The sequence below is a fragment of the Labrys methylaminiphilus subsp. lupini genome, assembly GCF_051161885.1.
GTDB lineage: Bacteria > Pseudomonadota > Alphaproteobacteria > Rhizobiales > Labraceae > Labrys.
Genome location: NZ_JBMDIH010000001.1, coordinates 2,139,235 through 2,254,577 on the forward strand (window position 1 = coordinate 2,139,235; position 115,343 = coordinate 2,254,577).

Below are 115,343 nucleotides of genomic sequence, written 5' to 3' on the forward strand. Positions count from 1 at the left end.
CGCCCCTTCCAGGCCAACGACCTGCCCGAATTTCAGGTCCATTGCACCGGCCGCCGCCAGGGCCCGCATCTTCTCCACCGAGTGGGGAGCGGCTCGGAAGGCGTCGCGGCGGTGCATCAGCGTCACGCGCTTGGCGATGGGCTGCAGGTTCAGCGTCCAGTCGAGGGCAGAATCGCCGCCGCCGACGATGAGCACGGAGCGGTCGCGCAAAGCCTCCATCTGCCGCACGGCATAGGAGACCGACTTGCCCTCATAGGCTTCGATGCCCTCGATCGGCGGCTTCTTGGGTTGGAAGGAGCCGCCACCGGCAGCGATCACCACGGTCTTGGTCTCGAAGACGTCGCCGGCATCGGTGGTGACGCGGAACAGCGGATCACCGATGCGCTCGATCGTCGAGATCATGCGCGACAGATGGAAGACGGGCGAGAAAGGCTCGATCTGCTTGAGCAGATTGTCGACCAGTTCCTGTCCTGTGACGATCGGGAAGCCAGGAATGTCGTAGATCGGCTTTTCCGGATAGAGCTCAGCGCACTGGCCGCCGATCTTGTCGAGAATGTCGACCACATGCACCCTGATATCGAGCAGACCGAGTTCGAATACGGAGAACAGGCCGACAGGCCCGGCGCCGACAATGAGCACGTCGGTCTTGATAATCTCAGTCATGATCTGTCCGATGGGTGGTTTAGCGCCTGCTATGGGGCAGCAAGGCTGACCAAAGTCAACGAAGCGCATCGCCTCGTCAACTCCGCAATTGCGATCAAATCAGCGCAGCTAGGGTGAGGCCACCGGAGACAGATCATGACCCGACACGAAACCAGCCTCGCTTATGCCGCTCGTATCGAGCGGGTGATGAGCCATATCGCCGAGCATCTCGACGATCGGCTCGAACTCGACGATTTGAGCGATATTGCCTGCTTCTCGCCCTATCACTTCCACCGCATCTTCGTCGCGGTCACGGGAGAGACGGTGGCGGAGGCTGTGCGGCGGTTGCGCCTACATCGTGCCGCCGTCGAGCTCAACCGCTCGCAGCACACGCTGGCGCGCATCGCCACGCGGGCCGGCTATGGCTCGGTGGCGGCGTTCACCCGCGCCTTCTCGACGGCCTATGGCTCGCCGCCAGCCGCCTATCGGCGTGCCGGCCAGGATCTGCGCCCGGTCCTCCAGCAATCAGGATCTCAAGCCATGCCCCGTGCCACCGCCTTGCGCGAAGCCCTGCATTACAACGTCACCATCGAGGATATTCCGAAACTCAGGCTGGTCACCCTGCCCCATCGCGGCGACTATCAGAAGATCGGCGCAAGCTTCGAGCGCTTGTTCGCCTGGGCCGGCGGCAACGGCCTGCTGCGATCGGGAGCGCGGATGATCGGCATCTATTATGACGATCCCGACAGCAAGCCTCTCGCCGAATTGCGCTCCGAGGCCGGCTTGGCCGTGCCGGAAGACAGCCCGCTCGGCCCCGACATGGCCTGGCGCGAGGTCGGCGGCGGCCCGGTGGCACGGCTGGTGCACAAGGGGCCCTATGCCGATCTCGATGTCGCCTATGCCTATCTTTATCACAGCTGGCTGCCGCATTCCGGACGTCAGCCGGGCGATGCGCCCTGCTTCGAGGAGTATCTCAACGATCCCCGCGGCGCACCGCCTTCCGAATGGCTGACGGCTGTGAACCTGCCCTTGAGATAGTGCCCTCCTGGTTCAGAGCAGCTCGAAAAGGCTGTAGACTGGTCCTCCCGGCCGCCGGTCGCCGACACCCACGGCAAGGATACGGTTGAGCCAATCGTAGTTCGGCGTAGCGGTTTCGAATGCCGCGCTGATGCGGAAATAGTAGTCGGCCGGGTCAACCCGGCCGCCCTTGGCCAGTTCAGCCATCAAGGCAGGAGGACCGTGCCGCAGCCCGCGATAGGACATGCCGATCAGGGCTCCATCGGTGGTCTTGAGGATCAATCGCACGTCCAGTGTCGTGCAGCCATCCTGCCGCATGATCTGCCAGTCGCTGCCGCCCTCGAGCACCTCACCGGACAATCGCTCGCCTTCGAAACGGCCGCCAGCGACGACACCGACACGCCGATCGCCGTTCGGCGTCGTCCCGAAACCGATCGGCTTTGCTACGTCGAGCTCGATCACGAAAAGGGGCTTGGTTCGGATGCCTTTCAGCGCATCGGGCAGTCCGACGAAGGATAGAAAGGACATTTCGAACCACTCCTTGCCAAAGCGTCTTGCCACTTGCCGGAAGCACTTCAAATCGCAAAGACGCGTGAAAATATTGAGTTAGAGAAAAAGTGGGGCTCGGAAAAACCGCACCTTGCTCGCGGGAAGCAACGGATCGCCCACTTTTGAGGCGTGGCCATTCTCAGGGGAGATGTCCGGCGGAAACAAGCCGTCGCCCGCTCACCCCTCGTAGATCACGACGATCTCGCCGATCCCCTCGCAGCTGCCGCGCAGAGTGTCGCCGGGTTTCACCGAGCTGACGCCGGCGGGCGTGCCCGTCATCAGGAGGTCGCCGGGCGCCAGCGCCACATAGCGCGACAGATAGGCGATGGCCTCCGGCACCGACCAGATCATCTGCGACAGGTCTCCCGATTGCTGCACCTTGCCATTGACCGCCACCTCGATCCTGCCCTTGCCGGGGTGGCCGATGCGCGCAGCTGGCACGATGGCGCTGATCGGGCACGACTGGTCGAAGCCCTTGGCAAGTTCCCAGGGCCTGGACAGTTTCTTCGCCTCGGCCTGAATGTCCCGGCGGGTCATATCGAGGCCGACGGCATAGCCATAGACATGGTCGAGCGCCCGTTCGACGGGAACGTCCCGTCCCGCCCGTCCGATGGCCACCACCAGTTCGATTTCGTGATGCAGGTCCGCGGTCTGGCTCGGAAACGGCAGCAGGCCGCCCGGATTGACGGTGTCGGCAGGCTTGGCGAAGAAGAAGGGCGGCTCGCGCGTGGGATCAGCGCCCATCTCGCGGGCGTGGTCGGCGTAGTTACGCCCCACGCACCAGATCCGGTGCACCGGAAAAACGGCGGCCTCACCGGAGACCGCAACGAAGGCCTGTGGTGGCGGTTCAATGACATAGTCCATCGCAAAATCTTCCTGGTTTAATGAGAAAGCTCCGGCTCATCGGGCGGACGAGCGAAAGTCAGTCGAACACTTCCCTCAACCGCTTGACGATATCGGCCACACCGAACCTGACGGGGTCCGTCGTGGGCAGCCCCTCGGCTTCGGCGATATCGGCCAGGCAGGACCTCGCAGCAGCCTCGTCCAGGGCCTGGGTGTTGACGGCGATGCCGATGCATTGAATGCCCGGATTGGTGAGGTGGCCATTGGCGATGGTAGCGTCGATGACGGCGCGAATGCTCGGCAAGGCGGCAGGCACGCCGCGCATGGTCCTGCGGGTCGGTTCATGGCAGACGACGAAGGCGTCGGGCTGGGCACCATGCAGCAGCCCAAGGGTCACACCGGCGAAGGAGGGGTGAAACAAGCTGCCCTGCCCTTCGATCACGTCCCAATGATGGGGATCGGCATCCGGACTGATCCATTCGGCGGCACCGGAGATGAAATCGGCCACCACCGCGTCCACGGCGACGCCGCGCCCCGAAATCAGGATACCGGTCTGGCCCGTAGCGCGGAAATCGGCGTCGAGCCCTTGGGCCCGCATCTCCCGCTCCAGCGCGAGGGCGGTGTACTTCTTACCCACCGAACAATCGGTACCGACGGTGAGCAGCCGCAGGCCGCTGCGCTTGGTGCCCTTGCCGGTGGCGAAACTCCGGCTCGGGATACGCACGTCGTGGAGCTGCCGGCCATGACGCCGGGCAGCTTCGGCAATCTGCGGAAACTCCTCCAGCCTGCGATGCAGGCCCGAGGCGACATCGAGCCCGGCCTCGAGCGCCTCGACGATCACGCTGATCCAGTGCTCCGGCAGGACGCCACCGGCATTGACCACGCCGATCACCAGGGTCTGGGCACCACGCCCGACGCCCTCGGCAATGCCGAGGTCCTCCAGTCCCAGATCCGCCCGGCACCCGGGCAGGCGCAACTGGCCGACACACCAATCCCGGCGCCAGTCGACGATACCCGCCGCAGTCTTGGCGGCAAGCTGATCGGCCACGTCGCCGACGAACATCAGATAGGGCTTTTCGATTTGCATGGGACGGCGACCTTCCTGAAGACCTGCGCGCAGTGGTTGCCGGGTCGCACTCTCACACGCTATCCTGTTGACTGCACAGAAATATTGGCAAAGCGACACGGGGCTTTTTGCGCATCATGCCTGAGAGATTAGTATGACCTGCAGTGATTCCCCCGCAAGAGCCCGTTTCCTAACTTGAAGCCCGAGTCGGACATAGACAACAGCGATCTGACCCAGGCGGGTCCTGCCAGGCTGGCCCCGACGGGCGCCTGGGTCGCGCGCAATTCGCGGCATCTGGAAAAGCTCTCCGCCATCATGATCAAGGCCGCGCCCGCCAATACGGTGGTGGAATTCGACCTGTCCGGCGTCTCCCAGCTCGACACGCTCGGCGGTGTCATCATCGAGAATATCCGGGCAGCCTTCGGTGCGCGCAACTCCACACTCGAGATCACCAACGCCACTAAAGAGCAGGCGATCCTGCTGGCGGAGATCGCGGCCCAGAACATCACAGCGCTCCCCCAGCCGCCGGAAGCGCATCATCTCATCGAGCTCCTGGCCGATCTCGGCCAATCCATGCGCCGGATCATGCATGACGCCGTGAACATGAACGCGTTCCTCGGCGAGACCATGCGCGCGATCGGGCGCCTGATCGCGGCGCGTACGCGCTTTCGCGGGGCCGCGGTGGTGAACCAGATCGAGCTGATCGGCCTGCGCGGCGTGCCGATCATCGCCCTGATCTCCTTTCTGGTCGGTGCCATCCTGTCCCAGCAGATGATCCTGCAGCTGAGCTATTATGGCGCACAGCTCTACGTGGTCCCCGCCCTGGCCGCGTTGATGTTCCGCGAGGTCGGCCTGTTGCTCGCAGCCATCATGGTGGCAGGGCGCTCGGGTTCGGCGATCACGGCCGAACTCGGCTCCATGAAGATGCGCGAGGAGATCGACGCCATGCACGTCATGGGCATCGATCCCATGGAGGTCCTGGTCATTCCGCGCATCCTCGCCTTGATCATAGCCCTGCCGATGCTGACGTTTCTGGCGGCAATGGCGGGTACATTCGGCGGCGCGTTGGTGGCCTGGGGGTATGGCGGCATCACGCCGACCACCTTTCTGCAGAATTTGCGAGATTCGATGACCATGCACACTTTCCTGGTCGGCCTGATCAAGGCGCCCGTCATGGCCCTGATGATCGGCATCACCGCCTGCATCGAAGGCTTCAAGGTGCAAGGATCGGCGGAATCGCTGGGACGTCAGACCACTGCCTCGGTGGTCAAGTCGATGTTCATCGTCATCGTGGTCGACGGCATCTTCGCCATGTTCTTCACTTCGATCAACTTCTGACCATGGCCCCCCCCGATCCCCCCGGCCAGACCATCATCTCCGCCCGCGACGTGCGGGTGACCTTTGGCACCCGCTTCATCCTCGACGGCCTCAGCCTCGACGTCTATCGCGGCGAGATCCTCGGCGTCGTCGGCGCCTCGGGTACCGGCAAATCCGTGCTGATGCGCACCATCATCGGCCTGGCGCCACTCTATTCGGGCGAGATCGAGGTGTTCGGCCAGGACTATCTCGGCTTGCGCCCACGCGACCAGCAACGTATTGCCCGGCGCTGGGGGGTGCTGTTCCAGCAAGGCGCCCTGTTCTCCTCCCTGACAGTGAAGCAGAACATCCAGGTGCCGATGCGCGAATATCTCAAGCTCTCGCCCAAGCTCCTGGACGAGCTTGCCATGCTGAAGATCGCGCTGGTCGGGTTGAAGCCGGATGCCGCGGACAAAAGACCATCCGAACTATCCGGCGGCATGATCAAGCGCGCGGCGCTGGCGCGCGCCCTCGCCCTCGATCCCGATCTGGTTTTTCTCGACGAACCGACCTCCGGCCTTGATCCCATCGGCGCCGGTGAATTCGACGAATTGATCGCCACGCTCAGGCAGACACTCGGCCTCACCGTCTATATGGTGACGCACGACCTCGACAGCCTCCACACCATCTGCGATCGCATCGTGGCGGTTGGCGAGGGCCGCGTGTTGGCTCAAGGCCCGATGGAGACCATGCTCGCTTCCGACCACCCCTGGCTGCGTGCCTATTTTCATGGCCCCCGATCCCGCGCAGCCCTGGCGACTGCCAGCAATGGCGCCAAGAATCCGAGCTGAACATGGAAACACGCGCTCACAATGCCCTGATCGGCCTGTTCACCCTGGCAGTCGTCGCCGCGGCACTCGGCTTCGTGATCTGGTTCGCCCGTATCAGCGAGAGCCAGACCGTCAGGCGTTTCCAGGTGGATTTCGCCGGCTCCGTCACCGGCCTCACCGTCGGGTCGAGCGTCACCTTCAATGGCATCCGGGTCGGACAAGTCGAAACGCTTGAGATCAACCCCAACAATCCCTCGGGTGTGATCGCCGTCATCAGCGTGCGTGACAAGACCCCGGTGAAAGTGGACACCTCGGCACGGCTGGAATTCACCGGCATCACTGGTGGCGCCAATATCCAGCTCTATGGTGGCAAGCCAGATACGGAGGATCTCAAGCCCAAGGAAGGTCAGCAATATGCCGTGATCCAGGCCCAGCGCTCGGAATTGCAGAATCTGGTGGACGGCGCGCGCGACACCATCACCCAGGCAGCTTCGACCATGAACCGGCTGGATGGCTGGATCAGCCAAAACGAGGCCAACGCCACGGCGACCATCCAGAACGTCCAGACCTTCACCAAGGCGCTTGCTGACAATTCGGCCAATGTTTCCGAATTCCTACACAGCACCGGTGAAGCCGCCAAGAGCATCAAGCGCGTAGCCGACAATCTCAACGGCATGTCATCCGACCTACAGGCCTTGATCAAGGCGGTCTCGCCCGAGAAGATCGATCATATCGTCACCAATATATCTCAGGCGTCCGACCAGCTGACCGCCTTCACGCGGGCCTTCGACGCCGCCAAGACGCAGGCTGCCGTCGACAATATTACCGCCTTCACCAAGACGCTGGCCGACAGCCGCGAGCCGCTGCAGGCCTTCGCCACCAACGCCTCCTCGTTGACGGCGCAGCTCAATGCGATGGCACCCAAGCTCGATGCAGGCCTCGAGAACATCAACCGCATCACCGCTGCGGTCGACAGCGCGAAGGTCAACCAGGTGGTCGACAATGTCGCCGCCTTCACCGGCGCGCTCGGCCAGAACGCCGACGAAATCACGGCCTTCGTCAAGGATGCCCGCAGGATTTCCGGTGACCTCGCGGCGATGACACCCAAGCTCGCAGCCGCCTTCGACAGCTTCAACAGGGTCGCGACCGCCGTCGATCCGGCCAAGATCGACGACGTCGTCACCAATGTGAACAAGTTTGCCGCCACTCTCGGCGATTCCAGCACCCAGGTCCGCCAGGTCGTCGCCGACGCCGGCGAGATCTCCAAGAAGCTCAACCGCGCGGCCGATCAACTCGACGGCATCATGAAGAACATCACCGCCATGACTTCGGGCCAGGGCGGCCAGGGCATGTTCGCCGAGATCACCGAAGCAGCCAAAGCCATTCGCCAATTTGCCACCAATCTCGACGCCCGTACCGCGGCATTGGCGAAGAATCTCGATCAGTTCACCGGCGCCGGCCTGCGGGATTATCGGCAATTGGCCGTTGACGGGCAGAAGACCCTGCAAAACCTGCAGCGGACCCTCAACGGCCTGCAGCGCAATCCACAACAGCTGATCTTCGGGCCGAAATCGAATATCCCTGATTACAAGGGTAAATGATATGCGTGGTGCCGGTATGCGTTCCCTCTTCGACTCACTGCCCGCTCATTCGGCGAAGGCCCTGGTCCTGTCAGCAGCCCTGCTCGCCGGAGGATGCTCCACGCTCGCTGGCTCGCCGCCGCCCGCAACCTATGACCTCAGTGCTCCCCGGGATGTCGAAGCGCGCGGCAACAGCCGTGCCCAGATCATGGTCGCCGAGCCCACCGCCCTTCAGGCCATCAACAGCGACCGGATCCTGGTGCATAGCGCCAACAGCCAGATCTCCTATCTGCCCGGGGCCCAGTGGGCCGATCGCCTGCCCCTTCTGGTTCAGGCCCGCCTGATCCAGACCTTCGAGAACGCCCACCGCATCGGCACGGTGGGACGGCCTGACGACAAGTTCACGCCGGATGCCCTGCTGGTGACGGAACTGCGTGATTTCCAGATCGATACCGGCGCTTCGCCTATTGCCGTGGTGACTGTTGCCGCTCGCGTGGTCAGCCAGAAATCGGGGCGCATCGTCGCCGCCAATCTGTTTTCCGCCCGCGTCCCCGCCGCCGGCCTGAGCGGTCAGCAGGCTTCCGGCACTCTCGATCAGGCGTTGCGCAAAGTGCTGGTCGAGATTGTGGCCTGGACGACGAGCAAGGCATCCTTGGCTTCATAATTTAAGTTAAACTTCAATCGCAACCGATTGAAATAAAAAACTTATCCAAAAATCACCCGATACTCTGCCCCCATCTCGCAACATGCGAGGGCAAGATTCAGCTGAACAGGGCCGCCTTCTTGATGAAAGGCATGGCCTCGATTTCGCCAAGGGTCACACGGGGCGCGAGTTCCCGTGGCTGCGCTGCGGCGGCGGGCTTGTGTGCGACGACCATGACTTCGTGGTCGATCGTCGCCTCCGGCTCGAGCCTGAGAGGAGCGGTGAAGATCGACTGTTCCTCCTCCACAGGTTCCTCATCGATGAAGGTCACCAGGCCAGAGGGAGGCGCCGGCTCGAGCGCTTCCTCCACTACGGCCACCATATCGAGTACCTTGTCCTGATCGCCTTCCCCTGTCGAGAAACCGGCTGCGATTTCGCTCTTGCCTGAGATCGCAGCCCATTTGTCGAGACGATGCCGGGCTGTCTCCTCCCCGGCCGCCAATTCCTTGTGCCAGCGCTGGGTGGCAAGGTGATTGGCCGGCAAGATCAGTTCCTGGCGCGGCACGTCCAGCGTCAGCAGCGCCTCGGTTGCCTCCTCGTCGAGCTCAAGGATCGGAAAGAGTTCGCCAGGCTCCGCCTCACCGACGCCGGACGCGAAAACAACCTCGCTTTGCATCGTGGCAGCGGTCGGGACCTCGGGCTCAACCTGCTCGTCGGTGACCTGCGCGAACGAGACATCGGTGCTGTCCTGGCTCGCCAGTTCCGGCGGCAGTCCCAACGCTGCGATCTCGGTCGCCGCGAGTTCGAGCCTTTCCCAACCCCGATCGATTCCGGCGACTTCAGGCTCGGCGGCATCAGACCCGACTTCGGAATCGGCTTCGATGCCGTCGTCTATTGTTGATGCATCATTCTTGCCGAAAATCGGCGTCGACGTTTCGGAATGATGCTCCAGCCTCTCATCCGCCTCAATCGAACCCGGTTCGGGAGATGAAAATGCCACCGCCGCGGGGGCTGTTTCCTCGACTGTCAAGACAGGCTTGGAAGCGCCAATCCCCGGCTCGCCTTGCACGGGCTCGGCAATCGTCCGGGGGGAAAGGTCGACCGCATCCGATCCGATTTGGGGCTCGGATACGTTGCCGTCGGTCATTATTGTCGCATCGTTTTTCCCGAAAATCGGCGCCCTCTTTTCGGCATGATGCTCCAGCGTTGTGGGCAAAGGTTGCGCTGACGCCGATGCCGCCTTGGAGCCGGCATCCACGGTCACCGGTGCCGATTGGGCGGCCGCGATTGCCTGCGCGATGTCGGCCATACCACGCGTAACCTCGTCGCGCGCATCCAGAGCTACGGCGCTCTGGACAAGGCGTTCGAGACGGCGGATTGCCGTCAGCACGGCTTCGGTGTCGGCGTTGCGGTTGCGGCGAGCATATTCGGCCAGGAACCAGCGCCCCCGCGCTGTCTCCATCACGGCCGCTTCGATGGCGCCGTAATCCTCTTCGCTGAGCAGCGGTTCGGGCGAAAGCGATTGCATCAAATGGCCCTCGTCAACTGGCACAGGCGGGCGTAAGAGAATCAACGAATCGTCGTTCTCTTGATTCTTCCCCCATATAAGCCAAAGCGCCCGCCGGGAGCCAATCCTGAGCGGTGTTTTCCCCCGATGTCGCTGATTTCCTTCAAGGATTGGAGCGCCTCACGCAAATCTGCGATTGCAGCCAGCGTGACCTACGCTCTCTTGCTCGCCGGACCTGGCGTCTACACGCCCTTCTTTCCGCTCTGGCTGGTCGAGCGCGGCTTCAATGCCAGCGATATGGGCCTGCTTCTGGCCATCCCCATGCTGATGCGGGTGAGTTCGGCTCCTTTCGCCTGGATCGGCGATGGCCCGCTTGGCCCGCGCCGCACCTTTCTGTTCATGGTCTGCTGCGCGGCCTTCGGCTATGCCGGCCTCACCTTCGCCGAAAGCTTCACCGCGGTTGCCATCAATCTGGCCATCGCCTTTGCCTTCGTCGCCGCCACCACGCCTTTGCTCGACACCATCGTTCTCGGCGGCGTCAGCCTGCATGGCCATAAATATGGCCAGATCCGGCAATGGGGCTCACTCGCCTGGCTCGTCTCCGGCCTCACCGCCGGCCTGGTGCTGAAACATCTGCCGATCACTACCGTGCCGCCGATCCTGGCGATCCTGGCGGCGCTCACGGTTTTCGCGGGCCTGTCGCTACCGGACGACCGTAGCCGCGGTCGGCGGCTGATCATGCGCCCTGCGTCCGATGGGACATCGCCGCCGCTCCAGTTGATGATCGTCTTCGTCGCCGGCATCGCCTGCCTGCAGGGCGCTCACGCTTTTCTCTATAGCTTCGGCACGCTGATCTGGCAGGACCAGGGCTTTTCCTCCTTGCAGATCGGCGTGCTCTGGGCCATCGGCGTAGTGCTGGAGACCAGCATCTTCCTATTCGGGAGCAATATTGCCGGGCGGCTCGGTTCCTACCGGCTGATCCTGTTCGGTGGCGTCATCGGCATCATGCGCTGGATACTGCTGGGCCTTGCCCCCGCCAACGGCTTCGCCGTGGCGGGACTTCAGGCCCTGCACGGCTTTTCCTTCGCCTGCGTACATCTGGCCACCATGGGCTGGGTCGCACGCTTTACGCGCAATCCCTCGGCGCGCCAGGGCGTGGTCGCCTCGGTCATCGGCATCGGCCTCACCCTCGGCACCGTGCTGTCGGGCGAGCTATACGGGCTGTTCTCGGCCCATGGCTATTTTGCCATGGCCCTGATCGCCATGATCGGCACCGGCCTGGTGGTCTTCGCCGGCGCGATCGAGCGCAAAGGAACTGATCGCCAAGGCGCTCAGCCCCAGAGCCCGGCCTCGGGCGGATAGACGGTGCTGCCGTCATAGCGCAGACCGGGCTCCCGGTCGCCGGCGAGCAATAGCGGTCCGTCGAGATCGACGACAACAGCCTGGCCGGCGAGCAGCAGTGCCGGCGCCATGGCCAGGGACGTACCGACCATGCAGCCGATCATCAGGTCGAGGTCCAGGGAACGGGCCTGCTCGGCCAGCGCGATGGCTTCGGTGAGGCCGCCCGCCTTGTCGAGCTTGATGTTGATGGCGTCATAACGCCCCTTGAGCCCCGGCAGCGATGCGCGATCATGCAAGGATTCATCGGCGCAAACGGGCACGATCCGCTCCACCTGCGCGAGGGCGCCGTCATCGCCGGCCGGCAAGGGTTGCTCGATCAGGGTGACGCCGGCTTGCGCACAGGCGCGCAGATTGGCAACCAGATTGTCGGCCCGCCAGCCTTCATTGGCATCGATGATCAATTGTGACCGCGGGGCATAGCGACGGACGGCGCCGATGCGCGCGGCGTCATCGGTGGTGCCGAGCTTGACCTTGAGCAAAGGCCGATGGGCTGCCTTGGCCGCGGCCTCCGCCATCGCCTCCGGCTCGCCCAGCGAAATCGTATAAGCCGTGGTCACCGGGCCGGGCTCGGTCAGGCCCGCCATGCGCCAGGCCGGCTTGCCGGCAAGCTTGGCCTCCAGATCCCACAAGGCGCAGTCAATGGCGTTGCGGGCGGCGCCGGCCGGAACGAGATCCTGGAGAGCGGCACGCGACAGTCCGGCCTCGATCGCCGGACGCTGTGCCTCGATGGCCTGAACCACGCCTTCCACCGTTTCGCCATAGCGTGCATAGGGCACGCATTCCCCGCGTCCTAACAGGCCATCACGGGCGATCTCCACGACGACCACAACGGCCTCGGTCTTGGATCCACGGGCGATGGTGAAGACATTGGCGAGCGGCCAGCGCTCGACGGCGAGGGAAAGACGCGTGGCCATGGTGAGCGTCAGGCCTGCTTCTCGGGGGTGTTCACGATCAAACCATCGAGATTGTCGCGAACGCGGATCTGGCAGGAAAGCCTGGAGGTCGGGCGCACGTCGAAGGCAAAGTCCAGCATGTCTTCCTCCATCGGCTCGGGTTCACCGACCAGAGGCATGAAGGCCTCGTCGACATAGACATGGCAGGTGGCACATGCGCAGGCTCCGCCGCATTCGGCCACGATGCCCGGAATGCCGTTGCGGATCGCCGCTTCCATCACCGTCGAGCCCGGCTCGGCCTCAACTTCCCGGCCTGCACCGGTGTGATCTCGGAATATGATTTTGACCATCGTCCATCTCAGCTTTCTGACAAGCGTTCTATATAGAGCGCATTGGCAAGGTTCCAGTCCGACACTGTCCGGATCGCTCCCGAACCGCGCTTTCCGGACGCGCCACTTTTGGCTCGCGCCATCTCAATCCAGGTAAAATCTCGAATTTGCCTCATTTTCGCGCGATTTCGACGTGGTAAAAAAGTCGTTAACGATGCTGCTGGAAAGCGTGCCGAAGCGGTTCCCATTCCCCTCCGTGCAGGATAGGATTTCAAGCTGGCAGCATTGTCCTTCGCATAGGCGGACCGATGCGAAACCCATTTCGCCTGAAATGGGGGGCTGAAACAGGTGCAGCGAATTCTGCCTGGGGTCGTCCGGATCCCAGGCGGGCGGCGTTGAATTGAGTAGCGTGAGGCGGATTATGGCGAACAAATCGAAGATGCAGGATCCGGCGGACGCCGCCCTGTCTGCAATCGAGGAAGCACTCAATCTGAGCACAGCTGCTTCACAAACGCCCGACAAGGAACCCGCGCAGCTTCCCAAGGCCGACGAGGGCTTCAACTTCGAGGTGGAGCCCGAGCCACAGGAGCCGCCTGCCGCTGCGCCTCGCACCGAAGACAAGCCTGCCGACCGCCCGCTCGCCCGCGAACCTCGCTCGCCCGCCAATGATGACCGCGCCAATGTCGGCCAATTGCTGCAGGCTCTCCAGCGCCGCCCTTCGCGCATGCCTTATTGGACCGCTCTCGCCCTCTCCGCTGCCTGGCTCGCCGGTGGCGCCCTGCTGCTTAGCCTCCTCGGCAACCTCACGGCGTCAAACCTGTTCCAGACCTCGACCTATCAGGCCAATCCCGGCCTGGCTCTCGGCATTCTGGCCGTGGTGTTGCCGCCCTTCTTCTTCTTTGCCGTGGCGGGCCTGGTCTGGCGCGCTCAGGAAATGCGTTTCGTCACCCGGTCGATGACGCAGGTCGCCCTGCGCCTGGCGGAGCCTGAAGGTGCCGCAGCAGAGGCCGTCACCTCCGTCGGCCAGGCCATTCGCCGCGAGGTCGCGGCCATGGGCGACGGCATCGATCGCGCTCTTGCCCGCGCCAGCGAACTCGAGATCATGGTGCACAACGAGGTCTCGATGCTCGAGCGCTCCTATACGGAGAGCGAGCAGCGCATTCGCTCGCTGGTGGAGGATCTCTCGACCCAGCGCGAAGCCATCGTCGGCAATGCCGACCGGGTGCGTTCGGCGATCGTCGTCGCGCATGACGACCTGACCCTGGCGCTCGGCTCGGTTGCCGGCCGCATCTCCTCAGAGGTCTCCGAGGCCGGCCTGCAGGTTATGCGCTCTTTCGGCGAGCGCGGCAGCCAGCTTACCTCGGAACTCGCCAAGGTTGGCGATCATATGGTCGGCGCCATGGCCGATCGCGGCAATTCGCTGATCGACCGCATGACGACGACCGCCCAGGACGTCAACAAGTCGCTGTCGAGCTCGTCCGAGCAGGTGACGGAACAGCTCAACCGCCGCGTCTCCGAGATCACCGAACACCTCACATCGACCTCCAACCAGGTCAACGAGAACTTCGCCACCCGCGCCAACGAGATCAGCAGCACGCTCTCCTCGCGCGCCCTGGAGCTCAACGAGACCCTGACCACCAGCAGCCAGCGCATCGTCGACGATATCGTCGAACGCGGCACCGCGGTGAACGACACGCTGGTGCGCACCGGGTCCGGCCTGACCAATGCCTTCGCCGAGGGCACCGACGTGGTGGTCAGTTCCATCCGTGACACCGGCGCCAAGATGGTCGAGCAGATCATCGGCTCCGTGGCCGACGTCAACAGCACGCTACGCTCGACGGGCGACGCTATTCTCGGCGACCTGCAGAGCCGCGGCATGGATGTCGCCGGCAAGCTCGAGAACACGGCCACCCAGATCGCCGAGATCATCACGACGCGTGGCGGCGACCTTGCCGACCGGCTCACCCAGACCGGCGAGCGCATCCACGAATCCATCGTGGTCGGCGGCGGCGACATCGATCGCCGGCTGGCGGCGACGGGCCAGGCCATCGTGGCCAATATCGAAAAACGCAGCACCGAAACCGAGGTCGCGGTCGCCGCGTCCGCACAGCGCCTGCAGGCCGTGCTGGAAGAGGAAGGCACGCAGCTTTCCACCCGCATCAGCACAGCTGCTCGCGACGCCTCCGGCATTCTCGCCATTGGCGGCGACACGCTGACCCGCGTCATCGGCGAGCGCAGCGCCGCCGCCGTCTCGCAGATCAATTTCGGCGTATCGCGGCTCGAGAACACCGTCGAAACCCAGACCAATGCCTTCGGCAAGGCTCTGGCCGAACGTCTCGACAACCATGAGAAGCGCAGCCAGGAGATCGCCGACGGCCTGCATTCGCGCCTCGACGAGCGCCTGTCGGGCCTGGAGACGCGCAGCCTCGACCATGCCCAGAAGGTGCATTCGGCCCTCGACGACACGCTCAAGGGCTTCGACGCCCGCTTCGCCGAAAGCGCCGGCACCATCCATACCGGGCTCGACACCCGCATGTCCGAGTTCGAGCATCGTTTCAAATCGCTCTCCACCCTCGCCCATGCCGATCTCGACCGGCGTCTGGGCGAGTTCGAGGTGCGCTTCGCCACCAATATCCAGAACAACCGTTCAGGCCTCGACGACACGCTCAAGGGCTTCGAGCAGCGCTTCAACGCCAATGCCGAGCAGGCGCATGGCGCCCTCAGCCAGCGCCTCGGCGATTTCGAGCAGCGCTTCGGCACCAATGCCGAAGATATCCACGCTTCGCTCAACCAGCGTCTCGGCGATTTCGAGAAGCGTTTCGGCTCGGGCGCCGACAGCATCCACGCCTCGCTCAGCCAGCGCCTCGGTGAGTTCGAGGAGCGTTTCAGCGCCGGTGCCGAGGATATCCACACCACGCTCAATCAGCGTCTGGGCGATTTCGAGAAGCGTTTCGGCTCGGGTGCCGACAGCATCCACGCTTCGCTCAGCCAACGCCTCGGCGAATTCGAGCAGCGCTTCAGCGCCGGTGCCGAGGATATCCACACCACGCTCAACCAGCGTCTGGGCGAGTTCGAGCAACGCTTCGGCGCCGGTGCTGACGACATCCATGCCGCCCTCAGCCAGCGCCTCGGCGATTTCGAGCAACGCTTCGTGTCGGGTGCGGGGGACATCCAGAGCACCCTTTCGCAGCGTCTGGGCGATTTCGAGCAGCGCTTCATGTCGGGAGCCGGCGATATCCAGACAGCCCTCGCCCAGCGCATGAGCGAGTTCGAGCTACGCTTCGGCTCTGGCGCCCAGGGGATCGAGACCACACTCAACCAGCATCTGGGCGAGTTCGAGAAGCGTTTCGGCTCCAGCGCACGCGACATCCAGGCAACGCTCAGCCGCGAACTGGGTGGCTTCGAACAGCGCTTCGGCGCCAGCACCGATCAGGCGCAGGCCGCGATCGAGCAGCGTATCGGCGAATTCGAGCAGCGTTTCGGCGCCAGCGCGGACCAGGTCCAGGCCTCGGTCGACAAGCGACTGGGCGAGTTCGAACTGCGTTTCGGCTCCAGTGCCAATGGTGCTCAGTCCGCTCTCGACAAGCGCCTCGGCGAATTCGAAGAACGCTTCGGCGCCAGCGCCGAGAATGCGCATGGCGTGATCGACAATCGCCTCAGCCAGTTCGAGCAGTATTTCGCCGGCAGCGCCAATGATGCCCATGCCTTGCTCGATACCCGCCTGAACGATTTCGAGCGTCGCTTCCAGTTGATGGCCTCGACGGCGGCCTCGAATTTCGAGAACCGGATCAGCGACTTCCAGGCCAGCTTCAGCGATACGCTACAAGCCAACCAGGCCGATCTCGCCGCCCGTCTCGGCGACTTCCAGAGCCGCTTCAACGGCGATGTGCAGAACACCCAGGCCGCGCTCGACGACAGTCTGGCCGCCTTCGAGATGCGCTTCGCCAGCAACACGGCCCTGGTGCGCTCCTCGCTCGACCAGCGTTTCGGCTCGTTCGAGACGCACTTCCTCAACAACTCCTCCGCCTTGCAGGATGCGCTCGACGAGCGCCTGGTTACGCTGCAGGCGCAGGTCGCGGCCAATACCGACGTTATCCATGGCGCGATTGCCGACAAGCTCAGCACCTTCGAGACCAAGTTCCAGTCGAACGCGACCACCATCCACGCCACGCTGGACAATCAGCTCAAGGTCTTCGAGCAAGGCATGAGCCAGCGCATCGGCGAGGTGAACCAGTCATTGGAACGCCAGATCGCCGAGCTCGACGATATCGTCAGCAACCGCGGCCATGCCCTCGCCGCCCGTATCGGCGACGATTCCCGGGCTCTCAGCGACGACCTCGCCCAGAAGCTGCTCGGCTTCGAGAGCTCTATCCGCCTGCACGGCACCCGCCTTACCGATCAGGTGCAGGGCCACACGGCCCATGCAGCCGAACTGCTCGGCGGCAAGCTCGAGGCTTTCGATGCGCGTTTCGGCACCCACACGGCCTCCGTCGCACATACGCTGGAAGAAAAGCTGGCGGCGCTCGATGGGCAACTGGCCGATTTGGATGACCGCCTGACCACCAAGGCGAGCGACGTCGCCCAGACTATCGAAGGCCGCCTCGCCCGGATCGATCAGGGCCTGGACAGCCGGGCCCGGTCGCTCAACGAGACCCTGGCGACCCGCACGCTCGAACTCGCCAAGCTGCTTGGCGAAGGCGGCAAGGAAGTCGGTGCCACGCTGGAAGCCAAGGCCCGCGAGGCCAGCGACCTGCTCGACGGCCGCGCCGCCGCTATCGGCAGCGTGCTCGACAACCGTGCTTCCCAGATCAGCGATCTCCTGGATGGCCGAAGCAGTGCCATCGACGAGTTGCTGGGGGGCCGCGCCACGCAGATCAGCACCCTCATCGACGAGCGGACCCAGGCGATCGGCATCCTGCTCGACGGGCGGGCCCGCGAGATCACCTCGCTCATCGACGGCCGCAGCGCCACGATCACCGACACCCTGTCACGCCGCGCTGACGACATCGTCGTGGCGCTCGGCAACAAGGGTACCGATCTGACCGAAACACTTAGCGCTCGCGCAGAGGACCTGACCTCGCATATCGACAGCCGCTCTTCGCTGATGAGCAATGACCTGACGGTCAAGGCCGCCGAGATCGCAGCTCAGTTCGACAGCAAGACCACCGCCATCGCGGACACGCTGTCCAGCAAGGTCAGCGAAATCGATCGCGCACTCAGCACGCGTGCCGACGACATCGCGCATGCCCTCGACTCGCGGATCACCCGCTTCGAGCAGGACGTTCTCGGCCGCCTCGCCGATCTCTCGGACGCCCTCGACTCGCGCGGACTGCATATCGCCGACACGCTCAGCGAGAGAGTACAGAACGTCTCGGTCGATCTCCTGCAGAATGTCGCCTCCGTCGACGCGACGCTCAGCCGCCTGTCCGGCGACGTCAGCGCCAAGCTGGGCGAGCGTGCGGACGAGATCAATGCCTTGCTCGATACCCGCACCAACGCCATGGCAGGCCTGCTCAGCGAGCGTGGTCAGCAGTTGATCGACACGCTGAACCAGATCTCGGGCGATGTCAGCACCCAATTGCGTGACAAGACCAGCGCCCTCGCCAGCCTGCTGGGCGCCCGCTCCGGCGAGATCGCCAGGATTCTCGACGAGCGCGGCCAGTTCCTGGTCGAGACGCTGTCCACGCGCAGCACCAGCATGTCCAGCGAACTCGGCGATATCGCCCAGACGGTGGCCAAGGCGCTCGACGAGCGGGCAGGAGAGCTTGCCGACCTGATCGGCAAGAAGGGCGGCGACCTGGTCGAGGCCCTCTCGACCAAGCGTTCCGAACTGAGCCAGGCGCTGGAGGCCTCTTCGCTGGCCCTCTCCTCCTCCATCGAAACCAAGGCCAGCCAGGCGATCGGTGACCTCGGCTCGTTGCAGGCACGACTGCGTGAGGAAATCAGCGGACTGCTGGATCGGGTCGCCGGCACCAACACCGCCCTGCACGAGTCACTCGACAGTTCCACCAAGGCACTTGATGCCATCGAGGGAGGCCTGGCCGATCGCATGCGCGATTTCCAGTCGACCATGCTGAGCCTGGCCGATCAGACCAGCGGCGCGACCGATCGTGTCGGCGATCAGGTCTCGACGCTGCGCGACCTTGCCTCTCACGTCATCAGCGATGTCGGCACCATGGCCGACCGCCTGGAGGAACAAAGCAATCACCTCACCAGCGCCGCTGCAGTCCTGACCGATACGCAGACGCGTGTCGACCAGGCTCTCGATGAACGTCGCGCCACCCTGGAGGCCCTGGTCACCACTGTGGGCGGCAAGGTCGAGGCAATGGAAGCGATGATGAAATCCTTCGCCGAGGTGATCGAGGAAAAGCTCGCCAATGCCGAAAGCAAGGCGCGCCAGACCAGTGGCCTGCTCGCCGATAACGCCAACACCACGGCGCAGGCCATTGCGGATCAGTTCGAACTCATCCGTGCCACTACCGGCAAGGAGCGCGATCGCACCTCCACCGCCCTCAAGTCGACCTATGAGCAGGCAGTGCAGGAAATCTCCGGCCTGTTCGGCAACGCCACCGAGCGTTTTGCCGAAGTGGCCCAGGAGATGCGTGGCATGACCCAGACCGTGAAGCAGGAGCTGGAAGCCACCCGCTCCGAGCTCAAGCGCGGCCTGCTGGAGATCCCGAAGGAGACGTCGGACTCCACCGCCACCATGCGCCGCGTCGTGGCCGAGCAGATCCAGGCCCTGAACGACCTCGCCGATATCGTCAGCCGCTCCAGCCGCTCGCTCGATATCGCCGAGCCGACGGACCGGCCGATCCCTGCCCCGCTCCGGTTGCGCGAGCGCGCCGAGGTGACACCCGAAACCTCTGCCCGCCGGACGGAAATGCCGCGCGCCGGCACGCTGCCCCCGGTGCCCGACCTGAAGCCGGCTGCTCCGGCTCGCGGAACCGCCGTGGCAGCACCTGCCTCGCGAGGCGAGCGGCGCGGCACTGGCTGGCTCTCGGAAGTGCTGGCGCGCGCCTCGCGTGACGAGCCCGAAGCGGCCCCCCAGGCCAACACGCCGGCGGTCATGGCATCCTCCCTCGACACGCTCTCGGTCGACATCGCCAAGATGGTCGAACATGACGCTGTCGCCGAGGTCTGGGATCGCTACCGTCGCGGCGAGCGCAACGCCTTCTCGCGCCGGCTCTACACACTGCAGGGCCAGCAGGCCTTCGAGGAAATTCGCCGGCGCTATCGCCGCGATGCGGAGTTCCAGGCGACGGTGGACCGCTATGTCCAGGAGTTCGAGCAGCTCATTGCCGAAGTGGACCGCGAGGACCGCAGCGGCAACATGGCAAGGACCTATCTCACCGCCGATTCCGGCAAGGTCTATACAATCCTGGCGCATGCGGCCGGCAAGCTCACCTGAGCACCGCCGGAAACAGGCAGTCCGCGACCGTTTGGTTGAGAATGAAAAAGGCCCCGAGTTTTCGGGGCCTTTTTCCTTGGGTCGACGACATTGCTGCCGCGCCGAACCCGCGCTTGCGCGGAAGCCTTGTACCGCTATTGTCAGTCAATTATTTGCCAACCCGCCAAAAGCCTGGCGTTTCAGTGAGACGTTCCCGATGGCTGACGCCCTGTTTCATCAATTCCATGCCTTGCTCGCCGTCTACATGGTCTACACCATCGCGGTAGCCAGCCCCGGTCCGAGCAACATGGCCATCATGGGCGTGGCCATGGGACGGGGGCGTCTGCCGGCGCTGGTGCTGGCGGCCGGCATCATGACGGGCTCGATGATCTGGGCCGTGCTGGCGGCCACCGGTGTTTCCACCCTTCTCGCCGCCTATGCCAATGCCCTCACCGCCATCAAGATCGGCGGCGGCCTCTATCTCCTCTATCTGGCGATCAAATCGGCTCGTTCCGCCCTCAAGGCCGGCCAGGACGAGGCAAGGCAAGAACGTGGCCCGATCGATTATCGCCAGCTCTATTGGCGTGGCCTGATGCTGCATCTGACCAATCCGAAGTCGATCCTTGCCTGGATCGCCATCATGTCGCTCGGCCTCAAGTCGGACGCCCCTGGGCATACAGCCTTGGCGATCATCGCCGGCTGTGCGGTGATTGGACTGACCACCTTCGGCGGTTATGCCCTGATCTTTTCCGCCCGGCCCATGGTTCGCCTCTATCAGAGGGCGCGGCGCTGGATCGAAGCCACGCTGGCGCTGTTCTTCGGCTTCGCCGGTATCCGCCTGCTGCTGTCGCGGGTATGAGCTGTTGCGATTCGGATGGGGTCGTGGCCGCGACCAATCTGCATTGAATTTGACTTGCTGGCCCATCATTGCGAGCTCAATGCTGGCCGTTATTACCGGCCTTGGGATCAGGCCGGCAGCCTGGTCTGCCCTTGCTTGACAGCTCCGGACGGCGCAGGCGTGGTCTTGGCCCGGCCGCAGGCCTCCACCACATTGGCGACGAATTGGCGGGCGCAAGCGTCCCAGGAATATTTCAGTGCCTCTGCACGCGCATCGGCGGGCTTGAGCTCGAGGCATGCCAGCGCCGCCCGAGCGAGGTCGTTGTCGAGGATACCCGTTTTGCTGGTGCTGATCACGTCGATCGGCCCCGTCACCGGAAAGGCTGCCACCGGCAGGCCGCTGGCCATCGCTTCGAGCAGGACGATGCCGAATGTGTCGGTCAGGCTCGGAAACACGAAGACATCCGCCGAAGCATAGGCCTTCGCCAGGTCCTCTCCCTCCAGCATGCCGGCGAAGTGCACGTCCGGATAGTGTGAGCGCAGCATCTCCAAGGCCGGGCCGCTCCCCACCACCACTTTCGAACCAGGCAGCTCGAGACCGAGAAAGGCCTCGATATTCTTCTCGACCGCAACCCGCCCGACATAGAGGAAGATGGGTCCGGGCAGGTCGAAAACGCGCACGGGCCTGGGCCTGTACAATCCCGCATCGACCCCTCGCGACCAGCGCATCAGCCGCTTGAAGCCGCGACCCGCCAGTTCACGCTCCAGGGCCGGGGTGGAAACCATGGTACCCGCTCCGGCATTGTGGAAACGCCGGATCCAACGATAGCTCCAGTCGAGCGGCACCGGGACACGTGCGGCGAGATATTCAGGAAAACGGGTGTGATAGCTGGTGGTGAAGGGGCGGCCCTTCTTCAGGCAGACCCGGCGGGTGAGCAGGCCGATCGGCCCCTCGGTGGCGATATGGACATAGTCCGGCTTCTCGGCCTCGATATGCCTTTCGATGGCGCCGAGCGGCGGCATGGCAAGCCGAATCTCCGGATAGGAGGGCATCGGCACCGACCAGAAGCGGTCCGGCGCCAGGAATTCTATCTCAACGCCCTGACGCGAGGCTGCCGCAGCCGTCTGTTCCAGGGACCGGACAACGCCGTTGACCTGCGGGCGCCAGGCGTCGGTGGCAATCAGGATCTTCACGGGACCGGCTCAGGCGGCACGCTGAGGGACCAGCGTCTCGCCTTGGAGTTCCGGCGGCTTGTTGGCCTGACGAACGAGTTCGCTCCAGCGCACCAGTTCGAAACGACCATCGAAATGCTCGACGATAGCCGTGCAGCTTTCGACCCAATCGCCGGAGTTGATGTAGGTGACGCCATCGAGATCGCGTAGCGTGGCGTGATGGATGTGGCCGCAGATGACCCCATCGCAGTTCAGCCGCTTGGCTTCCTTGGCCAGGGTCTCTTCGAAATGGCCGATGAAACTGACGGCGTTCTTCACCTTGAGCTTGGCCCAGGCGGACAGCGACCAATAGGACAGGCCGAGGCGCCGGCGAATGGCGTTCAGCCAGGTATTGACACCCAAGGCCGTGACATAGGCCCAGTCGCCGAGCAAGGCCAGCCACTTGGCGTGGCGCACCACCACGTCGAAGGCATCGCCATGCATCACCAGATAGCGCTTGCCGTCAGCAGCCACGTGCACCGTCTGCTCGATCACCTCGATGCCACCGAAATGATGCCCGGGGAAATCACGCAGGAACTCGTCGTGATTACCGGGAATATAGACCATGCGCGCGCCCTTGCGGGCCTTGCGCAGCAGCTTCTGCACCACATCGTTATGCGCCTGCGGCCAGTACCAACCACTTTTCAGCTGCCAGGCGTCGACAATGTCGCCGACCAGATAGATCGTCTCGGCGTCATAGGCGCGCAGGAAGTCGAGCAGCATATCGGCCTGACAACCACGCGTCCCAAGATGCACATCCGAGATAAAGAGCGCTCGATAGCGCGTGCCTTCGCTTTCGCTGTTCATGGCACCATCCTCAACCGGCCCAAAACGTATCGTCGAAACAAGCAAGAGAACATAGAGCGCTTGCTTTGATGCGCTTTGCTGCAGACATCAGCGAAATCGACGACGCATCCTGATTGTCACAAACACGATTCAGTTCATGGTTTTATGACAGGCGATATGTCCGATGGGACATCGATGCTCTTTCGTCCCCTTTTCTCTTACGGCGTCTTGCGCGGAGGCTGAATCACCTCAAATGGCATAGACGCTCCGAAACAAAGAACTAGAGCAAACAAGCGTTCACTCATGAACGCCCCCTACTCTAGTGATAGGCGACCCACAGCACGACGGCACCGAGCAAGATGCGGTAGATGGTGAAAGGCCAGGTCGAAAAGCGCTCGAGGATACGCATCAGCCCCCACAGGGCCGCGAAGGACGAAATCGTTCCGACCACCAGGCCGACCAGCAAGATTAGCCAGCCCTCCGTGGAGAGGTGAGCCCGCAAAAGCGTGGTGATTTCGTGCAGGCCGGCCAAGGCAATGGCGGGAATGCCGAGAAGGAAGGAAAAGCGCGCGGCCTCCTCCCGCGAGAAGCCGCGAAACAGCGAGGCGGTCAGGGTCGATCCGGACCGGGACACACCGGGGATCAGCGCGCCGACCTGCGCAAGCCCGACGATCAGGGCATCGCACAACCGCATGTCTTCGACCCTGCGCTCATGACGGGCCATGAGTTCCGCCGCGGCGAGCAGGCCGCCCATGACAAGGCAGGCAAAACCGATCACCGGCAGGGCGCGCAAGGGGCTGTCGCACCGGTTGAGAAGTGGCGCAAGCAGCAAGCCAGCCACCACGATCGGGATAGTGCCCAGCACCACGCCCACCGCCAGGCGAAATTTCGGGGACATCCAATCCCCTGTCCGCACGGCCGCCAGCGATCCGCTGGTGATCGATCCGATATCCCCCCAGAAATAACAGACCACGGCGCACAAGGCCGCAAGTTGCATGGCCGCGGAGAAGGCTGATCCCGGATCCTGCCAACCAAGAAGGGCCGGCACCAGTCTCATATGGGCCGTCGAGGAAATCGGCATCAGCTCGGTGATACCCTGGACGACGCCGAGGAAAGCGACCTTTGCCACCCCCAAAGTCATAAAGCCTGTGTCGACGCCTTCGGTGCAAGCGCCACTCATTCCACACCTCAAGGATTGCGCCCGGCCCAGCACGCACTCCCACAGAGCTTTCGATCGCGGCAACTTTGCGGCAGACCATCGCCGCCAAATGAATTTGCCAGGCAATAAATGGGACGGGGCCGTCGCGGCTGCGACGATCGCCAAGATTAAATCGGACACAACTTCGGCTTGTACCCTTGAAGCCGCCCCTCGCCACCCCCAATTGCTCGATTGCTGGGTTGCAACATGGGAGAGGATAATGACCTCTTGTTCTACACGTGGCCGCTGGCATCCGCTGCATGTCGTGGCGGTGATCGCCGGGTTTCTGATCTGGTGGCCGCTCGGCCTGGCGGCGCTGGCCTATTTCATCTGGGGCGACCGTTTCCCTAGGGAAAAGGTACGTGAGGGCTTCGAGCGGGCCAAGGCCGAATTCGCCGGTTTTGGCCGCGATCAGCGTAGCTATGCCGGCCATGGCTGGTCAGCCACGGGCAATGCCGCTTTCGACGACTATCGCCGCGAGACGCTGCGACGCCTGGAAGAGGAACGTCGACGCCTCGAGGAAGAAGGCCGCGCCTTCGGCGAATTCGTCACCAATCTGCGCCGCGCCCGCGACAAGGAAGAGTTCGATCGCTTCATGGCCGAGCGCAACACCGCTCGCAACGGCGGCGACAGCCATTCCGCCTGATAGGCCAGGCGTCCTTTCCACGAATAATGACGAGGCCCGCGCAGCTCGCTCTGCGCGGGCTTTCTTATTGCCGGGTGCGCAGGCATCTTGCCCATAGGCGCTAACTTTTGCGAATGGAGGCGCAGGTAGCGTGGAGGGTCGATCTCCACAGCTCCATCAATTGATGGAGCGAGATCGACCGCCTTTGTCCTCTATCTGGCTCGACATTTCCAAGATGGTCGATCTGGAGATCGACCCTCCAATCTGGTGCCACCACCCAAAGTTAGCGCTCATAGGCTGGAAGCCTGCTCTTGGAAGGGCACCATTGGAAGAAGGAAGAGTGGGCAAGACGCCAGCGCACCCGTGAAACAATCACGCGCATTTCTCAGACAATACTTGCGATAGGTCCCCTCGTTCGGGCATGATCCGCCCCGGCCGGTCGAGGGTGCACGCCCGATACAGACCGGCCTTCATGATCGATGATTTCAAGGACAGCCCGAAGGGCTGCAGCTCTCGACCAAAGGACTCCACTATGAAGCTGGTACGGTATGGCAAGCCGGGCTCGGAAAAGCCCGGCCTGATCGATGCGGATGGCAAGATCAGGGACTTGTCGGCGCATATCGCCGATTGGAAGGGCGATGCCCTGTCTCCACAGTCTTTGGCCCGGATCGCCCCTCTCTCGCCAGCCTCGCTGCCGGAAGTCACCGGCAATCCTCGCCTGGGCTCCTGCGTCGGCCAGCCCGGCAACTTCATCGCAGTCGGCCTGAACTATGCCGACCACGCCGCCGAGAGCAACATGCCGATCCCCCAGGAGCCGGTGCTGTTCAACAAGGCACCGTCCTGCGTGGTCGGCCCCAATGACGATGTCGTCATTCCGCGCGGCTCGGAGAAGACGGACTGGGAAGTGGAGCTTGCCATCATCATCGGCAGCCGTGCTTCCTATGTCGAGGAGAAGGATGCCCTCTCCTACGTCGCCGGCTATGCCGTCTGCAACGACGTCTCCGAGCGCGCCTATCAGATCGAGCGCTCCGGCCAATGGATGAAGGGCAAGGGCTGCCCGACCTTCGGTCCGCTCGGCCCCTGGCTGGTCACGCCCGACGAGGTCGGCGACGTGCAGAACCTTTCGATGTGGCTCGATGTCGACGGCCAGCGTGTGCAGACCGGCTCGACCAAGACGATGATCTTCGGTGTCGCCCACATCGTGCACTACATCTCGCAGTTCCTGATCCTGGAACCCGGCGACGTCATCACCACCGGCACGCCTCCGGGCGTCGGCATGGGCATGAAGCCGCCACGCTACCTCAAGCCCGGTAATGTCATGACGCTCGGCATCGAGAAGCTCGGCGATCAGCGCCAGACCACCGTGGCCTGGAGCGCCTGAGACTTTTCAACCGCTAGAAGAAATGCCCGGCGCCCTTCGCTGCCCGACAAGACGAAGGGTGCCGGGATGTCAAAGCCGTAAACTGCAGCACGATGCAAAAAAGCCTTCGCGCCGGTCGGACCCTGCGCGAAGGCTTTTTGTTGGCGTCCCCGTATCTTACTTGAAGATACCCGGCCGGTTGGGTTCGCTCGGATCATCCCAGCGATAGGTCAAGCCAGCCGAGACGATGTCAACCGAGGCATCAACTTTGCCGAAATAAGGCAATCCCGAATAATGGGGGTTGCGGGCATCGAGTTTGACATCGCCATTCAGCGCGAACAGATGCGAATAAGCGAGGTCGACCGAGAGCTTGTTGTTGATCTTGTAGCCCAGACCGATCGAGGCATGGATGCGGTCGCTGTCCGGCAGGCGCAGGTCGCGATTAGTGTCCGAAATCGGCGACCATTCGTAGCCGAGACCGGCGCGCAACGTCAGTTCAGGGCTCCAGGCATACTCACCACCGGCCGACACGTAGTAGCCATCGTCATATTTGAATGGCAGAGTCGTCACCGGGCGGCCAGCCGCGGGTCCCGACGTCGCGACGACGGGAATCACACCGAAACGGCTCCAATTCGTCCACTCGAAACCCGCAGAAAGCGTGAGTTCGGGTGTCACCCTCTGTGTAATGCCGACGGTAATCTGATCAGGCAAGGTTAGATCGGCCTTGACCCGCATCTGGCGCAAGATCGGCGCGGAGGCACCGGGATTTCTGAGGGTTCCCTCGAGATCCTGCTTGACCGCCGAACGATAGCCAATGCCGATCTGGGTGCCGTCGACCGGCGTGATGGTGAGACCCGCAGTCAAACCGTAGCCCCAGCTATCCCCCTCGATGGAGGCGGTTGGCGCGCCCGGAAGGGTCGCGCTGCCAGGTGGTTGCCCCGGAAACGGAGCAGCTTGTGTGAGGCGCGTCTTGAAATACATGGCCTGAAAGCCGAGGCCGACCGAGAGCCAGTCCGTCACCTTGTAGGCGATGGTCGGATTGACGTCGAAGGAGATCACCTTCGAGGTACGGGCATAGACCTGTCCCGGTGAATTGAAAGGGTTCTTGGTGACCAGGCCGAAGGGCGTGTTGGTGGCAAGGCCGATCCAGAGCCTGTCATTGACCTGGTAGGACGTATAACCCGCCGCCAAGATGCCGTCCTGTCCGATGTCGCCCGTGCTGGTACCCCGCCACAAAGGGGTGGGCAAACCGACAAAAGTCGGCGTGATTTCAGCCTGAGGGAAAATGCCGCTCACCGACCACTGGGACTGCCAGCCGGGGATGGCGGTCATCGTGGCGGGGTTCCAATACATGGAGCTGAGACCGCCAGATCCTGCCGCGACACCTGCAAAGCCCTGGCCAAGACCAATCGTGCTCTGCTCGCGTAGGGCGAAGGAACCGGCATAGGCCTGGCTCGCCGTAAGCGAAATGCCGGCCATGAGCAGGAATGCGAGTTGGGTCTTTCTTTGCATTCGTTCCCCCATATCATTACCCGCCGTTAGGGCAGGTCTGGCTGTGTAATCTCAGCCGTCTTTTGCTTTTGTCAGACCACAAGCAAGTAAGCACTGCTTGCGGACGGCTCATTAGAACTCATGATTCTTCGTACCAGAATATTGACCCCTTCGTAACGGCCAACGCCACCGTTTCATCGCGATTCTGTCACGCCGACGTCTCAATTCAGCAAGGTTGTTGCGTTCCTGTAACAGTGGGTTTTTACGTCAACTCAAGATCGAGACATGGTTTACCAGGTACAAAACCTTACCCATGCAAGATCCTCCCGACCGCCGCCTGGCGGCGGCCGCTCTATTTGCGGTCGCGGCGCTTTGAAGCCCGGTAAACAAGATTGCCGGATGACAATGCCTGCGAAAGCCTGAATACTTTCGGCGATCGTTCTCAGGGGGACCCATGAGCGTCATCCCTTTCCCACGCGCCGGCCTGCCGGAAAGCAAGCGGGCAACGCTTGCACCCATTCCGATTTTCGACGCGCGCGAGGGCGGTCCCGTCGCCCATGCCCGGGCTCGCCCGGAAGCGATGCGGGGCTTGCTTCGATCCTGTCTGGTCTCGATCCCGGCCGCCGCCCATGGCGAGGTGGATCTGCTCGACCATGCGGCACGCGCTTGGCTGCTCGCCAGCCCCTCGCCCTATGTCGGCGAGATCGAGACGATCGCCGCGCTCCTGCCGATGCCGGGCGCTTTCTTGATCAACGCAGCCTATGAATGGGGCTGCACCACGCTGGCAGCGGCGGCGCCGGACGGACGCAGCGCCCGGCTGCTACGGACGCTCGATTGGGATTTTGACGGCCTCGGCCGTTTTGTCGAAGTCGTGCGGCAGCGTGGTCCCGCTGGTGAGTTCCTCAATGTGACCTGGCCGGGCGCCGTGGGCGTGCTGACGGGCTTGGCGCCAGGCCGCTTTGCCGCCTCGATCAACAAGGGCCCAGCGCCGGCCGGCGCGGCAAGCGCCAGCGGCGCCACCGTGCCGGATCTGTCCGGTGTGCGGCGTGGCCTGATGCCCGCCATGCACCTGCTCCGACGCACCTTCGAGGAGGCTCCCGATTTCGCCACCGCGCGGGACCTGCTGGAACGCATACCGATCGCCGCCGAGACAATCTTCACGCTGACCGGCCTTTCGCCTGCCGAGACTTGCGTGATCGAACGCAGACCAGAGGCTTTCGTCACCCAGTCCGGCCCAGTGGCGGCCGCCAATGATTGGGCCAACGCGCCCAGCTGGAACAATGGTGCGCTGTCCGAAAGCGACAGTCCCAGCCGCCGCCTGGCGATCGCTGCACATGCCGGCCGGGCCATGGCGCCCTTTGCCTGGGTGGAGCCGCCCCTGCGCAACGCCATCACCCGCCTTGCCGTCGAAGCCGACGCTCGCCAGGGCAGCCTGCGTGTGCGCGGCTATGAAGCAACACTCGATCGCAGCGACGCCACCCCTGTCACGGCAGACCTGGAATTGCAGGTCTGAAGACCCATCCCGTGACGAACGAACGCGCAGCGTCTTCGTCATAAAAAAGGGCGGACCACAGGCCCGCCCCTTTCCTGTCTTGTCGATCGACCAATCTCAGGCCGCGGCGGCCACCGTTTGCGGTACGTCGTCGCCGCTCAGCGCAGCCGCGAGCTGGGCCTTGTCGAGTTCGCCCTCCCAGCGGGCCACCACGATGGTGGCGACGGCATTGCCGACCAGGTTGGTGAGCGCGCGGCATTCGGACATGAAGCGGTCGATGCCGAGGATGAGCGCCATGCCGGCAACCGGAACGGCGGGCACCACGGCCAGCGTCGCCGCCAGGGTAATGAAGCCGGCGCCGGTGATGCCGGCCGCGCCCTTCGAGCTCAGCATGGCAACGAGGAGCAGCAGGATCTGGTCGCCCCAGCTCAGCTGGATACCCGTGGCCTGCGCGATGAACAGCGCCGCCAGGGTCATGTAGATGTTAGTGCCGTCGAGGTTGAAGGAATAGCCGGTGGGAATGACGATGCCCACCACCGACTTGCGGCAGCCGGCCCGCTCCATCTTGTCCATCAAGCTGGGGAGAGCTGCTTCGGAAGAGGAAGTGCCGAGCACCAGCAGCAGTTCTTCCTTGATGTAGCGGATCAAGGCGAGGATCGAGAAGCCGTTATACCAGGCGACCGTACCCAACACGACCAGTACGAAAAGCAGCGAGGTCAGATAGAAGGTGCCGATCAGCATCAGGAGATTGGCGACCGAGCCGATGCCATAAGCGCCGATGGTGAAGGCCATGGCGCCGAAGGCACCGATGGGCGCGGCCTTCATCAGGATGGCGACCAGCCGGAACATGCCCCGCGAGACCGAGTTCAGCACGACCATCAGCGGTTCGGCTGCACTGCCGATCTGGGCCAGCGCAATACCGAACACCACCGAGAAGAACAGCACCTGCAACACGTCCCCACCCGCCAGCGCGCTGATCGGGTTGTTGGGGATGATGTTCATCAGGAAGCCGGTGATGGTCTGGTCATGCGCCTTGGCGGCATAATCCGCCACCGCCTTGGGATCCAGCGTGGCCGGATTGATGTTCAGACCCGCGCCCGGCTGCACGATATTGCCGACCAGCAGGCCGATGATCAGGGCCAGGGTGGAGAAGGTAAGAAAATAGATGAAGGCCTTGCCGACGACGCGGCCGAGCTTCTTGAGATCGCTCATGCCGGCAATGCCGGTGATCACGGTGAGAGCGATCACCGGGGTGATCACCATCTTCACCAGCTTGATGAAGGCGTCACCCAGCGGCTTCAGAGACTTGCCGAGATCGGGGTAGAAATGACCGAGCAGGATACCCAGCGCGATCGCGACAAGGACCTGGAAGTAGAGGTTTGCATAGAAAGGGCGCTTGCGCGGAGCTTCCGCCTTGGGCATCTCGCTGAGGGAGATCATCTGTTCCTCCGTGGGGCCTCGGCAAGCGGCCTGGCCCAAAGGTTTCCTCGACGCCGCATTCTGCTAGCGGCTGCTCAATAGACAGCAAGTCTCGTGCCAAGATCTTATGCTATTGATATTGCTTGATTTCATAGTTCGCGTCCAGTGGCATCGCCAGAGCACCCTGAGCGGAGGTCCGCACAGCGGCCTTGCCCATGTGCGGATTTCCGCACATGCTTGACTGTGAACGATGGCAGCAGGAGACCGATGAGCGGAGCAACACAAAGACGGCAGAGGCGACGGATCGAATGGCTGATTTTTGCCGGCCTGAGCCTGGTAAGCCTGGCGCTCGCCGTCTGGTTCGCCGGCAATTACGGCACGCGCCAGGCGGCCGAGGCACTCAGGGCCCAGGCCGTCGGCAACGCTACGCTGGATATCGCCGTGCTGCGCAGCGAACTGGAAAAGCAGCGCACGCTCTCCCTGGTGCTGTCGCGTGATCCTGATGTGCTCGCCACCCTGAGCGCGCCGGATGCGTCCCATATTGGCGCCATGAATGCCAAGCTCGAAAGCCTGAATGCCGGCGCGCGCTCGGCCGTGATCTATCTGATCGACCGCACGGGCCTGGCGATCGCCTCTTCCAACTGGAAAGAGGACATCAGTTTCGTCGGAACCAATTACGCTTTCCGCCCCTATTTCACCGAGGCAGTGGCCAAGGGAGACACCGAGCACTTCGCCCTCGGCACGGTCAGTCAGCGCCCCGGCCTCTACATCGCCCGCCGCATCGAAGGGCCGGGCGGCATGCAGGGCGTGATCGTGGTCAAGGTGGAGTTCTTCTCGGTGGAGGAGGACTGGCATCGCTCAGGCGCCATCGTCTACGTCACCGACCCTCGCGGCATCGTGCTGCTGACCAGCCAACCGGAATGGCGTTTCATGGCGCAGGCTTCAATCCCCGCCGAGGAAGCAGCGAACATTCGCACTTCGCTGCAATTCGGCGACTCGCCACTGGCCGTACTGCCGATCCGGCGCGGCCAGGCCACGCCGGGCGCGGACTTCGTCTCCCTGCGCGGCAGCGGGCTGCATCTTGCCAGCGTAAGCGAGGTTCCTTCAACGAATTGGCAGCTGCATCTGCTCCAGCCGGCCGCGCGCGCCCTCGCCGCGGGTGCCGCAACCTTGCGCTCCATCACCTTCGCCTTGGTCGGCGCCACGTTGGTTCTGCTCGGTATTCTCCTGCACCGGCGCCAGCGCGCGATCGCGCGCACTGCCGAACTCACTGAGGCCCAGATCGAACTGGAGCATCGCGTCGAGGCGCGCACGCTCGACCTCAGCCAGAGCAACGCTCTCCTCTCCGCTGAGATCGACGAACGCCGCAAGGTCGAGGCCAAGCTGCAAACCGCGCGAGACGAACTCACGCAGGCCAATCGCCTTGCCTTGCTCGGCCAGATCACGGCCGGCCTGGCCCATGAGGTGAACCAGCCGGTCGCCGCCATACGCAGTTTCGCCGACAACGCCGCCATCTTTCTTGATCGCAGCGAACCGGTGCCGGCGCGCCAGAACCTTGCGACCATTGCCGGGCTGACCGAGAAGATCGCCGACATCATCGCGCAATTGCGCCGCTTCGCCCGCAAGGCCAGCGGTGATATCGGTCCCGTCGCCCTGCGCGACGTGCTCGATGGTGCGCTTTTGCTGGTCGGCATCCGGGCTCGGCGCCAGGGCGCCGAGATCGAGGTCGATCCGGTTGTGGACGGTCTGCGGGTGGCAGCCAATCGCGTGCGGCTCGAGCAGGTACTGGTCAATCTCCTCCAGAACGCCCTGGAAGCAATGGAAGAGCAACCTGACCAGGCTATCCATATCGGCATAACCGGCGAAGGAGAGCTGGTCCGGCTTTCCGTCTCCGACAACGGCCCCGGACTCGCACCAGAGGTGACGGCCGCCCTATTCACGCCCTTCACCACCACCAAGCCTGGCGGTCTTGGCCTCGGCCTGGTGATTTCCAAAGATATCGTGGAGGAATTCGGCGGCCGCCTCGAGGTCGAAAGCCAGCCGGGCCAGGGCTGCCGCTTCCTGGTGACACTGAAGCGCGCGGAGAAAGAAGGATGAGTGATCGATTGACGCCACATATCGCGCTTGAGGCTAGGTGCGACCAGCCTTCTCCACGAAGTGGGGAGGGTGGCGGCGCGAAGCGCCGACGGATGAGGTGTGGCCCGCTATCGCGACCTAGCCGGATTCGTGGTGCTAGCGGCCCGCACCCCATCCGCCCAAACTTTGTTTGGGCACCGTCCCCACTTCGTGGAGAAGGCTGGTCGCGTTTCATTCCGCCAAGCCAACCCATTGCGGCCGCATCCGATACGCCGATCGGGGATACCTCCCTATGACCTCGCCTTCTCCCCCACCCGTTGCTTTCGTCGACGACGACGCCGTCCTGCGCGAAGCCAATGCGCAGACGCTGCGGCTTGCCGGTTTCGAGCCTTTCCTGTTCGAATCCGCCGTCGCAGCCCTCAAGGCCATCGACGAACGCTTTCCGGGTGTGGTGATCACCGATCTGCGCATGCCGCGTATTGACGGCATGGAGTTGTTCCGCACGCTGCGCGCCCGCGATCCCGACCTGCCGGTGATCATGATCACCGGCCATGGCGACATCGCCACCGCCGTCGAGGCAATGCGCGAGGGAGCCTATGATTTCCTGCCCAAGCCCTTCGCCTCCGACAGGTTGATCCAGAGCGTGAGGCGCGCCACCGAAAAGCGGGCGCTGGTGATGGAGAACCGGCGTCTGCGCCAAGCGGCGGAAGAGGCCCACGCCCCCTCGCCTCTGCTCGGCGATGCCCCCGCGATGGAGCGCCTGCGTGAAACGCTGAGAGCCGTGGCCGATGCCGATGTCGACGTGATGATCGTGGGCGAAACCGGCACCGGCAAGGAATTGGTGGCCGACCAGCTCCACCATCTCGGCCGCCGGCGCAGCGGGCGTCTGGTCGCCCTCAATTGCGGCGCCTTGCCCGAGACGGTGCTGGAAAGCGAGCTGTTCGGCCATGAGAGCGGCGCCTTCACCGGCGCGTTGAAGAAGCGCGTCGGCCTGATCGAGCATTCGAGCGGCGGCACCTTGTTCCTGGACGAGATCGAGAGCATGCCGCTCAGCGCCCAGGCCCGCCTGCTGCGCGTTTTGGAGCAGCGCGAGATCACCCCGCTCGGCTCCAACACGGCCCGGCAGGTCGACCTGCGCGTAGTCGCCGCCGCTAAGAGCGACCTCGGGTCCCCCGCGCACCGGGGAAGCTTCCGCGAGGACCTGTTCCATCGCCTCAATGTGGTGACCTTGCGCCTGCCGCCACTGCGCGAACGGCGCGAGGACGTCCCCCTGCTGTTCGCCGTCTATCTCGACCGGGCCTGCCGGCGCTTCCAGCGCGAGGCGCCGATGCTGACGCCGGCCATGCGCCAGCACCTCGCCAGCCATGACTGGCCGGGCAATGTGCGCGAGATCGTGCATTTCGCCGAAAGGGTGGCGCTGGGCCTGGCCGAGATCGATCTCGCGAGGACCGGAAGGGGCGCCCCGGCTTCGGCCGCGAGCGAAAGCGCCTCCCTGCCCGAACGGCTGGAGCGTTACGAGGCCGACCTCATTCGCGAGGCTCTCATCCAGCACAGGGGCGATGTCCGAGCCAGCCTCGAAACCCTCGGCATCCCGCGCAAGACCTTCTACGACAAGCTGACGAAATATGGCATCAACCGTGCGAGCTTCGAGGTGGGTGAACCGTAGTCTCCAGGTACATGGGCATCTTGCCCATAGGCGCTAACTTTGGGTGGTGGCACCAGATTGGAGGGTCGATCTCCAGATCGACCATCTTGGAAATGTCGAGCCAGATAGAGGACAAAGGTGGTCGATCTCGCTCCATCAATTGATGGAGCTGTGGAGATCGACCTCCACGCTACCTGCACCTCCACTCGCAAAAGTTAGCGCCTATGGGCAAGATGCCCACCCTTCGAAAAAACAACGGCCCTCCCCGCTGTCGCGGGAAGGGCCTTCATGACTTCAGGACGTGATTGTCGCCTTAGAACTGCGCCGTTTCGGTCGAATGCTCCATCGCGGTCGTCGAACTCTGGCCTTCGCCGAGGATGGTGGCGATGGCGTCGAAATAGGAGGTGCCGACTTCGCGCTGGTGGCGCGTCGCGGTGAAGCCTTGGGCCTCGGCGGCGAACTCGGCCTGCTGGAGCTGCGAATAGGCGGCCATGCCGTCCTGCTTGTAGCGGCGGGCGAGGTCGAAGGTGGTGAAGCTGGTGTTGTGGAAACCGGCCAGCGTGATGAATTGGTACTTGTAGCCCATCGCACCCAGTTCGCGCTGGAAGGCCTTCATCGCCGCCGGATCCATATGCTTGGCCCAGTTGAACGAGGGCGAGCAATTATAGGCCAGCATCTGGTCGGGATGCTCCTTGCGCACGGCTTCGGCGAAACGCTTGGCGTCGGGCAGGCTCGGCGTCGAGGTCTCGCACCAGATCAGGTCGGCATAGGGCGCATAGGCAATGCCGCGGGCGATCGCCGCCTCGAAGCCGCCCTTGAGCACATAGAAGCCTTCCGGCGTGCGCTCTCCGGTGATGAAGGGCCGGTCGGCCTCGTCGACATCGGAAGTGATCAGGCGGGCGGCCTCGGCGTCGGTGCGGGCCATGATCAGGGTGGGCACACCCATCACGTCAGCCGCAAGGCGCGCCGCGTTCAGCGTCTTGATGAAGGTGCGCGTCGGCACCAGCACCTTGCCGCCGAGATGGCCGCACTTCTTCTCCGAGGCGAGCTGGTCCTCGAAATGCACCGCGGCGGCGCCGGCCTCGATCATCGCCTTCATCAATTCATAGGCGTTGAGCTGGCCGCCAAAGCCGGCTTCGGCATCGGCGATGACAGGCACGAAATAATCGAGCTGCTCGCCGCCCTTGCCATCGACGCGCTCCATGGTCTGGATCTGGTCGGCGCGCTGCAGGGCCTTGTTGATACGGCGCACCACCGAGGGCACGCTGTCGACCGGATAGAGGCTCTGGTCGGGATACATGTTGCCCGAGGTGTTGGCGTCAGCCGCCACCTGCCAGCCCGACAGGTAGATCGCCTCGAGGCCGGCCTTGACCTGCTGCACGGCCTGGTTGCCGGTGAAGGTGCCCAGCGTCGGCACATAGTCACGCTTATGCAGGAGTTCCCACAGGCGCCTGGCGCCATTCTCGGCCAGCGTGTTGCGGATCGGCAGGGACCCGGCGAGCCGCTCAACGTCGCGCGGCGTGTAGTTGCGGCGGACGTTGCGCCAGCGATCCGGCGCCCATTCGGGGGCGGGGAAGGTCTCGGCGGGGCGGTTCTTCTGGGTATCGAGCATCACAAAATTCCTAACGTGTAGACGTGTAAAGACATTGACGGCGGCAGCATCCTTCATTGCTGTGGTGCTGCCTCACCTGTTGGCAAGGAAAGCCCGGCTGTCGCTACGACCATCCGCGGGCGTGACTGCGATGCCGGCGATCCCACGGCTCAATTGCGCCGGCTGCGGGTGAAGGTGGCGGCGATCATCGACTGGCCGTCGAACATGTGTTCGGAAGCGCCGCCACCCACGCGGGTGAAGCGATGCCGGCCAATCTTGTGCACGATCGAAAAGTCCCGGTCCGCCAGGCCCTGAGCGTGGTACTCGGCGTTGATCTCGGCCATGCTGGCGCCGATGATGGTGATGAATTCGTCGTGATCGTTGCTTTGGCGCATCTGGTCCATAACACGTTCCTCCGTGCCGCGTTTCGTGTTAAGTCAATGATTGACACCGCGGCGCAATAAAGCAAGGCGTATCGCATTTCCGGGGCGTCAACCGGAAAAGCGCTGTAAAGAAAATTTTGTAATGTTGTAAATCGTGTAAAGATTTACAAAGCGACGAGACCGGAAACGAACCATGACAGGCGCCATGCAAGAGGCCGACCCGCGTATCGGCGGCAAGATCCAGAGGCTGCGCCGGCAGAGCCGGATTTCACAGGCGCAACTCGCCAGCTCGCTCGGCATTTCGGCGAGCTATCTCAACCTGATCGAGCACAATCGCAGGCGCATGACAGTGCCCCTGCTGTTGAAGACGGCCAGCTATTTCGGCGTCGACGCCACCGAGCTCGCCGAGAACGACGATTCGCGCCTGGCTGGCGACCTGATGGAATTGTTCGGCGACGATCTCTTTGCCGACAGCGACGTCACCAATCAGGACGTGCGCGATCTCGCCAGCTCCAACCCGCAGATCGGGCGGGCCATCGTGCATCTGTTCGATCGCTTCCGTTCGCTGCGCAATGCCAACCAGGGCGCCACGTCCGCCCAGGAAGCGGGCTATCACGTCGCCACCGATGCGGTCTCCGATTTCCTGCAGGCCAACGCCAACTACTTCCCGGCACTGGAGGCCCAGGCCGAGCGCATTCGCGGCGAGATCGACAATCTCTCCGATTCCTTCGAGCCCGGCCTCAAGCTCTACCTCTCCAACGTGTTCGGCGTGCAATGGCGGCTGGCTCCCCTGCCCCAGGGCCTGGCCGGGCGCCTCGGCAGGGACGAGGAAACCTTCGAGACCGCGGACGTACTTTCGCCCGAAAGCGCCACCTTCACGGCGGCCCACCGCCTGGGCCTGCTCGCCGCCTCGCGCGAGATCGAGCATCTTATCACCGAAGGCGCCTTGCCGGCCGATGCCCCGGCCCTGGCCCGCCATGCCCTGGCCGCCTATTTCGCCGGCGCAGTAATCATGCCCTATCAGCCTTTCCTCGCCGCCTGCCGCGAGACGCGCTATGACATCGACAGGATCGCCCGGCGCTTCAAGACCAGCTTCGAGCAGGTGTGTCACCGCATGACCACGCTGCAGCGCCCCGGCGCCAGCGGCATCCCGCTGCACCTGATCCGTACCGACATCGCCGGCAACATCTCCAAGCGTTTCTCGCTCTCGGGCATTCACATTCCGCGCCATTCCGGCGCCTGCCCGCGCTGGAACGTTTACGCCGCCTTCCTGCTGCCGGGCCAGATCAACATCCAGATCAGCCAGATGCCGGAAGGCACACGCTATTTCTGCATTGCAAAGTCATTGACAAAGGGTGGCCATCGCCACAATGCCCCACGACGCCATCTGTCGATCGGCCTGGGTTGCCACATCTCCCACGCCGCCGAGATGGTCTATTCCGATGGCATGGACGTTTCCAATGCCGGCCAGGCCGTAGCAATCGGCGTAGGCTGCCGCATCTGCCCGCGCCTCGACTGCGGGCAGCGCGCCCACCCCCCGGCTGAGCACAAGCTGGTGCTGAATGAACACGAACACGCCGAGAGCCTCTATTCTCGGATCTGAGAATAACCGCCGCGACTATCCCAGGCATGCCACCCGCCGCCCATGCGGGCGGCCGGCGACAATGGGCTATCGTCACGCAAGGGGTTCACCGAACCATCGCGCCATGGCCCTGGCAGCTTCCTCATGGTCCGAGGCGGCCTCGGTGGCCCAAGCGACGACGCCGTCGGGGCGCACCAGCACGGCGCTCAACCCGAGCCGGTCATTGACGTCCCCAGCGACATAGGTGATCCGATCGCTCCAACGAGATGCAAGCGCTCGACGCTGCGGCTGGGAATCGAAGTCCAGGAATACGCCTTTGCCCATCCTGAGAAGCTCGGCGAGCTTTGTCGCGTCGGCCAATTCGAAGTCCGGAGCGCTAAGCCCCGCCAGCTGGTGGTTCTCGTCAAGATCGTAGCGCAGCGACACGCCCCACACCCGCTCGGCAAAATAGGTGGCACCGTCGCGGGTATCGATGAGATCACGGATGATGGCTTCGAGCGCGCGCGTACTGGCGGTCGGCCGCATGATCGCCACCTGGGCACGTGACCAGTCGAGGATCTGCACGCCCACAGGATGCCGCTCGCTGAAATAGCTGTCGATCAGACCGGCCGGCGCGCTGCCCCGGATCGTGGACGCCAGCTTCCAGCCAAGATTCATCGCATCCCCAAACCCGAGATTGAGCCCCTGGCCGCCCAGCGGAGAATGGATATGCGCAGCATCACCCGCAAGCAGCACCCGCCCCTTGCGGTACGCGGTCGCCTGATAGGCGCGATCCGTCCAGGTCGCAGCAAGTTTGAGAGTGGTCAGGGTAACGTCCGTGCCGGAGATATGACGCAATACTGCCTGCACATGTTCGAGCGTGATCGCCTGGGTCCGATGAAAAGCGCCTCCGTCGAAATTGACCATCGCGATCGTCCCGGGGGACGAATAGGTATACATGCCCGTCGGCGTGTAGTGACGGCCCGGGCGGAGCTTGTGCGTATCGGCCATACCCGCTTCAACGGAATAGCCTGTGAACTCGGGATGGGTTCCGGCGAACCCGAAACCACCGGCCTTGCGCACCGTGCTGCGGCCGCCATCGCAACCGACGAGCCAGCGCCCGCGAAAAGTCGAGGTGCCGGCACGAATCGTCACGTCTTCGTCCGATTGCTCGAAACCCTCGACGCCGAGGCCCCGCCTGATTTCCACACCCATGGCCTGAGCGCGGGCGGCCAGGACCGATTCCAGATGCTCCATCGTGACCGGAATGCCGGCGACGGCGGAGCTCGGCAAGCGATAGGGCCACTTCGAAGGATCAACATTGTCGTGGAAGAACTGGATGCCGGCGAAATGACCGCCGGGGCGACGCGACTGTTGCATCCAGTGCGCAGCACTCGAGACACCACCACCCGAATCGTCTTTCGCGCGTTGCGGCGCCGCGATGTCATCCAGCAAGCCGCGACGATGGAAAGCCTCGACAGTGGGCACCAATAGGCCGCGCAAGCCGAAGGGAAGCCGCTTCAGGGGGGAATGCGGATCTTCGTTCTGCTCCAGCACCAACACGGATAGATCCGCAAGGCGCAGTTCACAAGCCAGGAACAGGCCGACCGGCCCAGCGCCGGCAATCACGACATCATACAGCAAAGGACAAATCCTCCATCGTCCTCGTCAACATCGGTGTCGGCGGCATCGTCGCCTTGCCGAAAGGCTCGGTAACGGGCCCAATCATCGCTTGAGGCATATTGCCAATCTCGTTATAAAATCGCACTGAGTGCGATTTATTATTACACCCAGTGTAATTTTGCAAGAGACGCCTATGGAACCGTCGGTATGAAGGACGTCCTGGAAAGGCCGCAAGGGCTGCGAGAACGCAAACGGCGTGAGACGTCCGAGCGGATCATCGATGAGGGTTTGAAACTGTTCGTGAAGCACGGCTACGAAGGCACGACGCTCGACGCGATCGCGCAGGCAGCCGGCATTTCACGTCGGACCTTCTTCTATTATTTCAAGTCCAAGGAGGATGTTTTGCTGTCCGCGCGTGACGGTGGCTTCCGGGAGGCATTGAAGCCGGCAATGCTCGAAGAGTCGCCTGACCAAGCCCCTCTCGCAGCCGTTCAAAACTGCCTGATCAAGCTTGCCTCACGGCGAGAGACCAAGGAGTCCATCGTTTTCGATCGCCTGATGCAATCGACCGAAGCCCTGCGGGCGCGCAAGGAGGCCGGTTTCGTCGAGACCGAGCGGATCCTGCTGGAAGCGATGTGTGAGCTTTGGCCATCGCCGGAGCGGCGGGACGGGCTTCGGCTGGTCGCGATGGTGGCGATGGGTACGCTGCGCCTGGCCCTGGAGCGATGGAAACAAAACGAGGCGGCGCGTCCCCTCGCCTACTATGTCGATGAGAGTTTCACGCTCCTGGCGCAAGAGTTCTGAAGGTGTCCGCCTTTCCCTATTGTGCCGTCAGAGCCAGGCTTGCGCCTCAGCCAGCCTCCCCATAATCACCGCAGCTCTGCTAACCTAGATCCATGTCCGCCCCCATACGCAAGATCATCCATATCGACATGGATGCCTTCTACGCCTCCGTCGAGCAGCGCGACGATCCCGGGTTGCGGGGACGGCCGCTGGCCGTAGGTTATTCGGAAAAACGCGGCGTGGTCGCCGCGGCGAGCTATGAGGCGCGAGCCTTCGGCGTGCGTTCGGCCATGCCCTCCTCGACTGCGCTGCGCAATTGTCCCGACCTCATCTTCGTCAGGCCGCGTTTCGAGGTTTATCGCGCCGTCTCCCGCCAGATTCATGCCGTCTTCACCGAGTTCACGCCGCTGATCGAGCCCCTGTCGCTGGACGAGGCCTATCTCGACGTCACCGCAAATTTACAGGGCCTGCCCTCGGCGGCGGCCACGGCCGAGGCCATCCGTGCCCGTATCCTCGAGGAGACCGGCCTCACCGCCTCGGCCGGCATCTCCTACAACAAGTTCCTGGCCAAGCTCGCGTCCGACCATCGCAAGCCCAATGGCCAGTTCGTCATCACCCCAGCCATGGGATCGGCTTTTGTCGAGACGCTGGCGGTGGCCAAGTTCCACGGTGTCGGCCCGGTCACCGCGGAAAAGATGAATCGGCTCGGCATTTTCACGGGAGCCGACCTCAAGGCACGGCCGCTGGAGGATCTCATCCGCCATTTCGGCAAGGCCGGCGCCTGGTATCATGCGATCGCACGGGGCGAAGACGACCGGCCGGTGGAGCCGGACCGCCCGCGCAAATCCGCCGGCTCGGAGACGACGTTCTCCGACGACCTGACGAAGCCTGAGGATATCGAAACGGGTGTCCTCGCCATGGCGGACGAAGTCTGGGCCTGGTGCGAGAAAACCCAAGCCTTCGGCCGCACCGTGACGGTGAAGATCAAATATGCCGATTTCCAGCAGGCCACCCGCAGCCGTACCCTGACCGCGCCGGTCCATACCCAGGAAACCCTGCGGGCCGTCAGCCTGGAACTCATCCGCAGCGTGTTTCCGCCGGCAAAAGGCATCCGCCTGCTCGGTGTCACCATGTCCGGCTTCGCCTCGGAAGAGCCCTCGGACGGCGCGCAGCTCGAACTCGGCCTGGACGGTTGATTCCCCCGACAAATCTGCCTGATCGAACCGCCATGGCAGTCGGACCGAGGTCATAATGTCCTGGAATCGATCTATCCCTATCTCGACATATCGCTTGACTTAAAGTTAACTTGAACTTGTATCAAAACTCCCTGAGTGATTCAGGGAGCTTCGATCGATGACGGTTCATACCGATCTCAAAGGCCTGCGTGCGGCGGTTACCGGCGGCACCTCCGGGCTTGGGCTGGCCCTCGTGCGGACGCTGGCCAAGCGGGGCGCTCAGGTGGCCTTCGTCGCCCGCACCAGCGATGCCGTGTCGCGCGTGGCTGCCGAAACCGGTGCGCTCGGCATTGTCGGCGATGTCGGACGCAAGACCGACATCCATGCCATTGCCCTGCAGATTACCGGCAACCTTGGCGGTCTCGATCTCCTCGTCAACAATGCCTCCAGCCTTGGGCCTGTGCCTCTCGCCTTGCTGGCCGACACGCAATGCGAGGAGTTAGAGGCAGCCCTCGCCACCAACCTGGTCGGCCCCTTCCGCCTGACCAAGGCTCTGTACGGCGCCCTCGCTGCCTCGGCGCGGCAGGGACGTAAGGCCAGCGTGGTCAACATCAGCAGCGACGCAGCCGTCAACGCCTATGCCGGTTGGGGCGCCTATGGCGCCAGCAAGGCCGCGCTGCAGCATCTCACCGCTATCTGGGCCGAGGAAGCCCGCGAAGAAGGCATTCGCTTCCTCGCCGTCGATCCCGGCGACATGGACACCCCCCTGCATGCGCAAGCCATTCCGGAGGCCGACAGATCCTCGCTCAAGCGTCCCGAGGAAGCGGCATCCGAGATCATTCGCAGCCTGGGCCTGGATGAGCCGCGCCTCGCTCTGACCGTGGAGATCCGGCCATGATCGCCGCCGACAATCCGGAGCCTGGCGCCGCCCGGCTGCTCGCCGTCTCGGGCACGGGCAAGATCCGCCATCTGCCGCGCAGCGCTTTGTCTCTGCTATTCAGCCCCGGCGACCTCATCGTCGCCAACGACGCAGCTACCCTGCCCGCCAGCCTTGCCGGCATCCATGCCGAAAGCGGCAGGCCGATCGAAGTCAGACTGGCCGCCTGGGTCGCGGCCGGTGATCCCCGTCACTTCATCGCCATCGTCTTCGGGGCGGGCGATCACCGCATGCGCACGGAAGACCGCCCCGCGCCACCGCAGCTTCTCGCCGGCGACAAGCTCGAACTTGGCCCACTCACGGCCATGGTCGAGCGCTTGCATGGCTATCCTCGCCTGGTATCGCTGCGTTTCCCCGGCCCCCCGGAACAGATCTTCGCCGGGCTGGCGCAGCATGGGCGGCCGATCCAATACGCTCACGTGCCCGAGCCTCTCGCTCTTTGGGACATGTGGACAGCAATGGCGGCCGAGCCGCTCGCCTTCGAACCACCCTCGGCCGGTTTCGCGCTCGACTGGCGCACGATCGCCGCCTGGCGACGCCGCGGCGTGGGTTTTGCCAGCCTGACGCATGCCGCCGGAATTTCCTCGACGGGCGACGCGGTGATGGATCTGCGCCTTCCCTTCGACGAGCCCTACCGCCTCCCGGCGGCGACGGCAGCTGGGATCACCCGCACCAAGGCGGTCGGGGGACGCGTGATCGCCATCGGCACCAGCGTGGTGCGGGCTCTCGAACACGCCGCCTCGCTCCCCGGTGGCCTCAAAGCCGGTGATGGCTTGGCACAGGGGCGAATCGGGCCGAAATCAAAGCCTCGTCTCGTCGATGCCGTTCTGAGCGGCGTCCATCTGCCGGGCGAGAGCCATTTCGAATTGCTGCGCGCCTTTGCCGGCGATCGCATTCTCGACCGGATCTCGCTCATGCTGGAAGCGTGGAACTACCGAGCCCACGAGTTCGGTGATTCCGTGCTGATCGAGCGCCAGGCACCAGCGCAGGAGGATTACATCGAACCACCGCCAGGCATCACGGCAACCTCCATATGGGCAGGGGCGGCCCCTACTCCATGAGGGCCGCCTTCATGAAGCAAACCATGGTGGCGTGAACGGGCTCGTCGCCGACCACGCGGATGGCGTGCTGGCGGTCGCAGCGATAGCGCAGCGTCTCGCCAGGCTCAGCCCGCTCGAGCACGCCGGCCACGTCGACCTCGACCACGCCGGCCAGGATCGACAGGCACTCGACCGAGCCGCGCTGATGGGCGTCGCTTTCAAGCACGCCGCCCGGCTCGGCCCGAAAATCATACCATTGCAACCATTCCACCGTCTTCAGCCAGCCGACCACCGCCAGACGGCACTTGCCGTCGTCGGAAATGATCACGGGCGTATCGACACGGGTGGTCTTTTCGATGAAGGCCTCGTCCTCGCTCGAACCCAGTACCCTTTCGATCGAAACGTCGAGGGCTTGGGACAGGCGCCAGATCGTCGCCAAGGTGGGGTTGGTTTCGTTACGCTCGATCTGGCTGATGATCGACTTGGCAACCCCGGATTGCTCGGCCAACTCCGACAATGAAAGATTATAGGCCTTGCGCAGACGCTGGACCGTCTTGCCGAGTTGCCCCGATAGCGCGACCGCGCCCGCATCGAGTTCACCCCGCCTTTCCAATCCGCTCATTACCAGCCTTCCGTTTGTTATGACGAACGATCGTTTGTTCTGGCGGACAATACGGCCAAGCTGAGCGAGAGAAAAGCCTTTTGATGGAAGCAAAGGCAGGATCGAACACATGTCCATCGCGTGATGGCCTTACATGACACCAGTACCATCGAAACCCGATGGCAAGACCTGGCACAAGACTCCCTCTGCACGGCAGATCGTCCTATGATCGCAGCCTCGACCGTGCCGACCGAACGCGGGCGGGCTATGGGATTTGACCGGGATTCGCGATGGGGCATGGACAAAAGAGTTCGAGCGAGCCGGTTTTCTGGTACCGGAGCCCGGCGCCGCGCTTGAACATACTGGTCAGCGGGATCTACGGCTATCGGGAGAACGGCGCTGCCATGCAGGGCCTCACCGAGACCGCCTCTCTGACCGTGCCGCTGATCGTCAATTTCGGCAGCCCGTTCCGCATCGGCCTCGGCAGGACCCCAACCCTTGCAGACAGTTATGGCAGCTTTGCCGCTGGTCTGTTTGCCGGCCCGATCGTCATGGATTCGGATGGCGCGGCCGAGTGTATCCAGATCAATTTCACGCCGCTTGGCGGGCGGCTGTTCTTCGGGCTGCCGATGAGCGAGCTGGCCGACCGCATGGTCGCGCTGGATGACCTCGCCGACTGTGACATCGATCAATTCGCCCGGCGGCTCGCCGAACTGAACTCCTGGGAGTCCCGCCTCGATCTCGCCGAGCATTTCATCGCAATCCGCCTCGACCGCGCCCCGCAGGCCAATCCCTCGATCGGCTGGGCCTTCTCCCAGCTCATGCTCAAAGGCGGCGACGTGCGCATCGGCGCACTGGCGGAAAAACTCGACTGGAGCCGCAGGCGCCTGGTCGCAAGCTTCCGCGAAGAGATCGGCTTGCCTCCGAAATCCGTCTCCCGCATCATCCGCTTCAATGCCGCGCAGGCTCTCGCCGCCAAGGGCACGGCGGCAGGATGGGCCGATATCGCAGCGGCCTGCGGCTATGCCGATCAGGCGCATCTCACCCGCGAATTCACCTCGCTGGCAGGATGCGCACCGACCGCCTGGCGCCCAGCCAAGTAATCCCAGACCTCCTGGCGCATTTCAGGTTTGAGCACCCGGCAGTTTTCGACACCAAATCAAAGATTTGGCGAAAATCGCCAGAAGGAGCCGAGAGTCATGGAAAATGACTCTCGGTATAACATTTCTTCAAGACCACCCGCCGCCCTCGGGGGCACGGTCCACTCCGGTTCACAAACGGAGACATGTTCCATGGTACTATCGTCGACTGAAGCCCCCCGCCTCTACCCGGCCCTGCGCTATGCCAATGCGCGCGCCATGATCGACTGGCTGCAGGAAGCCTTCGGCTTCACCTTGCATGCCTGCTACGGCAATGGCGACGTCGTCGATCACGCCCAGCTCGCCCTCGGCTCTTCGATGATCATGCTCGGCTCGGCTCGCGACGACACTTTCTGCAAGATCGTCGGCTCGCCTGGATCAGGAGGTGGCAAGTCGATCTATATCGCCGTCGACGATGCCGATGCCGCCTATCAGCGCGCCAAGGCCGCCGGGGCGATAATCGAGCAAGAGCTCGTCGATCGCGACTATGGCAGCCGCGAATTCATCTGCCGTGATCCGGAAGGCAATATCTGGGCTTTCGGTACTTATTGGCCGAAGGCGGCCGAACCGTCGACGCCCTGAAAAGCTGTACGGCAAAGGTGGCTCAAGCAACCGGAGCGTCGCTGCAAAACCGATACCGATCTTCGGGAAGAACGATGCGAAAGGACCTGCAGCATCTTGTTCCCATCGACACACCGGCGCTGCGCCCTTGAGGCTACGGATACCCCCAGTAGAGACGGCGTGACGAGAATGAGCCCATGGTCAGCAGGTTCCTTGCAATCTTCACATGCATCGCCAAGAGCGAATGCTCCCGCAGGCATTCCGCCGGCACCTGGGAAAAGGAACTTGAGAGGCTCACGCCCGGCTGGCAGCTCGGCAAGCTCAGCCTCTCAGAATGCCGCTTCCTGTTCGAAGCCCTGTCCGCCGGCAAATAGACCGGTGGGCTGCCAGACCAGGAGCAGGGGAAACAAGGCCTGGCTGCCCTCCCCCGACTGGTGAAGGCAGCCAGGCACCGCACTCTTGCTATTCGGCCGCCAGCTTTCTCGCCTGCGCGTCCTGGATGGTGCGCCACACCACCTCGGGGGTCGCAGGCATATCGAGCTTGGTGACGCCGACGCCGCGCCTGAGAGCATCGATCACCGCGTTCATCACCGCCGGGGCGGCGCCGATGGTGCCGGCCTCGCCGGCGCCCTTGACGCCGAGCGGATTGTTCTTGCAGGGGATGTTGCGCGTCTCGAAATGGATGAAGGGCAGATCGTCTGCACGCGGCAGCGCATAATCGGTGAGAGATGCCGTCAGCAACTGGCCGTCTTCCGAATAGACCGTACGCTCAAGCAAGGCCTGGCCGATGCCCTGGACTACACCGCCATGCACCTGGCCTTCCAGCAGCATCGGGTTCACCACCATGCCGAAATCGTCGACGATGGTGTAACCGAGGATGCCGGTGACCCCGGTCTGAGGATCGATCTCCACCTCGCAGATATGCGTGCCGTTCGGATAAGTCGCCTCGCCCGGCTGATAGTCGGTCTCGGCGCTGAGCAGTTCAGGCGTCGCCTTGGGCAGGCGGGCGAGCGCGGCAAAATCGATCGCCTTGTCGGTGCCGACCACGCGCACTCGGCCGTCCACGATTTCGAGATCGGCGATGCCGGCCTCGAGTTCGTCGGAAGCGAGCGTCTTGAGCTTCTCGGCCAGAGTCTGGCTGGCCCGGGCCACTGAAGCCCCGCCCACCGGGATCGAGCGCGAGCCGCCGGTGCCGCCTCCCGTCTTGATGCGATCGGAATCGCCCTGGATGACGTTGATGCGCTCGAGCGGCAGGTCGAGATATTGCGAGACGAACTGCGCATAGGCCGTCAGATGCCCCTGCCCGTTGGTCTGCGTGCCGATCAGCACGGTCGCGGTGCCATCTTTTTCGAGCGTGACGCTGGCCACTTCCTTGGGCCCGTCGGCGCAGGCCTCGATATAGGTGGACATGCCGATGCCGCGGAACTTGCCGGCCTTCTTGGAGGCCTGCCAACGGCCCTTGAAATCACCCCAGCCGGCGACATCCATGGCCTTGCGCATATGACCCTCGAACTCGCCGGAATCATAAGTCCGGCCGGTCGGCGCCTTGAACGGCATCTGCTCGGGCCTGACGAAATTGCGCGTGCGTACCGTGTCGACGGAAAGCCCGGTCTCGAAGGCGATGGCATCCATCAGCCGCTCGATGAGATAGGCGGCCTCCGGCCGGCCGGCGCCCCGATAGGCATCGACGGGCAGCGTGTTGGTGAAGACGCCGCGCACCCTGACATCCATGGCACCGATCGCATAGGCGCCAGTCGCCATCAACGCGCCGAGCCAGGGGATGAAGGGACCGAACTGCGACAGATAGGCGCCGAGATCGCCGATGATGTCGATCTTGACCGCCAGGATGCGCGAACGGCGATCGAGCGCCGCCTCGATACGACTGATATTGTCGCGTCCCTGGGTATCGGCCAGGAAATGCTCGGCCCGGTCGGCAAACCACTTCACCGGCTTGCCCAGACGGCGCGCCGCCTCCAGCGAGAGCGGATATTCACGATACATGAAGGCCTTGGTGCCGAAGCCGCCGCCGACATCGCCAGTCTTCACATGCACCCTGTCGGGCTCCACCTTGAAGACATGGTTGGCGAGCGTGTCGCGGATGGAATGCACGCCCTGGCTGCCGACAGTCAGGGTGAAACGCTTGCCGTCCCATTCGGCAAGGCAGCCGCGGGTTTCCAAATAGTTGGCAACCAGACGGTTGTTGACGACGTCAAGGGACACCACGCGGGCGGCCTTGTCGAAGGCCTTGGCCACTTTCTTGGCATCGCCGATCTGGGCATCAAAGGCGAGGTTCGAGCCATGCTCGGGCCAGACCAGCGGCGCACCGGGTTCAAGGGCCGCCACGGAACCGACGATGGCGTCGAGCGATTCGTAGTCGACCGGGATCGCCTCGGCGGCGTCATGCGCCTCGATCAGCGAATCGGCGACCACGAAGGCGACCGCATCGCCGACATGGCGCACCACGTCGCGCGCCAGCAGCGGATAAGGCTGTGGGCGCTGCGGCGAGCCGTCGGCATTCTTCATCAAGGCGAGACAGGGAAGATCGCCGAGGTTATCGAGATCGGCAGCCGTCAGAATCAGCTTTACGCCCGGCATCGCCGCGGCATCGGTAAGATCGCCAATGCTGAAACGGGCATGGGCATAGGGAGAGCGCAGCACATAGGCCCGCAGCACGCCGGAACGCAATTCGTCATCGACGTAACGGCCCGTGCCGGTGATGAAGGACTGGTCCTCCTTGCGACGCACAGCTTGGCCAACGCCAAATTTGGTAGGCGGCATCAGGAACCTCCGGCAATTTAATGAATGGCGCTTCTGAATATAGCCTTCGAATAGCACGGAGGAAGCCGATTTCAAAAAACCTGAAGAATTTTTCCGTCACACGCTGGACACACACAAAGAGCTTTGCTACATCGCGGCCATCGAACGCGGCACCGCGTCGCGCTTCGGTGGTTTCGATGGGCGCATAGCTCAGTTGGTAGAGCAGCTGACTCTTAATCAGCGGGTCCTAGGTTCGAGCCCTAGTGCGCCCACCATCGAAATCCCTGATATCGCTGAAGAAAAGCAAGGCGCCCTTCGAGGCGCCTTCTTTTGTTTCAGGGCGAAGCGCCATCCTGTTGCCGGTTTGAACACCTCCCTGCCATGCGAGACCGGCAGAGACTTGAGCAATGATCGCAACCCCCATGTGACTCGAACGAGCATCTTGGATGTAGAAGAGCCTGTCGGCGAGCTCTGCCGTCTTGAGTTCATCCAGGTAGTGCCAGGCATCCCGCGCGAGACAGACGTCGTCACAGCCCTGGATATTTGCCTGAAAAGATCCCTCGCACATGGCGTGGCGCTTAGGGCACCCGCAGTTTTGGCTGAACCAATTCGCATCTAAATCTATGGGCGCCAGCAACGGCCATGCGGTGCCGTTTGGTTAGGTCTATCGATTGGGATTTGGGCAATGTCGATGCCTGAATTGTCGAAAACCTTTCATTCTTGAAATAACTTTCTCTCGAAAAAACAGTCATCAAACAATTCTCTTCAGATTTCGATATGAGTAGGACATACGCTCTCCTAAAGAGTTAGTATTTTCAACACTCCTACTCCTTATAAAAATGTCTCCCGGTGATATCATCAGCATTAATGGACTGTGGGGCATTCCAGAGAGAGCGAGTTATTCGTCATGAACATCGCCTTCGCAAACAAAATAGAAAGAGAGTCGAATTCAAGTTCCAGAAAAATTGAAAACATACTCGATACGAACAAGCAAATATTTAAAGAAAATTACAACATTAGACCCTTCAAGCTTCACCATACACTTTGTCGAAGTGGCTTATTCGAGGTGCCCGAGATCGTTAAAACTGCTCGCAGCATAATCGCGAGCGGCAATGCCGCCGACTTTCTCGCTCTTGATTTGAAAAAAGTATCGATCAGCAGTAAATTCACCGAGGCCACGCAGCATGACCGGCCGACCGAGTTGATCGAGCGGCTTGGCGAGGGCGGCTCCTGGATCAGGCTTTCACGTACACAGAATTACAATCCCGATTACGCCCGGGTTCTCGCGATGCTCATCGATGAAATCGGGACATATGCCGATCGCCCATTCCGCCAGGAGGTGACTTGGGCAACCCTGACCGTGATTCTGTCTTCGCCCGGGATCTCCACCCCCTTCCATATCGACCACGAATCCAACTTCCTGTTCCAGATTCAGGGCGAGAAGGATGTCTGCCTGTTCGATCCCAAGGATCGCGAAGTCCTGCCGGAAATCGAACTCGAACGCTTCTATGCCAGCAGCTACAATACACCGCGCTATAGGCCCGAATTACAGAGCCATGGCGAGATCTACAGACTGACACCCGGCGAAGCCGTGCACCATCCGCCCGTAGCGCCACACTGGGTCAAGAACGGCAGCGACATCTCGGTGAGCCTGAGCATTTCCTTCTGCATGCGCGCTCTGGAGCAACGGGCCAGGGTTTATCAGGCCAACTTCATGCTGCGCCAACTCAGGCTGAAACCGCGACCGCCCGGCTTTTCACCGGCGCGGGATGCTCTCAAGGCAAAACTGGTTTCCGCCCTCGAAATGCCCAATCCCAAGACCTTCCAGGATATCGTCTACTCGCCGATGATGCGGCTGAAATCACCAATGCAGTTCATCAGGAAGGTTTTCAGACATCGAGGCGTCACCTGAAAAGACGATATGCCTGCCGGTCGCGCGCGCGATGGGTGGGATGAGAGTGAGACAGGTCCCCGCTTGTCGTCGCTGCCAGATCGCGGTCGAGCGCCGTTCGACCGAACGATCGGGCTGCAAAAGAAAACCCGGCGCTGTCGGAACGCCGGGCCAAGGAGGTTGCTGTCCCGCTGAATCGCTGGACGCCGTGATAAATTCCATATCACGTGATACGATCGTGACGTGTGAGCCATCTGAATGCTCCAGCTCCGATCTTGCCCCCTCGCGGACAAGAAAAAGCCCGGCGTTACGCAACGTGCCGGGCCAAGATCGGATGCGACGTATCGGGCCGGTATTGGGAACGGCCGACAACGCACGATGATTAGACCAAATGGTGTGACGGGGGCGTGATAAAACCCAGCTCACCATCGCATCGATATTCGCCACGTCCGAATCTCGATGCAGAACGCGGGCCTACGCCATCTCCATAGCAGTGCCCCCAATGGCTGTCATGACTTCGACAGGCGTTTCACATTGGAACGAACCTTGCGTCGATAGTCTCGAACGACGGTGCCAGGCGCCGTGCCCGTCATGAGCTTGCCTGCGGCTTTCTGCGCGGCTGTGACTTTCTCGCTGATCATCAGCTTGGCCTCGCGCTCGGCGCGGCTTCCGCCCTGAGCTAGCCGAAGCGTACGCAGTAAAATGGCTTGCTGTGATTCAAAAGCGAGCATCGACATATCGTAAAATAATTTAAACATCCGGTCTCCTATACCGCAACGTAACATAGTCCGATGTTTGCGACATGGCTATGTCGTTCGAAAGAGCCCGGCCTCGTGCTCGCCGCTCAGCCTTAATCGCCCCCGCCCCCCCCCGTCAATCTCATCGACGAGGACCATCTTCACGCCTCCCCTGCAGCCACCGCACCGCAGGGGCATCGTGCGATCCCACTTTTCAGAACGCGCCGGTCGCGTCCTTGCGCATCTTCTTCACGACGGGGTTGGCTCCCATCCACAGGGACAGGCGGGTCAGCACGACGAAGAACAGGAACAACCCGCCGAGCACCAGCGGCACCAGCCATTGCTCCCCGCCGCGCAGGCGGAGAGATCCGAGACCACCCAACTCCTGCCACGAGTTGGTCAACGCGACGAAGCCAAAGATCACAGCCAGGTTAAAAATCAACGAGATGACGAAGCCGACGAGCGCTATCGACCATGCCTTGCCGCCTTTCGGCTTCATGCCGGTGCGGGAGGCATAGTATTTCCCGGTCCCCGTGCCTGCAGACAGCAAAGGCAGGACGCCCAGGAAGGAGTTCTTGCTCATGTCGATGTGTAAGAATGCCTCCAGCAGGAATGCAATGACCACGACGGCGATCGCGGTCAGAATATACAACCATGAAAAGCGGAAAATGGCCGCTCCGAATGAAACGGTGTTGGTCGTTGGAATGTAACTATCCACTTAGAAGCCCCCCAAAGGCTCAAACAAAATCGAGCAGGCCGCGCTCAACCAGCTTTCGATCGTCTCTCTAGCCAATTCCTTGCGCCATTATGAGTTGTACATCCGGACTATGCAGTTTCATGCGAGACTCATCATCATAGCGGCTGCTTCAAGAAGGAACGCTGCGCCGCGGCATTCCAGGAGCGTTTTGGAACCCCTGCAACTACGATCATGTATCCGGCAGCTTCGGGTACCTGCCATCTATGATCTGGTCGCGGATATATCGTCGCTGAAGAATTGAATCACGAATTGACGGTGGCTTGGCGGGAACACTCAGCCGGACTTTATCTGAATTCTGATGCTACCCAAAGTACACCGAGATCAAAGATACCAATTATACCAAAGTATGTATTGGTGACACCTATGTATAATCCTGTTACGCTGAGCTTCTAATCCTCATCTAAGTTTTAGCAGCCTAACTCATGGGCGTTCCCGTCTGGGAACCCGGAGGCCCGGATGACAACCTCAGCAAGGCGTCCTTCCCGGGCCTCCCCCCTTATCAGCCAGCCATGATCGGTATGCTCCGGCTGAGATTGATCCGCATTTCGTGCAAGAACTGAGACCGCCTGTCGCCATCGGACGACAAGAGGCTGAGCAGGACGTTGCGCGCTCTGTGCAAAAACGCACAACCGTGCAGCGTGTCAAAGGCTAAGCCGCGCATGGATCATTTCGATGGTCCATGCAGTGCATCCTGACACATCGCCATCAGCCCCGAGCCCGTCCCATGATTGCAAGAGCCACCATCCTGCTGCCAGCCACGTTGATATGCCTGGTGGCGCTTACGCCTGCCAGGCTTGCCGCCCAGGAGACCGCCGCAAGAGACGCGACCGTGGCGACTGCCCCCGAATGCGCTCCGGGCTTCCATTTCAATCAATGGCGAAAATGCGTGCCCAATCGCACCATCAATGACGCCAGCCGAGATGCGTTCGATCCCCGGCACATGGCGTCGAATGCCTCGGTCGGCCGGCTATCGGAGCGTCGGAAGAACATCGACGTGTGCCCGCCATCGCTTCGTCCCAATCACTCCGGCCAATGCGTTCCCCATAGCTGACGGACAAATACCAAAGCGGAAGCAATTCAAAGGGGTACCTCTCGGTGCCCCTTTTGCATGTCCCGAACCTGCATCTCAGGCCGCGTGCCGTCGCAGGCGCTTGATGCCCTGCCAGACCAGGAACAGCACCACCGGTGCCGCGCACAGCATGGCGATGGCCTTGTCGACATGCCAGATGTGGCTGACGCCCTCGATCATGTAGCCCAGGATGGCGAGAGCATAGTAGGAGATCGCGATGATGGAGAGCCCCTCCACCGTCTCCTGCAGGCGATACTGGCTTTCCGACGTGCGCGAGATGGTGTCCAGAATCGTCTGGTTCTGCGTTTCCAGGCTGAGGCTGATATGGGCGTTCAGGAGTTCCGCCGAACGTTCCAGCTTCATCGCCACCGCCTGCAGGCGCTTCTCCGTTGCCAGGCAGGTGGCAACGGCCGGGTTGGTCCGGTTGGTCAGATAGCGGTCGATGGTGGTGAACTCGCCGATCGGCCGCTCGACGAGTTGCCCCAAGCGGGTGCCGAGCACCGCCGCATAGGCCTGGCTCGCCGCGAAACGGAAGCTGGTTTCCTCGATGCTGCGGCCGACATCGGCCGACAACGCATGGATGGCCTCCAGCGCCTCCCGGTTCTCCCCGGTTGAATGGGCGTGGCCGACCCGGCCCATCACCTGGCTCACGGCCCCCTCGAACTGGCGGATCGTCGAAGCGAGGGCTCGGGCCACCGGCAGGCCGAGCAGAACGAAATTGCTGTAGGTCTCGATCTCGAGGAGGCGGCGCACCAGCACGCCGCGACGCACGACGTTGCACTGCCCGGCCGCAAGCTCGTAGCGGGTGAACCCGTCGCGATCGCGATTGAAATCCGTCGCGACCTGGGCCCTGCCGTCATAGAGTTCGGAATAGCACAGGCTGATCGGGTTGAAGCCGACCAGCGCCGCTTCCGAAATGGCGTGGGTCTCGGTCAGGTCGATGCGTGTGGCACTGACCCGCTGCAGCCCCGCGAAACAGTCCAGGCCGATACCCTCGGGCCAGGGCTCGCGGTCGGTGAGGACGGATTGCCAGGTCAGCGTGGCAAATTCGTTGTGGAGTTCGAAAGTGGCCTTGCGTCCGCCTCTTTCCACCGTGATGTGGCGTGTGCGGGCATCTTCGAAGGGCAGAACGGGCTGGCCGGCGAAAAGGGCGAAGCCTCGCGCCACTTCTTCCAGCGAAGGTCCCTCGTTTCCCGGCATGAAGGCAACCCTGCGGATGCGCGCCGCAATGGCGATCGGCTCGGTCGGCCTGGCATGCAATTCGGCATAGATGGCCGCCCGCCCCGGATGGTCGGCAAACGGGGGCTCGCTCGCTTCCGAGGTGCCGATCGCCGTCATCGTGACTTCTCCAATTCCATTGCGCCGAGCCTTTCGAAGCAACTTCCGAGCCAAGGCCCGCTGGTTCATCCGTCCGTGCTCGCAGGAAATACACGTCAGCGTTGCAGTCCGAAAGTCTGAACAGGCGCCCGTGCCCGCATCCATTTGACGCGGCAAGCTTATTCTTTGATTCTCTTCGGCGGCGGCAACGCTCAACACGGGGTCCGTCGCAATCGCCAGTCAGGGAGTACGAGAGCCATCATGAGTGTCGTCCTGGTCACCGGAGGGGCCGGCTATATCGGCAGCCATGTCTGCAAGGCATTGGCGTCATCCGGACACAGGCCCGTTGCCTGCGACGATCTTTCGAGCGGCCGAGGAGAACATGTCCGCTGGGGCCCCTTCGAACAGGGCGACATTGCCGATGCGGACTGGCTCGCCGGCGTATTTGCCCGGCACCGGCCTGGCGCGATCATGCATCTTGCCGCCTATGCCGATGTGGGTTCGTCGGTCACCGATCCCGCCCCCTGCTACGCCGCCAATGTCGCAGGCACTCTCGCGGTGATCGAGGCGGCGCGGCACAACGGTAATTGCCCGATCGTCTTCTCCTCGACCTGCGCCGTTTATGGCGACGCCCCGGTTCTTCCGGTTACCGAAGCAACCCTCCCGGCCCCCGTCAGCCCCTATGGCACCACCAAGCTCATCGACGAGCAGGCGCTCCGTCATTACGACGCGGCCTATGGCCTGCCCAGCGTTGTGCTGCGCTATTTCAATGCGGCCGGCGCCGACCCTGACGGCGAGATCGGCGAGCGGCACGCAACGACCAGCCTCGCCATACCCAAGGCGATCCGCGCCGCCCTGGGCCTCGGCCCCGTCTTCAAACTATTCGGCACCGACTATCCCACCGCCGATGGCACGGCCATGCGCGATTATGTCCATGTCGTCGATATCGCCGATGCGCATCTTCGCGCCCTGGACCATCTGTTGGCGGAAGGCGGCAGCCTGACGCTCAACCTCGGCAGTGGCCGCAGCACCACCGTAAGGGAATTGCTGAAAATGGTCGAAGCCGTCACCGAGCGACCTGTACCCGTCCAGCCTTATCCTCGCCGCAGCGGCGATCCGGCAGCCCTTTATGCGAATATCGACAAGGCGGCCGACACGCTGGGCTGGTCGCCAGGCAACAGCGACCTCCGCAGCATCGTCGCCAGCACCGCAGCCTGGATCGAAAAATCACCGGGTTAAGACAGGAGGAATCCTCAGGCCGTGGCCGCCCCTAGCAGGCGGGCATATTTGTCGGTGGCCTCGATCAGGCGATGCAGCGTACCCGGCTCGGAGAAGGAGTGGCCTGAGTCTTCCACCATCTGCAATTCGGCTTTCGGCCAGCGCTTGGCCAGTTCCCATGCCGTGACCGGCGGGCAGACCACGTCATAACGCCCCTGCACGATGGTGCCGGGGATGTCGGCGAGCTTGCCGGCATCGCGCAGCAATTGCCCCTCCTCCATCCAGCCGCCATGCACGAAATAATGGTTCTCGATGCGGGCGAAGGCCAGGGCGAATTGTTCCTGCGCGTGGCCCACGGCAGGCCCCTCCGGCATCAACGTCGAAGTCTCCCCCTCCCAAACGCTCCAGGCACGGGCCGCCGCGAGGCGGGTCGCCGCATCATCGCCTGTCAGGCGCCGATGATAGGTCAGGATCGGATCGGCCCAGGCATCCTGCGGCAGATCCTTGCGGAAGGCTTCCCATTTGTCCGGGAAGAAATAGGAGGCTCCTTCCCGATAGTACCAGTCGAGCTCCATGCGGCGCAGCGTGAAGATGCCGCGCAACATGAGCGCCTGCACCGCCTGTGGGTGGGTCTGCGCATAGGCAAGCGCCAAGGTCGAGCCCCAGGATCCGCCAAACAGGCTCCAGCGCTCGACTTTCAGCACTTCCTTGCGCAGCCGCTCCATGTCGGCCACCAGATGCCAGGTTGTGTTGGCCTCCAGATTGGCATGCGGGCGGGAGCGGCCGCAGCCGCGCTGGTCGAACAGCAGGATGTTCCAAGAGCGCGGATCGAACAGGCGCCGATGCTTGGCCGAACAGCCTGCCCCCGGGCCGCCATGCAGGAAGGCCACCGGCAGGCCCTCGGGATTGCCGGCGAGTTCCCAATAGATGGAATGACCGTCGCCGACATCGAGCATGCCGGAGCGATAAGCCTCGATTTCGGGATAGAGCCCGCGCCTCGGCGTGCCATCCGGCTCGCTCGAGCGATCAAACGCCATGATGAAATTCCTACGTACTGAACCGGTATCGGCAATGATGCGAGGCCACTCTCTAAGGCGGCATCTTCGCCGATTACCCAGGACAAGCCCGGGCATGAGAAATGGCGACTGCCCCTGAAAAGACAGCCAAAGCGGCCGGCGACCTGCGCCGGCCGCGCTGTCCTGCCTCAGTGCAGGATCTGACTGAGGAAGAGCTTGGTGCGCTCGTGCTGGGGATTGGAGAAGAAGGCGTTGGGCTCGTTGCTCTCGACGATCTGGCCGGCATCCATGAAGATCACCCGATCGGCGACCTGGCGGGCAAAGCCCATTTCATGGGTGACGCACAGCATGGTCATGCCATCATTGGCAAGGCCGACCATGGTATCGAGCACTTCCTTCACCATTTCCGGATCGAGAGCGGAGGTCGGCTCGTCGAACAGCATGATCTTCGGATTCATGCACAGGGCCCGGGCAATCGCCACGCGCTGCTGCTGGCCGCCCGAGAGCTGGCCCGGATATTTGTTGGCCTGCTCGGGGATCTTGACGCGCTTGAGGAAGTGCATCGCCTTCTCGGTGGCATCGGCCTTCGACATCTTGCGTACCCAGATCGGGGCGAGCGTGCAGTTCTCCAGCACGGTCAGATGCGGGAACAGGTTGAAGTGCTGGAACACCATGCCGACCTCACGTCGCACCTCGTCGATGCGCTTGAGATCATTGGTGAGCTCGATACCGTCAACCACGATCGTGCCCTTCTGGTGCTCCTCGAGGCGGTTGATGCAGCGGATCATCGTCGATTTGCCCGAGCCCGACGGCCCGCAGATCACGATGCGCTCGCCCCGCTTCACGGTGAGGTTGATGTTCTTGAGAACATTGAACTCGCCATACCACTTGTTCATCTCCGTGATCTGCACGGCGATCGGGCTCAGTTCTCCAGCAGTGTTTTGAACGGCGTTAGCCATTTTTCCCCTCAACGTTTGTAACCGGTATCGAGACGACGCTCCAAGGCCTGCGAGTAGCGCGACATCGAAAAACAGCAGATCCAGAAGAAGATAGCGGCGAATGCATAGCCCGTATAGTAGGTCACGGGCGTTGCCCAGTTCGGATCGGGAATGGACGCCTCGATCGTCTTCAGGAAGTCGAAGATACCCACGATGGCCACCAGAGTGGTGTCCTTGAACAGGGCGATGAAGGTGTTGACGATGCTCGGGATCACCAGCCGCAGCGCCTGCGGCAGGATGATGAAGATCAGCATCTTTGGAAAGCTGAGCCCCAGCGCCTGGGCGCCTTCATATTGGCCCTTGGGAATGGCCTGCAAGCCGCCGCGCACAACCTCGGCCATATAGGCCGACCAGAACAGCGCTACGCCGACGAGCACGCGCAGCAGCGAGTCGGGCCGCCAGCCTTCCGGCAGGAATAGCGGCAGCATGATATTGGCCATGAACAGCACGGTGATCAGCGGCACGCCGCGCCAGAACTCGATATACATGATCGAGATGGTCCGTGCGATCGGCATGCGCGAGCGACGTCCGAGCGCCAGGAACACGCCGAGCGGCAGGGAGGCCACGATGCCGACCACGGCGATCACCAGGGTTACGAGGATGCCGCCCCACAGATTGGTGGGGACATGTACCAGCCCGAAAAAGCCCCCGACCAGCAGCCAGAAGGCCAGCAGCGGGAAGACCACGAAGAAGTAGAGGACACCCCAGCCCTTGGCGCCGATCTTCGGCCAGAGCAACCAGAGGATGCCGATGGCCGCCAGGATGCCGGTGAGGTTGACGCGCCAGCGCTCATCCACCGGATATTGGCCGTAGATGAAATATTGCAGGCGCGTTTCGATGAAGGGCCAGCAGGCACCAACATGCCGCCCCACATTGGCCTCGAGGCAGGCATTACGATCGGTGCCCGTCCAGACGGCGTCGAAGATCATGAAGCGCAGGATGCCCGGAAGCACCCAGATCACCAGCAGGATCGCCAGAACGGTGAGGATGGAGTTGGAGATGGAGGAAAACAGGTTCTTTTTCAGCCAGCCGAGCACACCGGTGGTCGCAGCCGGGGGCGGTTGCGGCTCGAAGGTCGTGGTCGAGACGAAGGCCGGGCTGCCGGCGGCGGAAGTTGCGTCGCTCATGGCCTTACCTCTCCACAAGCGCGACGCGCTGGTTGAACCAGTTCATGAAACCGGCGATCGACAGGCTGATGATCAGATAGACAGCCATGGTGATGCCGATGCATTCGATCGCCTGATTGGTGTTGTTGAGTACGGTGCCCGAGAACACCTGCACCAGATCGGGATAGCCGATGGCCACCGCCAGCGAAGAGTTCTTGGTCAGGTTGAGATATTGGCTGGCCAGCGGCGGCACGATGATGCGCATTGCCTGCGGGATCACCACCAGGCGCAGATTGTGCCCCTGCCTCAGGCCGAGAGCGCCGGAAGCCTCGGTCTGGCCATGCGACACGCCGCGGATGCCCGAACGCACGGTCTCGGCGATGAAGGCTGCGGTATAGATGGTCAGGCCGAGCAGCAGGGCCACGAATTCGGGCTGCAGGCGGAAGCCACCGGTGACGTTGAAGCCGCCGACCTTGGGATAATCCATGGTGAAGGGCATGCCGGTGGCGAGGAAGGCCAGCAGCGGCAGGCCGACGATCAGCGCCAGGTTGATGAGCCCCACCGGCGGGCGTTTGCCGGTTTCCATTTGCTTGCGCTTGCCCCAGAGGGCAACGCCGATGGCGCCGAGAATGCCGACCAGCAAAGCCCCGCCGACCAGGCCTGCGCCAGCCTGAGGCATGGCAGCCGGAAAGAAGATGCCGCGATTGTTGAGAAAGATGCTCTCGCCGAAGGTGATCGACTGGCGCACGCCCGGGAGGGGCTTGAGCACGGCGCCGTACCAGAACAGCAACTGCAGCAACAGCGGGATGTTACGGACGACTTCGATATAAACCATCGCGAGCTTGGCGATGATCCAGTTGTTGGACAGCCGGGCCACGCCGATGATGAAACCCAGAATGGTCGCCAACACGATGCCAAGGGCGGCCACGATCAGCGTGTTTGCGATACCAACCAGCAAAGCGCGGCCATTGGTGGACAGCGAAGTATATTCGATCGGCGTCTGGCCGATATCGAAGCTCGCCGTTCGCCCCAGAAAATCAAGGCCGAGAGAGCGGCCCTGCCTGGCCAGGTTTTCGACGGCGTTCCAAGCGCCCGTCAAGATGATGAGCAAGACGATTGCCAACAGCACGACCTGGAAGACAACAGCCCGTAATTTCGGATTGTTGAACCAGTAGGTACGCCCGCCGCCGTCTCCCCGGTCGACTGCCAACGTCATTGTCTCATTCTCCCCAACACGCAGATAGCCCTCACCCTTTTTCTACGGAATCCGCTGTAGCAAGGCGCGCTCATGGCTGAACGCATTTTGCTCCAACTCCTTGTTTCCAAGCCAATCCGACGGAGTGGCCAGAGTGTCCTTGCGATTCCCGGCATCCCCGCCGAATCGCAAAACGCCTTGAAAAAACACCCAGCAAATCGCCGGGGCCGTTCATTCTCAACGTATCGGCGGCGCGTATTGCAGGCCCTTGTTCGTCCACAGGGCATTGAGCCCGCGCTCGATCTTGAGCGGGGACTTCGAGCCGAGATTGCGGTCGAAGATCTCGCCGTAATTGCCGACCTGCTTCACGATGCGATAGGCCCATTGATTGTCGAGGCCGAGCTGCTTGCCGAAATCGCCCTCGCCGCCGAGCAGGCGCTTGATATCCGGCTTGTCCGACTTGAGCATCTCATCGGCATTGGCCTGGGTCACACCGGATTCCTCGGCCTGAACCAAAGCGAAATAGGTCCATTTGACCACGTTGAACCATTGATCGTCGCCCTGGCGCACGGCGATCCCCAATGGCTCCTTGGAGATGATCTCAGGCAGCACGACATGCTCGTCGGGGTTTTTCAGGGCCAGACGCACACCATAGAGCCCGGAGGCATCGGTCGTGAAGGTGTCGCAACGGCCCGACTCATAGGCGTTCTGCGCCTCGCCGATCGTGGCCAGCGTCAGGATCTGATAAGGCTTGCCGATGCTGCGAAAATAATCGGAAAGATTGAGTTCGTGCGAGGTGCCCTGCTGGACGCAAACGGTCGCGCCATCGAGTTCCCTCGTCGATTTCACGCCCAGCGACTTCTTCACCATGAAGCCCTGGCCGTCGTAGTAATTGGTGGCGGCAAACAGGAAGCCACCGGTCTCGCGCGTCAAGGTCCAGGTGGTGTTGCGCGGCAGAACATCGATTTCGGAAGATTGCAGGGCGGTGAAGCGGTCCTTGGCGGACAAGGGCACAAACTTGGTCTTGTCGGCATCGCCCAGCACGGCCGCCGCAAGCGCACGGCAATAGTCGACATCGAAGCCGGCCCATTTGCCCTGTTCATTCGGGATGCTGAAACCTGCCAGGCCCTGATGGGCTCCACAGATCAGCTGACCGCGCTGCTTGACGGTGTCGAGCGTTCCAGCGCCCGCCATGGAAACACTCAAAGCGGCGAAGACACCAACGGCCATCGCGCAGAGTTGTTGCCTCATCAACTCCCCCTTCTCGATATCGGTTCGGCTCGATCGTCTTGGCTCTCTTGCGCCTCGCCAAAGAGCCGTGGTGCCAATCCTGCGTACCTGCCCCGGAAGTCGTCCTTCCAGGGCAGGCACTCGCCAGCCTCAGCGAATGGGAGGCGCGTATTGCAGGCCCTTGTTGGTCCACAGGGCGTTGAGCCCGCGCTCGATCTTGAGCGGCGACTTCGAGCCGAGATTGCGGTCGAAGATCTCGCCGTAATTGCCGACCTGCTTGATCGCGCGATAGGCCCACTGATTGTCGAGGCCAAGTTGCTTACCGAAATCACCCTCGCCGCCGAGCAGGCGCTTGATATCGGGCTTGTCCGACTTGAGCATCTCGTCGACATTGGCCTGGGTCACGCCGGATTCCTCGGCCTGGACGAGGGCATAATAGACCCATTTGGTGATGTTGAACCATTGGTCGTCGCCCTGGCGGACCGCGATCGCCAGCGGCTCCTTCGAAATGATTTCAGGCAGAACCACGTGTTCGTCGGGGTTCTTCAGCCCAAGGCGCACGCCGTACAGCTGAGAAGCGTCCGAGGTGAACGTATCGCAGCGGCCGCCATCATAGGCGTTCTTGGCTTCGTCGATCGTCGCCAGGGTCAGAATTTGATACTTCTTTCCAATGCCGCGGAAGAAGTCGGACAGGTTGAGTTCGTGAGACGTTCCCTGCTGCACGCAGACGGTGGCGCCATCGAGGTCCTTGGCCGAGTTCACGCCCAGAGACTTCTTCACCATGAAGGCCTGGCCGTCATAATAATTGGTGGCGGCAAACAGGAAACCACCGGTCTCGCGCGTCAGCGTCCAGGTGGTGTTGCGCGGCAGCACGTCGATTTCGGACGACTGCAGCGCGGTGAAGCGGTCCTTGGCCGACAACGGCACATATTTGGTCTTGTCGGCCTCGCCCAGCACCGCCGCTGCGAGGGCGCGGCAGTAGTCGACGTCGAAGCCGGACCACTTGCCCTGCTCGTTCGGGATGCCGAAACCGGCAAGGCCGGCATTCGAGCCACAGATCAACTGTCCGCGCTGCTTGATGGTGTCGAGCGTCCCAGCGCTCGCCACCGAAACACCCAGGGCGACAAAAGCCCCGGCAATCGCCATGGAAAGTTGCTTTTTCATGGATAAAACCTTTTCATAAATGGCCGGTTTGAGGCGGGACGAACAAAGCCGCGACAAGCACAGGCTCTATCGGGCCCCGCCCCGGAACAGTCCTTCCAGGACAGGTCTTGCGATCGTCAGCGGATCGGCGGGGCGTATTGCAGGCCGCCCTTGGTCCACAGATTGTTCAGGCCGCGATCGATCTTCAGCACGGTCTTGGGGCCGAGATTGCGGTCGAAGCTCTCGCCGTAGTTGCCCACCTGCTTGACGATACGATAGGCCCACTGATTGTCGAGACCGAGCTGCTTGCCGAAGTCACCCTCGGCGCCGAGCAGGCGCTTGATATCAGGCTTGTCCGACTTGACCATCTCGTCGACATTGGCCTGGGTCACGCCGGTCTCTTCTGCCGTCAGCATGGCATAGTGCACCCATTTGACCACGTTGAACCATTTGTCGTCGCCCTGGCGCACGCCTGCAGCCAACGGCTCCTTCGAGATGATCTCGGGGAGTACGACATGGTCGTCAGGATTGGCCATCTTGACGCGGATCGAATAGAGGCCGGAAGCATCGTCCGTATCGACGTCGCAACGCCCGCCTTCATAAGCCTTGGCGGCTTCATCCGCGGTATCGAAGCTGACGATGTTGTAGGGCAGATTGTGAGACCGCATGAAATCCGAGATGGTGAGCTGGCCGGTCGACCCCTGCTGGGCGCAGATCGAGGCCCCCGAGAGTTCGGTCGCCGATTTAACGCCGAGCGACTTCTTCACCAGGAAGCCCTGGCCGTCATAGTAGTTCACGCCAGCGAACAGCATGCCGGCGGTGTCGCGGCCGAGCGTCCAGGTCGAGTTGCGGTTGAGTACGTCGATTTCGCCGGATTGCAAGGCCGTGAAGCGATCTTTGGTGGAAACCGGCACGAATTTGGTCTTGGTGGCGTCGCCCAGCACCGCTGCGGCGATCGCGCGGCAATAATCGACATCGAGGCCGGCCCACTCACCCTTCTCATTGGGGGCGCTGAATCCCGGCAGGCCAGTATTGACGCCGCAGATCACCTGGCCGCGCTGCTTGATGGTGTCGAGCGTATCGGCATGCGCGCCGACCCCGCTCAACGCCAGCGCCGCGCCGGCTACAGCGGTAAGGAGTGTCTTTCTCATGGATGGAGGCCCCTGTTCACTTCATTGTCAGTGTAACGAGAATACCCTTTCACGGAGGGCCGCGGAGAGAACCGGGCCGCCCCGTCGGGCAGGTTCGACGTCCCCAGAGCAAAGTGCGTTCAAACGGGAGCGCTCTCTGGCTCTAGTTCTTGTTTCGACGCGCCAGTTCTTGTTTCGACGCATCTGGGCGATTTTTGGCGTATCCCGCCAATCCCTCAACGGTTTAGGGCAAAACACGTTTCTACGGAACGCATTTTGAACCAAATCTTTGTTATCGGCGCCAGTGCGAGGTCTGAAACCATCGCCAGACTGCTAAACGCCGTGTTTTTTATGAATTGCCGCCACCTCTTCCTACGTTCGCGAATGGATGTTTCGAGCGTCCCCGGTTCGATGGCCGGGAGGAACGGGCTGTTTTGTGGAGGAAGTATGATGACGAGCTCAACGATCCGGATAGGCCCCGCCGGAGATGAAGGGCGACCTGCCGGCCATGCGTGCTGAAGTGGTCATTGCAAGGTCCCCCGTATCGATCTGTCCCGCAGCAAAAGCGCCCAGCTTGTTTTCGCCAGTTGCGACCCGTGCCTTATCACCGATTGCAAGCGCTTTGGCCGCTCACGTCAAGCGGAATTCGTGAAATGCGGCGGAATATTCACAAAACCTGTCTGTGGAAGATGTCGCAGGGCCCGAGATTGACGCAGGGGCGCCCGCGGTCGAATGTAAGCGTTTCAGGACTCAATCGAATCTATCATGAAGAAGATCAGCAAAGACGAGATGGCCACCTTCGGCGAAAATACGCGCCTGGTCATCGGCGGCCGCGAGCCATCGGAATATCACGGCTTCGTCAATCCGCCCGTCTATCACGGCTCCACGGTCCTGGCACCGACGACCAAGGATCTCCTCAACCACACGCCGCGCTACAGTTATGGCCGTCGCGGCAACCCGACCAATGACGCTCTGGAGGAGGCGCTGAAGACGCTCGACGGCAGTGCCGGCGTGGTGCTCTGCCCTTCGGGTCTGGCTGCCGTCTCGACCGCCCTACTCTCCTGCGTTTCGGCCGGTGATCATCTCTTGATGGTCGACACCACCTATCAGCCCACCCGCCAGCTCTGCGACAAGGTCCTCAGCCGCTTCGGCATCGAGACGACCTATTACGATCCGCTGATCGGCGCCGGCATCGAAGCGCTCCTGCGCCCGAATACGAAAGCGGTCTATCTGGAAGCACCAGGCTCGCAGACCTTCGAGATGCAGGACGTGCCAGGGATCGCCGACATCGCACACCGGCACGGCGCCACCGTGCTGCTCGACAACACTTGGGCCACCCCGTTGTTCTTCGACGCCTTCGGGCACGGCGTCGACCTTTCGATCCAGGCCGGCACCAAATATATCGTCGGTCATTCCGATGCGATGTTCGGTGTGGTCTCGGCCTCGCGCAAGGCCTGGCCGGCCCTGAAGAGCTTCCATGGCGATGCCGGCCAATGCGTCGCACCAGACGACGTCTATCTGGCGATGCGCGGGCTCCGCACCATGGGCGTGCGCCTGCGCCAGCATCAGGAAAGCGCGCTGCGGGTGGCCAAATGGCTGGCCAAGCGGCCCGAGGTACAACGCGTCCTGCATCCCGCGCTGGAGGGCGATCCGGGACACACCATCTGGAAGCGCGATTTCAAGGGCTCTTCCGGCCTGTTCTCCATCGTGCTCCAGCCAGCGCCGATGGAAGCCGTCGCCGCTTTCCTGGACGATCTGAAATTCTTCGGGCTCGGCTATTCCTGGGGCGGCTATGAGAGCCTCGCCCTCCCCTTCGACTGCAAGACCTATCGCAGCGCCACGAGCTGGGACCCCGGCGGCCCCTGCGTGCGCATCCATGTCGGCCTGGAGGACGTCGCCGACCTGATCGGCGATCTCGACGCCGGCCTGGCACGGTTCAGGGCGGCGCGGGGGTGATGTTTCCTGGGATCGCAGGCATCCTTGCCTGCTCCTGGAATCGGCTCATTCCATGAATGGGAAAAGCAGGCAAGGATGCCTGCAATCCCAGAGCCTATTGTATTCCGCCTTCGGCCTTGGCCTTCTCCGCTCTTTTCTCCTTAAGCACGAAAGAGATATTACGGAAATAGATCAGCAAGCCCGCCCCCTGCCCCACAATGTAGACAGGGTCGGCCCGCACGATGGCGTAGATGAGCAGCATAAAGCCGGCGCCGATGGACAAAATCCAAAAACTAAAGGGTATGACGCTCTTGCCAGCACGCTCACTCGCGTACCACTGCACACCAAAACGCATGGTGAACAAGAACTGTCCTAGGAAGCCGAACGCAATCCACGGATCAAACTTCACATAGAAAATATTGAACAGATATCCGCCGACGGCATGTGACAGATCAGCCAGCATCCTGTCCCCCTCCGCTGACATCAGGCACGCGCTTGCGCCGCCGGATCAGCCACCACACGCCTACGAGATCGAGAATACCGACCCACAGCCTGTCGAAGAAACCATAATTGGAAACGCCCGTCAGTCGGGGCCGATCGACCACGTCGACATGGCCGACATCGAAACCCTCGCGCTTGACCAGGGCTGGCATGAAGCGATGCAGCGCATCGAAATAGGGCAAGGCGAGATAGATCTCCCGGCGGACGGCCTTGAGGCCGCAGCCGGTGTCGCGCGTGCCGTCCTTGAGGACATAGGCCCGCACCTTGTTGGCGGTGCGCGACTGCCAGCGCTTGAAGCCGGTATCCTTGCGGCCGAGCCGCTGCCCGGCAATCATGCCGGTGGCAGGACCCGCCGCAATCAGAGCGTCGACGAGCGCGGGAATATAGGCCGGGTCATTCTGGCCGTCGCCATCGATGGTGACCATCAGGCGGCCGCGGGCATGGCGTATGCCCGTACGCACGGCGCAGGACTGCCCGCAGGAGGCCTCATGGCGCAGGCTGCGCAGGAAAGGCAGTTCACCCTTGAGCCTGACAAGCTCGGCCGGTGTCGCATCGCTCGAGCCATCGTCGACATAGACGATCTCGAAGCTTCGGCCTGACAGGGCCGCCGCGATCTCCCGGATCAGCGGCTCGACATTGCCGGCCTCGTTGCGGACGGGAACGATGACGCTGATCTCGGGCGCATTGTCTTGTGATGGCATGTAAGCTCTGACCTCAGCGGCGCGCTCGCCACGCCTCGATCAGCGTCTTTGCCGCGTCTTGCCCCCGCAACGCAAGAGCACCGTCGTGGTTTTGCCGGAAAACAAGACCGCGGCGCCCCAGAAAGCCGGCGAACCAGAAGGTGGCGAACCAGCCGAACAGGGCACCGGCCACCACATCGGCGGGATAATGAGCGCCGAGGATCACGCGGCTGAGACAGACCAGCGCGCCCAAGGCGAACAGCCAGGGGCGCCAGCGCGGCCCGCACAGCAGGATGATCACCGCAACCACCGTCCAGGCCGTGGTGGCATGGCCGGAAGGGAAGCTGGCATTGGCGGCGCGCCAGGAAAACGGCTCGAAACTCCAGCTCGCACCCGCCTCGACATGAAGGGGCCTGACACGGCCGATGGCACGCTTGATGACGTTCACGGCAAGCCCGGTTCCAGCAATGGCGGCAAAGGCGAAGGCAAGCTGCAGCCAAAGCTGGCGCAAGGCGGCATCGAGCCGCGGCGGCAACTCCAGATCGACCACGGCGAGCAGGATGAGCGCCACGCCGAGCGGAATGAGATAAAGGCCGGAATCGCCAAGATAGGTGATGATACGGGCTACCCGAACCGCCAGATGCGGCCATTCAGGCAGGATGTGCAGGGACGCCGGGTCGGCAAGCACCATCAAGGCAATGATCAGCACCCCGCCGAAGGCGATCGCAGCCGGTGTCGCCACCTGCCCGAACAGCGGTCGTGCCGGCAGGCGCGCCGGCGCCCGCAGGCGCTGGCCAAGCGCACGCCAGTTCTGGGTATGGGACCACCGACGGATCGCATTCCTCATGACGTGGTACACCCGCCAGACGTAGCGGTCTTCTCAGCTCCATCAAGGAATGGAGCGAGATCGGCGTCCTTGGTATCATCCATGCCGATCCAGAGATCGGCATACTGAATCTTGCCGCTCACTTGCATTCGGTCTGGGGCAGGAAATCGAGCGAGACCATCGTTCCCTTCAGGCGGAAATCGCCATAGTCGAGGGTCAGATTGCCCGAAATGCCATCGGCATAGAGCTCGAAGGACATGGTGTAGACCGGGGTCTCCTCGCCGACGGCCTTCTTGCTCGGGTCGAAATAGGAGATCGTCACCGGCCAGCGGTCGACGCCGTCGAGCTGTTTGGCCTTGGCCTCGACGCCTTCGCGCGGCTTGTCGGGGCCGATCTTGGCGCCGATCACCGCGAGCGTATTGTAGATCTTCTGGCCGCCATCGGATCCATCGTAGACTTGGCTCTCGAACACGCGCTCACCGGCCCGGGCAGCCGTGACGATCGCTTTCATCTGCCCGGTGGGGAAGAGAACCCGATCGGACAGATCGAATTTTGTGGATTTGGGTTTCTTCAGTGCAACACCGACCGTTCCGCTGTCCGCCCGGTTGGCCTGACCATCGACGCTGCCGTCCAGCTTCTGATTGGTGAAGTTCTGCGAATTGAAGCGAAAATTGCGCCCCTTCTCGTCCTCGAACGTGGTCGAGCGCAGATCCGAGGTATTGACGCCGCCGCCGCTCAGGCCAATTTCTGTGACCTGCCGGAAATTGAGCGCATAGCCGCTGCAGGCATTGCCCGAAAAATCATACACGATACGGCCGCGCATGCTGTCGACGCTCGACTGGTCCTTGCGGCGGTCGAGATTGAGGTCGTAGATGGCCCGATGCGCAACGAAAGGGACGGGCGCCACCGCGGGAATCGCAGCCGTCGCCGCCGCCTTCTGGGGGGCAACGCTGTCCTGGGCCAGGGCCATGCCCGGCACCATCAGGAAGAACACGGCCGGAAGAAGCACGACCCTCGGACGGGCCGGAAGTGTCATCCGCATGAAGCAAAATTCCGTTTCAGAAATCGGCATTACCATAAATAGCGAGGCACGTGCCACAATGCTCAAAGAGCCTGTCAATCGTGACGGAATTAGGCCCGACGGCCGTGCCATTCCACATTCATCAACAAAGCCGTTTACGATCCGTTCGCGGCCGCGATACGAACATGCCATAATGATCCGAAACGCGAATCGCGCTGGCGAGACGCATTCTCGCGAGATACCGACTGCATGAATGATACCTCCGATCTGTTCGGGAGTGACAAGCCCGCCCTCTCCAAATCCCGCTCCGACAAGGCCGGCGATGCAAAGCGACCGTCGACCCAGTCGATCGCGGCAGCCTTGAAGGCAGGCCTGACCTCCAAGCCCGCCGCGGCGAAGAGCGGCGAAGATGCCTATGGCGCCTCCTCCATCCGCGTGCTGGAAGGCATCGAAGCCATTCGCATGCGCCCTGGCATGTATATCGGCTCGACCGGGCCGGAAGGCGACGGCCTGCACCACCTGTTCGCCGAGGTGATCGACAATTCCATGGACGAGGCGGTGGCTGGCCACGCCAGCTTCATCGATGTCGAGCTGAGCGCCGACGGCTTCGTTTCGATCACCGACAATGGGCGCGGCATCCCAGTCGAGCCGCATCCGCAATTTCCGGACGAGTCGACCCTGCAGGTCGTGATGACCAGGCCGCATTCGGGCGGCAAGTTCAACTCGGACGCCTATCAGACCTCCGGCGGTCTCCACGGTATCGGCGTCACCGCAGTCACCGCCCTGTCGGAACTCATGGAGGTGGAAGTGGCGCGTGGGCGCGAACTTCACCGCCAGCGTTTTGCCCGCGGCGTGCCGCTCGGCCCCGTCGAGCATATCGGTGCCGCCCCCAACCGCCGCGGCACCAAGGTGCGCTTCAAGCCTGATGCCGAGATCTTCAAGCACGGCATCGTCTTCGACCCCAAGCGCCTGTTCAAAATGGCGCGCTCGAAGGCCTATCTCTACCGTGGTGTCGAAATCCGCTGGAAATGCGCACCGGAACTACTGGTTGGCCACAGCGACGTGCCGGCGGAGGAGAACTTCAAATTCCCGCGCGGCCTGGAGGATTATCTGCGCTCGGCCAGCGAGGGCCTGGAACTCGTCACCGAGCAGATGTTCTCCGGTCGTGTGCCCAAGCCTGAGGGACATGGCTCGGTGGAATGGGCCATCGGCTGGTTCGCCGAGGACGAAGGCTATGTCTCCTCCTATTGCAACACGGTACCGACCCGCGAAGGTGGCGCCCATGAGGCGGGCCTGCGCATCGCCCTGCTGCGCGGCCTGAAGGATCACGCCGAGCGGATCGGCAACAAGCGCGCCAACCAACTCACCACCGAAGACGTGATGGCCTGCACGGCCGCCATGCTCTCGGTGTTCATCCGCGAGCCGGAGTTCTCGTCCCAGACCAAGGCCAAGCTGGTGACCACGGAGGCGAGCCGCATCGTCGAGCAGGCCCTGAAGGATGCCTTCGACCATTGGCTGGCCTCCATGCCCTCGCAGGCGGTCAAGCTGCTCGACTTCGTGGTTGAAAGGGCCGAGGAGCGCCTTCGCCGCCGCGCCGAGAAGGACGTGGCGCGCAAAACCGCCACGCGCAAGCTGCGCCTGCCCGGAAAGCTCGCAGATTGCTCGAACAATGCCGCGCAAGGCTCTGAATTGTTTATCGTCGAAGGCGATTCCGCCGGCGGCTCGGCCAAGCAGGCACGCAACCGCACCAACCAGGCGGTGCTGCCTTTGCGCGGCAAGATCCTCAATGTCGCGGCCGCGGCCAAGGAAAAGCTCGCCCAGAACCAGCAATTGCAGGATCTCGGCCAGGCGCTCGGCTGCGGCATGGGTTCGAACTATCGCGACGATGATCTGCGCTACGAGAAGGTCATCATCATGACGGACGCCGACGTCGACGGCGCCCATATCGCTTCGCTGCTGATCACCTTCTTCTGGCGCCAGATGCCGCGCCTGATCGAGCGCGGCCATCTCTATCTTGCCGCGCCGCCCCTCTACCGCCTGACCCAGGGTTCGAAATCGCTCTATGCCCGTGACGATGCCCATAAGGACGAGCTGGTAAAATCGGCCTTCAAAGCCAATCAGAAGATCGAGATCGGCCGCTTCAAGGGCCTGGGCGAGATGATGCCGGCGCAATTGAAGGAAACCACCATGGATCCCAAGAAGCGCACGCTTCTCAAGGTGATGGTGGTGGATGAGGAGCGCGCGGAAACTTCCAGCTCCGTGGAACGCCTGATGGGCAACAAGCCCGAAGCCCGTTTCGCCTTCATCCAGGAACAGGCCGCCTTCGCCAGCGAACTCGTCGATATCTGAAACCGAGCAACATTATCTGTGCTCTCGACAAGGGAGCACTTCTCCGGTGCGCGAACGTCTCGTCCGCTCTTGGAAACGCTTCGTTTGCAGAAAAAAGGCGGACGAGACGTCCGCGCACCCGGACATTCGCCCGTCAAGTTTCAGGTCTCGAAATCGCCAAAGATGTCCTGAAGCCGCGTCAGCTGTTCGACGCGCTCGCTGACCTCGTCGCCCAGCACGACGATGACATTGCTCAGCATCAGGTCGAGCACGGCCGTGATCGTCGCGGCTCCGTCCCAGAGCGGGCCGTGGGATCCCGGCACTACCAAACAGATATCCGAAACCTCGGCGCCCCAAGGGCAGAACTCGTCGGTGATCAGGACCACCTTTACGCCGGCACGGCGTGCCTCGATCGCCAAAGGCCGTGCCTTAGAGGCGAAGCGGCGGACATCATGCAGGAAGAGCAGCCTGCCGCTCACCGAGCCGTCGAGCAATTCGGCATAGGTTCCGTTCAGCCCGTCCACGAATTGCACGCGCGGCCGCGTATAGGAGAGCTGACTGGCGAAATATTGGGCGATGCCCCGTACATTCTGATAGGCGGCGACATAGACCTCGCTCGCGCCGACCAGGGCCTCGATGGTCTGCCGCCATTCAAGTGAGGTCGTCAGTCCGTAGATCTGGCCGAGATTGTCGATCTGCTGCTGGATCAGCCCCGCGAGAAGCTTGCCGCCACGAATGTCCTCGCGCAGGCGGTCGACCGGCCCCTTCACCTGCCAGGCCGGATTGGAGCTGCCGCGCCGCAATTCACGCTTGAGCTGGTCGAGACCGTCGAACCCCATGCGCCTGAGAAAGCGCCCCACCGTCATCGGCGAGAGCTCGAGCCGGGCGGCAATCGACTTGGCGGTCTCGAACGGAAGGTCGGCGATGTTCCGTTCGAGATAATTGGCGATCAGCTTGTCGGACTTCGACCGCCGCAATGCCTCGTCTTGCAGGAGCTTGAGGATACGCTGCGCCACATCACCTCCCCAGGGCGTGTCGTCGGCCTCACTGGGCCGTCTTGACCTTGGTCCAGACGCGGTCCAACTGGCGGATGCCCGGGCCGAGATCCTGGAAGATCTGCAGCCTCTGCATGGTTTCCTGCGGCGGATTGATCTCCTTGCTATTCTTGATGTTGTCGGGGGTCAATTGCCGGGCCGGCAGATTGGGCGTGCCGTTGGTCTGCTGCGAGACATTCAGCGCCGCGATCTCGGGCCGAGTGTAGAACTGCAGGAACTTGATGGCGTTCTGCTTGTTCGGGGCCGATTTGAGGACGCAGATATCCTCCTGATACATGGTGGCCCCCTCTTCCGGGATCACGAAGCCAAGATCCTTGGGGTTGCCGAAGACGTCGATCATGGCGCCGATGAAGAAATGCGCTGCCGCGACGTCGCCCGCCCCCACCATCGGGCGGGCGTCATAGGTGAAGGCGGCAACCTCAGGCTTCATGGCGATCACGGTCTCGGCCGCCTGCTGCAATTCGGCCGGATCGGTCGAATTGACCTTGTGACCGTTGAGGATCAATCCGACCGCGAGCACCTCGCGCATGTCGTCGAGCAAGGTGAATTTCAGCCCCTTCGCCTTCACCGTGGCGAGTAGATCCTTCCAGCCGGTGATATCCTTGCCCAGCACCTTGCGGTTATAGAGGATGCCGACCGAACCGAAGGCATAAGGCAGGCAATATTCGCCCTTCGGATCGCTCTTGGCCCTGAGGAAGCTGGGTTCGATGTTCTTGAAGCCCTCATAGGAACCGATATCGGTCTTCTCCAAAAGGCCCAGCTTGTCCATGATGTCCTGCATGTGCACCGACGGGAACACGATGTCGTAGCCGGTTGCGCCGCCCTGGATCTTGGCGAGCATTTCCTCATTGGAGGAATAGGTTGAGAGATTGACCTTGATCTTGGTCTCCTCCTCGAACTTCTTCAGAACTGCCGGATTGATATATTCGCCCCAATTATAGACGTTGAGTTCCTCCGCCCAAGCGCTGCCCGCTGCCAGCAGCGCCGCGAGTGACAAGGCCAGGCCCGCGCACCAGGCACGCCGCTTCGTCCGGCCTCGACCGGCCGTATCAATGGTCTTGGTCATCCAAATTCTCCTCTGATGGCAGCGCCAGGCACGGACCTCCCGGGCCCGGTTTCCCATCGCGCTTTGCTGGTCACGGCTTCTGCCGGCCGTTGACTTCACTCAATAAATGGTATCCAAATATCTTAACATAACAAGAGTTATTTTAATAACATTTCGAGGGAAGACAGATGCAGGATTCGATCGTCCGGCTAGAGGGAGCGGCCAAGGCCTTCCCCACGCCGGAGGGACGCAGCGTGACCGCATTGGACGCGATCGATCTCGATGTGCGCCGCAATGAGTTCCTTACGCTTCTCGGCCCCTCCGGCTGCGGCAAGACCACTTTGCTCCACGCCATCAGCGGTTTCGTCGAGCTCGACGCAGGGCGTATCCTCATCGACGGGGAGGACATCACCGATCGCCCACCCTATCGGCGCCCCGTCAACACAGTGTTCCAGAACTATGCTCTCTTCCCGCATATGACGGTGGGCGAGAACACCGGCTATGCCCTCGAAATCGCCGGCATCGGCAAGGCCGAGCGCCTGCAGCGCGTCACCGCCGCGCTGCGCATGGTCGGCCTGGAAGGCACCGAAAGCCGGCGGCCGCGCCAGCTATCCGGCGGGCAGCAGCAGCGGGTTGCCCTCGCCCGCGCCATCATCGCCCGGCCCAAGCTCGTCCTCCTGGACGAACCCTTGTCGGCGCTCGACAAGAACCTGCGCCAGGCCATGCAGATCGAGCTCAAGACGCTGCAGCACGAGCTCGGCATCTCCTTCATCTTCGTGACCCACGACCAGCAGGAAGCCCTGACCATGTCCGATCGCGTGGCCGTACTTTCGGGCGGCCGCATCCAGCAGCTCGACACGCCGCGCAACGTCTACGACCACCCCGCCAATATTTTCGTCGCCACCTTCGTGGGCGCCAGCAACCTGTTCGAGGGCAAGGTCCGAGGTGATGAACTGGTGACGGAGGACGGCACGACGATCCGCCATCGCACGGCACGGACGTCGGCATCCGGCAGCGCCACCGCCCTGATCCGGCCCGAGCAGTTCCTCCTGGCAGACAATGACGCCAACCTGCCCGGCCTCGATATCGAACTCAGGCAAATCGTCTTCGTGGGCTCGTCCTTCGAATTGTTCGGGCACACGGGCCAGGGCCGGCCGATCGTGGTCGAAGTGCCCGCCACGCGCCGCGAGGCCGTCGGCGCCATCGAGCAAAGCCGCCGGGCGCGGATCTCCTACGATCCTGGCGCCGTCCACCTCATCGAGCCGGGAGCGAGCATCTGACATGTCCATTGCCAGCCGCCGCCGTGTCGAACTTTCCCTGCTTCTCGGACCTGTCAGCGCCTTCCTCGCCCTCTTCTTCCTGGTGCCGCTTGCCATCATGATGGTCACCAGCTTCCTCACCCCGGGCCTCTATGGCGGGGTGGAATGGAGCTTCTATCCCGATAATTTCGGGCGCATCCTCGGCTTTGCCAACCCGGCCTTCGAGGAATTCGATCCGATCTACATCGCGATCTTCCTGCGTTCCCTGAAGATCGCTGCTTTCACAGTGCTGACCGCCTTGATCGTGTGCTATCCGGCCGCCTTCTGCATCGCCAGCCTGCCAGCACGCTGGAAGAATTTCTGTCTCTTCCTGATCACCCTGCCCTTCTTCACCAGCCTGATCGTGCGCCTGTTCGTCTGGGTGCTGATCCTGCGCCAGACGGGCCTGGTCAACGAGGCGCTGCTGTCGACCGGGCTGATCGCCCGTCCGCTCGATCTCATCTACACCGACGGCGCCATTATCCTGGGCATGGTCTATGTCTACATCCCCTTCATGTTCATGCCCGTCTATGCCAGCGTGGAGAAGCTCGACTGGACGCTGGTGCGCGCCTCGCTCGATCTCGGCGCCGGACCGATCCGCACCTTCCTGCGCATCATCCTGCCGCTGACCGCCCCCGGCATCGCCGGCGGCGCCATCATCGTCTTCATCCCAGCGCTCGGCAATTTCGTGGTGCCGGCCATTCTCGGCGGCGCCAAGGTGATGATGCTCGGCAATCTGATCGAGCAGCAATTCCTGTCCGCCCGCAACTGGCCCTTCGGCTCGGCGCTGGCCATGATGGTGATGAGCGTGATGCTCGTGCTGTTGATGGTCTATGTCTTCACCTCCAGCCGCCGCCCGGCGGCGGCAGGCCAGGGAGGCGGCGCATGAAAGCCGTTCGCTTCCTCGCCCGCGGTGGCCTCGTCGCCTATACGGCCCTGTTCTTCGCCTTCATCTATGTGCCGCTCGCGGTGATTGCGGTCTATTCGTTCAACGCCAATCCAGTGAACATGATGACCTGGAGCGGCTTCACCACCGAGTGGTACGCCCAGGTCCTCGGTTTCAAGACCGCGATCTCGGAGAGCGCCCTTTATATCGAATCGACCGACCAGCTCCTGCGCGCCGTCAGGAACAGCCTCGTCATCGCCGGGGCGACCACGGCGATCGCCACAATCTTCGGCACGGCGCTTGCCATCGCCCTGCACCGCTATGCCTTCTTCGGCGCCCGCTTCTATCGAGCCTCGCTCTTCATGCCCATGCTGATGCCGGACATCGTGCTCGGCATCGCGCTGCTGATCTTCTTCGTCAATGCCGGCATCGAGCTCGGGCTGAAGACGATCATCATCGGCCAGTGCACCTTCCTGATCTCCTACGTCTTCATCGTCGTCTCCGCCCGCCTTGCCGGCATGGACCGGACGCTGGAGCATGCTTCGGCCGATCTCGGCGCCAATGAATGGACGACATTCCGCAAGGTGGTGTTCCCGCAGCTTCTGCCCGGTATCGTCGGGGGTGCGCTGCTCGCCTTCATCATCTCGATGGACGATCTGGTGATCACCTATTTCATCGCCGGCGTCGACGTCACCACCCTGCCGATGTTCATCTTCTCCATGCTTCGCCGTGGCATCAAACCGGAGATCAACGCGATCGCCGTGATGATGCTTGCCTTCTCCTTCGTGGTCGCCTCGCTCGGCCTCTACCTCCGCTCTCGCCAGAATTGACCAGCATGACACAAGCCAATCCTCCCGGGCGCAAGCCCCGCGCCCGCGACCTCGGCCTGCCCTTTTCGGGCAAGACGGGTCTGCATAATGCCATTACCGATGTGGAAGGGGTCGGCGTCGGCTTCACCACCCTTCTCGAGAACGAACCTCGCCCCGGCCGCAAGAGGCCATTGCGCACCGGCGTCACCGCCATCCTGCCGCATTGGGCCTCGCCGACGCCGGTTCCTGTTTATGCCGGCGTCCACCGCTTCAACGGCAATGGCGAGATGACCGGCACCCATTGGATCGAGGATGGCGGCAGCTTCATCGGGCCGGTGGTGATCACCAACACCCACGCCATCGGCATGGCGCATCACGCCACGGTGAAATGGATGCTCGAGCGCTACGCCTCGACCTATGACAGCGACGATTTCCTCTGGATCATGCCCGTCATCGCCGAGACCTATGATGGGGTGCTGAACGACATCAACGCCCTTGCCGTGTCCGAGGCCGATGTTCGCGCCGCCCTCGACGCCGCCGCCCCCGGTCCCGTGCGCGAAGGCAACTGCGGTGGCGGCACCGGCATGATCACCTATGGCTTCAAGGGCGGTACCGGCACGGCGTCACGCATCGTCGAGCTCGACGGCATCTCCTACACCATCGGCACGCTGGTGCAGGCCAATCATGGCCAGCGCGACTGGCTGACCATCCGCGGCGTACCGGTCGGCGAGCACCTTCGCGACGGCACGCCGCAGAGCCAGTTGCAGGAGCGCGGCTCGATCATCGTCGTCATCGCCACCGACCTGCCGCTCGCCCCGCACCAGCTCCAGCGCCTGGCGCGCCGGGCCGCCATCGGCATCGGCCGCAACGGCACACCAGGCGGCAACAATTCCGGCGACATCTTCCTGGCCTTCTCCACCGCCAATGCAAGGCCGATGCTGCACCGTGCCCCGCCGCGTTTCGGCATCGAGATCCTCAACGACGAACGGCTCGATCCAGCCTATCTCGCCGTGGTCGACAGCGTCGAGGAGGCCGTGGTCAACGCCATGCTCGCCGCCGAGGATGCCGGCGGCACGCCGCATGATCGTTTCCTGATCAAGGCCCTGCCGCACGCGCCCTTGATGGAGCTGATGCGGCGCTATGGCCGGCTGGCCTGAGGGCTTGCGCTCTCAGCGCAAGGGCAATCTCTTGTAGCGGCCCGGCTCCTCCGGGTCATGATGCTGGCTGTAGGGGCCCTCCTCCAGGAACAGCTTGTGGCAGAAGGCGAGCTTGTCTTTCGACAGGGTGACGCCCAGTCCAGGCCCCTCCGGCACGGCGACGAGATTGTCGATCGGTGCGAAGACGCCCTCTTCCACCACGTCGTAGGGCTGCATGCGGAACAGCGACTGGCTGGGCTCGCGCAGATGGGAGAAGGCAGCGCTGAGATGCAGATAGACGGCGCTGCCGATGCCGGTATTGGCGCTGTAGCACCAGAAATCGATGCCCATTGCTTCGCAGGCACCGATGAAACGCACCGTGCGACCGATGCCGCCATGCACATTGACGTCGGTAACGATGGCATCCGGCACGCCGAGCGCCACCGCCTTCTGGATATCGACATTGTGTCCGGAGAACGGAATGGCGGTGTGCCGGCGCAAGCTCGCCATCTCCTCGAAGGTGGCGCAGGGCTCTTCCCAGTTGCGGATGTCGAGATCCTCGATACGGCTGGCAATGCGTTTGGCCTCGGTCACCGAATAGGCCATGTTGGAATCGATGCGGATGATCGCATCGGGTCCGAGCTGCCGGCGCATCAGCCGGAGCGCCTCGATGCTGGGCTCCGGATCGCGGGTGCAGAGCTTGCCCTCGAAGATGGTGGTGCCGAACCGCTCCTTCAGAGAAACGCAATATTCCGCCACGGCTTCCGGCGTGAGCTCGCCACCCCTGCCGTTCCTGGCCTGGCGGAAGCCGAAATAATCGGCGAAGGCGATCTTCTTGCGCACGGCTCCGCCGAGCAGGTCGTAGAGCGGGCGCCCAGCCGCCTTGCCCTTGATATCCCACAGCGCCGTCTCGATGGCGGCGAAAGCCCTGACCGAGGCGAAGTCGATAGTGGAGGTCACGCCGCGCCAGCTCGGCAGGCAGATGAGTTCGGCGCCGGCGATGTCGTGGGCGTCGCGCCCGATCAGGGCAGGCGCCATCCGCTCGACGATGGCGCAGGCGAGCCAGGAGGCCGCTTCGCCGAGCCCGGTGAGGCCCTCGTCCGTCTCCACCTCGACCACGCAGCGCGAGGACCCCGGCAGCCAGCCGAAAGACCACCAATAGGGTGCCTCGATCGGCAGGTTGATCGGCGTGGCACGGATGGCGGTGATCTTCATGGGATGGGGGCCCTGGCGGTGGCGGGGAAGAAGCTGTGGCTCGGATGGGAGTGATTGGCAAGGGCATTGGAGCGCGGACATCCTGTCCGCTCTTGATCCTGCCTGCGAAGTGTTTCCAAGAGTGGGCTGGAAGTCCGCGCTCCCAGGTCACTCCAATCGCCGGCGGAACAGCCAGCTGGCCGCCGCCAGCGAAACGGCCGCGATGACAGCCATCGGCCAGGTGTTGGCCACCACCGCCTCCAGAGGCAGGTCGCGCAGGAACACGCCCTTCACGATCACCAGGAAATAGCGCAGCGGGTTGATGACCGTGATCGGCTGCAGCCAGGCCGGCATGTTCTCGATCGGCGTGGCAAAGCCGGAGAGCAGCATGGCCGGCACCAGGAAGAGAAAGGCTCCGAGGATGGCTTGCTGCTGGGTGGTCGACAGGGCCGAGATGAACAGGCCGATGCCAGCCACGGCGAGGAGATAGAAGACCGCGCTGCCATAGAGCAGCAGCAAGGAGCCCCGCAGCGGCACCCCGAAGATCATGACGGCAGCCACGATATAGACGGTCAGATGGAAGGTCCCGATCAGCATGGGCGGCAGCACCTTGCCCAACAGGATTTCGTGCGCGCGCAACGGCGAGACCATGAGTTGGTCGAAGGTGCCGAGTTCCCGCTCGCGCGCGATCGACAAGGCCGTGACGATCAGCCCGATCAAGAGCGCGATGGCGGCTACCAGATTGGGCACCATGAACCATTGGAAGGTCAGGTTCGAATTGAACCAGTTGCGCACGACCACGTCGATGGCCCGACCGCCGGCAGCCTTGCCAAGGGCGGTGTCGGCGCCGAGGCCGGAGGCGATCTGGTTGAGATAACCTGCCACGATCTGGGAGGCATTGGACTTGCGGCCATCGAGGACGAGGCCGAGATCGGCCGGCCGACGCGCCTCGATATCGCGGGAAAAGGTTGGGCCGATCTCGATGGCAGCAATGACCTCCTGCCTGTCGATGGCGGTGCGCAGCTCTAAGGGATCCTGCGTGCGGCGGACGGAGCGGAAGGTGGGCGAGCCCTCGACGCGTCGGATCAGCTCCTGGCTCCAGGCGCCGTTGTCGCGGTTGAGCACGAGAAGGTCGACATTCTTCACCTCCAGCGTGGCGGCGAAGGAAAACACCAGGAGCTGGAGGATGGGTGGCACCACCAGGATGATGCGGCTCTTGGGATCCCGCAGGATCCCCAGCAACTCCTTGATGATCAGGGCCCTGAGGCGCACCAGTCCCATCTCAGCCGATCCTCTTGCGGGTGCTGCGGGCCGCAGCCAGGAAGAAGACGAAGCCGATAAAGAGCATCACCGCGATGGCCTTGAGGAACATCGGCCAGATGTCACCGGCCAGGAATACCGATTGCAGGCTGGGGATCAGATAGCGCACGGGCAGGATCAAGGTGATCCACTGGATCACCCGAGGCATCGAATTGATCTCGAACAGGAAGCCCGACAGCAGGAAAGCCGGAAGGAAGGCCGAGATCAGCGCGAGCTGCGAAGCCAGGAACTGGTTCTTGGTGGCGGCCGAGATCAGGAGCCCCTGCCCCAGTGCCGGGATGAGGAAACTGGCCGACAAGGCATAGAGCGCCAGCAGCGAGCCCCGGAAAGGCACGCCGAACAGGAGGACCGCCACCAGCACGCACAGGGTCATCGAAGCCAGGCCAAGCAGGAAATAGGGTATCAGCTTGCCGGCCAGCAACTCGGCGGCACTGACGGGCGTCGCCATCATCGCTTCCATGGTGCCGCGCTCCCATTCACGGGCCACCACCAGCGAGGTCAGCAGCGTGCCGATCAGCGCCATGACGATGGCGATGGAACCGGGAACCAGGAAGTTGCGGCTGGTCAGCTCCGGGTTGAACCAGAAACGCTGTTGCACCTCGATCGCCGGCTGGCCGACACCTCGCTCGCCCCCTCGAATCGCCGCCCAGGTGGCGATGACGCCGCGGGCATAGTTCTGCACGAAATTCGCGTTGTTCGGATCCGAACCATCGACGAGAATCTGGATCGCTGGCCCGGTGGCGGAGGCAAAATCGGCTGCGAAGGTCGAGGGAATGACGATGATACCCCTGATCCGGCCCACGATCAGGTCCTCCTCGAATTCGCGCCGGTCATGCCCCTGCCTGACTTCGAAATAGCCCGAGGCCTGGAAGCTTGCGGCGATGTCGCGGGTCAGCGGCGATGGATCCTCGAGGACCAGCCCCACACGGGTGCGGGTGGCGTCCAGGGAAACGCCGTAGCCGAAGAGGAAGAGCAGGATCAGGGGCAGCACGAAGGCGATCAGGATGGAGCTGGGATCGCGGACGATCTGATAGCTTTCCTTGCGCACCAGGGCGGCGAAGCGCGACAGCCGGGCGGAGCGGTCCGCCGCGACGGATGGCCGCGCGGTTTCCTGGGCAGCGATGGAGGATACAGGCTCAGGCTTGCTCATGCCGCCTTGGCCTCCGAACCCTGCACGAGCGCGACGAAGGCGTCCTCCATGGTCGGATCGGGATTGGCGGCATCGGCAACCCGTGCCTTGAGTTCGTCAGGCGAACCCAGCGCAATCGAGCGCCCGCGATAGATCAGCGAAATCCGGTCGCAATATTCGGCCTCGTCCATGAAATGGGTGGTGACCAGCACGGTCACGCCCTTCTCGACGAGCGCGTTGATATGGGTCCAGAATTCGCGCCGCGTGATCGGGTCGACCCCCGATGTCGGCTCGTCGAGAAAGAGCGCTTCCGGCTCGTGCATGACGGCGCATGCAAGCGCCAGGCGCTGCTTGAGGCCGAGCGGCAGATCCTTGGCGGACATGCCTCTTCGCGGGCCGAAATCGAAGATCTCGGTCATCAGTTCGATGCGTTCGCGCTTGCGAGCGCCGGTCAGGCCATAGACGCCGGCAAAAAAGGCGAGGTTCTGCGCCACGCTGAGATCGCCATAGAGCGAGAATTTCTGGGCCATGTAGCCCAGGCGATTACGGGCCTCGGCCGAGTCGCGCCTGAGGTCGAAGCCGGCGACGCGCCCCTCGCCGCCCGTGGGCTTGAGCAAGCCGCACAGCATCTTGAAGGTGGTGGACTTGCCGGCACCGTTCGGCCCCAGCAACCCGAAGATCTGGCCACGCGGGATCTCGAAGGAAATATCCTGCGCCGCAGCGAAATCGCCGAAATGCTTGGTCAACCCCCGCGCCTCGATCACGGGTTGCCCCTCCTCGACGGGCAGCGTCCGCGCCGCCTCGGCAAGCCGCGAGCGTCCGCCGGGGCCGCCCCCGAGCAGATCGACGAAGGCATCCTCGAAGCGCGGCTGTATCGGCTGCGGCTTTGCACGAGCACCCGCGGCGCGTGCAGCCTCCTCGGCAAAGCCCGCCCCGGCCGCCGTCACCAGCCGGATGGCCTGGCCCTGAATGACGCCATCGACGATCCCCGGCACCGCGAGCGCCCGCGACAGCGCCGGACGGCGTCGGCCCTCGATATCGCCGAGACGGAACACACGGCCCTCGACCTTGCTGGTGAGTTCGGAGGGAACTCCGGCAAACAGCAGCTTGCCCCGATTCAATAGCAGCACGCGGTCGCAGGCCTGGGCCTCGTCGAGATAGGCGGTGGACCAGACCACGCCGATGCCCTCATGAGTCAGATCCTCCACCATCTTCCACAGATCGCGCCGCGAAATCGGGTCGACGCCCACCCCCGGCTCGTCGAGCAGCAGCAGGCGCGGCTTCTTGAGCAGCGCGCAGGCCAGGCCCAGCTTCTGCTTCATGCCGCCAGAAAGCCGGCCGGCCAGGCGGCTGGTGAAGGGGCCGAGATCGGTGAAGGCCAGCAATTCCTCGAAGATGGCGGCCCGCTCGCTCTTGGGCAGCCCGCGCAGATCGGCATAGAGATCGAGATTCTCCTGCACCGACAGGTCCTCATAGAGACCGAAGCGCTGGGGCATGTAGCCGATCGCCGCCTGGATCGAAGCCGCATCGCGGGCGGTGTCGAAGCCGAGCACCTGCAGGCGGCCCTCGTCAGGCAGCATCAGGCCCGTCATCAGGCGGATCAGCGTGGTTTTTCCGGCGCCGTCGGGGCCGACCAGCCCGGTGATCTCGCCCGGCCGGATCGAAGCCTCGATGCCGTCGAGCGCCTGGATCGTTCCGCCGAAGCGTTTGCTGACGCCGCAAATCTGGACGACTGCGTCGGTCATATCGGTGCCTTTCAGGGCTTGCCGCCTTGCTCGGCAGCCATATCGGCGAGGCGCACCGTCACCGGCATGCCCTGCAGGAGCGCACTGCCCGGCTCGTCGACCACGATGCGCAGGCGATAGACCAGATCAGTGCGCAGTTCCGGTGTCTCCACCGTCTTCGGCGTGAATTCGGCGACCGGCGAGACGAAGCCCACGCGCCCCTTGTAGCGCTTGGCCGGATCGGTATCCGAACGCACCTCCACCATCGTGCCGGTATGGACGCGGCCGAGATGGGTTTCCGCAATGAAGGCCCGGATCCAGACAGGCTTGGTGAGCGACAGCACGAAAGCGATGTCGTTGGGGGCCAGGATCGCTCCCTTCTCGCGGACACGGGAAAGAATGACGCCATCGGCCGGCGCGACCAGGATGGTGTCGGCGGTGGTCGTCCGGGCCGAAGCAAGGTTGGCCTCGGCTGCCTGAAGACTGGCCCTGGCGGCGGCGATATCCTCGGCACGTGTGCCCAACTCCAGCAGGGTCAGGGCTTCCTTGGCCGCGTTCACCCGGGCCTGAGCCGCATCGCGGGCGGCGACCGCCTGGTCGAGCCCGCCCTGCGAGACGGTGCCGCTCGGCCGGAGCTGGAAGGAACGGGTGTAGCTCTGTTCGGCATTGATGAGATCGGCCTGGCGTTCGGCGAGGACGGCCCTTGCCTGCGCGATCTCGGAAACGCGTGGGCCTGCTTCCAGCTTGGCGAGCGTGGCGCGCTGGCCGGCCGCCTGCGCCTGCGCCACCTCGACCAGGTCCTGGTAAGGCCTGTTGTCCAGCCGGGCGAGCATATCGCCCGCCTTCACGCTATCGCCTTCGTCCACCAGGGTTTCGGCGAGCTTGCCGCTGACGCGAAAGCCGAGCTGCACCTGGCGGATATCGACATTGCCATAGAGGACCAGCTCTTTCTCCGCGCGTTCGACCCAGCCCATGCGCTGGGGCAGATCGAACCACCAGGCAGCGAGCGCACCACCGGCGAGTGCCAGCAGAACGATGGGAACGGCAGCCTTCTTCATGAACGGCCTCCTTCCGCAGCAAGGGCAGCGACGAGTTCACCGGCATGGCGCCGCACGGTTTCCACCTCGTCGGCACCGATGGTGTCCCAGGCGAGATGGCGCTTCACGGCCGCATGCGCGACCCGGAAAACCATCAGGCCGCCAAGCAGAGAAAGGGTGCGCAGCTTGACGTGACGAGTAAGCCCATTCTCGCCCAGCACGATGCCCACCAGCATGCTCGCCGCCTCGAGCATGGGCTTCATCACCTGCGCGAAGATACGTTCGAAAGCCTCGGTCGGCTCCATCTGCTCACGGATGAGGAAGCGCGCCAGCGGCTCGGAGATCGGCCCGATGAACAGGACTGCCATGGCCTGCGCCAGCTCGGTCAGAAAGGCCTGCGCCTCCTGCCGATCGATGGTCGTGCCCCCGCCCGTGGCTTCGGCGAGGCGCGCTCGGATGCGCCCTCCCAGGCCGCCAACATGGGATGAAATCAGGCTGGCGATATGATCGGCCGTGGCAACGTAGAGCCCTTCCTTGCTGCCGAAATAATAGGGAATCGCCTGCAGGTTGACGCTGGCGGCATCCGCCAGCATGCGCGTCGAAGCGCCGTCGAAGCCATAGCGACCGAACACGCCGATCGACGCATCGAGCAGCTTCTCGCGGGTTGCATCACCGCGGCCGCTCGGGGCCGGAGGAGCGGATTGTTTCTTGACCATGACGCAACTCATAGTCGAAATTCGATTTTCAGTCAATCGATTGAATTATACTATCCGACACAAATTGCGGCCTTCGAAAATGACACAATGAAGCCGCCGGATATCGATGCATCGATATCCGGCGGCGAACGTCTCAGAGATTGAAGCAGCCTGGTCTTGCCGATCAGAACCGGAGGCTGAACTTGCCCGATACGTTCTGGTCGAAACTGCCCCGGCGTGCGAACTGGCCGCCATAGGCCACGCTCAGCGTCGCCGACTGGCTGAGGGCAAGATCGAGCCCGGCCCTGGCCACGAGAGCGTTTTCGGCAATCGGCACGCCCTCCACACCGAACGGCGTGCCGCCGTCGAACGCGAACGTTCCGTGCGGCGTGGTATCGCCGAAGGCGTGGCGCCAGCCGAGCGTGGCACTGAGGCGCGCCGTCAGGCTGGCAAGTTCGAAGTCGGTGGAGGCCCGCAGCCCCAGCGTGCTGAAGGTGACGTCCGTATTGGAGGACGATGCCGCAAGCGCCGCATTGCCGCCGCGCTCATGGAAGCTATCTGCGCGCAGATCGAGGAAAGCGAGATTGGCGAAGGGTTCGAAACCAACGGCACCGAAGCGCAGATTATAGCCGGCCTCGCCAAAAACCTGTGCCGTGCCGGCCCGGTAGTCGGCATTGATGCCCTGCCCGGCCGCCACGCGGCTGGTGGAGATGTCGTGCCAGGTGTAGAAGGCGCCCGCACGCAGGGCGAGTTGACCCACCATCGTGCCGGCATAGAGGCCCAGGTGGTAGTTGTCGGCGTCGCCGCTGCCCAAGCCCCGGGTACTGAAGCTGGTACGGCTATAGCCTGCCAGTGCACCGAGCCGCACATCCGTCTCGCCGAGCGATATGGGCGCATCGGCGCCAAACAGGAAACCGCCGCTGTTGCGCGTCATGCCGGCAGCGTTGCCGGTGCTGCCGGTACGCCCCCAGGAGCCGAAACCCTGCCCCCAGACAGAAAGCCCGTCTGCCGCAGGAGGCGCTACCGGTGAAGGCGAACCCGCAGGCGCAGTCGAATTGCCGAGCGAGGCAAACTGCATGGGCATGGCCGAAGCCGCGCCGCTCCCCGTCGTCGGCAGGCCCGCTGCCGCCGTCGTCTCGAAAGCCGAACGCAAGCGATCGGTTGCCATGGCGCCCAACTGGCTGTCACCTTCGATCAGGGCAGTCTGCGCTGTTACATTGATCTCCCCCGACAGCGAGGCCAGGTGCCCGCCAAGATCGGCGCCGGCATTGGCCACCAGGAAGTCATCGAAGAGGGCATTCCCCCTTCCCAGTGATTCCAAGCCGGCCGCGGCAGCCCGCTGATTGGCCGTCTGGCCGACGCTCGAAAAGCTGCGGCCATTTCGGCCGATGGTCATTGTCACCTGGGTGGGGTCATAGCCGAAGCTGGCCCCGAGGAAGGCGTAGTCCGGCAGAGCGCCCTCGAAGCGTCCGCCGACACCACCTTCGGCGGTCAGGATGGTGTATTCCTTGCCATAAAGCGCGAGCAACTGCTCCTTGCTCAACAGGCCATTACCGCCCTGGGCACCGATCAGGACGGTGCCGCCGTCCAGCGTCGCCTTGCCGGTCACCGCGATCCGGTCCGCCCTGTCGCCGGCACCGACATCCACCTGGTAATAGCTGCCCTGCTCGAAGCGGGCATCGCCCTTCACCATCAGCACGCCGGCCCCGGTCGGGGTGACCAGGCCGCCCGACTTGGCGTCGAGGCCGCCGATGATGCCACCGCCGCCAAGCACCGCGCCCCGGTCGATGGTCACCGACGAGGTCAGCGAGCCATCGACCACCAGCGTTCCCTGCTTCACCTGGGTCGGCCCCGCATAGGTGCCCGTGCCGGTGAGGCGAAGCCCGCCCGCCCCGAGCTTGGTGAGGCCGCCCTCGCCCGTGATCGTCTGGCCCAAAGTTACGGCATTGCCCGCGCTGGCAATGTCGAGCGTCCCGCCGGCGCCCTCGAGCACCAGGGCCCGATCGAGACCGTGCATGTCGTTGCCGATGATGCGCAGCGTGCCATCGGCAAGCCGGAGCTTGGCCTGCGAAGTGCCGAGTGCCGCATCCTCCTCGACGATGAGAACGCCCTTGTCCTTGACCAGCGTCTCCCCGATAAAGGAATGGTCGTCGATGCAATACTCGCGGATCGCCTGCTGGAAGCGCGGATCCTTGCTTGCGCAATCCAGCAGGGTCTTCTTCTCCTCCAGTGTCAGCCCGGCGAGAATCGGATTGCCGTTCGCATCGGCGATCTGTCCGAGATAGACGTCCCTGCGCATATTGTTGCGGGTGAGGAAGAACGCCTTGCCGTCCTTGTCGAAGGTATTGGCCTCCTCGCCCCAAACCAGGCGTGTCTTGTCAGGCTGTGGGCCGCCAGCGGTCTCGGTGTAGGTCTGAAGGGCAGGACCGATCCATTTGATCTCATGGGCTACCGGCTCATGGTCGGATATCGGTGCTTTCGTGCCATCGGGCTTGGTTACATACACATCCTTGATGACCCCCAAATAGGGATCATTCGGGTCGTCAGCGAGAAAATACCATTTGCCAAAGGGACGTGAGGCCAGGAAGTGGTCGATCTTGGTGCGATCCCAGCTCTGCCAGGTGTTGGTATCGTCCTCCCCGGCAGAGGGCCAAGTCGAACTGCCGTCGTTGAAATCATGCGGCTTGTAGCGCTCACGCTCGGCTTCCGTTTGAAGAAGCATATATTGCTTCTTGAGGACGTTCATCGTCACCGGTTGATTGTCGGCGACCGGATGGGTCTCGTCCTTGAACGCGATGCCCTTGGTCTGGGCATCGAGTGCGATGATTTCCTCCCATTGCCGCCAGCTCATCTGGCTGATGCTGGTGATGCCCGGATATTTGCTCCTGTTGGCATCGAAATAGGCCTGGATGACGCTGCGATATTTCTCCTTGCCCTTGCCACCGGACCGCATGTCGTCGAAATATTCCTGGGCCTTGGCAAGCTGGTCCGAGCCCAGATATTCCTCCCTCAGCTTCTTGTAGAGCGCATTGTCTCCATAGGAGCCGACGACATATCCGGCAAACAGATAGGACTGTTGTGCCGCGCTGTGCAGCCCGCGCTCAGCGACGTCGCCCGCATTGAAATCACCCAGGAGGATGACAGGGCGCGAAGACGTCTTCGCCCAGTCATTGAGAGCCTGGGCTTCCTTGACGCGCCCCTGCGAGCCGTCGCTGTAGTCGAGATGGACGGTGCCGACCAACGTCTCCGGCCGCCCTCCCTGCTGACCGGTTACCGTGTAGCTGATGTTGCGGCCTTGCGTGGAAATGCCCGGCAGAACATAGGTGCCAAAGCTTCCCGGCAGCCGAGATATGACGCCGATATCCCCGATCTGGACCTTCCCATAGGTTCCCAGACCTGCCTCTTCGAGGAAGCCGGGAATATCGGAAACGTATCGGCTGCCGTTGACTTCCTGCATGCCAAGGATGTCGAAATTAGCCTTGGTCATGAAGTCGGCTACGACTTCTGGATTCTGCTTGAACTGATTCCAGATGTTCAGCGTCATGATCCGCAGCGTGCCGTCATCCTGGGCCAGGCTCGGCGTCGACGCCAAGGCGCACAGCGCAACCCCGCACAGCAAACGCGCACCAATGCCGAAAAACCTAAACCGACATGTGCGACCGCCATCCCCAATAGCCATTGAACTACCCCCATAAAATCAATCATGCGGGGCGGCCATGACCGGATCTGCTCAGAAGCATCCAGCTTGATCAAAGCAACATTTTGCCGCCCACATTGTCCGTGGTGGCACACGCAAATGTCATGTTTATTACAATTTATCGGACCTGCGCTGCTAAAGGCACGCTCGGAGCTGCTACCGCATTGGAAGAGCAATTCGAAAAATAGCCACAATCGGAAGAAAACAAATAAAAACCTCACGCTAGACTCGACTGGGACCCCTAGCTTCGCTCAAAGATGGGGTTAGGCAGGGAAGTAAAAATGTTGCTTTATTGACATTTTTGTCGCTCCCCTTCGTTGGCTGCAGAACGCAAAAGGCTCCACGACGTCGCATCGGGTAATGCCGGGGATCATCGACGTTTCCGGACGACATTTTCCTTGAAACATTTCCGCGGGGATGGACATTGGACCCAAGGCGAAACGAAGCAGGCCAGATGACGCAGCTCGACGAATATGCGCTTGGCGACGGCACCAAGAAATCGAACCGGCAAGCCGAACTGCTGCGGCTGCTCGAGCGCAGCCATTATCTTTCGATCGAGGAAATCGCCGAACGCTTTGCCGTGACAACCCAGACTGCCCGTCGGGATATCATCGCGCTGGAAGCCACCGGCCAGGTGCGTCGCCTGCATGGCGGGGCCACGATCGCCACACCGGTGGACGCCGTTACCCGCCGCCAGCGGCGTATCGAAAACGCCTCCCTGAAGGCCCGGGTGGCTGCTCTCGTCGCCCAGGTCGTCCCAGACGGGGCGGCGATCTTCATGGACACCGGAACAACCTGCGAAGCGATCGCCTACGCGCTGCTGCAGCGGCGAGACCTTAGGATCGTCACCTATAGCCTGCGTGTGGCCACCATTTTCAGCGAGAATTCCAATTTCGCCTTGGCGATTCCCGGCGGCTTCGTGCGGCCGGTGGATGGTGGCGTCTTCCGCGAGGATACGGCAGACTATATCCGCCGCTTCAAATTCGACTACGCCGTGATCTCGGTCAGCGGCATCGACCAGGCCGGCGACATCTGTGACGACGACTATGCCGAGGTCTCGGCCGTCACTGCCGCCTTGGCGCAAACCGAGCGCACCATCCTGGCCGTGGACAGCACGAAATTCGGCAAAAGGGCGCTGGTCAGGCTCGGCTCGCTCGAGGATGTCGACATCCTGGTCAGCGACGACATTCCCGCCGCTTTTCACGAGAGGGTGTACCGAAGCGGTGTCGAGACCCATGTCGCATCCGCTGCGGCACAGGATGCCGCCGTCGAGTCCTAGAGCATCGTAATGAGAAGATGGCGTCGGTCTTCGGCGTAACGATGCGAGAATGAAGACCTAGCTCACCGCATCACCAAGCAGACCAGCTCGCTGGATCTCGATCAGCTCGCCGAGGCGCTTGCTTTGGATTGGAGTGTCAATCTCCAGATTGACATCCTTCAACGAATAAGGGCGCGAAACGTTGCCCGCTTCGCGCCCAATCGATTTTCATCAGCCCCTTGCGGGAAAGAGCCTACTCCGCGCCAGCCGGTGCGTCGGGCTCGCGCTGCGGCGGTCCCTTCGGCTTGGCCTTCGGCTTCTTGGCCGAGGCCTGGCTGTTGTCCGCCACCACCGGTTCGGGCTTGGGCTTGGCCGGGCCTGCCGGATATTCGAAGCCCAGTTCCTGCTTGCCCTCTTCGTTGGTGACGACCGTCACGCGCACGGCACCGCCCGATTTCAGCCGGCCGAACAGCACCTCGTCGGCCAGCGGCGTCTTGATCGCCTGCTGGATCAGGCGAGCCATCGGCCGGGCGCCCATGAACTCGTCATAGCCATTGGCCACCAGCCAGGTGCGGGCATCGTTGGAGAGCTCCACCGCGACATGGCGATCGGCAAGCTGGACTTCGAGCTGCGCGATGAACTTGTCGACGACCTGGCTGACGATCTCCTGCGACAGATGGTCGAAGGCAATGGTCGCATCCAGGCGGTTGCGGAACTCCGGCGTGAACAGACGGTTGATCGCCTCGGTGTCGTCGCCCTCGCGCTTGTTCTTGGTGAAGCCGAAGGCCGCCCTGGCCAGATCGGACGCACCGGCATTGGTCGTCATGATCAGGATCACGTTGCGGAAATCGACGCTCTTGCCGTTGTGATCGGTAAGCTTGCCGTGATCCATCACCTGCAACAGGATGTTGAACAGGTCCGGATGGGCCTTCTCGATCTCGTCCAGCAGCAGCACGCAATGCGGGTTCTGGTCGATACCGTCGGTGAGCAGACCGCCCTGGTCGAAGCCGACATAGCCGGGAGGCGCACCGATCAGGCGCGACACCGTGTGGCGCTCCATATATTCGGACATGTCGAAGCGCAGCAGGTTGATGCCGAGCACCGAGGCGAGCTGGCGGGCGACTTCGGTCTTGCCGACGCCCGTCGGGCCCGAGAACAGGTAGTTGCCGATCGGCTTTTCCGGGTCGCGCAGGCCGGCACGGGCCAGCTTGATCGCCGCCGAAAGCTGCTTGATCGCCTTGTCCTGCCCGTAAACAACCCTTTTCAGGTTGGTCTCCAGGTTCCTCAGCGTCTCGGTATCGTCCTTCGACACGGTCTTGGGCGGGATGCGCGCCATGGTGGCGATGGTCGCCTCGATCTCCTTGACGCCGATCGTCTTCTTGCGCCGGCTTTCGGTCACCAGCATCTGCGAAGCACCGGTTTCATCGATGACGTCGATCGCCTTGTCCGGCAGCTTGCGGTCATTGATGTATTTGGCCGAGAGCTCCACCGCCGCCTTGATGGCGTCGTTGGTGTAGCGCAGCTTGTGATACTCCTCGTAATAGGGCTTGAGGCCCTTGAGGATCTCGATGGTGTCGGGGATGGAAGGCTCGGCCACGTCGATCTTCTGGAATCGGCGTACCAGGGCCCGGTCCTTTTCGAAATATTGGCGGTATTCCTTGTAGGTGGTCGAGCCGATGCAGCGCAGCAGGCCGGCGGCCAGGGCGGGCTTGAGCAGGTTGGAGGCATCCATGGCACCGCCCGAGGTGGCGCCGGCGCCGATCACCGTGTGGATCTCGTCGATGAACAGGATCGCGCCCGGATAGGCCTCGATCTCCTTCACCACCTGCTTGAGGCGTTCCTCGAAATCGCCGCGATAGCGCGTGCCGGCAAGCAGCGTGCCCATGTCGAGTGCGAACACGGTGGCGCCCAGCAGCACCTCCGGCACGTCGCCTTCGATGATGCGGCGCGCGAGGCCCTCGGCGATCGCCGTCTTGCCGACGCCGGGATCACCGACGAAGAGCGGATTGTTCTTCTGCCGCCGGCAGAGCACCTGGATGGTGCGCGTGATTTCGCTGTCGCGCCCGATCAGCGGGTCGATCTTGCCGTCCCGGGCCTTCTTGTTGAGGTTGACGCAATAGGCATCGATGGCGTCCTGCTTCTTCTTGGACGCCTCCTCGCCATTGGCCGTCGTCTTGGGGCTGTCGCCATCGGCCTCGTCGACGCCGCGCGGCGCCTTGGCTTCCGACAGGCCGGCGCGCTTGGCGATGCCGTGCGAGATGTAGTTCACGGCGTCATAGCGCGTCATGTCCTGCTCCTGCAGGAAATAGGCGGCATGGCTCTCGCGTTCGGCGAAGATCGCCACCAGCACGTTGGCGCCGGTGACTTCCTCGCGGCCCGAAGACTGCACGTGAATGACGGCGCGCTGGATGACGCGCTGGAAACCCGCGGTCGGCTTGGCGTCGTCCCGGCCGTCCGAAACCAGGTTCTCCAGTTCGGTATCGATATATTCGACCAGGTTGCGCCTGAGGATGTCGAGATCGACATTGCAGGCCCGCATCACAGCGGCCGCGTCCTGATCCTCGATCAGGGAGAGCAACAGATGTTCGAGAGTCGCATATTCGTGATGGCGCTGATTGGCGGCGGCCAGAGCGCGATGGAGGGACTGTTCGAGGTGTCTTGAAAAGGATGGCACGATCAGTTCCTCACTTTTCTTCCATGACGCATTGCAGCGGATGCTGATGCTTACGGGCAAAATCCATGACTTGAGTCACCTTGGTCTCCGCGACCTCATAGGTGTAGATGCCGCACTCTCCCACGCCATTGTGGTGAACATGCAGCATGATGTGGGTGGCACCGTCGCGATCCTTGTTGAAGAAGCGCTCCAGCACCTCAATGACGAACTCCATCGGAGTATAATCGTCATTCAGCAACAGGACCCGGTAGAGTTTCGGGCGTTTGGTCGCCGGCCGCGTCTTGGTGATCACGGCCGCATTAGTACCCTCACCGCCACCTGGAGCTCGGGGCTCGCGGGCCATGCCGATCAAGGGAGACGGCCTGTGCGCGGCGCTCACTGCAATATCCAGAATCGTTGAATCTTCCATTTCGACAACTGCAATCGCCTGCAGCCTAACATGATCTCGACGAGGAAAAAGGCTTCCACGAACTGAATTTATGATCGCACCCGACTTTCCGCTAGTGCAACAACGCGCAATAATAGGATCCATGCTCTCAACGGCCGGTGAAGTGCCTCTTTTTCATTCATTCTCAACCAATCGGACAATCATGCGACCAAAATGCCGCGCCGGCTGGGCACTTAACCGATCCGTAACCGCGTCCGCCTAGGTTCGTTGACTGTGTCGTCCCTGCAGCGGCACGGTGAGACGGCCTCCTCCCCGCAAGGGGATGGGGTGAGCCCCGGACGAAGGGCGAAAGAGACCACCGGTCTCGCAGGGACATGTAATGGACGGTGCTGTCGCGCCGGTGAGTATTGGGGACTTTGCATGCTATCGCGTTGGATCGGGGGCGGACTGGCCCGGACCACCACAATGGTTGCAGCCGGTTTGGTAGTATTTACGACAACCCTGGCCTTCCATCCGGATGAAGCGGATGCGCGCCGCCGCGGCCATCATGCCGCTCCGGCGCAGAAGACTGTTAAACATGTGCGCAGCAAGCGCGTACGCGCGGAATCGGCTGCTTCGGCCATCCCCGCCGACATGCGCAACAATCCGCGCTACGCCGCCATCGTGGTCGACGTGAAGACCGGCCGCACGCTCTATGAGGCCGCCCCCGAAGCACTGAGGCATCCGGCCTCCATCACCAAAGTGATGACGCTCTATCTCCTGTTCGAACAATTGCAGGCCGGCCGGCTTTCGATGGCAACCGAACTTCCGGTTTCCGCCCACGCCGCCTCCCAGTCCCCGACCAAGCTCGGCCTGCGCCCGGGCCAGACCATTCGCGTCGACGATGCCATCAAGGGCATGGTGACGCGCTCGGCCAACGACGCCGCCGTGGTGGTGGCAGAAGCCCTCGCCGGCTCGGAAAGCAATTTCGCCGCCTATATGACCCGCAAGGCTCGCGCTCTCGGCATGGCGCGCAGCACCTTCGTGAACGCTTCCGGCCTGCCCGACAACCGGCAGATCACCAGCGCCCACGACCTCGCCATCCTCGGCATGGCCATCCAGAAGCGCTTCCCGCAATATTACCGCCTGTTCTCGACCCGCAGCTTCGTCTATCGCGGGCGGCCGATCCCGGGCCATAATCGCCTGCTCGGTTCGGTGGAAGGCGTCGACGGCATTAAGACGGGCTACACCAATGCCAGCGGCTTCAACCTCCTGACTTCCGTCAAGCGTAATGACCGGCAATTGGTCGCCGTGGTGATGGGCGGCCGCAGCGCTGCTTCGCGCGATGTCGTGATGCGGCGCCTGATCGATGCCTATCTGCCGGTCGCCTATGCCGGCAACGCCGTCGACCGCTCCGCCACACAGGTCGCCAGGGCAGAGCTCCCAAACGATGCCATGCCCGTGGCCGCGCCTCCGCGTCCGCCGGTTGTCCGCCCGGCCGTGGTCGCTGAAGCTCCGAAGGCCCGCCAGGCTGCCCCCGTGGCAGCACCGATGCCGCCAGAAATCGTCGGGGAAGCCTCTACTCCTGCTCCCCAGGGCCGCCCTCAGCCGGCTCCCGCCAGGCCGGTGATGGCCTTTGCCGCACCCAGCACCCCAAGCATGCGCTGGGTGCAGGGCCTCCAGCCGGTCACGACCGCGCCGGCCACGCCTCCCGTGCGGGCTGGTCAGAGCAGCGAAGCCAGCCCTGATACCACCGCGACGGTGCAGAATGTGCGCACCGTCGCCATCACCCGCGATTCGGTCGCCCTGGCTGCACCGCAGCGTAGCGGCTGGATCATCCAGATCGGCGCGACCGACAACGAAGGAGCGGCCCGGCAATTGCTGTCCAGCGCCAAGCTGGCCGGGAGCAAGGCGCTCTCTTCCGCCCGTCCCTTCACCGAGACGGTCAACCGCAATGGCTCGACCTTGTACCGGGCTCGCTTCGCCGGCTTCAGCGATCAGAACCAGGCCCAGTCAGCCTGCAGCACCCTCAAGGCTGCCTCTTTCGCCTGTGTCGCCGTGAAGCTCTGATCCTTTCGGCAAAGACCAAGCTTTGACTCTTTCAGGCGCGGCCTTCCCTCGGTAGGCCGCGCCTTTGCTTTGCGGGAATTGCGCTTTCACACACACCACGTGAGGAATGCAACGCGGCGATAAACAAAGCGTGCTGCGATTTCATGGCGTCACAAGAAGGCGCAAAGACGCGTCAAAACACAGGATTGGAACAGACAGGCGTTCAGTCACGAACGCTTTGCTTTCAAACAAAAGGGTGTTTTCGCTGGAACGCGCTTTGCTCCTGGAAAACGCTATAGCCTTAATCGTTGCGTAACCATGTTCTGCGACGCTCAAGCATCGTCGGAACCGCCCAGTTCGGTGGAGTTAGCGTCCATGGCCTTCAAGAAGCATATCCCTGGCCCGGTTGGCACGAGCAGCCATCTGCGTCGTGCCCCCCTTGTCGGGATGGATTTTCTTCATGAGCACCCGGTGCGCTCGACGAATTTCCTGGGCGCTCGCCCCCGGCTGCACCCCAAGGATCTGGTAAGCTTCCTGCTGGGTCATCGCGTCGGACGCCGGCGCTCCGAAGCCCCTCGCGTACGCGTCATCCTTGAAGTGTTCACGCCATCCGGCAAGCCGGCGGTCCAGATAAGCTTCAAGGATTGAACGGCCGACGAAATCCGCGGCAATCTCCGCGCGCAGTTCCATCAGTTCCCCCGGCTGCATGACCGAAAGGCGCCGGCCTGAAAAGCGCCCGCGAATGACCTGCCCATCCACCGGCTGTCTATTGCCATCCAGCATGATCACCAGATCCGCAGTGCGTACCGAACTCGGCCTCGCCGTCGATCCGGGAATGACACCTTCCGGCAATTGCGGCAGCCAGCCGCGCATGCCCGCGGCCAACAGCAGCAAGGGCAGCCCCATGCCCCAAACGCCGCGCGTCAGCAGATAAAGGCCGAAGGCAAAGGCGAGGAAACTTCCGCCGCGCCGCAACAAGCTGTCCAGAACCGGGCTCTTCGACAACATGCCCGGCTTGAGGAACGGCCACAGGCAGAACAGCACCACGCATGCGAAAATAAGCTGGCCCACTTCTATCCGATCTGCGAAACAGCGATGAATCCGAATCTTGCCAGTTGAGCGTTCCGGGAGCAAAGCGCGTTTAAACGCAAACGTGGCTTTGCTCAAACTCTTTGGTTCCAGCCAATCCAACTGATTGGCTAAAAGCGTCTTTGCGATTCTCGGCGTAACCGCCAAATCGCAAGACGCTTTGGAGCCCTGGTCAAGCAAATGCGAAATGATGGATCTGCGGAGTAAGGGATGGCACGCCAAACTCTGGTCGTTCGAACCGTGGCGGAATTGCGCCTGGCCGTGAAGCGTTTTCGCGAAGCGGCTGAGACGGTCGCCCTGGTGCCGACCATGGGCGCCCTGCATGACGGCCATATCACCCTGGTGCGGCAGGCTCGCCAGCGGGCCAGCCGGGTGGTGACCACGATCTTCGTCAATCCCGCCCAGTTCGCACCGAGCGAGGATCTCGCCAAATATCCTCGCACGGAGGCGGCGGATCTCGCCCGGCTCAGGGATGTCGGCTGCGACCTCCTGTTCGCCCCCGATGTCAGCCAGGTCTATCCACAGGGCTTCGCCACCACTGTCTCGGTCGCCGGGCCGGCACAGGCCGGCCTGGAAGACCGCTTCCGCCCCGGCCATTTTGCCGGCGTGGCGACGGTCGTGGCCAAGCTGTTCTGTCAAAGCGGCGCCGACATCGCCATGTTCGGCGAAAAGGACTATCAACAGCTTTGCGTCGTCACCCAGATGGCTGCCGATCTCGATCTGCCGACCACGGTGGTCGGCGTGCCGACCGTGCGCGAAGCCGACGGATTGGCGATGTCGTCGCGCAACCGCTATCTCGCGCCGGAACAGCGCGCCAAGGCTCCCCTCCTGCATCGCACCCTCAGGCAGGTTGCCGACGCTCTCATCAAGGGCGCCGATCTCGAGACAGCCTTGGTATCCGGGCGCAGCGCCATCACGGCCGGCGGCTTCGAACTCGACTATCTGGAGGCGCGGCAGGCAGTGAGTCTTGCCCCGGTCACCGGACTCGCTCAGGGACCCGTGCGATTGCTGGTGGCAGCCCGGCTGGGAGCGACCCGCCTCATCGACAATATCGGCGTCGAAGCCACTCGACATTAACCAAATCTGCCCCGCCAAAGGTGACAAAACCGTGGCAATCGTGCCACGCATCCCCTCGTTGCCGACCGTCGGTGGAAAACGGGAAATCATGGTTAATCGAGCGTTAACATGAATATTTTCAATGGGTTATGACATCCCGTCCTTCGCGTTGATCTTGTTTTTTCTGCGGCAAGAGCGTTGTGCGGCCCCAGGCCTTGTGCGAAGTTGACGTCGGGAACGGGTAATTGGCCCTGCTCTCTGGGTAAACATCCGGTGGCGGGCAAAACAGGTCTGAAGATTGTGATGCGCTTCGGGATCAGGATCAGGTCGAATTTGAGCCGGATGGCGCCCAAAGCCGCCTTCGCAGCCATAGCGCTCGCAACGGCAGCGCTGCCGCAATCGCAGGCTGCCGCCGCCGGCCACAGTGCCATGCCGATCTATGCTCCCGTGGGCGATGTCACCACGCCGCCGTCTGGTTATCTGCAGTTCTGCAAGGACAATCCGGGCGATTGCAAGTCGGGCTCGCAGGAAGCACGCGACATCGTGCTCTCGCGCCAGGCCTGGAAGGATCTGATCGCCTTGAACGACCAGGTCAACAAGTCGGTAAAGCCGGTTACCGATCTCGACAACTACGGCAAGGTCGAATGGTGGGCCTACCCCACCAATGGCAAGGGCGACTGCGAGGACTACGTCCTGCTCAAGCGCAAATTGCTGATCGATGCCGGCTGGCCACGCTCGGCCCTGCTGATCACCGTGGTGCGTGACAAGAAGAACGAAGGCCATGCCGTGCTGATGGTGAAGACCGACCGCGGCGAATTCGTTCTCGACAACCAGGAAACCAAGATCCTGTCCTGGCGCGCCACTGGCTATCGCTACGTCAAGCGCCAATCGCAGTCCGACCAGAATGCCTGGGTCTCGCTCGGCGACACGCAGACCACGTCGATCGTGTCGGCGAAGGGCAATTGACGAATTCGGAGTGTCGATCTCCAGATCGACATAGTCTCAAAAAATGTCGATCTGGAGATCGACACTCCAGCTAGCATCCCAAAACCGCAATTGCTTTGACGCCTTAATCGACCCTCTTCAGTCCCTTGGCGAAGCGCTTGGCGTTGGCGACATAATGCGCCGATGACTGCTTGAGCCTGGCGACGGTTTCCTTGTCGAGGGGACGGAGCACCCGCGCCGGCGAGCCGACGATCAGCGAATGATCCGGAAACTCCTTGCCCTCGGTGATCAGCGCGTTGGCGCCCACCAGGCAGCCCTCTCCGATACGCGCACCGTTCAGGATGGTGGCCCCCATGCCGATCAGGCTGCCGGCCCCGATGGTACAGCCATGCAGGATGGCGGAATGGCCGACCGTGCAATCCTCGCCGATGGTGAGGGGAAAGCCGGGATCGGAATGCAGCACGGCACCGTCCTGGACATTGGAGCGTGCACCGATGGTCATCGGCTCATTGTCGCCGCGCAAGACTGCGCCGAACCAGATATTGGCATCCTCTCCCAAAATGACCCGGCCGACGACCTGCGCGTCGGGAGCGAGCCAATAGTGACCATCCGCTGGCACGGCTGGTGCAATATCGTCGAGCGCATAGAGGGGCATGGCAGGGCTCCAACTCAGATTTAGGAACGAGTGCACGCCTGTGGCCAAGCGAACGCCAAGGGATCGCGGGCACCCCCGCCTGCCCTTGGACACGCGGCCGCTGCGGCGTGGGAAGATGCAGGCGAGGACGCCTGCAATCCCCAAAATGCCAAATCCACCGGCCGATCAGTCCTCGAGATCGATATCGAGGATCGCCATGTGGAAATCGTAGGAAGTCTCGCCGTCTTCCTTGTCCTCGGAGACCAGGCCGACCGACTCCTCGCCGATATAGACTTCCGCGCTGTCGGTCTTGCGGGCACGAGGCACGACGCGAATGGTGGCATTGCCGAAGGTGCGTCGAAGATAGGCTTCGACACGCTGCATATCTTTCTTGTCCACTAGACTTCCTCGGTTGGATGCGCCAGGCGGCATTGCCGCCCGCCATCAGGGGGCTTTGCCATGCCAACACGCGCTTCGCAAGAGAATGCGGGCCGAGGGCCTGTGTATGCCGGGGAAAGCAGCGTTTCATCCATTACGGTAAAGGGTCGAATGCAGAGCCGTGAGTGCTCTGGCGGCCATTCCGGATGGTCGGGCCAATCAAGGGTTCCGTGGCTATCTTTGCAGCACTTCGATCAAGTGCGATAGTCGCCCTATGAATAGAAAGATCACCGCCTCATGCCTTTGTGGATCAGTCGGCATTTCATGTGGAATGCCGGCCGGCCCAGCCGCCTATTGTCATTGCGAGGATTGCAGGAAGTGCACGGGGAGCGCCTTCAACGTCAGCGTGCCCTTCCAGGCCGAAACGTTTCGGGTAACGTCAGGCGAGATCGGATCGTTCGCCAAAACTGCAGATAGTGGCAACGAACTGACGCGGCATTTCTGCCGGAACTGCGGCTCTCCACTCTACACGTCGTCCCTTAGGCATCCCGATGTGGTGTATGTGAAGGCTGGCATTCTGGATGATCCATCGAACGTTCAGCCTGCCTACCAAAGCTGGTGCCAGTCGAAGGTAGGCTGGGCAACCATACCGCCCGACCTTCGGAGCTATGAAAAGGATAGGCGATGAAAGCACGGCCGTCGTAGGTGCAACACCTTTTCCACATAACCCCTGGCAACCTCGCAATTGCACACTTCAGCCCCTGCGGGACATCGTGTCGCGCTCTGATTGTATCGACCTTCGTGGCGTCCAGAAGATGGCCATCGCTTGAGGGCATATAGCTCCAAGCCCAGCAGGAGGAGCCGGCGAGTTGAATGCGCGTCACTTAGCTGTTCATTGGCCGATGGATGTCATCGACTTCCTGTCGCGCAACATTCCCTTTTCCCTCGAAGGAACGCGGGGCTGGGAAGATATGTCCATGACGGCCTATCAGATCGGTTGCGAAGCGCTGGTGGCGCTTGGTCAGGCCGATGAAGCCGGTTATGGCGCTGTTCCGCGCAAAAATCCTCGGTTACCTGACATTTTGCCCCGTTGGGACGACGTATGTGTTGCAGTCCTCAAACTGGCTAAGCAGCAGAATTTGCTCATATATCGCCTTCCGGATGGAAGCATACCCGCTCCTCCAAATCGGGGCGGATTGATCGATTATAGCGTAGCTGACGCACCACCTCTTCCTGCGCCGAACATCCGCTCGGCCTGGGGGCTTGGTCCTGCTCATGCCGCGCCGGATGTGCAGTCGGTCCTGCAGTCATTGGGCTTGATCGCAGATGGCAGTTGGACCAAGGCAGCCGAAACCATTCTTTGGCGCCATCTGCCCCGGGAATGGGAGATCGATGTTCCGTCCGACGCTCGTTTTGCCGACGCCGTTGTCCGGGCCATCGATACGGTGCCGGAGGACATTCGCACTGAAATGGATCGGATCGTAACAATCACCGAGGCAGATGTAATAGCGTCAGTGGCCAGTAGTGTCGCATTCTACGAAGCACAGCGCGTCATTTTTGGGAAGAATGCCCAAAGAAGCTCTCCTGCCACGGCCGACCAGGAACGAAAAAGCTTAGAATTCGCACGTCGAGGCAATCTCGATTGGCTCTTTTTTTGCCGCTGGCGTCTCAGCGACGGCTGGCTCACGCACGCGGACGCAAGAAAGGCCCTAAAAATATTTCACGATCCGCTCGCGATTGCCATGAGAGGTGCTGTCATTGGGCGGCTTTATCCGGACCTACGTTTCTTGACGGCAATTCCGTAGCCCGCGGGAGAGCGCCAGCAACAGATTGTGAGTGGACTCCGTTCCTTACACAGTTCCTGAATTTTGCAGGCGAGTTTCGCTACCAAAACCTAGAGCGCGACGTCGTACCGGACGATGGCATCCGGTACAGGATGGCATGTTCGCTGCCCGAAGTCGCCGGAATAGCTGCCAAGCGGGGAAAAACGATGGATGAAATATCGACGACGGCCGAAGTGGACAGCCTGTGTGAACCTGGAATCTGGCTTCGCCGCACGCCGTCGGCGAATACTTCGAACCGACTCGGCGGGTTGCCTGACTTACCCTCCGATTTGGAATGGCCCAGAAATGGTGAAGGCTTGCCGCTTCATTTTCTGGCTCAACTAAACTTGTCGGAGCTCCCCTCGACCCCGTTGAAACCAGGAGGCCCGACGCTCCCCTCCACCGGCATGTTGTACTTCTTTGCCTTCTTGGATGAGGAACTGATCTGGTCGTCGGATACTCTCACTGCGTCCTGCAGAGGGCATATCATGCCCACCGGATCAATTCCGAACGCTGCCAGTTGCCAAATCTCGGCAGAGCCTCGAAATTCGACGTGCCACTCGAACTCATCGTCCTCTCAACAGTTTTTCACACGTTCTGCCGGACATTTGCGAAAAGAACTAGGAGGTCCAATGGCCAAAAAGACCTTCAAAACTAAAATCGTAAGAGACGGCTCCGCCTGTTTCATCCCTCTGGATTTCGACCCGAAGCCAGTTTTTGGCAAGGTCCGCGCACCGGTCAAAGTCACGCTGAACGGCTATACATATCGCAGTACCATCGCGTCTATGGGAGGGCAAATCTGTATTCCGCTGCGCAAGAGCAACCGGGAGGCGGCGGGCCTCGAAGGTGGTGAAACGTTGGACGTGGAGCTTGAACTCGACGTGGGTGAGCGGACCATCGAGATTCCACCTGATCTTGAAAAGGCGCTTAGACCTTCCGGCCGAAAGGCTTGGGCTGCGTTGAGCTACACACGCCGGAGAGAATATGCGGAAGCCGTGACCGGCGCAAAAAAAGCGGACACCCGAGCGCGGCGCGTCGAGCAGATCAGCCACGAGCTAAATTCGTCGCCGACCTCATGATTTTTCCGACAGCTTACGCACTCAATGAAATTACTGAGTTTTCATTGTCGCAAAAGACCATCGTAAAATTCGACTTTTGCATCCGTCTTTCGTAACGGAAACCTAGAGCCCGACGTCGTGCCAGAAGATGTCGTCCGGCAGCGGGCCGTGCAGGATCTGATCCATGCTGCGCGATGGCTCGGCGCAGCCCGCCTCCCCGACCACACGAGCGGGCACGCCAGCCACCGTGGTGTTGCGCGGCACCGCCTTGAGCACGACGGAGCCCGCCGCCACACGGGCGCATTGGCCGATCTCGATATTGCCGAGGATCTTGGCGCCGGCCCCGATCATCACGCCGCGGGCGATCTTGGGATGACGGTCGCCGGTTTCCTTGCCGGTGCCGCCCAGTGTCACGTCCTGCAGGATGGAGACGTCGTCGCCAATCACCGCCGTCTCGCCGACCACCAGGCCGGTGGCATGGTCGAGGAAGACGCCGCGCCCGATCGGCACGTTCGGGTTGATGTCGCACTGGAACACGGCCGAGGAACGGCTCTGCAGATAGAGCGCGAAATCCCTGCGCCCCGCCTTCCAGAGCCAATGCGCCAGGCGATGAGTCTGCAGGGCATGGAAGCCCTTGAAGTAGAGGATCGGTTCGATATAGCGATTGGCCGCCGGGTCGCGATCGATCACCGCCGCGATGTCGGCGCGGATAGCCGAGGCGATGCTCGGGTCGGCCTCGAGCGCCTTGCCGAAGGCCTGCGCGATCAGGGTCGCCGGCATGTCCGAATGATCCAGGCGCGAAGCGATGCGCTGCACCACGGCGCTTTCCAGCGAATTGAGCTGCAGGATATTGGCGAAGATGAAGCTGGAAAGCTGCGGCTCGGCATGGGTTACGGCTTCGGCTTCCGCCCTGATCCGGCTCCATACCGGGTCGACGACCTCAAGCCCATGGGAAACCAGGCGCTTCGACTGATTCATCTGCCTATCCGCTGAATGGAAGGTACCTCTTTCCTTTTTAGCGCAGCGATGCCGCCAGTGCCAATGTTCATTTAGACGCCCTGCTCTGCGAGGAATGCCAAAACGCCCTGCTTGTAGACCTTGTCGCCGACGGCCGGGTTGTGATCGCGATTGGGAATGTCGAGCACGGCTGCGTTCGGCATCATCGCCGCCAGTTCCTGTGCGGAGCCCGCAATCGGATCACGCGTGCCGACGGCGATCAGGGTCGGCTGCAGGATCCTCGCGACCTCGGCCGGATTGAGCTGGACCCGGGATCCGCGGATGCAGGCCGCCAGGGCCCGTCGGTCCGCGCCGCTCTTGTCGGCAAAGGCGCGGAACATCCGCCCGATCGGATCCGGCACGTCGTCGAGCGAGGGCGCTTCCATGGCCGCCGCTATGGTGGGTGGCAGGGCTTCGCCGTGCACCAGCCGCACGCCCAGGCCGCCGAATACAACCGCATCCACGCGCTGGGGTTGCTCGAGCGCCAGGAAGGCCGTGATGCGGGCGCCCATGGAATAGCCCATCACGGTCGCCGAACCGATACGCAGATGGTCGAGCAGCGCGACGGCATCCCCGGCCATCACGGCGGGGTGGTAGGCGGCGGGATCATAGAGCTTGGAGGACTCGCCGTGGCCGCGATTGTCGAAGGCGACGACTCGCCGGCCCTGCCCGGTGAGCAGGTCGACCCAGCCGGTGCCGACCCAGTTCACCTGATGATTCGAGCCGAAGCCGTGAATGAGGAGGATGGGCTCGCCCTCCCCCTCGTCGATATAGGCGATTTCGACGCCATCATGATCAAAACGCTGCATCGGCGCGGTTTTCCTTTGCTCTCGATCTCTTTAGCCCCTATCGCATCCCGTGCGGCGCCGCTATGGTCCGCGCGAGAGAAAATTACCGACCCCAAGTCCACATCCAGGTCGACATCGGGCACTCCAAATCGCGGACTGAAGATCAATGGCAGGCCATTCCATTCCCCATTTCCACAATGACCTCGGCTTGAAGGTCATTCGCGTCGGCTCGAAGGAATTCATGTGCCAGGGCGCGAGCGCTCCCTTCGATCACCCTCACATCTTCATCGACCTCGGGTCGGACGACGAGGCGGTGTGCTCCTACTGCTCCACGCTCTACAAATATGATCCCAAGCTGGCGGAAGGTACCTCGGACCCGGCATCCTGCACGGTAACCGCGAACGCCGCCTGAACCCGGCATGGATATCGCGATCGCCGGCGCCGGCATCGGCGGGCTGACGGCTGCCCTGGCCCTGACCCGGCGCGGCTTTGCGGTTGAAATCTATGAGCGCGCCGACAAGCTGGAGGCGGCGGGGGCCGGCATCCAGCTCACACCCAATGCACTCAACGTCCTGTTCGGCCTCGGTCTCGGCCCGGCGCTCGAGGCGCATATGGCGGTGATAGAGGCGGTGCGCATCCGCAAAGGCGCGACCGGCGGCCTGATCCAGCAAATTCCGCTCGACCAATGCCGCCAACGCTGGGGCGCCCCCTATGGCGTCATCCATCGCGCCGACCTGCAGGCCGTGCTGGTGGAGGCGGTGCGCCAGCACGCCATTCCGCTGAAGCTGGGACAAGAGATCCATGCGGCCCGACAGGACGGGCGGCGGGCGATCCTGTCCTTCGCCGGTGGCCACACCGATGTTTCCGCTCGTATACTGATTGGCGCCGACGGGCTGTGGTCGAAGCTGCGGCCCCTGCTCGGCCTCGAGCCGCCCCGTTTCGCTGGACGGCGAGCGTGGCGGGCGGTGATCCCGAGTGAGGACGCCCCCAGCTTGTTTCAAGGCCTGGTGACCGGGCTCTGGCTCGGCGACAACGCGCATTTCGTGCATTACCCCGTGCATTCGGGGCAGGCGCTCAATCTCGTGGCGGTGACGCACGACGAAGACGCCGGCCCCGGCTGGTCGACGCCGCAACCCGTGCAGGCACTGCTGCCCCATTATGCCGGCTGGGATGGGCGCTTGCGCGCCTTGCTCGCCATGGTGCCGCAATGGCGGACCTGGCCGCTGTTCGAAGGCCGCGCCGACAGCCGGATCGCCACTGGCAATATCGCCCTGATCGGTGATGCCGCCCACCCCATGCTGCCCTTCATCGCCCAGGGTGGCGCGGCGGCCATCGAGGATGCGGCCGAACTGGCCGCCCGGTTGGACGGCGCCGTCGACGGGGATGTTCCCGCCCGCCTGCAGGACTGGTCGAGACAGCGTCTGCCTCGTGTCACCCGGATCCAGACCGAGGCGCGCAGCAATGGCGAGCGCTACCACTGGCGCTGGCCCCTCGCCGCCGCGCGCGACCTCGGGCTGTCGGCCCTCGGCGGCCGGCGCCTGCTGGAGCGCTATGACTGGCTCTATGGCTGGAAGCCGACAGAATAGGCTTGAGCCGACATGATTCCGGCCCTAAGCAAGGCCGGCGCTGCGGACGTGGCGAAATGGTAGACGCAGCAGACTTAAAATCTGCTTCGGGAAACCGGGTGCGGGTTCGAGTCCCGCCGTCCGCACCAGCGCTGATCTTTTTGGCTTCAAGGTCAATAAGTTACGTGTTGTCAGACAGTTAGGATTGCGCCACTGTACAACAAAAGTGGCACACAATGCGTTATCGGATGGTCATGTCCATGCAGCGGAAAGGCACCCGCAGTCGCTACTTCGTTCAGCGAATTCCCAAGGGCGTGCAGCCGCAGGCGCTCGGCATGAAGCTCAGCGTTCCCATTGGGGGTGCCACGCAAGCGATCACCGTAACGCCTGCCATGGCCAAAGGGTCCCTCCGCATATCGCTTCGCACGGATGACCCCGTGACCGCCAAGATTCGACAGGCCGAAATTGTGGCGTATCTGGAAGCCATCTGGCGCAGCCTCCGAGAGGACGCCCCGGTCTCCCTCACAGCGAAGCAAGCCACCGCCCTTGCCGGGCTCCTCTACCTCGCATGGGCAAATGAAGAGGAGAACGACCGCACCGTCTCGGGCACCATCGGATTCGACGGGACGTGGACCCCTGAGCCTCCCCCGCTGCCTCACGAAATGGCTGCCGCCTGGGAGAACCTCAGGGAGAAACTGAGCGCTCTACCCGCTGATGACACAGAAGCCCTGGAAGCCGTCCTTGGTTCCATCGTGGATCGCCTGTTGCTTGCCCACGGCATCCGCAGGGTGGACAGCCATAGCCGGCTCATCCTCCTGGGGGCCTTCCGGGACGCGCTACGGGACGCCGCTGCGAGCCGTCAGAGGCAGGCGGAGGGCGACTATTCGCCGGACCCCAAGGCCCAAAGGTTCCCCGCGTGGCAACCGTCTGGGGAGCCCTCTAAGCCGGTCACTGTGGGGGACAACGGCAAGTTGACACTCGGAAACATCGTAGAGGGATGGTGGGCAGAGGCCAAGGCAGTGGGGGTCACGCAATCGACCTATGAGGCTTACAGCCGCAAGATGGAACGGCTGAAGGAGTTCCTTGGGCATGACGATGCGGCCCGCGTCACGGCTGACAATATCGTGGCCTTCAAGAACAAGCGGCTAGCGGACGGCATCAATGCGCGAACCGTGAAGGACAATGACCTCAGTGCCCTCCGCGCCCTATTCGGCTGGGCGGTCACCAATCGCAAACTTCAGGTCAATCCTGCGGTGGGCATCACGCTGCGTCCCGCCAAGACAGTCCGAACACGAGCCCGGGATTTCACGGAGGAGGAAGCCCGAGCGATCCTGAAGCACGCTGCCGACTACCGCAAAGGTCCCAGGGAAGACGCCAAGACCGCAGCGGCTAAACGCTGGGTTCCCTGGCTGTGTGCCTACACGGGGGCCCGGGTGGGTGAGATTGTGCAGCTCCGCAAGACGGACCTGAGGAAGGTGAGCCTAGCAGCAGGGCGAACGCCCGAGGACCGAGCTGGCAGCGGAGAGGTGTGGGTCCTCACCATCACGCCAGAGGCCTACACAGTGAAGGACAAGGAGTTCCGTGAGGTCGTGCTTCACAGCCACTTGGTGGACCTTGGGTTCCCTGACTTTGTGGCAAGCGCCAAGGCCGGGCATCTATTCATCACGCCGGACGCCAATGGGGAACTTCGTGGCTCATGGCGGACCATGAAGAACCGCGTTACGGAGTCGGTGCGGAAGGCCGTGACGGACCCCCGCGTTCGCCCCAACCATGCTTGGCGCCACACCTTCAAGACCATTGGGCGACAGGCCGGCATTGAGGATAGCGTGTTGGATGCCATCTGCGGTCACGCCCCGGGATCGATAGGCGCCGACTATGGCGAGGTGACCGTGGCGGCCAAGGCGAGGGCCTTTGAGCGGTTCCCTAGGTTCACAGTCTGAGGAGAGGATTTCCATCAATATGCTGGCCTGACTGGCAGGCGCGTGCCAGATTCCGGCTTACTGACTAGGAGTCACGCATCGTCATGCACGGAAAATACGACGACATTCTATCGCGCATCCCAACACCGCCACTCTGGTATGATGAATATGGGGTCCCGCGCTATGAGCCGTTCACCCCGCGCCGTACCGGGAACATATATTGCAATGAAGCGGTGCTTGTAGAGGTCGTGTGTCAGGCCTGCCTACGCACCTTTACCGTTTGCTGCTCTTTTAACAGGCCGATGTTCCCGAGCATGGAAGACCATTCACAGGCTGACCTTATTCGCCACAACTACGAGTTCCTCTATGGCGACCCACCGCGTCACAGCGAGGGGACCTATTTGCACGAGAGCGCCAAAATTACCTGTGTTGCCGGGGACAGCATGAACACAATGGCGGTTCGCGTTCTCGAATACTGGAAGCGAGACCGATGGGAATGGGTTCGGGACCCCTCGCTAGAGGTTACCATTGAGAGTGACGAGCGGGACCGGATCGAAAAGGGGCAATGGCAGGCTCCTCCCATTTCAGTGCCCAGCGATACCCCTGCGGCTCCTCATCGCAAATCCTTCCGGCCACATACTCTGGGACGCAATCTCCTTGGCACCCTGGCTCGGTGGATTTCGCGCTCCTAGGGTGCCACCTTTGGCCTGCTGCCGGTTTTTCGGACACGAGGTTAAGCTAGCATAGCTTGTTCCTCGAACTCTACGGGGCTCAGATAGCGGAGTGTCGAGTGCCTTCGCCGAGGGTTGTAAAAGCGCTCGATGTAATCGAACACATCCGCCCTGGCGTCGTCTCTCGTTCTATAAACCTTGCGGGCTGTCCGCTCGGTTTTGAGCGACGAGAAGAAGCTTTCCATCGCAGCATTGTCCCAGACGTTGCCCGACCGGCTCATCGAACATGTGATGGCGTGGTCGGACATCAGGCGCTGGAACTGCTCACTGGTGTATTGCGATCCCTGATCCGAATGATGCAGCAGGCTGTCGGGCTTGCCTCTCCTCAGATCGCCATGATCAGGGCGTCAGCGACGAGCTGCGCCGTCATCTGCGCCTTCATCGCCCAGCCGACGACACGCCGGGAGAACAGATCGATGACGGCGGCAACATAGAGCCATCCTTCGGCGGTCCAGATATAGGTGAAGTCGGCGATCCATTTCTGGTTCGGTGCCGATGCCTGGAAGGTGCGATCGAGGAGGTTGTCTGACACTGCGGCTCGCTGACCGGTGTCCTTCGGCAACCCACGTCGCCGAGGCCGGGCCCGCAGCCCGTTCTCCCGCATGAGCCTTTCTATGCGATGCAGGCCGCAGGAGAGGCCTTCCGCCAGAACATCGTGCCAGACGCGCCTGGCGCCATAGGTTCGGTCGCTGCTCTTGAAGCAGCGATCGATCCTGGATACGAGGATCTCGTCGTACCGGGAACGAGCGCTGGGACTGCGATTAAGCCAGGCATGGAAGCCTGAGCGGGACACATCCAGAGCGTCGCACAGCCATGCCACCGGCCAGATGTTCCGGTGCCTCGCGATGAAAGCGAACCTCACGTCACTTCTCTCGCGAAGTAGGCTGCGGCCTTTTTTAGGATGTCGCGCTCCGCCTTCAGCTTCGCGACTTCCTTGCGCAGTCGGTCAATCTCGAGCTGCTCCGGCTTCATCTGTCCGTGCCCGGGAAAGGCATGCTGCGGATCACCGCGCGCCTCTCGGACCCACTTGCGCAACACGTTCTCATGAAGGTCCAGATCGCGCGCGGCCTGCGCCACCGCAACGCCTCGATCCTTCACTAGCCTCACTGCCTCAAGCTTAAACTCGCGGCTGAACTTCCCTCTCTGCATTCCAACTCTCCACTTCCGCTAAACACCTTATCTCGGTGTCCACGAAACCGGCAGCAGGCCAATGGGCGTATCCTTGGTGAAAGGGAAACGCCTATTGTCTCTCGTCAAGGGCGCCCTGTGTCCAATTCGAAGAGCGAATCCATAGTAGCCCCCAAAGCGTCTATCGATTCTCGTTGTTCGTGGATGCCCCCCAGGTGTTCTTTTCCGTGAGCAGGGGCGCTCCCAGCGTTTACTTACCTAAGCCGTACGCACTGGCCCGCATTGGAAACATTGACGGAGCCACCTGAGTAAGCTGCGAGGCCCACGAGGTAGACGGTCGTGTTGGCCGTGGCGGTCGTAAAGTCGAACGTCCAGGCTGTGAGGGCCTTCGAGACACCTTCTCTCCATGTTCCCCCCTCGGAGATGCCTCCGAGAGCTGGCGTCAGGGGAACTTTGGCGGACGTGGTATTGAGACCGGCTTGAATGACCGAGATCGAAGCCCCGCCCGTCGGGCTGAGGAAGATATTCGATGAACACGCCCACATCCCCGGAGGCAGGGACACCGAGGCTACATTCGTTGCCGTGGTGCTCGCCATTCCGGTGACGGCCCCCGCCAGGCTATAGATCTCACCGGGAGCAGCCCGCACCAAGCTGTCAGTTCGAGTGGCGTTATCAACCCATTTGAAGGCGTTGGCTGGAGGTAGTGGCTGATAGCTCCAAGCCTTGACGAACTGGTTGTTCATCACGCGGATGCCGACAGCTTCGAATTCCTTCCATATTTGCGCATTGGTCGCTGTCAAATTGGCGTATTCGAATTTGTTGTTATCGATTGTCACATTGTGGGCTGAACCGCCGAAAGAGCCGGCATTAGCCAGACGTACATAAGAAGAAACCGTCATAGTCCGGGCATTGTTGGAAATGTGGGCGTCTCGTAGGACACCTGTCTCCACCCGGCCAAACAGGAACCAATCTTTACCGACACCAGACCACGAGCCTGCGGGATGGGCCAGAATCCACGAGCCGCCGATGATCCGGAGCGCCCCGGCCTGCTCAGCCTGCACGAAACCCTCATGGGCCTGGCAAGCCATGTTCTCGATATTCCAGTGCAACGGCGAATAATTGTGATCTGTGGACTTGATCCGCACGCAGGCACGGCCTTCCCCGGAACCTGAGTTCCTTAAGGCGATGTCCTCCATGCCTGCCCTTGCGGGATTTCCATAGTCAGCGGCATTCTCGAAGTGCCAGCCATCGGCAAACCCCTGCATCTGAGAGTTCTCGATGTGGACGACGAAAACCGAGTTGCCCATCAATCGGAAGCCATCGCCAACAACCCCGCCTGCGGGCAAACCCGAGGATGCAAACAAGTGGTCGATGTCCCAGCCACCCGCGCTCCACACTTCAACGGCCTGATTGAAGTTGTCGATGCGAACGTTGTCGATCTTCCCGCCGATAGAGCCGGGAACCCATTTGCCATAGAGGCCAATTGCGGTGTTGCCCGGCGTGGTCTGGCGGAGTTCCAAGTCATTCAAAAAAATGGGATTTTGCGTCCTGCCGGCATCGGGGGAGTTGATGCAGACCTCAATACCGTTAACGCCGCCGTCATACTGGAGAACCGTCTGCTTGTCGCCGGCACCGGCAATCGTCAGCGTTTGGGAGCAGACCTTGAGCGTCCTGTTGAAGCGAGCGGCTCCGGCCCCAAGGGTGAAGGTTACCTTGCCATTGGCGTTGGCATTGATAAGGGACTGAAAGATCGCCCAGTCCAGATAGTCGCCTAGCGAGGTCGCGGCGGGAAGGACGGCCTGCCACTGGCTGAGAGTCCAGCCCGAGGTTGGGCGCCCGTTCAAGGAAGTAACCGAACTCAACGTCCTAGCGATACCATCGCCCTTATAGCCGAATCCACGGAGGGTGGTTTCGTCAATCTCCGTAACGTTGCGAAGAGTGGTCGGGAGGTTCCATGCGCCCTTTTCGTCCAAACACCCAAAGGGTACCCCCTTGTCCGTAGCGTTGGGGCTATCGAGGTCCCACAAATAGAGACATCGGGAGGAGCCCGACTTGTCGATGGATAGTGTTGGCGTACCCTTGGCCTGGGCTTGGGCGAATGCAGGCCCTGCGCACACGAGAGCGAGCAGAGCCGCTATGAAACGGGTCATGATGATTAGTCCTGTATTTCAGCGATTGTATCGCGTGCGACGCCCAGGGACACCCCGTGGACGACCAGTTCCCACCAACGCTCCCCATCCCGAACTTTCTAGGGATGTCATTGAGTGCGTCACGCTGTGTGAGAGCACCGTTAGGGCCCTTCTGCCGAGCACCATACCGGTATCAATCCCGCTCCAGCGGTCGATCCACAGGGATCGCTACCCAAACGAGGAAGCGCATCCCGCCACGAGCCAGTCCATCAGTTGCTGGGCCTTCGCATTCGGTTCGCGTTCGCCCGGCCAGACCAGCCCGTAATGCGTGCCGTCGGCCCAGAAGCCAGCGGGCGCTCGGAGGCGGCTTCGCTTGATGTCATCGGTAGCCAGCACCAGCGGGCTGAGGGCGACGCCCAGCCCCGCCGAAGCCGCTTCCATCATCAGGAAATGGTGATCGTAGAAGCGGATTTCCCTCGGTTGCGGCCGGTGGGCGTGGCGCGCCAGCCATGTCGACCAGGCGTCGGGGCGCGTCCTCGAGCCAAGGCCGATATAGGCGCCCTCCTCGAAATCGGCGAGGAGATCAGGCACCATCACCGGTCCGACCTTTTCGGCGAACAGGCGCTTGACCTGCCAGGTTTCTGGCATGGCAAAGTCGAGGCGGCGGATGGCGAGATCGATCCGCTCGCGCGCGAAATCGATCGGGCCGCCGCCAACCGAAAGATGCAGGGCGATCGCGGGATGGGCTGCCTGGAAGCCGCCCAGGCGCGGGATGAGCCAGCGCATCGCCACCGACGGCTCGCAGGACAGCACCAGGGCATCGTCCCGCGTCGCAGCGGCGCGCAGGCCTTGGACGGTGGTGCGCAATTCGCCGAAGAAGCGGTTCACAGTCAGGAACAGCGTCTCGCCGGCCGTCGTCAGCTTGAGGCCACGCCCGCTCTTCTCGAACAGCCGGAGACCCAGATCCTCCGAGAGCTTGGCGATGCGCCGGCTGACCGCACCATGCGTCAATGCCAGGGTGTCGGCGGCAAGGCGTACCGAACCCAGCCGCGCCGTGGCCTCGAAGGCGCGCAAATCGTCCAGCGAGGGAATGTCGGAGCGGTCCATTGGTGATCTGGTATCACCGATTTTGGATAGAAACTATCGCTTTTTTTGGGCTCCATTTCCTCGATAATCAGGCCATGCAAACCGTTCCTTCTGAAATCGCGAGCCTTCCCGGCAGAGAGCAGTCCGGCACCGTCCCCGCTGCGGCCCCCTCGCCGCTCGCCATCACCATGGGCGATGCCGCCGGCATCGGACCGGAGATCATCGCCAAGGCGTTTACCGCAGGCTGCGGGCCCTCCATCGTCTATGGCAGCGCGCGCGTGATGGCCGACGTCGTGGCCCGCCTCGCCCTGACGCTGCAGGTTCATAAGGTTGCCGGGCCGGAGGAGGCTCACTTTCGCGCCGGCGTCATCGATGTCGTCGACGCCTGCGACATTCGCGAGCCGCCGCCCCTCGGCCGGATCAGCCCGGCCTGCGGCAAGGCAGCCTTCGATGCGCTGCTGACGGCCATTGACGCCGCCAAGGCGGGCACGGTCAAAGGCATCGTCACGGCTCCGATCAACAAGGAGGCGATGGCGGCCGCGGGCCTGTCCTACCCAGGCCACACCGAGATCCTCGCCGCCCATGGCGGAGCCACGCGGGTGGCGATGATGCTGGCCAATGACGAAATCCGGACAGTTCTCGTCACCATTCACACCGCATTGCGCCTGGCGATCGAACAGGCCGATTTCGCGGCCCAGATGGCGGCGATCCGCTTTGCGCATGAAGGCGGGCGGGCGCTCGGCATCCCGGTGCCGCGCATCGCCGTTGCCGGCCTCAACCCGCATGCCGGTGAAGGCGGCCTGTTCGGCACCGAGGAAATCGAGATCATCGCGCCGGCCATCGCAGCGGCGCGCCGTGAGGGTATCGACGCCAGCGGTCCCTGGCCCGGCGACACCGTGTTTCTTCAGGCCCGGCAAGGCCGGTTCGACGTCGTGGTCGCCCAATATCACGACCAGGGCCTCATTCCGATCAAATATCTCGGGCTGGACAGGGGCGTGAACATCACGCTCGGCTTGCCTTTCATCCGCACCAGCCCCGATCATGGCACGGCGTTCGATATCGCCGGACAGGGCATTGCGGATCCCGCGAGCCTGATGACCGCCATTGCCTATGCCCGGCGCCTCATCGAGGCCAAAGCCGATACTGAACGAGGGCAAGATGTGTTTTCCGCAAATTGAACTTTAATATAACTCTTTGTTTTGACGCGTTTTCTTAATCGAAAAGTCTATCAACTTTTCTTGAAAACACTCTCGAGAGGGTCTCCTGATGGGTCTTCGCTTCATCTTCATGCTCACCCGCAACGACCAGACGGTCGAAGATGCCGCCACGCATCTTCAAACGGCGCTGAAGCTCGGGATCCGCCATATAGGCTTCAAGGATATCGGCCTGCCGATCGAGCGGCTCAAGGATCTCAGCCGGGCGATCCGGGCGGGAGGCGCGACCTCCTATCTCGAAGTGGTCTCGCTCGATCGCGACAGTGAACTGGCCTCCGCCCGGGCAGCCGTCGAGATCGGCGTCGATATCCTGCTTGGCGGCACGCATGTCGAGGAGGTGTCGGCGATCGTCAGGGGCACGTCCATCCGCTATTGCCCCTTCCCCGGCCGCATCAACGGCCATCCCAGCGTGCTCGAAGGCAGCATCGATGAAATCGTCGCCAGTGCCCGCAAGCTCGCGGCCCATGAAGGCGTGCACGGCCTCGATCTGCTTGCCTATCGTTCGAAGGAAGACGTGCCGGCGCTGATGAAGGCCGTATGCGCCGCGGTTTCCAAGCCCGTCTACATGGCCGGATCCATCGAGACGCCTAGGCAGATCGCAGCGGTGAAGGAGGCGGGCGGCATGGGTTTCACCATCGGAACCGCCGCGCTCGACGGCCGCTATCCGGCCGACGGCCAGGATGTGGCAAGCCAGCTTGCCGCCATCATGCGGGACGTGGCCGAGATCAACAACCATTTGTCCCCCTATCACAAGCAGAGCCTGACATCCGCCTTCCGCGCCTTTGCGGACACTGCTTCACCCAGGATTGCCGGGCGGATCAACGACATCGAGGTCAAGCTCGCCAAGGTCGAGGCCGAATCCGGCTGGCATTTCAATGCCAGAGAGGATGCCTTCCTGCTGGTGCACAAGGGCCGACTGCTCATGCGCTTCCGAGACCGCGACGAAGTCGTCGAGGAAGGCGATTTCATCATCGTGCCGCACGGGGTCGAACATTGCCCGGAAGCGCTGACCGCAGAATGCCAGATCGTGCTGATCGAGCCGCCACGCAACCGGGCCTGAAGCCGTGCCCGACCGCGACGTTCAATCCCCGCTCCCCTCCGCCGGCCGTCCCCTCGCCTCCACGATCGCGGATTGCAGGGTGAACAGGCGATACAAGGTCAGCGCCGCCTTGTAGGGATCGCCGTCGCAATCGCGGATGATGCCGTCCAGGGCCGCCGCTTCCTCGGCTGTCGCCGGCACGACCTCGTCCGCGAAGAGTATTTTCGGATCGATCGCCATCCTTGCCTCCCATCCTTCGAATCCGCCGGAAATTAACCGGGAAGCTCGGCGATGGCCAGCAATTTGTTCTTGAATTGTTCTTATTTCAAGGTCCACAGCCACCCTGGCTCGAAAGCGAGGGGGGCAGGCGCCGATACGGCTCTCGCTCCACTCGGGAACAGCGGCACGCGGCAGAGCGGCAGCCCGATCAAGCTGTGGCCTCCCTTGTGTCCCGACCCATTGAAAAGCTCGGCCGACCCGGCCCAGACCTTGCAAGGCTTCGCCCGCTCGTGCTCTGCATCCTTGTGGAAAGATCGTCATTGCCTCGGCGGTCGGCACCGATAATGAAGACGAAACGGGACAAGGGATGAGCGAAACCACTCTCTCGATCACGCTTTGCGGCATCGACCTCACGCTGATCTATCCTGAAGATCTGGACGAAGCGATCTGGCCCTATTTCTGGCATGTCGCCGGTGATAGCCAACCGGGGCCTCCATCTGCGACGTTGCGCCTGTACCGCCAGGATTCGAGCCGGTTCGAGCTCTATCGTGACGGCACCCTGGTCTGGAGAGAGCTGTTCTGGCCGGATGCCCTGCATCCCCTGCTCGACGAGATCGGCCGCGTGGTGGCGACGGCCTCCATCCCGCCGGTTCTGCGCGCTGCAGCGGTGGCTTATGACGGCAAGGTCGTGCTGATTGCCGGGCCTCCCGGCTGCGGCAAGACCAGTCTTGTCGCCTGGCTGGTCGAAAAAGGCTTCCAGTTCCTCGCCGACGATCTCGTCTGCCTCGGGGACGCGGAGACATTCGTCAGGCCGGGCGCGCTCGCCCTCGCGCCCCATGCGCAGGTGTCGGCCCGCATCCTGTCCTCTCCGGCCTTCATCGATGCCTACGCCTCGCTCACCCAGGCAGGCGCCGTGATCAAGCCAGAGGCGCTGGCCGAGGACCACGCGGCCGAATGGCCCTGCGCCCTCGTCCTGGTGCCGCAGCGCCATGAGGGCGCCGAACCCGACCTGCAGACGGTTTCCTTAGACAGGCGGCGCTTCTTTCTCGAACTCTCCCAGCATCCGGACCAGCAGATGTCGGCCGCGATCGAGGCCAAGCTCACCGACTTCGCCCGGCAGATCCCGGTCGTCAAAGCGCGCTTCGGCCAGCCTGGCGACTGGCTCGACAGCTTCCTGCGCCGCAGGTTCGATGCCGACCTGCCGGTAGCGAACACGGCCCGTCAGCACAGGATCGAGGCGCGCCAGCAACTGGACACCGCAGCGGCAGTGACGGTACGCCCGGCCGGCGACTGGTTCTTCTCCCAACCGGCCATCGCCAGACCGCGCAAGCGCCTGAGCATCGGCATGGCGACGTTCGACGATTATGACGGGGTCTATTTCACGCTGCAGGCCCTGCGGCTCTATCATCCCGAGATCGCCGACGACCTCGAATTCCTGGTGGTCGACAACAATCCGAACGGGATCTGCGGCGATGCCCTTCGCCGTCTTGCCAAGGGGTCAGGCGGGTTTCGCTACATTCCGGTGGCGGACAGCATCGGCACCGCCGTGCGCGATTTCGTGATGCAGGAAGCCGCCGGCGAGCATGTCGTCTGCCTGGACTGCCACGTCCTGCTGGTGCAGGGGGCATTGGCCAAGCTCCTGCGCTATTTCGAGGAGCATCCCGGCAGTAACGACCTGTTGCAGGGGCCGCTCGTCAGCGACGACCTCGTCACCCTTTCCACCCATTGGACGGGGGAATGGTCCGGCGGCATGTATGGCACCTGGGCGCTTGATCCCGCAGGCAGGGATCCCGAGGCGCC

The 115,343-nt window shown here is 62.7% G+C and carries 92 protein-coding genes, 2 tRNA genes and 2 pseudogenes (2 of these 96 only partly in view); 45 read left to right on the plus strand and 51 right to left on the minus strand.

What is annotated here, in order from left to right:
• Nucleotides 1-663, minus strand: partial view of an NAD(P)/FAD-dependent oxidoreductase gene (locus tag ACN6KF_RS10125; RefSeq protein WP_434956721.1) — the 5' portion only. The gene continues 369 nt to the left of window position 1, outside the view; 663 of the gene's 1,032 nt are visible here — the first part of the coding sequence; the start codon lies at nucleotides 661-663; its stop codon lies beyond the left edge, outside the window.
• Nucleotides 664-798: 135 nt separating this feature from the next.
• On the opposite strand from ACN6KF_RS10125, the gene ACN6KF_RS10130 reads away from it, so the two are divergent.
• Nucleotides 799-1,680 (plus strand): AraC family transcriptional regulator, encoded by an 882-nt coding sequence (locus ACN6KF_RS10130; protein ID WP_434956722.1) that lies wholly within the window; start codon nucleotides 799-801, stop codon nucleotides 1,678-1,680.
• A 12-nt stretch (nucleotides 1,681-1,692) separates the two neighbouring features.
• On the opposite strand, the gene ACN6KF_RS10135 is transcribed toward ACN6KF_RS10130, so the two are convergent.
• From ACN6KF_RS10135 to dgcN, 3 genes are all read right to left on the minus strand, one after another.
• Nucleotides 1,693-2,187 (minus strand): DUF3237 domain-containing protein, encoded by a 495-nt coding sequence (locus ACN6KF_RS10135; protein ID WP_434956723.1) that lies wholly within the window; start codon nucleotides 2,185-2,187, stop codon nucleotides 1,693-1,695.
• A gap of 198 nt (nucleotides 2,188-2,385) precedes the next feature.
• Nucleotides 2,386-3,072 (minus strand): fumarylacetoacetate hydrolase family protein, encoded by a 687-nt coding sequence (locus tag ACN6KF_RS10140; protein WP_434956724.1) that lies wholly within the window; start codon nucleotides 3,070-3,072, stop codon nucleotides 2,386-2,388.
• A gap of 58 nt (nucleotides 3,073-3,130) precedes the next feature.
• Nucleotides 3,131-4,138, minus strand: coding sequence for an N-acetyltransferase DgcN (dgcN, locus tag ACN6KF_RS10145; protein WP_434956725.1), 1,008 nt, complete (start codon nucleotides 4,136-4,138; stop codon nucleotides 3,131-3,133).
• Nucleotides 4,139-4,312: 174 nt separating this feature from the next.
• Between dgcN and ACN6KF_RS10150 the strand changes: the two genes are divergently transcribed.
• From ACN6KF_RS10150 to ACN6KF_RS10165, 4 genes are read left to right on the plus strand one after another with little or no spacing between them, the layout of a single operon-like run.
• A complete protein-coding gene (locus ACN6KF_RS10150; protein ID WP_434956726.1) occupies nucleotides 4,313-5,455 on the plus strand; it encodes an MlaE family ABC transporter permease in 1,143 nt (380 codons plus the stop codon).
• Between the two features lie 2 nt (nucleotides 5,456-5,457).
• Nucleotides 5,458-6,264, plus strand: a complete 807-nt coding sequence (locus tag ACN6KF_RS10155; RefSeq protein ID WP_434956727.1) for an ABC transporter ATP-binding protein — start codon at nucleotides 5,458-5,460, stop codon at nucleotides 6,262-6,264.
• A 2-nt stretch (nucleotides 6,265-6,266) separates the two neighbouring features.
• Nucleotides 6,267-7,844, plus strand: a complete 1,578-nt coding sequence (locus ACN6KF_RS10160; protein WP_434956728.1) for an MlaD family protein — start codon at nucleotides 6,267-6,269, stop codon at nucleotides 7,842-7,844.
• A gap of 1 nt (nucleotide 7,845) precedes the next feature.
• Nucleotides 7,846-8,487, plus strand: coding sequence for an ABC-type transport auxiliary lipoprotein family protein (locus ACN6KF_RS10165; protein ID WP_434956729.1), 642 nt, complete (start codon nucleotides 7,846-7,848; stop codon nucleotides 8,485-8,487).
• A gap of 97 nt (nucleotides 8,488-8,584) precedes the next feature.
• Here the strand turns inward: ACN6KF_RS10165 and ACN6KF_RS10170 are convergent, their stop codons facing one another.
• Nucleotides 8,585-9,994, minus strand: coding sequence for a hypothetical protein (locus ACN6KF_RS10170; protein WP_434956730.1), 1,410 nt, complete (start codon nucleotides 9,992-9,994; stop codon nucleotides 8,585-8,587).
• A gap of 126 nt (nucleotides 9,995-10,120) precedes the next feature.
• Here ACN6KF_RS10170 and ACN6KF_RS10175 point away from each other — a divergent pair, with 126 nt between their 5' ends.
• Nucleotides 10,121-11,335 (plus strand): MFS transporter, encoded by a 1,215-nt coding sequence (locus ACN6KF_RS10175; protein ID WP_434956731.1) that lies wholly within the window; start codon nucleotides 10,121-10,123, stop codon nucleotides 11,333-11,335.
• Here the strand turns inward: ACN6KF_RS10175 and dgcA are convergent.
• Both dgcA and ACN6KF_RS10185 read right to left on the minus strand, forming a co-directional pair.
• Entirely contained in the window at nucleotides 11,305-12,288 is a 984-nt protein-coding gene (gene dgcA / locus ACN6KF_RS10180) for an N-acetyl-D-Glu racemase DgcA (RefSeq protein WP_434956732.1), read from the minus strand. The genes ACN6KF_RS10175 and dgcA overlap by 31 nt on opposite strands.
• 8 nt (nucleotides 12,289-12,296) lie before the next feature.
• Nucleotides 12,297-12,617 (minus strand): 2Fe-2S iron-sulfur cluster-binding protein, encoded by a 321-nt coding sequence (locus tag ACN6KF_RS10185; RefSeq protein ID WP_434956733.1) that lies wholly within the window; start codon nucleotides 12,615-12,617, stop codon nucleotides 12,297-12,299.
• A 400-nt stretch (nucleotides 12,618-13,017) separates the two neighbouring features.
• Here ACN6KF_RS10185 and ACN6KF_RS10190 point away from each other — a divergent pair, with 400 nt between their 5' ends.
• Both ACN6KF_RS10190 and ACN6KF_RS10195 read left to right on the plus strand, forming a co-directional pair.
• Nucleotides 13,018-20,004, plus strand: coding sequence for an apolipoprotein A-IV repeat region-like domain-containing protein (locus ACN6KF_RS10190; RefSeq protein ID WP_434956734.1), 6,987 nt, complete (start codon nucleotides 13,018-13,020; stop codon nucleotides 20,002-20,004).
• Nucleotides 20,005-20,200: 196 nt separating this feature from the next.
• Entirely contained in the window at nucleotides 20,201-20,842 is a 642-nt protein-coding gene (locus tag ACN6KF_RS10195; RefSeq protein WP_434956735.1) for a LysE family translocator, read from the plus strand.
• A 107-nt stretch (nucleotides 20,843-20,949) separates the two neighbouring features.
• On the opposite strand, the gene ACN6KF_RS10200 is transcribed toward ACN6KF_RS10195, so the two are convergent.
• From ACN6KF_RS10200 to ACN6KF_RS10210, 3 genes are all read right to left on the minus strand, one after another.
• The gene (locus ACN6KF_RS10200) at nucleotides 20,950-22,014 is read right to left on the minus strand and encodes a glycosyltransferase family 4 protein (protein ID WP_434956736.1); all 1,065 of its coding nucleotides are present in this window, start codon (nucleotides 22,012-22,014) and stop codon (nucleotides 20,950-20,952) included.
• A 9-nt stretch (nucleotides 22,015-22,023) separates the two neighbouring features.
• On the minus strand, nucleotides 22,024-22,839 hold the full coding sequence (locus tag ACN6KF_RS10205; protein ID WP_434956737.1) for a UDP-2,3-diacylglucosamine diphosphatase: 816 nt from the start codon (nucleotides 22,837-22,839) through the stop codon (nucleotides 22,024-22,026).
• A gap of 298 nt (nucleotides 22,840-23,137) precedes the next feature.
• Complete coding sequence (locus tag ACN6KF_RS10210) at nucleotides 23,138-23,998, minus strand: undecaprenyl-diphosphate phosphatase (RefSeq protein ID WP_434956738.1); 861 nt, start codon at nucleotides 23,996-23,998, stop codon at nucleotides 23,138-23,140.
• A 238-nt stretch (nucleotides 23,999-24,236) separates the two neighbouring features.
• On the opposite strand from ACN6KF_RS10210, the gene ACN6KF_RS10215 reads away from it, so the two are divergent.
• Nucleotides 24,237-24,662, plus strand: coding sequence for a DUF2852 domain-containing protein (locus ACN6KF_RS10215; RefSeq protein WP_434956739.1), 426 nt, complete (start codon nucleotides 24,237-24,239; stop codon nucleotides 24,660-24,662).
• A gap of 511 nt (nucleotides 24,663-25,173) precedes the next feature.
• A complete protein-coding gene (locus tag ACN6KF_RS10220; protein ID WP_434956740.1) occupies nucleotides 25,174-26,022 on the plus strand; it encodes a fumarylacetoacetate hydrolase family protein in 849 nt (282 codons plus the stop codon).
• A gap of 156 nt (nucleotides 26,023-26,178) precedes the next feature.
• On the opposite strand, the gene ACN6KF_RS10225 is transcribed toward ACN6KF_RS10220, so the two are convergent.
• A complete protein-coding gene (locus ACN6KF_RS10225) occupies nucleotides 26,179-27,513 on the minus strand; it encodes an OmpP1/FadL family transporter (RefSeq protein WP_434956741.1) in 1,335 nt (444 codons plus the stop codon).
• 433 nt (nucleotides 27,514-27,946) lie between these two features.
• On the opposite strand from ACN6KF_RS10225, the gene ACN6KF_RS10230 reads away from it, so the two are divergent.
• On the plus strand, nucleotides 27,947-29,005 hold the full coding sequence (locus tag ACN6KF_RS10230) for an Ntn hydrolase family protein (protein ID WP_434956742.1): 1,059 nt from the start codon (nucleotides 27,947-27,949) through the stop codon (nucleotides 29,003-29,005).
• 96 nt (nucleotides 29,006-29,101) lie between these two features.
• On the opposite strand, the gene ACN6KF_RS10235 is transcribed toward ACN6KF_RS10230, so the two are convergent.
• Nucleotides 29,102-30,424, minus strand: coding sequence for a dicarboxylate/amino acid:cation symporter (locus ACN6KF_RS10235; RefSeq protein ID WP_434956743.1), 1,323 nt, complete (start codon nucleotides 30,422-30,424; stop codon nucleotides 29,102-29,104).
• A 246-nt stretch (nucleotides 30,425-30,670) separates the two neighbouring features.
• Between ACN6KF_RS10235 and ACN6KF_RS10240 the strand changes: the two genes are divergently transcribed.
• Together ACN6KF_RS10240 and ACN6KF_RS10245 are read left to right on the plus strand one after the other, a co-directional pair.
• A complete protein-coding gene (locus tag ACN6KF_RS10240) occupies nucleotides 30,671-32,500 on the plus strand; it encodes a sensor histidine kinase (protein WP_434956744.1) in 1,830 nt (609 codons plus the stop codon).
• 271 nt (nucleotides 32,501-32,771) lie between these two features.
• Entirely contained in the window at nucleotides 32,772-34,145 is a 1,374-nt protein-coding gene (locus tag ACN6KF_RS10245) for a sigma-54-dependent transcriptional regulator (RefSeq protein WP_434956745.1), read from the plus strand.
• A gap of 292 nt (nucleotides 34,146-34,437) precedes the next feature.
• On the opposite strand, the gene aceA is transcribed toward ACN6KF_RS10245, so the two are convergent.
• A complete protein-coding gene (aceA, locus tag ACN6KF_RS10250) occupies nucleotides 34,438-35,736 on the minus strand; it encodes an isocitrate lyase (protein WP_434956746.1) in 1,299 nt (432 codons plus the stop codon).
• A 149-nt stretch (nucleotides 35,737-35,885) separates the two neighbouring features.
• A complete protein-coding gene (locus ACN6KF_RS10255) occupies nucleotides 35,886-36,119 on the minus strand; it encodes a hypothetical protein (protein WP_149254922.1) in 234 nt (77 codons plus the stop codon).
• A gap of 172 nt (nucleotides 36,120-36,291) precedes the next feature.
• Between ACN6KF_RS10255 and ACN6KF_RS10260 the strand changes: the two genes are divergently transcribed.
• On the plus strand, nucleotides 36,292-37,701 hold the full coding sequence (locus ACN6KF_RS10260) for a helix-turn-helix domain-containing protein (protein WP_434956747.1): 1,410 nt from the start codon (nucleotides 36,292-36,294) through the stop codon (nucleotides 37,699-37,701).
• A gap of 72 nt (nucleotides 37,702-37,773) precedes the next feature.
• Here the strand turns inward: ACN6KF_RS10260 and ACN6KF_RS10265 are convergent, their stop codons facing one another.
• Complete coding sequence (locus ACN6KF_RS10265; RefSeq protein ID WP_434956748.1) at nucleotides 37,774-39,303, minus strand: FAD-dependent monooxygenase; 1,530 nt, start codon at nucleotides 39,301-39,303, stop codon at nucleotides 37,774-37,776.
• 186 nt (nucleotides 39,304-39,489) lie between these two features.
• Between ACN6KF_RS10265 and ACN6KF_RS10270 the strand changes: the two genes are divergently transcribed.
• From ACN6KF_RS10270 to ACN6KF_RS10285, 4 genes are all read left to right on the plus strand, one after another.
• Nucleotides 39,490-40,086 (plus strand): TetR/AcrR family transcriptional regulator, encoded by a 597-nt coding sequence (locus ACN6KF_RS10270; protein ID WP_434956749.1) that lies wholly within the window; start codon nucleotides 39,490-39,492, stop codon nucleotides 40,084-40,086.
• 92 nt (nucleotides 40,087-40,178) lie between these two features.
• Nucleotides 40,179-41,261, plus strand: a complete 1,083-nt coding sequence (dinB, locus tag ACN6KF_RS10275) for a DNA polymerase IV (protein WP_434956750.1) — start codon at nucleotides 40,179-40,181, stop codon at nucleotides 41,259-41,261.
• A 157-nt stretch (nucleotides 41,262-41,418) separates the two neighbouring features.
• Nucleotides 41,419-42,138 (plus strand): SDR family NAD(P)-dependent oxidoreductase, encoded by a 720-nt coding sequence (locus tag ACN6KF_RS10280; protein ID WP_434956751.1) that lies wholly within the window; start codon nucleotides 41,419-41,421, stop codon nucleotides 42,136-42,138.
• Nucleotides 42,135-43,238 (plus strand): S-adenosylmethionine:tRNA ribosyltransferase-isomerase, encoded by a 1,104-nt coding sequence (locus ACN6KF_RS10285; RefSeq protein WP_434956752.1) that lies wholly within the window; start codon nucleotides 42,135-42,137, stop codon nucleotides 43,236-43,238. Before ACN6KF_RS10280 ends, ACN6KF_RS10285 begins: the two co-directional genes overlap by 4 nt.
• Here ACN6KF_RS10285 and ACN6KF_RS10290 read toward each other — a convergent pair.
• Nucleotides 43,228-43,839 (minus strand): helix-turn-helix domain-containing protein, encoded by a 612-nt coding sequence (locus tag ACN6KF_RS10290; protein WP_434956753.1) that lies wholly within the window; start codon nucleotides 43,837-43,839, stop codon nucleotides 43,228-43,230. The two genes, ACN6KF_RS10285 and ACN6KF_RS10290, sit on opposite strands and share 11 nt — an antisense overlap.
• A 332-nt stretch (nucleotides 43,840-44,171) precedes the next feature.
• Between ACN6KF_RS10290 and ACN6KF_RS10295 the strand changes: the two genes are divergently transcribed.
• The 3 genes from ACN6KF_RS10295 to ACN6KF_RS10305 all read left to right on the plus strand — a co-directional run bounded on the left by ACN6KF_RS10295 (nucleotide 44,172) and on the right by ACN6KF_RS10305 (nucleotide 45,892).
• Nucleotides 44,172-44,921 carry an AraC family transcriptional regulator gene (locus ACN6KF_RS10295; protein ID WP_434956754.1) on the plus strand — a complete coding sequence of 250 codons (750 nt, stop codon included), beginning with the start codon at nucleotides 44,172-44,174 and terminating at the stop codon, nucleotides 44,919-44,921.
• 189 nt (nucleotides 44,922-45,110) lie between these two features.
• Nucleotides 45,111-45,539, plus strand: a complete 429-nt coding sequence (locus ACN6KF_RS10300; RefSeq protein WP_434956755.1) for a VOC family protein — start codon at nucleotides 45,111-45,113, stop codon at nucleotides 45,537-45,539.
• A 176-nt stretch (nucleotides 45,540-45,715) separates the two neighbouring features.
• Nucleotides 45,716-45,892 (plus strand): hypothetical protein, encoded by a 177-nt coding sequence (locus ACN6KF_RS10305; protein ID WP_434956756.1) that lies wholly within the window; start codon nucleotides 45,716-45,718, stop codon nucleotides 45,890-45,892.
• 88 nt (nucleotides 45,893-45,980) lie between these two features.
• On the opposite strand, the gene ACN6KF_RS10310 is transcribed toward ACN6KF_RS10305, so the two are convergent.
• On the minus strand, nucleotides 45,981-48,296 hold the full coding sequence (locus tag ACN6KF_RS10310; protein ID WP_434956757.1) for a xanthine dehydrogenase family protein molybdopterin-binding subunit: 2,316 nt from the start codon (nucleotides 48,294-48,296) through the stop codon (nucleotides 45,981-45,983).
• 178 nt (nucleotides 48,297-48,474) lie between these two features.
• Between ACN6KF_RS10310 and ACN6KF_RS10315 the strand changes: the two genes are divergently transcribed.
• Both ACN6KF_RS10315 and ACN6KF_RS10320 read left to right on the plus strand, forming a co-directional pair.
• Nucleotides 48,475-48,550: transfer RNA gene (locus ACN6KF_RS10315), tRNA-Lys, on the plus strand.
• Nucleotides 48,551-49,182: 632 nt separating this feature from the next.
• Entirely contained in the window at nucleotides 49,183-50,187 is a 1,005-nt protein-coding gene (locus tag ACN6KF_RS10320) for a cupin-like domain-containing protein (RefSeq protein ID WP_434956758.1), read from the plus strand.
• Nucleotides 50,188-50,675: 488 nt separating this feature from the next.
• Here the strand turns inward: ACN6KF_RS10320 and ACN6KF_RS10325 are convergent, their stop codons facing one another.
• From ACN6KF_RS10325 to ACN6KF_RS10335, 3 genes are all read right to left on the minus strand, one after another.
• Nucleotides 50,676-50,924: a hypothetical protein gene (locus ACN6KF_RS10325; protein WP_434956759.1), complete on the minus strand. Its 249-nt coding sequence runs from the start codon at nucleotides 50,922-50,924 to the stop codon at nucleotides 50,676-50,678.
• A gap of 193 nt (nucleotides 50,925-51,117) precedes the next feature.
• Nucleotides 51,118-51,621 (minus strand): ABZJ_00895 family protein, encoded by a 504-nt coding sequence (locus tag ACN6KF_RS10330; RefSeq protein WP_434956760.1) that lies wholly within the window; start codon nucleotides 51,619-51,621, stop codon nucleotides 51,118-51,120.
• Between the two features lie 1,165 nt (nucleotides 51,622-52,786).
• Nucleotides 52,787-54,067 (minus strand): DUF3422 family protein, encoded by a 1,281-nt coding sequence (locus ACN6KF_RS10335; RefSeq protein WP_434956761.1) that lies wholly within the window; start codon nucleotides 54,065-54,067, stop codon nucleotides 52,787-52,789.
• Between the two features lie 240 nt (nucleotides 54,068-54,307).
• On the opposite strand from ACN6KF_RS10335, the gene galE reads away from it, so the two are divergent.
• The gene (galE, locus tag ACN6KF_RS10340) at nucleotides 54,308-55,285 is read left to right on the plus strand and encodes a UDP-glucose 4-epimerase GalE (protein ID WP_434956762.1); all 978 of its coding nucleotides are present in this window, start codon (nucleotides 54,308-54,310) and stop codon (nucleotides 55,283-55,285) included.
• Between the two features lie 14 nt (nucleotides 55,286-55,299).
• Here the strand turns inward: galE and pip are convergent, their stop codons facing one another.
• The 7 genes from pip to ACN6KF_RS10375 all read right to left on the minus strand — a co-directional run bounded on the left by pip (nucleotide 55,300) and on the right by ACN6KF_RS10375 (nucleotide 63,103).
• Nucleotides 55,300-56,301 carry a prolyl aminopeptidase gene (pip, locus tag ACN6KF_RS10345; protein WP_434956763.1) on the minus strand — a complete coding sequence of 334 codons (1,002 nt, stop codon included), beginning with the start codon at nucleotides 56,299-56,301 and terminating at the stop codon, nucleotides 55,300-55,302.
• 167 nt (nucleotides 56,302-56,468) lie between these two features.
• Nucleotides 56,469-57,239: an amino acid ABC transporter ATP-binding protein gene (locus ACN6KF_RS10350; RefSeq protein WP_434956764.1), complete on the minus strand. Its 771-nt coding sequence runs from the start codon at nucleotides 57,237-57,239 to the stop codon at nucleotides 56,469-56,471.
• Between the two features lie 8 nt (nucleotides 57,240-57,247).
• Nucleotides 57,248-58,405 carry an amino acid ABC transporter permease gene (locus ACN6KF_RS10355; protein WP_434956765.1) on the minus strand — a complete coding sequence of 386 codons (1,158 nt, stop codon included), beginning with the start codon at nucleotides 58,403-58,405 and terminating at the stop codon, nucleotides 57,248-57,250.
• A 4-nt stretch (nucleotides 58,406-58,409) separates the two neighbouring features.
• The gene (locus ACN6KF_RS10360; RefSeq protein ID WP_434956766.1) at nucleotides 58,410-59,600 is read right to left on the minus strand and encodes an amino acid ABC transporter permease; all 1,191 of its coding nucleotides are present in this window, start codon (nucleotides 59,598-59,600) and stop codon (nucleotides 58,410-58,412) included.
• Nucleotides 59,601-59,816: 216 nt separating this feature from the next.
• Nucleotides 59,817-60,830 (minus strand): amino acid ABC transporter substrate-binding protein, encoded by a 1,014-nt coding sequence (locus ACN6KF_RS10365; RefSeq protein WP_434956767.1) that lies wholly within the window; start codon nucleotides 60,828-60,830, stop codon nucleotides 59,817-59,819.
• 129 nt (nucleotides 60,831-60,959) lie between these two features.
• Nucleotides 60,960-61,973, minus strand: a complete 1,014-nt coding sequence (locus ACN6KF_RS10370; protein ID WP_434956768.1) for an amino acid ABC transporter substrate-binding protein — start codon at nucleotides 61,971-61,973, stop codon at nucleotides 60,960-60,962.
• Nucleotides 61,974-62,089: 116 nt separating this feature from the next.
• Nucleotides 62,090-63,103: an amino acid ABC transporter substrate-binding protein gene (locus tag ACN6KF_RS10375; RefSeq protein WP_434956769.1), complete on the minus strand. Its 1,014-nt coding sequence runs from the start codon at nucleotides 63,101-63,103 to the stop codon at nucleotides 62,090-62,092.
• A 744-nt stretch (nucleotides 63,104-63,847) separates the two neighbouring features.
• Here ACN6KF_RS10375 and metC point away from each other — a divergent pair.
• Nucleotides 63,848-65,038 carry a cystathionine beta-lyase gene (gene metC / locus ACN6KF_RS10380; protein ID WP_434956770.1) on the plus strand — a complete coding sequence of 397 codons (1,191 nt, stop codon included), beginning with the start codon at nucleotides 63,848-63,850 and terminating at the stop codon, nucleotides 65,036-65,038.
• Between the two features lie 94 nt (nucleotides 65,039-65,132).
• Here the strand turns inward: metC and ACN6KF_RS10385 are convergent, their stop codons facing one another.
• From ACN6KF_RS10385 to ACN6KF_RS10400, 4 genes are all read right to left on the minus strand, one after another.
• A complete protein-coding gene (locus ACN6KF_RS10385) occupies nucleotides 65,133-65,480 on the minus strand; it encodes a lipid-A-disaccharide synthase N-terminal domain-containing protein (RefSeq protein ID WP_434956771.1) in 348 nt (115 codons plus the stop codon).
• Complete coding sequence (locus tag ACN6KF_RS10390; protein ID WP_434956772.1) at nucleotides 65,470-66,219, minus strand: glycosyltransferase family 2 protein; 750 nt, start codon at nucleotides 66,217-66,219, stop codon at nucleotides 65,470-65,472. The genes ACN6KF_RS10385 and ACN6KF_RS10390 overlap by 11 nt, the downstream gene beginning before the upstream one ends.
• A gap of 13 nt (nucleotides 66,220-66,232) precedes the next feature.
• A complete protein-coding gene (locus ACN6KF_RS10395; RefSeq protein ID WP_434956773.1) occupies nucleotides 66,233-67,045 on the minus strand; it encodes a phosphatase PAP2 family protein in 813 nt (270 codons plus the stop codon).
• A 118-nt stretch (nucleotides 67,046-67,163) separates the two neighbouring features.
• A complete protein-coding gene (locus tag ACN6KF_RS10400; RefSeq protein ID WP_434956774.1) occupies nucleotides 67,164-68,066 on the minus strand; it encodes a cell envelope integrity EipB family protein in 903 nt (300 codons plus the stop codon).
• A 228-nt stretch (nucleotides 68,067-68,294) separates the two neighbouring features.
• Between ACN6KF_RS10400 and parE the strand changes: the two genes are divergently transcribed.
• Entirely contained in the window at nucleotides 68,295-70,394 is a 2,100-nt protein-coding gene (gene parE / locus ACN6KF_RS10405) for a DNA topoisomerase IV subunit B (protein WP_434956775.1), read from the plus strand.
• A 140-nt stretch (nucleotides 70,395-70,534) separates the two neighbouring features.
• Here parE and ACN6KF_RS10410 read toward each other — a convergent pair whose 3' ends face one another.
• A complete protein-coding gene (locus ACN6KF_RS10410) occupies nucleotides 70,535-71,389 on the minus strand; it encodes a MurR/RpiR family transcriptional regulator (protein WP_434956776.1) in 855 nt (284 codons plus the stop codon).
• Nucleotides 71,390-71,417: 28 nt separating this feature from the next.
• Entirely contained in the window at nucleotides 71,418-72,494 is a 1,077-nt protein-coding gene (locus tag ACN6KF_RS10415) for a polyamine ABC transporter substrate-binding protein (protein WP_434956777.1), read from the minus strand.
• 167 nt (nucleotides 72,495-72,661) lie between these two features.
• On the opposite strand from ACN6KF_RS10415, the gene ACN6KF_RS10420 reads away from it, so the two are divergent.
• Genes ACN6KF_RS10420 through ACN6KF_RS10435 form a run of 4 tightly spaced genes read left to right on the plus strand, consistent with a single transcriptional unit; the run spans nucleotide 72,662 to nucleotide 76,623 of the window.
• Complete coding sequence (locus ACN6KF_RS10420) at nucleotides 72,662-73,753, plus strand: ABC transporter ATP-binding protein (protein WP_434956778.1); 1,092 nt, start codon at nucleotides 72,662-72,664, stop codon at nucleotides 73,751-73,753.
• Nucleotide 73,754: 1 nt separating this feature from the next.
• Nucleotides 73,755-74,660, plus strand: coding sequence for an ABC transporter permease (locus ACN6KF_RS10425; protein ID WP_434956779.1), 906 nt, complete (start codon nucleotides 73,755-73,757; stop codon nucleotides 74,658-74,660).
• Nucleotides 74,657-75,487, plus strand: coding sequence for an ABC transporter permease (locus ACN6KF_RS10430; RefSeq protein WP_434956780.1), 831 nt, complete (start codon nucleotides 74,657-74,659; stop codon nucleotides 75,485-75,487). The genes ACN6KF_RS10425 and ACN6KF_RS10430 overlap by 4 nt, the downstream gene beginning before the upstream one ends.
• 5 nt (nucleotides 75,488-75,492) lie before the next feature.
• Nucleotides 75,493-76,623, plus strand: a complete 1,131-nt coding sequence (locus ACN6KF_RS10435) for a DmpA family aminopeptidase (protein ID WP_434956781.1) — start codon at nucleotides 75,493-75,495, stop codon at nucleotides 76,621-76,623.
• A 12-nt stretch (nucleotides 76,624-76,635) separates the two neighbouring features.
• On the opposite strand, the gene ACN6KF_RS10440 is transcribed toward ACN6KF_RS10435, so the two are convergent.
• The 7 genes from ACN6KF_RS10440 to ACN6KF_RS10470 all read right to left on the minus strand — a co-directional run bounded on the left by ACN6KF_RS10440 (nucleotide 76,636) and on the right by ACN6KF_RS10470 (nucleotide 87,293).
• Complete coding sequence (locus ACN6KF_RS10440) at nucleotides 76,636-77,817, minus strand: mandelate racemase/muconate lactonizing enzyme family protein (protein ID WP_434956782.1); 1,182 nt, start codon at nucleotides 77,815-77,817, stop codon at nucleotides 76,636-76,638.
• Between the two features lie 147 nt (nucleotides 77,818-77,964).
• Complete coding sequence (locus ACN6KF_RS10445) at nucleotides 77,965-79,077, minus strand: ABC transporter permease (RefSeq protein ID WP_434956783.1); 1,113 nt, start codon at nucleotides 79,075-79,077, stop codon at nucleotides 77,965-77,967.
• A gap of 1 nt (nucleotide 79,078) precedes the next feature.
• Nucleotides 79,079-80,266 carry an ABC transporter permease gene (locus ACN6KF_RS10450; protein WP_434956784.1) on the minus strand — a complete coding sequence of 396 codons (1,188 nt, stop codon included), beginning with the start codon at nucleotides 80,264-80,266 and terminating at the stop codon, nucleotides 79,079-79,081.
• Nucleotides 80,263-81,990: an ATP-binding cassette domain-containing protein gene (locus ACN6KF_RS10455; protein WP_434956785.1), complete on the minus strand. Its 1,728-nt coding sequence runs from the start codon at nucleotides 81,988-81,990 to the stop codon at nucleotides 80,263-80,265. Before ACN6KF_RS10455 ends, ACN6KF_RS10450 begins: the two co-directional genes overlap by 4 nt.
• 11 nt (nucleotides 81,991-82,001) lie before the next feature.
• Entirely contained in the window at nucleotides 82,002-83,027 is a 1,026-nt protein-coding gene (gene hlyD / locus ACN6KF_RS10460) for a secretion protein HlyD (protein ID WP_434956786.1), read from the minus strand.
• The gene (locus ACN6KF_RS10465; RefSeq protein ID WP_434956787.1) at nucleotides 83,024-83,722 is read right to left on the minus strand and encodes a CerR family C-terminal domain-containing protein; all 699 of its coding nucleotides are present in this window, start codon (nucleotides 83,720-83,722) and stop codon (nucleotides 83,024-83,026) included. The genes hlyD and ACN6KF_RS10465 overlap by 4 nt, the downstream gene beginning before the upstream one ends.
• Before the next feature lie 163 nt (nucleotides 83,723-83,885).
• Entirely contained in the window at nucleotides 83,886-87,293 is a 3,408-nt protein-coding gene (locus ACN6KF_RS10470; protein WP_434956788.1) for an autotransporter domain-containing protein, read from the minus strand.
• 559 nt (nucleotides 87,294-87,852) lie between these two features.
• On the opposite strand from ACN6KF_RS10470, the gene ACN6KF_RS10475 reads away from it, so the two are divergent.
• The gene (locus ACN6KF_RS10475; RefSeq protein ID WP_434956789.1) at nucleotides 87,853-88,677 is read left to right on the plus strand and encodes a DeoR/GlpR family DNA-binding transcription regulator; all 825 of its coding nucleotides are present in this window, start codon (nucleotides 87,853-87,855) and stop codon (nucleotides 88,675-88,677) included.
• A 232-nt stretch (nucleotides 88,678-88,909) separates the two neighbouring features.
• Here ACN6KF_RS10475 and clpA read toward each other — a convergent pair whose 3' ends face one another.
• Nucleotides 88,910-91,330 (minus strand): ATP-dependent Clp protease ATP-binding subunit ClpA, encoded by a 2,421-nt coding sequence (gene clpA, locus ACN6KF_RS10480; RefSeq protein WP_434956790.1) that lies wholly within the window; start codon nucleotides 91,328-91,330, stop codon nucleotides 88,910-88,912.
• A 10-nt stretch (nucleotides 91,331-91,340) separates the two neighbouring features.
• Nucleotides 91,341-91,673, minus strand: a complete 333-nt coding sequence (gene clpS / locus ACN6KF_RS10485) for an ATP-dependent Clp protease adapter ClpS (RefSeq protein ID WP_082980075.1) — start codon at nucleotides 91,671-91,673, stop codon at nucleotides 91,341-91,343.
• Between the two features lie 465 nt (nucleotides 91,674-92,138).
• Between clpS and ACN6KF_RS10490 the strand changes: the two genes are divergently transcribed.
• Nucleotides 92,139-93,767, plus strand: a complete 1,629-nt coding sequence (locus tag ACN6KF_RS10490; protein WP_434956791.1) for an SPOR domain-containing protein — start codon at nucleotides 92,139-92,141, stop codon at nucleotides 93,765-93,767.
• A gap of 345 nt (nucleotides 93,768-94,112) precedes the next feature.
• On the opposite strand, the gene ACN6KF_RS10495 is transcribed toward ACN6KF_RS10490, so the two are convergent.
• Nucleotides 94,113-94,913: a DnaJ domain-containing protein gene (locus tag ACN6KF_RS10495; protein WP_434956792.1), complete on the minus strand. Its 801-nt coding sequence runs from the start codon at nucleotides 94,911-94,913 to the stop codon at nucleotides 94,113-94,115.
• 132 nt (nucleotides 94,914-95,045) lie between these two features.
• On the opposite strand from ACN6KF_RS10495, the gene panC reads away from it, so the two are divergent.
• Nucleotides 95,046-95,912, plus strand: a complete 867-nt coding sequence (gene panC, locus ACN6KF_RS10500; protein ID WP_434956793.1) for a pantoate--beta-alanine ligase — start codon at nucleotides 95,046-95,048, stop codon at nucleotides 95,910-95,912.
• 321 nt (nucleotides 95,913-96,233) lie between these two features.
• Entirely contained in the window at nucleotides 96,234-96,857 is a 624-nt protein-coding gene (locus ACN6KF_RS10505) for a transglutaminase-like cysteine peptidase (RefSeq protein WP_434956794.1), read from the plus strand.
• Nucleotides 96,858-96,960: 103 nt separating this feature from the next.
• On the opposite strand, the gene ACN6KF_RS10510 is transcribed toward ACN6KF_RS10505, so the two are convergent.
• Together ACN6KF_RS10510 and ACN6KF_RS10515 are read right to left on the minus strand one after the other, a co-directional pair.
• Entirely contained in the window at nucleotides 96,961-97,491 is a 531-nt protein-coding gene (locus tag ACN6KF_RS10510) for a gamma carbonic anhydrase family protein (protein WP_434956795.1), read from the minus strand.
• A gap of 165 nt (nucleotides 97,492-97,656) precedes the next feature.
• On the minus strand, nucleotides 97,657-97,869 hold the full coding sequence (locus tag ACN6KF_RS10515; RefSeq protein WP_434956796.1) for a DUF3126 family protein: 213 nt from the start codon (nucleotides 97,867-97,869) through the stop codon (nucleotides 97,657-97,659).
• 253 nt (nucleotides 97,870-98,122) lie between these two features.
• Here ACN6KF_RS10515 and ACN6KF_RS10520 point away from each other — a divergent pair, with 253 nt between their 5' ends.
• The 4 genes and pseudogenes from ACN6KF_RS10520 (at nucleotide 98,123) to ACN6KF_RS10535 (ending at nucleotide 100,750) form a co-directional block, all read left to right on the plus strand.
• Complete coding sequence (locus ACN6KF_RS10520) at nucleotides 98,123-98,536, plus strand: GFA family protein (protein ID WP_434956797.1); 414 nt, start codon at nucleotides 98,123-98,125, stop codon at nucleotides 98,534-98,536.
• Between the two features lie 181 nt (nucleotides 98,537-98,717).
• The gene (locus ACN6KF_RS10525; RefSeq protein WP_434956798.1) at nucleotides 98,718-99,653 is read left to right on the plus strand and encodes a hypothetical protein; all 936 of its coding nucleotides are present in this window, start codon (nucleotides 98,718-98,720) and stop codon (nucleotides 99,651-99,653) included.
• A gap of 185 nt (nucleotides 99,654-99,838) precedes the next feature.
• Nucleotides 99,839-100,117, plus strand: a pseudogene (locus tag ACN6KF_RS10530) (DUF1963 domain-containing protein); the annotation flags it as partial.
• A gap of 186 nt (nucleotides 100,118-100,303) precedes the next feature.
• Nucleotides 100,304-100,750: a YdeI/OmpD-associated family protein gene (locus tag ACN6KF_RS10535; protein ID WP_434959648.1), complete on the plus strand. Its 447-nt coding sequence runs from the start codon at nucleotides 100,304-100,306 to the stop codon at nucleotides 100,748-100,750.
• Between the two features lie 102 nt (nucleotides 100,751-100,852).
• On the opposite strand, the gene cysE is transcribed toward ACN6KF_RS10535, so the two are convergent.
• Nucleotides 100,853-101,707: a serine O-acetyltransferase gene (gene cysE / locus ACN6KF_RS10540; RefSeq protein ID WP_434956799.1), complete on the minus strand. Its 855-nt coding sequence runs from the start codon at nucleotides 101,705-101,707 to the stop codon at nucleotides 100,853-100,855.
• A 71-nt stretch (nucleotides 101,708-101,778) separates the two neighbouring features.
• Nucleotides 101,779-102,534 carry an alpha/beta fold hydrolase gene (locus tag ACN6KF_RS10545; RefSeq protein ID WP_434956800.1) on the minus strand — a complete coding sequence of 252 codons (756 nt, stop codon included), beginning with the start codon at nucleotides 102,532-102,534 and terminating at the stop codon, nucleotides 101,779-101,781.
• A 145-nt stretch (nucleotides 102,535-102,679) separates the two neighbouring features.
• Here ACN6KF_RS10545 and ACN6KF_RS10550 point away from each other — a divergent pair, with 145 nt between their 5' ends.
• From ACN6KF_RS10550 to ACN6KF_RS10565, 4 genes are all read left to right on the plus strand, one after another.
• Nucleotides 102,680-102,925 carry a zinc-finger domain-containing protein gene (locus ACN6KF_RS10550; RefSeq protein WP_434956801.1) on the plus strand — a complete coding sequence of 82 codons (246 nt, stop codon included), beginning with the start codon at nucleotides 102,680-102,682 and terminating at the stop codon, nucleotides 102,923-102,925.
• Between the two features lie 7 nt (nucleotides 102,926-102,932).
• Nucleotides 102,933-104,099: an FAD-dependent monooxygenase gene (locus ACN6KF_RS10555; protein ID WP_434956802.1), complete on the plus strand. Its 1,167-nt coding sequence runs from the start codon at nucleotides 102,933-102,935 to the stop codon at nucleotides 104,097-104,099.
• Nucleotides 104,100-104,141: 42 nt separating this feature from the next.
• Nucleotides 104,142-104,227, plus strand: a tRNA-Leu gene (locus tag ACN6KF_RS10560).
• Between the two features lie 288 nt (nucleotides 104,228-104,515).
• Nucleotides 104,516-106,018: a site-specific integrase gene (locus ACN6KF_RS10565; protein ID WP_475422022.1), complete on the plus strand. Its 1,503-nt coding sequence runs from the start codon at nucleotides 104,516-104,518 to the stop codon at nucleotides 106,016-106,018.
• A gap of 712 nt (nucleotides 106,019-106,730) precedes the next feature.
• Here the strand turns inward: ACN6KF_RS10565 and ACN6KF_RS10570 are convergent.
• From ACN6KF_RS10570 to ACN6KF_RS10580, 3 genes and pseudogenes are all read right to left on the minus strand, one after another.
• Nucleotides 106,731-107,877, minus strand: a pseudogene (locus tag ACN6KF_RS10570) (IS3 family transposase).
• 233 nt (nucleotides 107,878-108,110) lie between these two features.
• A complete protein-coding gene (locus tag ACN6KF_RS10575; RefSeq protein ID WP_434956803.1) occupies nucleotides 108,111-110,006 on the minus strand; it encodes a hypothetical protein in 1,896 nt (631 codons plus the stop codon).
• 207 nt (nucleotides 110,007-110,213) lie between these two features.
• Nucleotides 110,214-111,092: a LysR family transcriptional regulator gene (locus ACN6KF_RS10580; RefSeq protein ID WP_434956804.1), complete on the minus strand. Its 879-nt coding sequence runs from the start codon at nucleotides 111,090-111,092 to the stop codon at nucleotides 110,214-110,216.
• Nucleotides 111,093-111,166: 74 nt separating this feature from the next.
• On the opposite strand from ACN6KF_RS10580, the gene pdxA reads away from it, so the two are divergent.
• Both pdxA and ACN6KF_RS10590 read left to right on the plus strand, forming a co-directional pair.
• Complete coding sequence (gene pdxA / locus ACN6KF_RS10585; RefSeq protein ID WP_434956805.1) at nucleotides 111,167-112,249, plus strand: 4-hydroxythreonine-4-phosphate dehydrogenase PdxA; 1,083 nt, start codon at nucleotides 111,167-111,169, stop codon at nucleotides 112,247-112,249.
• A gap of 88 nt (nucleotides 112,250-112,337) precedes the next feature.
• On the plus strand, nucleotides 112,338-113,345 hold the full coding sequence (locus ACN6KF_RS10590) for a cupin domain-containing protein (RefSeq protein WP_434956806.1): 1,008 nt from the start codon (nucleotides 112,338-112,340) through the stop codon (nucleotides 113,343-113,345).
• A gap of 21 nt (nucleotides 113,346-113,366) precedes the next feature.
• Here the strand turns inward: ACN6KF_RS10590 and ACN6KF_RS10595 are convergent, their stop codons facing one another.
• Entirely contained in the window at nucleotides 113,367-113,564 is a 198-nt protein-coding gene (locus tag ACN6KF_RS10595) for a hypothetical protein (RefSeq protein WP_434956807.1), read from the minus strand.
• 346 nt (nucleotides 113,565-113,910) lie between these two features.
• Here ACN6KF_RS10595 and ACN6KF_RS10600 point away from each other — a divergent pair, with 346 nt between their 5' ends.
• Nucleotides 113,911-115,343, plus strand: the 5' portion of a protein-coding gene (locus ACN6KF_RS10600) for a glycosyltransferase family 2 protein (RefSeq protein ID WP_434956808.1). Its footprint extends 376 nt past the window's final position; the window shows 1,433 of its 1,809 coding nt (coding positions 1-1,433); the start codon lies at nucleotides 113,911-113,913; its stop codon lies beyond the right edge, outside the window.

Bases quoted from the DNA above. Each gene is read 5' to 3' on its own strand.
- ACN6KF_RS10420 (WP_434956778.1), top strand. From the start codon at position 72,662: ATGCAGGATTCGATCGTCCGGCTAGAGGGAGCGGCCAAGGCCTTCCCC.
- ACN6KF_RS10300 (WP_434956755.1), top strand. From the start codon at position 45,111: ATGGTACTATCGTCGACTGAAGCCCCCCGCCTCTACCCGGCCCTGCGC.
- ACN6KF_RS10310 (WP_434956757.1), bottom strand. From the start codon at position 48,296: ATGCCGCCTACCAAATTTGGCGTTGGCCAAGCTGTGCGTCGCAAGGAG.
- ACN6KF_RS10285 (WP_434956752.1), top strand. From the start codon at position 42,135: ATGATCGCCGCCGACAATCCGGAGCCTGGCGCCGCCCGGCTGCTCGCC.
- ACN6KF_RS10415 (WP_434956777.1), bottom strand. From the start codon at position 72,494: ATGACCAAGACCATTGATACGGCCGGTCGAGGCCGGACGAAGCGGCGT.
- pdxA (WP_434956805.1), top strand. From the start codon at position 111,167: ATGCAAACCGTTCCTTCTGAAATCGCGAGCCTTCCCGGCAGAGAGCAG.
- ACN6KF_RS10360 (WP_434956766.1), bottom strand. From the start codon at position 59,600: ATGACGTTGGCAGTCGACCGGGGAGACGGCGGCGGGCGTACCTACTGG.
- ACN6KF_RS10355 (WP_434956765.1), bottom strand. From the start codon at position 58,405: ATGAGCGACGCAACTTCCGCCGCCGGCAGCCCGGCCTTCGTCTCGACC.
- ACN6KF_RS10465 (WP_434956787.1), bottom strand. From the start codon at position 83,722: ATGGTCAAGAAACAATCCGCTCCTCCGGCCCCGAGCGGCCGCGGTGAT.
- ACN6KF_RS10215 (WP_434956739.1), top strand. From the start codon at position 24,237: ATGACCTCTTGTTCTACACGTGGCCGCTGGCATCCGCTGCATGTCGTG.
- parE (WP_434956775.1), top strand. From the start codon at position 68,295: ATGAATGATACCTCCGATCTGTTCGGGAGTGACAAGCCCGCCCTCTCC.
- ACN6KF_RS10305 (WP_434956756.1), top strand. From the start codon at position 45,716: ATGGTCAGCAGGTTCCTTGCAATCTTCACATGCATCGCCAAGAGCGAA.
- ACN6KF_RS10195 (WP_434956735.1), top strand. From the start codon at position 20,201: ATGGCTGACGCCCTGTTTCATCAATTCCATGCCTTGCTCGCCGTCTAC.
- ACN6KF_RS10245 (WP_434956745.1), top strand. From the start codon at position 32,772: ATGACCTCGCCTTCTCCCCCACCCGTTGCTTTCGTCGACGACGACGCC.
- ACN6KF_RS10595 (WP_434956807.1), bottom strand. From the start codon at position 113,564: ATGGCGATCGATCCGAAAATACTCTTCGCGGACGAGGTCGTGCCGGCG.
- ACN6KF_RS10575 (WP_434956803.1), bottom strand. From the start codon at position 110,006: ATGACCCGTTTCATAGCGGCTCTGCTCGCTCTCGTGTGCGCAGGGCCT.
- ACN6KF_RS10440 (WP_434956782.1), bottom strand. From the start codon at position 77,817: ATGAAGATCACCGCCATCCGTGCCACGCCGATCAACCTGCCGATCGAG.
- ACN6KF_RS10185 (WP_434956733.1), bottom strand. From the start codon at position 12,617: ATGGTCAAAATCATATTCCGAGATCACACCGGTGCAGGCCGGGAAGTT.
- ACN6KF_RS10140 (WP_434956724.1), bottom strand. From the start codon at position 3,072: ATGGACTATGTCATTGAACCGCCACCACAGGCCTTCGTTGCGGTCTCC.
- ACN6KF_RS10230 (WP_434956742.1), top strand. From the start codon at position 27,947: ATGAGCGTCATCCCTTTCCCACGCGCCGGCCTGCCGGAAAGCAAGCGG.
- ACN6KF_RS10155 (WP_434956727.1), top strand. From the start codon at position 5,458: ATGGCCCCCCCCGATCCCCCCGGCCAGACCATCATCTCCGCCCGCGAC.
- ACN6KF_RS10385 (WP_434956771.1), bottom strand. From the start codon at position 65,480: ATGCTGGCTGATCTGTCACATGCCGTCGGCGGATATCTGTTCAATATT.
- ACN6KF_RS10255 (WP_149254922.1), bottom strand. From the start codon at position 36,119: ATGGACCAGATGCGCCAAAGCAACGATCACGACGAATTCATCACCATC.
- ACN6KF_RS10135 (WP_434956723.1), bottom strand. From the start codon at position 2,187: ATGTCCTTTCTATCCTTCGTCGGACTGCCCGATGCGCTGAAAGGCATC.
- ACN6KF_RS10320 (WP_434956758.1), top strand. From the start codon at position 49,183: ATGAACATCGCCTTCGCAAACAAAATAGAAAGAGAGTCGAATTCAAGT.
- ACN6KF_RS10545 (WP_434956800.1), bottom strand. From the start codon at position 102,534: ATGCAGCGTTTTGATCATGATGGCGTCGAAATCGCCTATATCGACGAG.
- ACN6KF_RS10450 (WP_434956784.1), bottom strand. From the start codon at position 80,266: ATGAGCAAGCCTGAGCCTGTATCCTCCATCGCTGCCCAGGAAACCGCG.
- ACN6KF_RS10445 (WP_434956783.1), bottom strand. From the start codon at position 79,077: ATGGGACTGGTGCGCCTCAGGGCCCTGATCATCAAGGAGTTGCTGGGG.
- cysE (WP_434956799.1), bottom strand. From the start codon at position 101,707: ATGAATCAGTCGAAGCGCCTGGTTTCCCATGGGCTTGAGGTCGTCGAC.
- metC (WP_434956770.1), top strand. From the start codon at position 63,848: ATGAAGAAGATCAGCAAAGACGAGATGGCCACCTTCGGCGAAAATACG.
- ACN6KF_RS10490 (WP_434956791.1), top strand. From the start codon at position 92,139: ATGCTATCGCGTTGGATCGGGGGCGGACTGGCCCGGACCACCACAATG.
- ACN6KF_RS10395 (WP_434956773.1), bottom strand. From the start codon at position 67,045: ATGAGGAATGCGATCCGTCGGTGGTCCCATACCCAGAACTGGCGTGCG.
- ACN6KF_RS10220 (WP_434956740.1), top strand. From the start codon at position 25,174: ATGAAGCTGGTACGGTATGGCAAGCCGGGCTCGGAAAAGCCCGGCCTG.
- clpS (WP_082980075.1), bottom strand. From the start codon at position 91,673: ATGGCCCGCGAGCCCCGAGCTCCAGGTGGCGGTGAGGGTACTAATGCG.
- ACN6KF_RS10510 (WP_434956795.1), bottom strand. From the start codon at position 97,491: ATGCCCCTCTATGCGCTCGACGATATTGCACCAGCCGTGCCAGCGGAT.
- ACN6KF_RS10210 (WP_434956738.1), bottom strand. From the start codon at position 23,998: ATGAGTGGCGCTTGCACCGAAGGCGTCGACACAGGCTTTATGACTTTG.
- ACN6KF_RS10370 (WP_434956768.1), bottom strand. From the start codon at position 61,973: ATGAAAAAGCAACTTTCCATGGCGATTGCCGGGGCTTTTGTCGCCCTG.
- ACN6KF_RS10375 (WP_434956769.1), bottom strand. From the start codon at position 63,103: ATGAGAAAGACACTCCTTACCGCTGTAGCCGGCGCGGCGCTGGCGTTG.
- panC (WP_434956793.1), top strand. From the start codon at position 95,046: ATGGCACGCCAAACTCTGGTCGTTCGAACCGTGGCGGAATTGCGCCTG.
- ACN6KF_RS10205 (WP_434956737.1), bottom strand. From the start codon at position 22,839: ATGAACAGCGAAAGCGAAGGCACGCGCTATCGAGCGCTCTTTATCTCG.
- ACN6KF_RS10535 (WP_434959648.1), top strand. From the start codon at position 100,304: ATGGCCAAAAAGACCTTCAAAACTAAAATCGTAAGAGACGGCTCCGCC.
- ACN6KF_RS10165 (WP_434956729.1), top strand. From the start codon at position 7,846: ATGCGTGGTGCCGGTATGCGTTCCCTCTTCGACTCACTGCCCGCTCAT.
- ACN6KF_RS10175 (WP_434956731.1), top strand. From the start codon at position 10,121: ATGTCGCTGATTTCCTTCAAGGATTGGAGCGCCTCACGCAAATCTGCG.
- ACN6KF_RS10240 (WP_434956744.1), top strand. From the start codon at position 30,671: ATGAGCGGAGCAACACAAAGACGGCAGAGGCGACGGATCGAATGGCTG.
- ACN6KF_RS10225 (WP_434956741.1), bottom strand. From the start codon at position 27,513: ATGCAAAGAAAGACCCAACTCGCATTCCTGCTCATGGCCGGCATTTCG.
- ACN6KF_RS10425 (WP_434956779.1), top strand. From the start codon at position 73,755: ATGTCCATTGCCAGCCGCCGCCGTGTCGAACTTTCCCTGCTTCTCGGA.
- dgcN (WP_434956725.1), bottom strand. From the start codon at position 4,138: ATGCAAATCGAAAAGCCCTATCTGATGTTCGTCGGCGACGTGGCCGAT.
- ACN6KF_RS10590 (WP_434956806.1), top strand. From the start codon at position 112,338: ATGGGTCTTCGCTTCATCTTCATGCTCACCCGCAACGACCAGACGGTC.
- ACN6KF_RS10190 (WP_434956734.1), top strand. From the start codon at position 13,018: ATGGCGAACAAATCGAAGATGCAGGATCCGGCGGACGCCGCCCTGTCT.
- ACN6KF_RS10160 (WP_434956728.1), top strand. From the start codon at position 6,267: ATGGAAACACGCGCTCACAATGCCCTGATCGGCCTGTTCACCCTGGCA.
- ACN6KF_RS10350 (WP_434956764.1), bottom strand. From the start codon at position 57,239: ATGGCTAACGCCGTTCAAAACACTGCTGGAGAACTGAGCCCGATCGCC.
- pip (WP_434956763.1), bottom strand. From the start codon at position 56,301: ATGGCGTTTGATCGCTCGAGCGAGCCGGATGGCACGCCGAGGCGCGGG.
- dgcA (WP_434956732.1), bottom strand. From the start codon at position 12,288: ATGGCCACGCGTCTTTCCCTCGCCGTCGAGCGCTGGCCGCTCGCCAAT.
- ACN6KF_RS10520 (WP_434956797.1), top strand. From the start codon at position 98,123: ATGAATAGAAAGATCACCGCCTCATGCCTTTGTGGATCAGTCGGCATT.
- ACN6KF_RS10270 (WP_434956749.1), top strand. From the start codon at position 39,490: ATGAAGGACGTCCTGGAAAGGCCGCAAGGGCTGCGAGAACGCAAACGG.
- ACN6KF_RS10550 (WP_434956801.1), top strand. From the start codon at position 102,680: ATGGCAGGCCATTCCATTCCCCATTTCCACAATGACCTCGGCTTGAAG.
- ACN6KF_RS10475 (WP_434956789.1), top strand. From the start codon at position 87,853: ATGACGCAGCTCGACGAATATGCGCTTGGCGACGGCACCAAGAAATCG.
- ACN6KF_RS10390 (WP_434956772.1), bottom strand. From the start codon at position 66,219: ATGCCATCACAAGACAATGCGCCCGAGATCAGCGTCATCGTTCCCGTC.
- ACN6KF_RS10335 (WP_434956761.1), bottom strand. From the start codon at position 54,067: ATGACGGCGATCGGCACCTCGGAAGCGAGCGAGCCCCCGTTTGCCGAC.
- ACN6KF_RS10365 (WP_434956767.1), bottom strand. From the start codon at position 60,830: ATGAGGCAACAACTCTGCGCGATGGCCGTTGGTGTCTTCGCCGCTTTG.
- ACN6KF_RS10290 (WP_434956753.1), bottom strand. From the start codon at position 43,839: ATGAGCGGATTGGAAAGGCGGGGTGAACTCGATGCGGGCGCGGTCGCG.
- aceA (WP_434956746.1), bottom strand. From the start codon at position 35,736: ATGCTCGATACCCAGAAGAACCGCCCCGCCGAGACCTTCCCCGCCCCC.
- ACN6KF_RS10580 (WP_434956804.1), bottom strand. From the start codon at position 111,092: ATGGACCGCTCCGACATTCCCTCGCTGGACGATTTGCGCGCCTTCGAG.
- ACN6KF_RS10435 (WP_434956781.1), top strand. From the start codon at position 75,493: ATGACACAAGCCAATCCTCCCGGGCGCAAGCCCCGCGCCCGCGACCTC.
- ACN6KF_RS10235 (WP_434956743.1), bottom strand. From the start codon at position 30,424: ATGATCTCCCTCAGCGAGATGCCCAAGGCGGAAGCTCCGCGCAAGCGC.
- hlyD (WP_434956786.1), bottom strand. From the start codon at position 83,027: ATGAAGAAGGCTGCCGTTCCCATCGTTCTGCTGGCACTCGCCGGTGGT.
- galE (WP_434956762.1), top strand. From the start codon at position 54,308: ATGAGTGTCGTCCTGGTCACCGGAGGGGCCGGCTATATCGGCAGCCAT.
- ACN6KF_RS10170 (WP_434956730.1), bottom strand. From the start codon at position 9,994: ATGCAATCGCTTTCGCCCGAACCGCTGCTCAGCGAAGAGGATTACGGC.
- ACN6KF_RS10455 (WP_434956785.1), bottom strand. From the start codon at position 81,990: ATGACCGACGCAGTCGTCCAGATTTGCGGCGTCAGCAAACGCTTCGGC.
- ACN6KF_RS10280 (WP_434956751.1), top strand. From the start codon at position 41,419: ATGACGGTTCATACCGATCTCAAAGGCCTGCGTGCGGCGGTTACCGGC.
- ACN6KF_RS10555 (WP_434956802.1), top strand. From the start codon at position 102,933: ATGGATATCGCGATCGCCGGCGCCGGCATCGGCGGGCTGACGGCTGCC.
- dinB (WP_434956750.1), top strand. From the start codon at position 40,179: ATGTCCGCCCCCATACGCAAGATCATCCATATCGACATGGATGCCTTC.
- ACN6KF_RS10430 (WP_434956780.1), top strand. From the start codon at position 74,657: ATGAAAGCCGTTCGCTTCCTCGCCCGCGGTGGCCTCGTCGCCTATACG.
- ACN6KF_RS10325 (WP_434956759.1), bottom strand. From the start codon at position 50,924: ATGTTTAAATTATTTTACGATATGTCGATGCTCGCTTTTGAATCACAG.
- ACN6KF_RS10505 (WP_434956794.1), top strand. From the start codon at position 96,234: ATGGCGCCCAAAGCCGCCTTCGCAGCCATAGCGCTCGCAACGGCAGCG.
- ACN6KF_RS10130 (WP_434956722.1), top strand. From the start codon at position 799: ATGACCCGACACGAAACCAGCCTCGCTTATGCCGCTCGTATCGAGCGG.
- ACN6KF_RS10400 (WP_434956774.1), bottom strand. From the start codon at position 68,066: ATGCGGATGACACTTCCGGCCCGTCCGAGGGTCGTGCTTCTTCCGGCC.
- ACN6KF_RS10260 (WP_434956747.1), top strand. From the start codon at position 36,292: ATGACAGGCGCCATGCAAGAGGCCGACCCGCGTATCGGCGGCAAGATC.